General features: G+C 47.9%; 79 protein-coding genes, 7 tRNA genes and 1 rRNA gene. 38 read left to right on the top strand and 49 right to left on the bottom strand.

The genetic code is table 11. From position 1 onward, the window contains the following. Positions 1-5: 5 nt before the first annotated feature. Positions 6-128 (top strand): 5S ribosomal RNA (rrf, locus tag FTO70_RS12405). A 383-nt stretch (positions 129-511) separates the two neighbouring features. Here rrf and FTO70_RS12400 read toward each other — a convergent pair. After that, the gene (locus FTO70_RS12400) at positions 512-1,105 is read right to left on the bottom strand and encodes an adenosylcobinamide amidohydrolase (RefSeq protein WP_255336069.1); all 594 of its coding nucleotides are present in this window, start codon (positions 1,103-1,105) and stop codon (positions 512-514) included. A gap of 119 nt (positions 1,106-1,224) precedes the next feature. Beyond that, positions 1,225-1,671, bottom strand: a complete 447-nt coding sequence (locus FTO70_RS12395; RefSeq protein ID WP_255336068.1) for a universal stress protein — start codon at positions 1,669-1,671, stop codon at positions 1,225-1,227. A gap of 1,197 nt (positions 1,672-2,868) precedes the next feature. On the opposite strand from FTO70_RS12395, the gene FTO70_RS12390 reads away from it, so the two are divergent. Beyond that, positions 2,869-3,501, top strand: coding sequence for a class I SAM-dependent methyltransferase (locus tag FTO70_RS12390; protein WP_255336067.1), 633 nt, complete (start codon positions 2,869-2,871; stop codon positions 3,499-3,501). A gap of 347 nt (positions 3,502-3,848) precedes the next feature. Here the strand turns inward: FTO70_RS12390 and FTO70_RS12385 are convergent, their stop codons facing one another. The 4 genes from FTO70_RS12385 to purD form a co-directional block, all read right to left on the bottom strand. Beyond that, a complete protein-coding gene (locus FTO70_RS12385) occupies positions 3,849-5,297 on the bottom strand; it encodes a homospermidine synthase (protein WP_255336066.1) in 1,449 nt (482 codons plus the stop codon). A 398-nt stretch (positions 5,298-5,695) separates the two neighbouring features. Continuing rightward, positions 5,696-5,780, bottom strand: a tRNA-Leu gene (locus FTO70_RS12380). A 211-nt stretch (positions 5,781-5,991) separates the two neighbouring features. Next, complete coding sequence (argF, locus tag FTO70_RS12375; RefSeq protein ID WP_255336065.1) at positions 5,992-6,921, bottom strand: ornithine carbamoyltransferase; 930 nt, start codon at positions 6,919-6,921, stop codon at positions 5,992-5,994. A gap of 132 nt (positions 6,922-7,053) precedes the next feature. After that, positions 7,054-8,367, bottom strand: coding sequence for a phosphoribosylamine--glycine ligase (gene purD / locus FTO70_RS12370; protein WP_255336064.1), 1,314 nt, complete (start codon positions 8,365-8,367; stop codon positions 7,054-7,056). Between the two features lie 348 nt (positions 8,368-8,715). On the opposite strand from purD, the gene FTO70_RS12365 reads away from it, so the two are divergent. Beyond that, on the top strand, positions 8,716-8,859 hold the full coding sequence (locus FTO70_RS12365; RefSeq protein WP_255336063.1) for a hypothetical protein: 144 nt from the start codon (positions 8,716-8,718) through the stop codon (positions 8,857-8,859). A 465-nt stretch (positions 8,860-9,324) separates the two neighbouring features. Here FTO70_RS12365 and pyrE read toward each other — a convergent pair whose 3' ends face one another. From pyrE to FTO70_RS12350, 3 genes are all read right to left on the bottom strand, one after another. After that, on the bottom strand, positions 9,325-9,885 hold the full coding sequence (gene pyrE, locus FTO70_RS12360; protein ID WP_255336062.1) for an orotate phosphoribosyltransferase: 561 nt from the start codon (positions 9,883-9,885) through the stop codon (positions 9,325-9,327). Positions 9,886-9,954: 69 nt separating this feature from the next. Continuing rightward, positions 9,955-10,500: a CDP-2,3-bis-(O-geranylgeranyl)-sn-glycerol synthase gene (locus tag FTO70_RS12355; protein WP_255336071.1), complete on the bottom strand. Its 546-nt coding sequence runs from the start codon at positions 10,498-10,500 to the stop codon at positions 9,955-9,957. Between the two features lie 35 nt (positions 10,501-10,535). Next, entirely contained in the window at positions 10,536-10,775 is a 240-nt protein-coding gene (locus FTO70_RS12350; RefSeq protein ID WP_255336061.1) for a hypothetical protein, read from the bottom strand. Between FTO70_RS12350 and FTO70_RS12345 the strand changes: the two genes are divergently transcribed. The 3 genes from FTO70_RS12345 (at position 10,774) to FTO70_RS12335 (ending at position 14,173) form a co-directional block, all read left to right on the top strand. Further along, positions 10,774-11,739 carry a cytochrome c-type biogenesis CcmF C-terminal domain-containing protein gene (locus FTO70_RS12345; RefSeq protein ID WP_255336060.1) on the top strand — a complete coding sequence of 322 codons (966 nt, stop codon included), beginning with the start codon at positions 10,774-10,776 and terminating at the stop codon, positions 11,737-11,739. The genes FTO70_RS12350 and FTO70_RS12345 overlap by 2 nt on opposite strands. A 24-nt stretch (positions 11,740-11,763) precedes the next feature. Then, positions 11,764-12,825 (top strand): cytochrome c biogenesis protein CcsA, encoded by a 1,062-nt coding sequence (gene ccsA / locus FTO70_RS12340; RefSeq protein ID WP_255336059.1) that lies wholly within the window; start codon positions 11,764-11,766, stop codon positions 12,823-12,825. A gap of 949 nt (positions 12,826-13,774) precedes the next feature. Then, positions 13,775-14,173 (top strand): transcriptional regulator protein, encoded by a 399-nt coding sequence (locus FTO70_RS12335; protein WP_255336058.1) that lies wholly within the window; start codon positions 13,775-13,777, stop codon positions 14,171-14,173. Positions 14,174-14,809: 636 nt separating this feature from the next. Here FTO70_RS12335 and FTO70_RS12330 read toward each other — a convergent pair. Together FTO70_RS12330 and FTO70_RS12325 are read right to left on the bottom strand one after the other, a co-directional pair. Further along, on the bottom strand, positions 14,810-15,022 hold the full coding sequence (locus tag FTO70_RS12330) for a MoaD/ThiS family protein (RefSeq protein ID WP_255336057.1): 213 nt from the start codon (positions 15,020-15,022) through the stop codon (positions 14,810-14,812). After that, positions 15,019-15,147 carry a hypothetical protein gene (locus FTO70_RS12325; protein WP_255336056.1) on the bottom strand — a complete coding sequence of 43 codons (129 nt, stop codon included), beginning with the start codon at positions 15,145-15,147 and terminating at the stop codon, positions 15,019-15,021. Before FTO70_RS12325 ends, FTO70_RS12330 begins: the two co-directional genes overlap by 4 nt. 207 nt (positions 15,148-15,354) lie before the next feature. Here FTO70_RS12325 and FTO70_RS12320 point away from each other — a divergent pair, with 207 nt between their 5' ends. Beyond that, positions 15,355-15,525 carry a hypothetical protein gene (locus FTO70_RS12320; protein ID WP_255336055.1) on the top strand — a complete coding sequence of 57 codons (171 nt, stop codon included), beginning with the start codon at positions 15,355-15,357 and terminating at the stop codon, positions 15,523-15,525. A gap of 164 nt (positions 15,526-15,689) precedes the next feature. Here the strand turns inward: FTO70_RS12320 and FTO70_RS12315 are convergent. From FTO70_RS12315 to FTO70_RS12290, 6 genes are all read right to left on the bottom strand, one after another. Continuing rightward, a tRNA-Gly gene (locus FTO70_RS12315) sits at positions 15,690-15,761 on the bottom strand. A gap of 4 nt (positions 15,762-15,765) precedes the next feature. After that, positions 15,766-15,840, bottom strand: a tRNA-Phe gene (locus tag FTO70_RS12310). A 100-nt stretch (positions 15,841-15,940) separates the two neighbouring features. Further along, positions 15,941-16,014: transfer RNA gene (locus FTO70_RS12305), tRNA-Val, on the bottom strand. A gap of 89 nt (positions 16,015-16,103) precedes the next feature. Then, positions 16,104-16,175, bottom strand: a tRNA-Gly gene (locus FTO70_RS12300). Between the two features lie 4 nt (positions 16,176-16,179). Next, a tRNA-Phe gene (locus tag FTO70_RS12295) sits at positions 16,180-16,254 on the bottom strand. A gap of 107 nt (positions 16,255-16,361) precedes the next feature. Next, a tRNA-Val gene (locus FTO70_RS12290) sits at positions 16,362-16,435 on the bottom strand. 338 nt (positions 16,436-16,773) lie between these two features. Between FTO70_RS12290 and FTO70_RS12285 the strand changes: the two genes are divergently transcribed. Beyond that, a complete protein-coding gene (locus tag FTO70_RS12285; protein ID WP_255336054.1) occupies positions 16,774-18,096 on the top strand; it encodes a methanogenesis marker 16 metalloprotein in 1,323 nt (440 codons plus the stop codon). A 155-nt stretch (positions 18,097-18,251) separates the two neighbouring features. Here FTO70_RS12285 and comE read toward each other — a convergent pair whose 3' ends face one another. The 6 genes from comE to FTO70_RS12255 all read right to left on the bottom strand — a co-directional run bounded on the left by comE (position 18,252) and on the right by FTO70_RS12255 (position 22,820). Next, positions 18,252-19,424 (bottom strand): sulfopyruvate decarboxylase subunit beta, encoded by a 1,173-nt coding sequence (gene comE / locus FTO70_RS12280; RefSeq protein ID WP_255336053.1) that lies wholly within the window; start codon positions 19,422-19,424, stop codon positions 18,252-18,254. 171 nt (positions 19,425-19,595) lie between these two features. After that, positions 19,596-20,846 (bottom strand): cysteate synthase, encoded by a 1,251-nt coding sequence (locus tag FTO70_RS12275; RefSeq protein ID WP_255336052.1) that lies wholly within the window; start codon positions 20,844-20,846, stop codon positions 19,596-19,598. Between the two features lie 281 nt (positions 20,847-21,127). Then, positions 21,128-21,592, bottom strand: coding sequence for a hypothetical protein (locus FTO70_RS12270; RefSeq protein ID WP_255336051.1), 465 nt, complete (start codon positions 21,590-21,592; stop codon positions 21,128-21,130). A 65-nt stretch (positions 21,593-21,657) separates the two neighbouring features. Further along, a complete protein-coding gene (locus tag FTO70_RS12265) occupies positions 21,658-21,807 on the bottom strand; it encodes a hypothetical protein (RefSeq protein ID WP_255336050.1) in 150 nt (49 codons plus the stop codon). Positions 21,808-21,839: 32 nt separating this feature from the next. Next, positions 21,840-22,625 carry a tetratricopeptide repeat protein gene (locus FTO70_RS12260; protein ID WP_255336049.1) on the bottom strand — a complete coding sequence of 262 codons (786 nt, stop codon included), beginning with the start codon at positions 22,623-22,625 and terminating at the stop codon, positions 21,840-21,842. 24 nt (positions 22,626-22,649) lie between these two features. Further along, entirely contained in the window at positions 22,650-22,820 is a 171-nt protein-coding gene (locus tag FTO70_RS12255; RefSeq protein WP_255336048.1) for a hypothetical protein, read from the bottom strand. A gap of 41 nt (positions 22,821-22,861) precedes the next feature. On the opposite strand from FTO70_RS12255, the gene FTO70_RS12250 reads away from it, so the two are divergent. Together FTO70_RS12250 and FTO70_RS12245 are read left to right on the top strand one after the other, a co-directional pair. Beyond that, on the top strand, positions 22,862-23,071 hold the full coding sequence (locus FTO70_RS12250; protein ID WP_255336047.1) for a zinc ribbon domain-containing protein: 210 nt from the start codon (positions 22,862-22,864) through the stop codon (positions 23,069-23,071). 398 nt (positions 23,072-23,469) lie between these two features. Then, on the top strand, positions 23,470-23,895 hold the full coding sequence (locus FTO70_RS12245; protein WP_255336046.1) for a hypothetical protein: 426 nt from the start codon (positions 23,470-23,472) through the stop codon (positions 23,893-23,895). A 526-nt stretch (positions 23,896-24,421) separates the two neighbouring features. Here the strand turns inward: FTO70_RS12245 and FTO70_RS12240 are convergent. Further along, complete coding sequence (locus FTO70_RS12240) at positions 24,422-25,195, bottom strand: tetratricopeptide repeat protein (RefSeq protein ID WP_255336045.1); 774 nt, start codon at positions 25,193-25,195, stop codon at positions 24,422-24,424. Positions 25,196-25,679: 484 nt separating this feature from the next. Between FTO70_RS12240 and lonB the strand changes: the two genes are divergently transcribed. The 3 genes from lonB to FTO70_RS12225 are packed head-to-tail and all read left to right on the top strand — an operon-like array spanning position 25,680 to position 30,453. Then, positions 25,680-27,797, top strand: coding sequence for an ATP-dependent protease LonB (gene lonB / locus FTO70_RS12235; protein ID WP_255336044.1), 2,118 nt, complete (start codon positions 25,680-25,682; stop codon positions 27,795-27,797). Between the two features lie 2 nt (positions 27,798-27,799). Next, positions 27,800-29,140 carry a TldD/PmbA family protein gene (locus FTO70_RS12230; protein ID WP_255336043.1) on the top strand — a complete coding sequence of 447 codons (1,341 nt, stop codon included), beginning with the start codon at positions 27,800-27,802 and terminating at the stop codon, positions 29,138-29,140. Positions 29,141-29,142: 2 nt separating this feature from the next. After that, entirely contained in the window at positions 29,143-30,453 is a 1,311-nt protein-coding gene (locus FTO70_RS12225) for a TldD/PmbA family protein (RefSeq protein ID WP_255336042.1), read from the top strand. 1,042 nt (positions 30,454-31,495) lie between these two features. Here the strand turns inward: FTO70_RS12225 and FTO70_RS12220 are convergent. From FTO70_RS12220 to cooS, 8 genes are all read right to left on the bottom strand, one after another. Beyond that, positions 31,496-31,933 (bottom strand): universal stress protein, encoded by a 438-nt coding sequence (locus FTO70_RS12220; RefSeq protein WP_255336041.1) that lies wholly within the window; start codon positions 31,931-31,933, stop codon positions 31,496-31,498. A 764-nt stretch (positions 31,934-32,697) separates the two neighbouring features. Continuing rightward, the gene (locus FTO70_RS12215) at positions 32,698-33,636 is read right to left on the bottom strand and encodes a nucleoside recognition domain-containing protein (protein WP_255336040.1); all 939 of its coding nucleotides are present in this window, start codon (positions 33,634-33,636) and stop codon (positions 32,698-32,700) included. Between the two features lie 60 nt (positions 33,637-33,696). Continuing rightward, positions 33,697-34,155, bottom strand: coding sequence for a universal stress protein (locus FTO70_RS12210; RefSeq protein WP_255336039.1), 459 nt, complete (start codon positions 34,153-34,155; stop codon positions 33,697-33,699). 434 nt (positions 34,156-34,589) lie between these two features. After that, a complete protein-coding gene (locus FTO70_RS12205; RefSeq protein WP_255336038.1) occupies positions 34,590-35,249 on the bottom strand; it encodes a 4Fe-4S dicluster domain-containing protein in 660 nt (219 codons plus the stop codon). Continuing rightward, positions 35,249-35,722 (bottom strand): 4Fe-4S binding protein, encoded by a 474-nt coding sequence (locus tag FTO70_RS12200; RefSeq protein ID WP_255336037.1) that lies wholly within the window; start codon positions 35,720-35,722, stop codon positions 35,249-35,251. Before FTO70_RS12200 ends, FTO70_RS12205 begins: the two co-directional genes overlap by 1 nt. Before the next feature lie 3 nt (positions 35,723-35,725). Further along, positions 35,726-37,774 (bottom strand): formate dehydrogenase subunit alpha, encoded by a 2,049-nt coding sequence (gene fdhF, locus FTO70_RS12195; protein ID WP_255336036.1) that lies wholly within the window; start codon positions 37,772-37,774, stop codon positions 35,726-35,728. Positions 37,775-37,804: 30 nt separating this feature from the next. Beyond that, positions 37,805-38,320 (bottom strand): 4Fe-4S dicluster domain-containing protein, encoded by a 516-nt coding sequence (locus tag FTO70_RS12190; protein WP_255336035.1) that lies wholly within the window; start codon positions 38,318-38,320, stop codon positions 37,805-37,807. 15 nt (positions 38,321-38,335) lie between these two features. Then, on the bottom strand, positions 38,336-40,213 hold the full coding sequence (cooS, locus tag FTO70_RS12185; RefSeq protein WP_255336034.1) for an anaerobic carbon-monoxide dehydrogenase catalytic subunit: 1,878 nt from the start codon (positions 40,211-40,213) through the stop codon (positions 38,336-38,338). Between the two features lie 527 nt (positions 40,214-40,740). Here cooS and FTO70_RS12180 point away from each other — a divergent pair. Both FTO70_RS12180 and FTO70_RS12175 read left to right on the top strand, forming a co-directional pair. Next, positions 40,741-40,974, top strand: coding sequence for a methytransferase partner Trm112 (locus FTO70_RS12180; RefSeq protein ID WP_255336033.1), 234 nt, complete (start codon positions 40,741-40,743; stop codon positions 40,972-40,974). Positions 40,975-40,989: 15 nt separating this feature from the next. Further along, the gene (locus tag FTO70_RS12175) at positions 40,990-41,730 is read left to right on the top strand and encodes a hypothetical protein (RefSeq protein ID WP_255336032.1); all 741 of its coding nucleotides are present in this window, start codon (positions 40,990-40,992) and stop codon (positions 41,728-41,730) included. Here the strand turns inward: FTO70_RS12175 and FTO70_RS12170 are convergent. Then, positions 41,714-41,878 carry a hypothetical protein gene (locus FTO70_RS12170; RefSeq protein ID WP_255336031.1) on the bottom strand — a complete coding sequence of 55 codons (165 nt, stop codon included), beginning with the start codon at positions 41,876-41,878 and terminating at the stop codon, positions 41,714-41,716. The two genes, FTO70_RS12175 and FTO70_RS12170, sit on opposite strands and share 17 nt — an antisense overlap. Before the next feature lie 256 nt (positions 41,879-42,134). Here FTO70_RS12170 and pyrG point away from each other — a divergent pair, with 256 nt between their 5' ends. The 5 genes from pyrG to FTO70_RS12145 all read left to right on the top strand — a co-directional run bounded on the left by pyrG (position 42,135) and on the right by FTO70_RS12145 (position 47,398). Next, complete coding sequence (gene pyrG, locus FTO70_RS12165) at positions 42,135-43,742, top strand: glutamine hydrolyzing CTP synthase (RefSeq protein ID WP_255336030.1); 1,608 nt, start codon at positions 42,135-42,137, stop codon at positions 43,740-43,742. A gap of 1,362 nt (positions 43,743-45,104) precedes the next feature. Next, positions 45,105-45,239 carry a hypothetical protein gene (locus FTO70_RS12160; protein ID WP_255336029.1) on the top strand — a complete coding sequence of 45 codons (135 nt, stop codon included), beginning with the start codon at positions 45,105-45,107 and terminating at the stop codon, positions 45,237-45,239. 520 nt (positions 45,240-45,759) lie between these two features. Further along, entirely contained in the window at positions 45,760-45,894 is a 135-nt protein-coding gene (locus FTO70_RS12155; protein ID WP_255336028.1) for a hypothetical protein, read from the top strand. Between the two features lie 396 nt (positions 45,895-46,290). Continuing rightward, a complete protein-coding gene (locus tag FTO70_RS12150) occupies positions 46,291-46,434 on the top strand; it encodes a hypothetical protein (RefSeq protein ID WP_255336027.1) in 144 nt (47 codons plus the stop codon). 379 nt (positions 46,435-46,813) lie between these two features. Continuing rightward, complete coding sequence (locus tag FTO70_RS12145; protein ID WP_255336026.1) at positions 46,814-47,398, top strand: DUF4013 domain-containing protein; 585 nt, start codon at positions 46,814-46,816, stop codon at positions 47,396-47,398. Positions 47,399-47,953: 555 nt separating this feature from the next. On the opposite strand, the gene FTO70_RS12140 is transcribed toward FTO70_RS12145, so the two are convergent. Beyond that, complete coding sequence (locus FTO70_RS12140; protein ID WP_255336025.1) at positions 47,954-48,451, bottom strand: hypothetical protein; 498 nt, start codon at positions 48,449-48,451, stop codon at positions 47,954-47,956. A 286-nt stretch (positions 48,452-48,737) separates the two neighbouring features. Between FTO70_RS12140 and FTO70_RS12135 the strand changes: the two genes are divergently transcribed. Together FTO70_RS12135 and FTO70_RS12130 are read left to right on the top strand one after the other, a co-directional pair. Further along, positions 48,738-49,196, top strand: coding sequence for a hypothetical protein (locus FTO70_RS12135; RefSeq protein WP_255336024.1), 459 nt, complete (start codon positions 48,738-48,740; stop codon positions 49,194-49,196). 288 nt (positions 49,197-49,484) lie between these two features. Further along, complete coding sequence (locus tag FTO70_RS12130; RefSeq protein ID WP_255336023.1) at positions 49,485-51,374, top strand: PQQ-like beta-propeller repeat protein; 1,890 nt, start codon at positions 49,485-49,487, stop codon at positions 51,372-51,374. 170 nt (positions 51,375-51,544) lie between these two features. Here the strand turns inward: FTO70_RS12130 and truD are convergent, their stop codons facing one another. The 7 genes from truD to nifS all read right to left on the bottom strand — a co-directional run bounded on the left by truD (position 51,545) and on the right by nifS (position 58,234). Next, complete coding sequence (truD, locus tag FTO70_RS12125) at positions 51,545-52,861, bottom strand: tRNA pseudouridine(13) synthase TruD (protein WP_255336022.1); 1,317 nt, start codon at positions 52,859-52,861, stop codon at positions 51,545-51,547. A 102-nt stretch (positions 52,862-52,963) separates the two neighbouring features. Further along, the gene (locus FTO70_RS12120; protein WP_255336021.1) at positions 52,964-54,217 is read right to left on the bottom strand and encodes a transglutaminase family protein; all 1,254 of its coding nucleotides are present in this window, start codon (positions 54,215-54,217) and stop codon (positions 52,964-52,966) included. 327 nt (positions 54,218-54,544) lie between these two features. Then, complete coding sequence (pth2, locus tag FTO70_RS12115; RefSeq protein WP_255336020.1) at positions 54,545-54,892, bottom strand: peptidyl-tRNA hydrolase Pth2; 348 nt, start codon at positions 54,890-54,892, stop codon at positions 54,545-54,547. 114 nt (positions 54,893-55,006) lie between these two features. Beyond that, positions 55,007-56,023, bottom strand: a complete 1,017-nt coding sequence (mptN, locus tag FTO70_RS12110) for a tetrahydromethanopterin:alpha-L-glutamate ligase (RefSeq protein WP_255336019.1) — start codon at positions 56,021-56,023, stop codon at positions 55,007-55,009. A gap of 391 nt (positions 56,024-56,414) precedes the next feature. Then, positions 56,415-56,636, bottom strand: a complete 222-nt coding sequence (locus FTO70_RS12105) for a hypothetical protein (protein WP_255336018.1) — start codon at positions 56,634-56,636, stop codon at positions 56,415-56,417. After that, positions 56,602-57,000 (bottom strand): Fe-S cluster assembly scaffold protein NifU, encoded by a 399-nt coding sequence (nifU, locus tag FTO70_RS12100; RefSeq protein WP_255336017.1) that lies wholly within the window; start codon positions 56,998-57,000, stop codon positions 56,602-56,604. Before nifU ends, FTO70_RS12105 begins: the two co-directional genes overlap by 35 nt. Before the next feature lie 49 nt (positions 57,001-57,049). Beyond that, complete coding sequence (nifS, locus tag FTO70_RS12095) at positions 57,050-58,234, bottom strand: cysteine desulfurase NifS (protein ID WP_255336016.1); 1,185 nt, start codon at positions 58,232-58,234, stop codon at positions 57,050-57,052. A gap of 252 nt (positions 58,235-58,486) precedes the next feature. Here nifS and FTO70_RS12090 point away from each other — a divergent pair, with 252 nt between their 5' ends. Together FTO70_RS12090 and FTO70_RS12085 are read left to right on the top strand one after the other, a co-directional pair. After that, positions 58,487-58,939 (top strand): CidA/LrgA family protein, encoded by a 453-nt coding sequence (locus FTO70_RS12090; RefSeq protein WP_255336015.1) that lies wholly within the window; start codon positions 58,487-58,489, stop codon positions 58,937-58,939. Position 58,940: 1 nt separating this feature from the next. Further along, complete coding sequence (locus tag FTO70_RS12085; protein WP_255336014.1) at positions 58,941-59,717, top strand: LrgB family protein; 777 nt, start codon at positions 58,941-58,943, stop codon at positions 59,715-59,717. 873 nt (positions 59,718-60,590) lie between these two features. On the opposite strand, the gene FTO70_RS12080 is transcribed toward FTO70_RS12085, so the two are convergent. Both FTO70_RS12080 and FTO70_RS12075 read right to left on the bottom strand, forming a co-directional pair. Continuing rightward, positions 60,591-60,995, bottom strand: a complete 405-nt coding sequence (locus FTO70_RS12080) for an FxsA family protein (RefSeq protein WP_255336013.1) — start codon at positions 60,993-60,995, stop codon at positions 60,591-60,593. Positions 60,996-61,206: 211 nt separating this feature from the next. Then, the gene (locus tag FTO70_RS12075) at positions 61,207-62,010 is read right to left on the bottom strand and encodes a sulfite exporter TauE/SafE family protein (RefSeq protein WP_255336012.1); all 804 of its coding nucleotides are present in this window, start codon (positions 62,008-62,010) and stop codon (positions 61,207-61,209) included. Positions 62,011-62,213: 203 nt separating this feature from the next. Between FTO70_RS12075 and FTO70_RS12070 the strand changes: the two genes are divergently transcribed. From FTO70_RS12070 to FTO70_RS12050, 5 genes are all read left to right on the top strand, one after another. Then, complete coding sequence (locus tag FTO70_RS12070; protein WP_255336011.1) at positions 62,214-62,906, top strand: aspartate/glutamate racemase family protein; 693 nt, start codon at positions 62,214-62,216, stop codon at positions 62,904-62,906. A gap of 157 nt (positions 62,907-63,063) precedes the next feature. Then, positions 63,064-63,294, top strand: coding sequence for a hypothetical protein (locus FTO70_RS12065; RefSeq protein ID WP_255336010.1), 231 nt, complete (start codon positions 63,064-63,066; stop codon positions 63,292-63,294). 219 nt (positions 63,295-63,513) lie between these two features. After that, positions 63,514-64,692 (top strand): tetratricopeptide repeat protein, encoded by a 1,179-nt coding sequence (locus tag FTO70_RS12060; RefSeq protein WP_255336009.1) that lies wholly within the window; start codon positions 63,514-63,516, stop codon positions 64,690-64,692. A 528-nt stretch (positions 64,693-65,220) separates the two neighbouring features. Beyond that, positions 65,221-65,445 (top strand): hypothetical protein, encoded by a 225-nt coding sequence (locus tag FTO70_RS12055; RefSeq protein ID WP_255336008.1) that lies wholly within the window; start codon positions 65,221-65,223, stop codon positions 65,443-65,445. Between the two features lie 24 nt (positions 65,446-65,469). Beyond that, the gene (locus tag FTO70_RS12050) at positions 65,470-66,408 is read left to right on the top strand and encodes a tetratricopeptide repeat protein (RefSeq protein ID WP_255336007.1); all 939 of its coding nucleotides are present in this window, start codon (positions 65,470-65,472) and stop codon (positions 66,406-66,408) included. Positions 66,409-66,658: 250 nt separating this feature from the next. On the opposite strand, the gene FTO70_RS12045 is transcribed toward FTO70_RS12050, so the two are convergent. Beyond that, entirely contained in the window at positions 66,659-67,471 is an 813-nt protein-coding gene (locus FTO70_RS12045) for a metallophosphoesterase (protein ID WP_255336006.1), read from the bottom strand. 252 nt (positions 67,472-67,723) lie between these two features. On the opposite strand from FTO70_RS12045, the gene FTO70_RS12040 reads away from it, so the two are divergent. After that, positions 67,724-68,113: a hypothetical protein gene (locus FTO70_RS12040; RefSeq protein ID WP_255336005.1), complete on the top strand. Its 390-nt coding sequence runs from the start codon at positions 67,724-67,726 to the stop codon at positions 68,111-68,113. Between the two features lie 155 nt (positions 68,114-68,268). Next, positions 68,269-69,321, top strand: a complete 1,053-nt coding sequence (locus FTO70_RS12035) for a tetratricopeptide repeat protein (RefSeq protein WP_255336004.1) — start codon at positions 68,269-68,271, stop codon at positions 69,319-69,321. A gap of 109 nt (positions 69,322-69,430) precedes the next feature. On the opposite strand, the gene FTO70_RS12030 is transcribed toward FTO70_RS12035, so the two are convergent. Then, positions 69,431-70,168 (bottom strand): DUF434 domain-containing protein, encoded by a 738-nt coding sequence (locus tag FTO70_RS12030; protein ID WP_255336003.1) that lies wholly within the window; start codon positions 70,166-70,168, stop codon positions 69,431-69,433. 201 nt (positions 70,169-70,369) lie between these two features. Between FTO70_RS12030 and ala the strand changes: the two genes are divergently transcribed. The 3 genes from ala (at position 70,370) to FTO70_RS12015 (ending at position 72,501) form a co-directional block, all read left to right on the top strand. Continuing rightward, positions 70,370-71,350 (top strand): alanine dehydrogenase, encoded by a 981-nt coding sequence (ala, locus tag FTO70_RS12025; RefSeq protein ID WP_255336002.1) that lies wholly within the window; start codon positions 70,370-70,372, stop codon positions 71,348-71,350. Between the two features lie 531 nt (positions 71,351-71,881). Further along, positions 71,882-72,274, top strand: coding sequence for a hypothetical protein (locus FTO70_RS12020; RefSeq protein WP_255336001.1), 393 nt, complete (start codon positions 71,882-71,884; stop codon positions 72,272-72,274). Positions 72,275-72,294: 20 nt separating this feature from the next. After that, a complete protein-coding gene (locus FTO70_RS12015; protein WP_255336000.1) occupies positions 72,295-72,501 on the top strand; it encodes a helix-turn-helix transcriptional regulator in 207 nt (68 codons plus the stop codon). A gap of 760 nt (positions 72,502-73,261) precedes the next feature. Here FTO70_RS12015 and FTO70_RS12010 read toward each other — a convergent pair. From FTO70_RS12010 to FTO70_RS12000, 3 genes are all read right to left on the bottom strand, one after another. Further along, positions 73,262-74,719 (bottom strand): cobyric acid synthase, encoded by a 1,458-nt coding sequence (locus FTO70_RS12010; protein WP_255336070.1) that lies wholly within the window; start codon positions 74,717-74,719, stop codon positions 73,262-73,264. 131 nt (positions 74,720-74,850) lie between these two features. Continuing rightward, positions 74,851-75,042 (bottom strand): hypothetical protein, encoded by a 192-nt coding sequence (locus FTO70_RS12005; protein WP_255335999.1) that lies wholly within the window; start codon positions 75,040-75,042, stop codon positions 74,851-74,853. Then, the gene (locus tag FTO70_RS12000; RefSeq protein WP_255335998.1) at positions 75,008-75,136 is read right to left on the bottom strand and encodes a hypothetical protein; all 129 of its coding nucleotides are present in this window, start codon (positions 75,134-75,136) and stop codon (positions 75,008-75,010) included. Before FTO70_RS12000 ends, FTO70_RS12005 begins: the two co-directional genes overlap by 35 nt. Before the next feature lie 145 nt (positions 75,137-75,281). Here FTO70_RS12000 and FTO70_RS11995 point away from each other — a divergent pair, with 145 nt between their 5' ends. Both FTO70_RS11995 and FTO70_RS11990 read left to right on the top strand, forming a co-directional pair. Beyond that, positions 75,282-76,445 carry a hypothetical protein gene (locus tag FTO70_RS11995; protein ID WP_255335997.1) on the top strand — a complete coding sequence of 388 codons (1,164 nt, stop codon included), beginning with the start codon at positions 75,282-75,284 and terminating at the stop codon, positions 76,443-76,445. A gap of 74 nt (positions 76,446-76,519) precedes the next feature. Continuing rightward, entirely contained in the window at positions 76,520-77,695 is a 1,176-nt protein-coding gene (locus FTO70_RS11990) for an ABC transporter permease (RefSeq protein WP_255335996.1), read from the top strand. Between the two features lie 126 nt (positions 77,696-77,821). Here FTO70_RS11990 and FTO70_RS11985 read toward each other — a convergent pair whose 3' ends face one another. Continuing rightward, positions 77,822-80,077 (bottom strand): tetratricopeptide repeat protein, encoded by a 2,256-nt coding sequence (locus tag FTO70_RS11985; RefSeq protein ID WP_255335995.1) that lies wholly within the window; start codon positions 80,075-80,077, stop codon positions 77,822-77,824. A 1,067-nt stretch (positions 80,078-81,144) separates the two neighbouring features. Here FTO70_RS11985 and FTO70_RS11980 point away from each other — a divergent pair. Together FTO70_RS11980 and FTO70_RS11975 are read left to right on the top strand one after the other, a co-directional pair. Then, positions 81,145-81,366 (top strand): hypothetical protein, encoded by a 222-nt coding sequence (locus FTO70_RS11980; protein WP_255335994.1) that lies wholly within the window; start codon positions 81,145-81,147, stop codon positions 81,364-81,366. A gap of 306 nt (positions 81,367-81,672) precedes the next feature. Then, positions 81,673-82,548 (top strand): DMT family transporter, encoded by an 876-nt coding sequence (locus tag FTO70_RS11975; protein WP_255335993.1) that lies wholly within the window; start codon positions 81,673-81,675, stop codon positions 82,546-82,548. Positions 82,549-82,925: the final 377 nt, after the last annotated feature.

The raw sequence follows: 82,925 nt of genomic DNA, 5'->3' as shown, positions 1-82,925 counted from the left end.
TTGCTTATGGCGGCCATAGCGGCAGGGCAACTCCTGTTACCCATCCCGAACACAGCAGATAAGCCTGCCCGCGTTCCTTACTGTACTGAAGTGCGCGAGCCTTCGGGAACTCTGGATCGCTGCCATAATCCCTTTCATTTCTTTAATTCTGTTTGCTCTTTCCTCAATTCTGTTTTTCTTTTTCTGATCTTTTCGTTTTCTTTTTTCGTCCGGTTGGTTAAGCGAATCTTTCGAAAATACACAGGTTCCGGCTGTCTAACTGGAGTTTATCATTTCATCCCTGAGTTCGGTCCCTGCTCCGCAAAGGGCGCGCCAACCCGCCCGCTGCGGCGGGCGGCTTTACCCTAAGACAAAAAAAGAAATTTTAATTCAAACACCAACATGTCTTCAAACCTGAATAAAGTGGTAATAAATGGGCCCCTGGTTTGATAATGAAAGCGAATTGAGTACCAGTTAGGACCGGTTTATGCAGACGAGGTCTTTCTTTCGCAGTTTCGTTCTCTTTACAGTTTCATTCTCCCCTCAGCTCAAGCCCTGCCTTAACTCCTTTTATGACCGCCTTTGTGATCTTTTTCCCGAACTCTGTGCTGGAACCGGCGTAGGGGATTTCCGGCCGGTCTCTTTCTTCTGAATCATTCTCATAGGCAACAATTACTGCATCCGTATTCGTGCCCAGGAAATTGTAGCCTTTTTCCAGGAGTGCCAGGCCTTTTGCTTCCGTGGCCGTAATGATGGCTCCAAGGAGGGCGGTCTCGGAGAGCTTCTCCCTGGAAAAGAGAATTATGTTTATGGTCCCGACCTTTTCTACCCGGAATTCGGATGCGTTGCTTACGCCGGCGGTTACGAAGACTGTGAGGTAATCGTCCTCGATGACCTGGAGGTATTCCATGTTTACGGCTGTCAGGAGGCCGAAATTTGTTTCCTTTATGCCTAGTTCAAGGGCTGCATCCCGGACAAATTTCCGGGGGTCGGGGGGGTTGAAGGTCCTTGGGACCTGTTTGTTGAAGAGGTAGTTTACCCGGGAGCGTCCGCCGTTCAGGCCCGTGCTCACGGCTTCAAAATCGCCTTCAATGACAAGGGTGCTGTCTTTTATGTAATATTGCATGATGTGGACTCCGTTTTTTCAGAGAATGTATCTGCTATATTTTCAGAGAATGTACGATGCTGTGTTATTATTATTTTCTTCAAAATCAGGTGTTCTCCTTTTGATAGAAAGTTTTAGCTTTACCAATAAGCTCTGACAACCATTACCGGAACTTTTGATCCTCTTACCACTTTCTCTGCAACGCTTCCGATCAGAAATCTGTCGAGTCCGGTTTTTCCAAGGGTGCCCATTACTATCAGGTCAATATTGTTATTTTCCGCGAAATCGATAATTTCATTGCTCGGGTACCCATCCAAAACAACCTCTCTTACTTCTACCCCTGAAGCTTCTCCAAGCTTTTTTATTTTAGATACTGCTTTCTCTCCATCTTTTCTCATAACTTCGTAGATCATTTCTTTGCCAAGAGTCCATGTTTCGGAAATTGTAGATGGTGTATCTACTACGTAGAGGGCGTAGACAGTGGCTCCGCTGAGTTTTGCAAGTTCAATACCGCAAGAAATAGCTCTCAAGGTATTATCGGACCCGTCTGTTGCAATCAATATGTTTCGGTGTAGCTCACTTTTCATGTGAAGTTCTCCATTTGCTTACATATAATGTACCGGATGGCAGAAAAAATTAATTCAGTCATACTCGGGCAGATCCCTTCTTCTTTCCTCTGTCACTTTACCCCTTACTCTTTTTTCTTTACAGGAGGAAAAATGCTGCGAGGGCCATAAATGTAACACCTGTTCCTATAACAAGGCGCAAAAATCTTAGGCCGTGTCCGCGAGTCATTGATCTTGATTGAGAAAACAGACACATTCAGCTTGGTAATACATATTTAGAGAAGTTCTTCTACAACTGGTTTTCAATGACTGGTCCCCATGGCCAAAAAAATGAAAATTATTTTTAGTCAGTGAAACTTTAAAAAAACACTTTGCATTTTGGGCATCGCCTATACAAAAACGTGTAACTTTTTATTGATCTGACTTTATATAAAAGAACTAATTTTTGTTAGTGCATTTTTCTAGAAACAGTATTGTGGATATTTTTCAGTAACGTACACTTTTTTCGAGATACCTGTTACCCTGATAATATACTGCGTGGGAGCTGTTTTGCGATTTTTAACTAAAGAAAAGCCATTTAATTTCCATATATACGTTGACAAGTATAAGGGTGACCAGAACTATCAAATGCCAGCCTCGATAGTATTTCATGTCTGGCTTAAGTCCCTTATCCCAATCGTATTCATTTCGTTTTATATAATTTCCTCCTTCGTTTTTATTGTTTCAATCCTTGTTTTGCCGGGGGCTGTTTTGCAATAGGGTTTCAAAAAGTCCTATTTTGCTTTTGTTTTCAAAATAGAGCATTAATCGGGAGATGTTTTTTGACATTTTCCGCCGATCTAATTATTACAACAGTATATATAAATGTCGGCGGCATATAAATTTTTCGAAAATGAACTGATTGACGTTGATATTATATTTTTTTAATGTATGTGGTTGTACATTGAAGTTAATTTCTTTAAGGGTTTAGGGTAGATCAACAGAAAAAACTGATTGTTTTTATTGCGTTCAAGGCGAGTGATCAGGGGATTGGAGTCTTTTCAGAACTCCTGGATTCTTTTCATTCCTGATTAAAGAGTTAAGCTCATCAAGAGTTACCTTTTGATCAATAGTAATTTGTTCCTTCCCCACAATAAGGAAATGTAAGCATTGATGTATGTAACAGGCTGCGTCAGGAACTATAGATAAGAAATAAATCATTTTGCGGAAGTAGCACGTATGAAATATGCCGATGTCGACAAAATTTACCAGGATGTACCGCTTGATAAAATTCCTTGGAATAGCGAGACGCCCCCGGATGCGCTTGTTGAGCTTGTACAAAGCGGAAAAGTCCGGCCCTGCAAGGCCATTGATTTCGGTTGTGGTGCCGGCAACTATGCGATATACCTTGCAGGCCAGGGATTTGAGGTAAGTGGTGTCGATAGCTCCCCTGCCGCAATAAAGATCGCTGCTGAAACCTCAGAAAAAAAGGGAGTCAGGTGCAGGTTCATTGTCGCCGATCTCCTCGGGGACATGCATGGAGTAAAAGAGACTTTTGACTTTGGCTATGACTGGGAATTTTTGCACCATATCTTTCCGGAAGACCGGGAGAATTATATAAAAAATGTGTATAATGTTCTGAAACCGGGGGCACTATACTTTTCAGTTTGTTTTTCCGAGAAGGACCCGCAATTTGGCGGCGCAGGCAAATTCCGAAAAACGAAGCTTGGAACAACACTGTATTTCTCATCGGAATCCGAAATAAGGGATCTTCTCTCACCTTATTTTGTCATACAGGAACTAAAAACGATAGAAATTAACGCTATGGTCGGATCACATTATGCCGTTTCTGTGTTGTCTAAAAGGCGCTGATTTTGATTATGGTATTTTCGGCACATGAGGATAGTTTTTAAGAGGATCTCATAGAGGATATCATATACCTTACAACAGCAGCAGATAACTTCGTCTACAATGTACATAATTTAATTCGATAGCTTCCTGGTTTTTTCTCAAATCAACGCTTCTAAGCGTTGTCAATAAAAAACTAAGCCTCGAAAGCCGAATAACAAAAGAGGAAGCAAAGAAAAGATAAAGGGTACAAATTTCTATTGATTACTGGAAATAAGTCTGGATGCGAGGGTGCGATTTGAACGCACGAATTCCTGCGCAACCAGACGCTGAATCTCCTCATAGAGGCTTACAGGTATCCAGCAGTTTAATCAACCTACGAAAAGGAAATTTTCAAACTGCCACGGATCGGGATCGTGTTTCACGGCTGGATTCTCTTTGAAATGTATTTTGCGGTTTTTAAGCGGTGTCCAGTCCGACGGTGTGGAAATAAATTTTCCGAGGTACGGCCTGGCAATATCCAGGACAAAATCATGAGGCAGGTCCTCAGGCGTTTTAATGCCTTCCCGCGGATTTTCAAGCATCCAGAGTATAGCAGCAACAACACCTGCAGCCACCTGAAGAGTGGTGGCATTCTGGCCGGGTGCAAGGGGCCTGGTCTCTTCAATGCTCAGTGCGCTCCCGGTCCACCAGGAGTTATAAGAATGGCCCATCAGGAGAGCCCCAATTACATCCTCGCCGGAAACGATCTCATTTGTCATTATTCTGAGTCTGGGCTGAAGCTCATAGTTCCTGCCTCGCAATTCGCAAAGGGAGGAAAGGGTATCATGACAGGGCATATAAGCATAATGTACGGTGGGCCGATAGACAGCCTCGCCATCTTCCCGAACAGTTAACAGTTTTGAAAGGCCATATGATTCGCCGTGACGGATCGCCATACCTACAATTTCTTCATCCGGTATCCACGATCTGACCCATGTATTCATACCCATCTGGGGCAGGAAGATCACATTTTTCGGTCCGTACGGAGGCATATGTGCCAGGGGCGGCAGTTTGTTCTCATGCGTTCCCCACGCTATTTCGACAGGAGCCGTTCCTTCTTCCCTCAAGCCTTCAATGCTCCATGTCCCTACAAATTCATTGACCTCTTTTGCCCGGTTTGCGACCTGAGTATCCCGCTCGCTGCAATGGATCACTTTGACCCCCAGTTTCTGAGCCAGGCGGGCAAAATCCCTGTTTTTTGCAAGGAGGGCAATTTCCTGTTCATCCTCGGGAGAGACTTTCTTATCTGCACAGGTGCTGGCGGCAATATCCAGCAAGCCCTGCTTTACGAAGTGGGTTATCAGACCGGGATTTGCGCCATGGTCAACGACAGCAGTCGGTGCATCTTTCCAATCGTGGGAAAGTTCAAGCAATCTCATTTGCCGTAAATAAAGCGATTTTTCCAATAGACTTCTAGTTAAAAATCCCTCAGTAGGGTCCCATACTTCAACCGAAGTGTTAACGTACAAGACATTGTGTTCATGGCACCACTTAATGATGTCATTGGCATCGATATTCCATGAAAGATCAATAATCAGGCCTTCGTTTTCCATATATTGTGACAAAACCTGATCCAGATTTTCCGGGGTGATCTTTTCACAGACAAATGTTAATCCCTGATTAGTATATTTTTTCAGAGCTCTTGATTTATCTTCAAAATCAATTAAGGTAATGTTTTCTAGCGGAACATCGAGTTTGTCCAGTAAAATGGGTAGGGTGCATTGTGAAACTGAGCCATAACCTACAATGAGGATTTTATTGGAAAACTTTTTTTTCATGGTTTCGTAAACGCAAGACATTCATATAACTTTTTGCCCGAAAATGACCCTACTTATTTAAATATATGGGTGTGTCCATGACTGAAAAAGATAGTCATCCTGCATATTCTCAAAAAATCTGAACAACCTTCATCCCGGATCACAACACACCTCGTTAAAACTTATTGTTTTTATTCCAATTCAGACGGAGCTTTCACAGGCCGTTTGGGACTTCATCCCAAAATCTGGATCACTGGTTAAGAGAGATTCTTAACAAAACAGATCGGTGCAAATATGAAAAGTCAAGTTCCAAATTAAAAAAATATATAATATAAGTGATGGCAATGAATCCTCATGACAAGGAATAAATCATAAGCTAAAAAAAATCAGCTTTACTCGATATAATCAAAAAAGTTTGATGCGAGGGGTGGGATTCGAACCCACGAACTCCTACAAGACTAGGCCCTGAACCTAGCGCCTTTGACCTGGCTGGGCAACCCTCGCACAGTGATGCTTATGTTACAGCGAGCACATAGTAGCGTTCTTTGTTCTTATACTTTTTCCTTGAAAGCCCTTTCGGAGGGCGGAAAATCCCGGGCACTTGTCCGGAAATTTTATATTTAAGGGAAATTAAGTTCATATGTGGAGTGCGATCCCGGCAGTTTTCCGGAAATATCCGGTTTGAATTAAAAAATTGATGAAATTTTTCATTTCATCAACTTTTCGTTTCATCGGGTTTTGCCAGTAATTTTAATATGAGGGCTTTCTGGGCATGCAGGCGGTTTTCCGCTTCCTCGAAGACCACGGAGTGGGGGCCGTCCATGACTTCGTCGGTAATCTCCAGGCCTCTCCTGGCAGGCAGGCAGTGCATGACAATTACATCAGGCTTTGCAAGCTTGAGGAGTTCGGCATTGACCTGGAACCTGGTAAAGTCCCTCAGGCGCTTTTCCTGTTCGGCTTCGTCGCCCATGGAGACCCAGACGTCCGTGTAGATTACGTCGGCATCCTTTGCGGCCTCTCTGGGGTCGTCGGTGATGGTGAACTTGCCTCCCAGGGCTTTTGCCTGCTCAAGGAATTCGGCTTTGGGTTCATAGCCTTTCGGGCAGGCTATTACAAACTCCATTCCCACGATTGCAGAGCCAAGCAGGGCGGAGTTGCAGACGTTGTTCCCGTCTCCCACCCAGGCAAATTTCAGGCCTTCGAGCCTGTTCTTGAACTCCATGATTGTCATGAAGTCGCCCAGGATCTGGCAGGGGTGTTCCCGGTCCGAAAGGGCATTGATCACGGGAATGGTCGAGTATTCGGCAAGCTTCTTCACCGTTTCGTGGCTGATTACCCTGGCCATGATTCCGTGCAGGTAACCGGAAAGGGTCCTTGCGGTGTCCTCGATAGTCTCTCCTCTTCCCACCTGGATGTCCCTGGAGTTCAGGTAAAGGGAGTGCCCTCCGAAATCGCTCATTGCAACCTCGAAGGAAACCCTGGTCCTCGTGGAGGATTTCTCAAAAATCATCCCAAGGCTTTTGTTCTTCAGGAATTCCGTTGTCTTTCCGGCTTTCCGCTTTTCTTTCAGGTCCACGGCCGATTCAAGGAGTTGATAGATCTCCTCCCGGGACAGGTCAGTTATTGAAAGTACGTCCTTCTTCATCGTTTCAACCCCGAGTTCTTTCTGGCTGAATCTAAACTTAATACGACAACATAGTACTTATTTGCACGCAGTATTTTTCTGCAGGATATTCAATCTTTATCTCAAAGATTTCCTGCAGGGCCCTTTGGCCTATCAGCTCCTGAGCTCTTTCATGTGGTCTATTCTCTTCTGGATCAGGTCAGCGGTGCCGATGTCTTTCCGGAAGAATAGGTTACCTTTTATGTTTTCAAGAGCTCTCTGGGCGATTTCCTCGGCTGAGGCGATGGTGTCTGCGCTTCCAACGACCGCGATTGCGCGGGAGCCGGTGGTGTAAACTTTTCCTTCTTTTTCATAGACACTTGCGTAGTAAAGAGAAGCTTTTCCTATGTCCCCGACAACAACTTCACTGTCTTTCTCGGGGTTGTCCGGGTAACCGGCCGGGACCGCATACTTGCACACAGTGGCTTTCCTGCTGAAGCGCACAGGGAGTTTGTCAAGGGTTCCGTTTGCCACTGCGGCCATAACTTCCACGAAGTCCGTCTCGATCAGGGGGATCACGTTCATGGCTTCGGGGTCCCCGAACCTGGCATTGAATTCCACCACTTTGGGGCCGTTTGCCGTGAGGATAAACTGCCCGTAGAGGATGCCCTGGTATCCGCTGCCCGTCTCCTTGCCGGTTTCCTCGTAAAGCGCCCTGACCGTGTCCTGCATGATCTTTTTTGCCTTTTCAATATCTTCGGGGAGCATGAAAGGCAGGATTTCTCCCGCATCGGTGTACGAACCCATGCCGCCTGTGTTGGGCCCAAGGTCGCCTTCATAAGCCCTCTTGTGGTCCTGCACCGCAGGGAAATAGGCAAGGTTCTTCCCGTCCACAAAGGCCTGCAGGGTAAACTCTTCTCCTATGAAGCGCTCTTCGATAACCACCGGTCCTTTTTCAAGAAGTTCGCTTGTGTATGCCTTTGCAGCTTCCAGGTCCGGGAGCTGGTCTCCCATTACCTTGACCCCTTTCCCGCCGGTCAGGCCCGAAGGCTTGACAGCAACGTCTCCGAGCTTCTCGATGAAAGCATGGGCAGGGCCTTCTTCCGTGAAGACTTCATAGGCCGGGCAGCCTTCGATCCCGTATTTTTTCATGAAGTTCCGGGCCCAGGCCTTGTCAAACTCAATTACCGCACAGGCCTTTTTTGGCCCGACTACGAGGACCCCGGCTTCCCAGAGGGCATCAGCAGCCCCGGCTGCAAGGGGGGCTTCAGGACCGACAAAAGCCATCTCGACTTTTCTGGCCTTTGCGTACTCTACAATCTTTTCAACTTCTGTTTCCTTCTCTAAAAGGAAATCCTCACAGAGGGCGGCAATGCCGGGGTTTTTCTTTGCCATTACCGCATAAAGGGAGGGGTTGTGCTTGCTTTTCTTTATTCCTTCGGCAATTGCGTGTTCCCTTCCGCCGCCGCCGATAAGCAAAATATTCATTTTCATTCTCCTTGGTCTGGAAAAAATTTACTTTTTCTTTTAAAATTTGTTTCTGGTATGTCTGATGGGTGAATGCTATGGAGAAACGGTTTGTGGTTTTTAAGTCCTCAAAAGTTTCCGGTATGGTTATAATATAAACAGCAGTTTGGTTTATAGGAATATTTAGTTTATAGGGATAAAAGCTTTCAATCAGCGATACACTAAAGGAGTTCCTAGTTCTCTATTTCTTCTAATAAATATCTTCTCATTGTCGGGTCCTACATCTCATATAAAAATCCCGGATGTTTGAAAGGGTTTTTCGGAAGTCCTTCCTTTCACTCTTCCGCCGGGGAGTTACTGGAGTACTTAATGCAAAAAGGGGTAATAATGCAAAAAAGGGGTAAGGGCTTAAAGCTCTGTTTTTTCAGTTTTTCAGGTGGAATAAAGGGTGAAGCCCCAGCTTCCACAGGTAACCTAAAAACTCATGTGATAATCTCAAAATTCACAGGATAACCCCTAAACTACAGAATAAACTCAAAATTCATAGAATCTGCCTCAAAATAATGCTCCTGTTAAGATGGGAGCAATACGCCTGTTAAGATGGAAGTAAATAATTTGCAGGAAGATCTCAATTTGTTTTTTACTCCGTAATAACCCGGATTCGATTCAGGGATTGAAGGGGGTATAATGTCTTTCTCCAAGGTCAAAAAGAGATGAATAGAGGCTGCCTCCAGAATTAAAAAAGGTGTCCTCAAGTATGGAAAGTAATTTTCCCTTCAGTATGAAGTTTTCATTTCAGTATAAAACCTTCAGTATAAAGTTTACTTCTTCTTTCCTGCAGCATGAGCATTCGGAGTGAATACACTTAGGGCTCGTCACAATACATTTTGCTCAACAATATGCATTTTGCTCTGCAGGGGGGAAGCCCCTCCCTTACCGCCAGAGGCGTCAGGGTGGGTAGTTCAAAGCACATGTATTTTACAGCAGGTCGCTTGCGGTTACCAGGGGGATAAGTTCCGCGTCAACTGCCCTGAGGTTTTCTTTTGCGCTTTCTTCCCTGTCAACCACCGTTATCACGTATTTGACGTTCCCGCCTGCTTCCCGGACAACTTCGATTGCATCCTTTACCGAGCCCCCGCTGGTCGTCACGTCTTCGAGCAGCACCAGGGCATCTCCGGGCTGGAGTTCGCCCACGAACCTGCTTTTTGTGCCGTAGGCCTTCTCGGATTTCCGGACAAGGAGCAGGGGAAGTTCGGTTTCCAGGGAAACCGCGGTTGCCAGGGGTACGCCTCCCAGTTCAACTCCTGCAACTGTGCCCACGTCCATCTCCTTAATCCTGAGGGCTGCCTGCTTTGCAATAAGCTTCAGGGTTTTTGGGTCGGTGCTGGCCTTCTTGATGTCTATATAATACTTGCTTTTCTTTCCCGATGCAAGCGTAAAGTCTCCGTAGCGTACAGCTCCGCAGGCTTTGAGGGCTGCGATCAGTTCCTGTTTTTGTTTTTCAAATTCATTTCTTGTTTCTGGTTTTGATTCACTCATCGTCTCACCGGTGTTTTTATGGGCTTGTGCCCGTTTGTTCCTGATGGGTCGGCTGTTCCTGAAGGTATTTCACCAGGGTTCTTTCTTTACTCCGATCAGGTATCCGATTATGTTTGTCGTAAGGTGGAGCAGGGGAGTCATTACGAGGACGGTTACTATTATAGCCGGGGTAAAATTGCTTACGAACCATTCGGGATCTGTCAGGTATGTGAATACCCAGGCTCCGGCGACAAAATCCAGCTGGTCCACAAATGGCAGGGACGCGCCCCTTTTCAGGCCCATCCTGCGCTTGAAAAAGCTCTTGAACATGTCCCCGAAAAGGGCGCCGGAGGCAAGGGCAAGGACGACTTTGAGCGCGCTTGCGTAGTCCGGGCCGAAGGCAGGCACTTCAATTCCCATAATTTCAAAGCCCCTGAAACTCAGCCAGATCTCAATGCATCCTGCAAGAAACCCGCAAAATATGCCTGAAAAGAGCCCTCTCCAGGTCTTCCCGTCCCCTAAAATCCTTTTTCCGTCCTTATAAGTCCTGCCGCCGTCAATAGGTTTTCCGCCCCCAAAGACGGCTGCAAAGGGGTTGGGGAGGTAGGCGGGTATCATTAGCCAGAATGCCTTGATTATCAGCTCGATCGTAAGTATCAACTCGCTAGTTCCTATTTTATTTTCCTGGAGGGCAGGATTTTAACTTCCTTCCACACCCTTATCCTTTTTATTTTTTGTGTGATTGCTTGACGGAGCTTAAAATTCCCGGTTTTCCCGGGTCTCTTCCTGAAAATTCTTATATTTTTTTCAGGTATGTTTAAATAATTGGCTTGAGTTAGTATTAATTCCTGCCTGATGACATTTATTCTGTTAAACTGTAATTTAAAATCGCGTTTTTCAAGGTTTTCCATGAAAAAAATAGATGAAGTCCTCACAGTTCGCAACACCATGCTTGCGACCGTATCCGTTCTGGTACTGCTGGCAGCCCTGGTTGCTATGGGGCTTTTGACCCCTTTTCTCGTGAGGGTTGCAACAGGGGAAAAAATCCTGCTTGATGCTGCTTATTTTAATGGAAGGACGGCTCTTCCGGTCCTGGCCCTGGTCATGCTGCTGACCCTCTGCCTCCTGATGGGGGCAGCAGGAAAAAAAGAGAGCATTGCAGTCCTCGGGCTTGGCATTGCAGGTTCAGCGCTTTCGGCTCTTTTTTCCCCCTTTTCAAGCATGCCGATAAACATCGCCTTTCCCCTCCTTGCAGCAGCCCTTTTTGCGGTAGTATACAGGCTGCTTTCTTTCGGGGACCGGACCTTAAAGGGGAAACTGAAGAGGGCTGGCTCTCATATTATACACCTCGGGGTTATCCTGCTCCTGCTTGGGATCGTGTTCAGCACGAACCTGGATAGGGAGGACTCTGCTGTAATCCCTATGGGAGATGTGGGCACTTTTGAGTCTATGGGGTACAGCATTCATGTTACGGATATCTCTTCAGGGATAGAAGGGAAACCCTTTTCTGGATACCCGGGTTCGGCTTACGTGAGCACGGTTGATTTTGACGTGTACAGGTGGGGCCGTTTTTTTGAGCACGGCCAGGTCAAATATATAAGTGACTACAAATGGGGGCAGTCCTACACCGAGACTTACATCCACAGGGGGCTCTTGGAAGAACTCTTCATCGCCCCCAAATCGGTTGACACAAAAGCAGGGACTGTGGACCTCTATGTCCGGAAGGTGCCTTTCATGACCTCCCTCTGGGGCGGGTTTTATATCATGGTGCTCGGTATGGCGCTCATTTTCGTATCGGAATTACTTTCCTCAGAAAAAGGTTCTACGGGGAATGATGGCAAGAAGAAGCAGGTTGGGAAAAAGAAAAACGGATGATGCAGGTGTGAGGATGGTGATTGTATGAATACCGGGATGGTGCTTATCTGGGCGGCAGGTGCTGCCGGGCTGCTGGCGTTTTTAACGTCCCTGTTTTACTACTTCAGGGGGGATCGGAAATTAAAAGCCCTCTCCGAAAAGCTTGAGCTTGCGGCAGGGGTGGGAATTGTAGCTGCTACCCTGCTCCTTACCCACCACCTGCTCTCGGTGGATACGGAATATGCTTATGTCTTTCAGCACTCCAGCACCGATTTATCCTGGCACTACCAGCTCTCGGCCCTCTGGGCTGGCCAGGAAGGTTCATTTTTACTCTGGACTGCTTTCATTTTCATAATGCTTGCAGTGACACGTTTCACAGGCAACGGGAAAGCTCTGAGGGACACGAAGTTTTTTGACCTCATGAGGTCAGTCGTGCTCTTTGTCACCTCTGCCTTCCTGCTGCTCCTCGTGTTGAAGAACCCTTTTTCCATGTACTATTTTCCGGGTTCGGGGATACCTGAGGTCACGAACTGGAACCCATTTGTAGAGCCTTTTTACGTTCCCTACGGGCAGGGCATGAACCCCCTGCTTCGGAATCCCTGGATGGCAGTCCATCCTCCAGTCCTGTTCCTGGGCTATGCTGCTTTCACCCTGCCGTTTTCGGCTGCAATCGCGGGGCTTGTCCTGGATGATAAAAGGTGGGAAAGGGTCGCTTCCGGGTGGATGCGTTTTTCCTGGCTCTTCCTTACCCTGGGGATTGGTTTCGGAGGTTTCTGGGCGTACGAAGTACTGGGCTGGGGTGCCTGGTACTGGACCTGGGATCCCGTGGAGACCTCTTCCCTGATTCCCTGGATTGCCGCGACTGCCTATCTGCATGCAAAGCTCAGGTACCCTCAAGGGGAATACGGTTTCATGCTCCCCCTCCTCGCACTGGTATCTTTTGTCCTGGTCATCTTTTCGACCTTTGTCACAAGAAGCGGGCTATGGGCTTCGGTGCACTCTTGGCAGGACTTCACAACCGAAGGAATGGTCATTGCTTTCTTCCTCCTGGTGCTTACGGGTTCAAGTGCAGGTCTCCTGGCTAAAAAGTATTTCAGTGACGACTGAAGCTTTTTCGATGAAGACCTGAACTTTTCCAGTGATAACTGGAGCTTTTTCAGCGACGGCTTTACTATTCAAGCGGAACTGGTTGAGCTTCAGTAAACCTGAAGAGGCTATTACGGGAAACTCTATATTTTTGTTGAAAATACTGAGTTTTCTGTGAACAATAGGTGAACTTCTAGTGTTAACATATGAATTTTTACTGATTACATGTAAACTTTTAGTGGATAAAAGGTGAACTTTCAGTGGATAACAGGTGAATTTTTAATTGACAGCAGGTGAATTTTTGCCAATGTTAGGTGAATTTTCAGTGGACAACAGGAATATTGAATGGCAAGTGGATTTTTTGTGGGGCAGCCCGCTTGATATCATGTATTTTGGTAAATCATTTATAATATATTGACTGGCGTATTTTTTAATATTTTTTCAATGAATCGGGCAATTTTTATCTTCATATGGCCCTCATTATGCTGCGTAAATTTGTCATTTTTTTTCATATTTTTTCCTTATTGAGAGGGGCATATGGTTTTTAAATTCCTTGTTAATATATACAACTTTAAATAGTATGAGTACATTATTATTTGTTGGAGATGAATAACCTTCTAATTATATACGTATACAGGTTTTATTGTTAGGCCAATACGTTTCGTCCAATCTATCTATAAAAACGGGGATTTAGAAACCGGTTATAAAAATATAATATTTGTTTTGATAATCGGCTGTTGGACTCAGAAGGAAGGACAATCCGCGGGATTGTAAAAACGTTTTTTAATGTCTTAAATACGGCAAAACGGGGTTATTTACTGTATAAATATATCTAATTTAAAAATTAGATAACTTTTGTTAGCTCTAAAATGGTAGTTATATCTCTATATCTTAAAGGTCTAAATATAATTTCCATGATATTTTTAGCTAACATTAAAGGGTGTTTAAACAACAGTATGAAGGGGTTATCATGAAAGACTATGAAGTAAAAGTGCTGGACGAGAATGACCACATTTTTATTGAAACGTTAAGGAATCTTGGTATGTCAAGAAATGTCGCCACAACAATGGCATATCTTATGAATGTGGACGAAGCATCATCCCGTGAAATAGAAATCAGTACCGGACTCCGGCAGCCAGAAGTAAGCCTTGCAATGAGGCTGATGCGCAACCAGTCATGGGTCAATGTGCGCTCGGAAAAGAAGCCTGGCAAAGGGCGTCCGATAAAGATCTATTCCCTTGCGGCTCCGGTTGATGAGATAATCAGCTACTATGAAGACAAAATCTACAAGGAATCTCAGGCAACCATCTCTGCAATCAAGAAATTGAAGGTCATGAGCAAAAAAGTGCCTCTTGCTCCTTCAAAGTGAGGCATCTGCAATGGGTAAGGATTCGCTCTCATAATGGCAGGCAATTCCCCTGGGAATTCTTCCATTATGGAGTCAAATCCTCTCAAATCGTTCCAATCCTACAAGATTCTCCTCTTGCAGTCTTTTCTACAGGCCTGCATACGAATTTCTGTTCTGATCACTTTTTCTCAGTGTCTGCATACGGATTTTATTCGGATCACTTTTTCTCAGTGCCTGCATGCGGATTTTATTCTGGTTCTCTTTTCTAGATGTCTGCATAAATGACAACACAGGAAAAGTAAAAAACAACTCTTTTTTACAAAAAACGGCTCTTCGTCATTCTCCGTGGGTAAGATGATTTTCAATTCAAGACCATATTGGTTTTGTGATGGCTACACACACAAAACAACGAAGAGCCCAAAAAACTCTTAAATATGAGCTTTTAAGAATGAGCTTTTAAGAATGAGCTTTTAAGAATGAGCTTTTAAAAATGGCCTTCACATTCTTTTTCCGGATCTTCCTGAAAGTTATGCCCCTTGACTATTAATGGGATCCGGGAACTGGTGACGTTGCAGAAAAAGGATGCTGCTAGCTCACGGCTTTATAGTTCTGGTAAAAAGAAAATGTAGTAAAGAAGGGGGTTCTGCCTTGGGCAGGTCAGCCACCTGTAACAACTCTCAGGATCGTGAGTCTGTCGGAAGTTATTGCCCCGTCCAGGGGGACAGCATTCCCTTCATTTAATACAAGTACGGTTTCCTGATTAATTTTCAGTGCGTCAAGCAGGTCTTCGTAGGTAGAGTTATCTTCTACCTCTACGGTCTGCTCGGAAACATTTCCGGCTTGAATTGTTATGTGTACTTTTTTACTCACTTTGTAGATCCACCGCCGCTTACCTGAATTTCGTCCACGATTTCCTTTATTAACTTCTGCTCCAGTTCATATTCTTTTCTGATGCCTTTGCGCTCTGCATTTCTTTTCTGGAACTTTCCTGGCATTTTCAGATCTCCTTACGATTTTTCAGGTTTGCAACACAGGTGGGTATAGACCTCTCCAAGCAGACTCTTTTGTCTTTTCGAGATTTATATCCAATAATTATAATGATTTTTTGTTTTAATTAATGTTTTGGTTGACCATTCTTTGGTTGACATTTATGGTTTTCCTGTACAATGGGGTGCTCAATCCATATTTTTCCAGGGCAACGGATGTTAACATTGACCCTGATGTCGCTTGAGGCCGGATGCGAAAACCAATCAGAACATTCATTTTTGGAGGGTTGTGGGGGAAATTTTCCCAAAATAGTCAATATTAAGAGAAAAGTCTGTGAATTTTATAATATTTCAGGCGAAGAAGAATATCCCGGGGAAATGTTTTAATATATGATGTTTTTCGAGCTTAATGGATTTTGAAAATAAGCGTTTTGGAAATTGGTGTTTTGGATATAAGTGGTTCAAAAATAAGGGCTTAATACTAACGTTTTCAAAAGAAAAACTCATGTGAAATGCCATAAAAATATTCGGAAAACATTAGAGAAAAGTTATACACCAGCCGGGATTCGAACCCGGGTTCGAGCGTTGGCAACGCCCGGTGATGACCGCTACACTACTGATGTTCTCTGGTGCCCAGACCCGGATTCGAACCGGGGACAACTGCCTCTTCAGGGCAGCGCTCTCCCACTGAGCTACCTGGGCAAACGGATGTAAACCACTATCCTGGCAAAGTTTGTTAAAAAGGTCCGGTAGTGGATTTACTGTTTTTACTTCCCGGAAAAAACTCCGGGAAGTTTTGGAGTGGGCCCGCTGAGATTCGAACTCAGGACCTCCGCCATGTCAAGGCGACGTCATAACCGTCTAGACCACGAGCCCTCTATGCTTGTGTCCCCGTTACTCTTTTTAATGAATGTACATTTGTTTAATGCACATAAATTTGAATAACGGAAGTTGTAAAAAAGTTATACACCAGCCGGGATTCGAACCCGGGTTCGAGCGTTGGCAACGCCCGGTGATAACCGCTACACTACTGATGTTCTCTGGTGCCCAGACCCGGATTCGAACCGGGGACAACTGCCTCTTCAGGGCAGCGCTCTCCCACTGAGCTACCTGGGCAAACGGATGTAAACCACTATTCTGGAAATCCTTGTTAAAAATGGTCCAATAGTGGATTTACTTTTGCTGTTTTTACTTCCCGGAAACAGCTCCGGGAAGTTTTGGAGTGGGCCCGCTGAGATTCGAACTCAGGACCTCCGCCATGTCAAGGCGACGTCATAACCGTCTAGACCACGAGCCCTTGTTGCAGATGATATGTCTCTCGCACCGAAGTGCAACACCATAGTACGCATCATCATTTATATAAGTTTTGGGTGATCCGGGCTTTTTCTACTCGAATCTGGCCTTCCAAATGTAAAAAATTTTACACAAACTATAAAGTCTTTTTTTTCACGCTTTCTATCGAGATTTTCAGGCTCAGAATATTTGTCTCATCTATCAAAAAACTTCGACAGATTTCCCCCTATTTATACATCTTTTCTGAAACTTCTGTCTCTTAATCATTGTCTCTTAATATTTCTGGTGCTGTGACCCCGGCTCTAAAATAGGATGAAAACAATACTTTCGGCTTAGGGTAACATGAAAGGAACATCCGATAACTCAGGGAAAAGCCGGACTATTCCGGAAATCCAGGCGAAAATAGATTCAGGGGAAGCCGTAGTCCTTACGGCGGCGGAAATTTCCGAGAGGGTCCGGGCAGGGGAGGAGCTCGGGCTTGAAGATGTGGATGTGGTAACCACTGCCACCCGTGGGATCATGAGCGGGACTTACGCGGTCCTTTCTTTCAAAGTTTCGGAACCGGATTCTTTTGTCAGGGCTTCGGAAGTCCTGTTAAACGGGGTGCCGGCAGTTGTGGGCCCCTGCCCTAACGAAAGGCTCGGTGTCCTGGACCTTATCGTGCTCGGGACCGCTCACAGTGAGTCGGATCCCCGTTACGGAGGCGGGCACCTCTTACGGGAGCTTGTGGAAGGAAAGAACATAACCGTGGATGTCAGCACGAGCGGAGGCGACCGCTTTTCCGTCGAGACCGGGCTTTTTGAAATGCCCTTTGCGCGGCTCTATGCAACCAGGCATGCCTTCAAGAACTACCGGGCATTCGTAAATCCCGGAAAAGAGCCTCTAAATACTATTTTCCACGCCCTGCCTTTTGAAGGGGAATTCAGGGAGATGACCTTCTGCGGCTGCGGCGAGTTAAACCCCATCGAAAACGACCCCAAGCTCGAGACAATAGGCATAGGGACCAGGGTGCTCATCAACGGGGCCGAAGGATTCGTTACCGGCTCAGGCACCCGGAGCTCGCCGGATAACCCGAACCTTGCGGGGTTTGCGGACCTGCACGGCATGACCCCCGAGTACATGGGAGGCTTTGCAACTTCCGCAGGCCCGGAAATTATCAACACCTGGGCAGTCCCAATCCCTGTCCTCAACCAGGGTATGCTGGATAACATCCTGAAGCTTGACCGGGAAATCCCCCTCAAGCTGGTCGACGTCGCAGGCAGGCTGCCTCTTTGCGAGATCAGCTACGGGGACGTCTGGGACGGCGTTGACCTGACGGTCCGGTATGAACCGGAAAAGTGCCTGAAATGCAAGACCTGCCTGGTTGAAGAAGCCTGCCCCATGGGGGCTGTTTCCCGTGCAGAGGATAACCGGGCAGTCCATTCAAGCTCCCTCTGCTTTAACTGCGGGCTCTGCCTCTCAAGGTGCAGGGGAGAAACTTTCAGTGCAAACCTGGGTTCAGTCCGCTGCGCGACCGGCGGGTGCCTGAGGGACATCAAGGTCACCCTGCGACAGTCTGACCGCGCCAGGGCGGAAAAAGCTGCAGAGGAGCTCAAAGAACAAGTCCTTGCAGGGACTTTCAGGCTCAAAGAACCTGTGGAAAAAATAAGCTGGAGAGACAGCTGAAGAAGTTAATGTAAGAAGTTAATGTAAGAAGTTAATGTAAGAAGTTAATGTAAGAAGTTAATGTAAGAAGTTAATGTAAGAAATTAAGGTAAGAAGTTAATGTAAGAAGTTAATGTAAGGAAATAACTTAAGAATTCAGGTAAGGAAAATAAGGTTTAAACCTTATTTTCTGCTTTACCTGCATTTTCTTTTAACGCTTCAAGGAAGCGTTTTGTGACTTCTTCAGGGCTCATGGGGATATTTGGGGCATTTGTGTTTCCGGGCTTGAGGATTACGTGGATAAAGGAGGTCTGCCTGGCATTCAGGGAATCTTTGTACACGTATACGAGCTCCTCTTCCGTGTTTACCTTATGCGTGTTCTGGATCCCGCAGGCGTTTGCTAGGATTTCCAGGTCAATGTAGCGAAGCGCACAGGTTTCCTGGGAGCCTGTGGAGCCGTAGGCGCCGTTGTCCAGGGATACGATAACTAGGTTTTTCGGGGCTTCCTTCCCGACTTCCAGGAGGGCGTTCGGGTTCATAAGGAGGCTTCCGTCCCCGTCGAAAACAACTACCTTCCTGTCCGTGCGCAGGGCCAGGCCGAGGCCGATGGAGGAGGCGAGCCCCATGGAGCCGAACATGTAGAAGTTAAGGTCCCGGTCCCTTGCAGCGTAGAGTTCCTTGCAGGGGACTCCGAGGTTTGTTACGGTGATTTCCCCGTCCAGTTCGGCAGCAACTGCGGAGATTGCGTCGTTCCGGATCATCCGGGGTTCGAGGACTTTCTGGGTCAGGCGGAATTTGCAGATCCTTTCTTTCTTTGGCAGCTCCGGGGACTTCCGGGCTTCCCAGGCACAACAGGTCGACACTTCCCAGGCTTTCGGGGATACCAGGGCGATGTGAGGCCGCAGGTTTTCGTATGCATCCCGGATGACATTCTCAAGGAGCCCTATTTTTTCCGGACTGTCTATGATTGTATATGCTATTCCTGCCCCTTCCAGGATCCCGGGAAGGTGCGCCCCTAAGGGGACCTGGGCTTCGATGGCTTCTTTGTAGACCCCTCTCCAGCTTGTCAGGACAGGCAGGGGGATTTTGCAGATGACGTTCAGGGACTCAAGGGCATTGATCATGTTTCCGAGCCCCGTGCTCTGGATCAACATCATGGGTTTTGCCCCTGCCAGGTAGGCTCCGGCACAGATCCCTACCCCGTTTTCTTCCCTGGTCAGCTTTACCTCGGGGAAGTTTTCAGAAACCAGGGGGAGCAGGTTCTTAATGCGGTCGCAGGGTAGGGTTGCGGCAAGGTCTATTCCTGCTTTTCTCATGATTGATATTACTTCTTCTTCCGGGTTTGTCATGCACACACCTTTTCAGCTCGTTTCTTTTTCTTCGTTTTCAGCTTGCTTCTTCTTATCGGTCTTTTCAGCTTGCTTCTTTTTATCTGCCTTTTCCTTATTTCTTCTCAATCGTTTCCATAGCTATATGGCAGTTTCAGATGGCAATGGCAGTTTCAGATGGCAATGGCAGTTTCAGATGACAAGCTCCTCAAGGGGCACATCCGGGTTTTCGGCTGTGGCAACAGGCTTGATCGGGAAAGGTGTGAGGTCTTCTTTAAGCCGTTCAAATCCTCCTCCTGCGATATTCAGGAGGATGACATCATCTTTTCCGACATTTCCGGCTTCCACGGCTTTCAGGAGGGCGGCTGCCGCAACAGCTGAGGGGGGCAGGATATCGATTCCTTCCAGGGACTCGAAGAAGGCTTTTGCCTCAAGGGCTTCTTCTTTTGTTACCGCGTACATGGTCCCGTCGGTATCGACCAGGGCATCGTATAGCCCGCCTGTGACGGCGTAGGGTGGAGCCCTGTTGGTAAGGACGGAAGCGTAGGTCTCCTCGATCTGGCGCTTTGCATCTTTCATGTCAAGCTCGGGAATGATTTCCCTTCTCCCTGCCTGCCAGGCCCTGTACATGGGTACAAAAGGCAGGTTCTGGGTAAGCTGGAGTTTCGGCAGCCTGTCCCCGAAGCGCCCGTCAGCCCTGAGGCGGAGTGCAGCTTCCCAGGCTGCAATTCCCCCGGTGCCGCTCCCCACAGCCTGGAAGTAGTGTTCGGGCATCTTCCCTATGGTCACGGCTGCATCAAGCATCACAGTGCCCATTCCTTCCCTGCGGGCGACGTTTCTGGCTCCCCCCTCGGGGACCATGCCCGGGAGTTTTGCAAGCCTGCCTGCGAGGTTTATAGCGTCGGTATAGTCATTTCCCGGAGCCATCTTTATAAGGTGGATGGAGTCTGTCGGCTCTTCGGGGAGCCACAGCTTCCGGATCCCGGATTCAGGGACCACGATATAGGCATCTATCCCTGTCAGGGCTGAGACGTGGGCAAAAGCCCTCCCCGTGTTTCCGGCGGAGGCAAGTACAATGGCTTTTCCCCCTGTCTCTTTTAAGAGCTGCATGGTAGGGTGGGCTTCAAGTTCCTTAAAACTGCAGGTCTTTATAAAGGCGCCTTTTTCGGGCCAGTACCCGCTAAAGCCAATGTAGAGGTTCGCAAGCCCGAGTTCCCTGGCAAGGGCTTCACTTTTGTAGGTTATAGGCCCGGCTTCGGTGGTGAGCTCTTCCTGGATCGGGAGCCAGGAGTGGAACCTCCCTATGCCCGGCTGGGCTCTTAGCTCCAGTTTCTTTTCATGGTAGTCCGCCCGCAAAAGGGAGTCGTCATTGTCACAGGTGAGCCTGTACTGCTGTCCATATTCGCTTCCGCATTTCAGACATTTCAGCGTGAATCTTCCCATCGATATCAGGGAAAAATTGGGCTTTTCCTGTTAAATACGTTCCTGAAATGTCTCAAAAATATCCGTTTTGTGTCATATTCAGGGACCCATGGCAAATTAAGGAAACTGTCTGCCCCGAATGGGAAAACGGAACTCAAGAAGAAGGGAATTAAAAAATTGAGTTTTAAGCAAGGGATAAGGAAGGAAATTTTCTGGACGGAAGGTTGAAGGGAGCTTCCAGGCCGTACGAAAGGAAATATGAAAATGTGAAGGAGAGCTTCCGGGCTGCAGGCAGGGAAAGCTCACGTATATGCATAAAACGTGTCCGGGGTAGCTCTGGCTTTTTCTATGTTCCTTATGGTCCCGTCCGGGTACACAAGGGTAAGGGTGTCCGGCCGCATCCCGAATTCCCTTGAGTCGTGGAGGTAGTAATCATCGTTCTGTCTTGATACGCCTTTCACCTGGATCCTGGCATTGGTCCTTCCTATCTTCTGGATGTCGACTTCCTTGAAGTCAAAGAATATCTCCTCTATTTTAGGTTCCATGTGCCTGCTCCCGAACAGGAACATGTAGACCTGGGCAAAGGGGCTCAGGTGGTAATGTATGTTGATCTCGGCGTCGCTCCTGTCAAACTCTATCACCACCTGGTCAAGGTGGATGTATTTTCCCTCCCTGAACTGCTCCATGTCGATCCCCGGAGTGAACCTGGCCGCCATCAGGGACGCTGAGATGATAATTGCAATTGTAATTACAGCTTTTATTTTCATGGCTCTAGGCAGTAATTAACTTCTATTCTAATATTTCTTTCCTGCGAAGGAAACCCCCCACGGCTTTATATTTCTTTCTCCACTCCCGCCTGCTGCATCCTCTCTGACTTCGGGAGCTGCTTCTCCTGCTGGCTCCTGACCCAAAATTCCCTGCTCTCTCCCTCTTTCCCTCTACTCTCCCACTTATTACTTTTCCGTTTTTTATTTTTATTCATTTATTATTTATTTTTATTATTCGCTTCCCTTCTTATTCTTCCTGAACCCCTTTTTCTTTAAGTTTGTTCAGTTTCTCCCTGGTTACTTCGAGGTCTTTCGCATATTCGGGGTTTTCAGGTTCGATCTCGTGAAGCTTCTCCCGGATTTCCAGGGCTTTTTCCATGTTTACTCCGGCTTCCTCCCTTCTTCCGGTTTTTTCCAGCATGACGCCAAGGTTCATGTACGCGGTCCCTAAGTAATAGAGGTAGCTGCTGTTCTCCGGCTCTTTTATGAACAGTTTCCCGTAGGTTTCCAGGGCTCTTCCGAAACTCTCCTCGGCTTTTTCGTATTCCTCGAAACTCGTATACAGGTTCCCCAGGTTGTTCAGGATCATGCCGTACTGTTTCCGGTATCCGGGGTTTTCAGGCTCTTTTTCGAGGATATGTTGCATCAGCTCAAGAGCCCGCTCGAAAGGCTCCCTTGCCTTTTCCTGCTGCCCCATCTGCCTTTGCAGGGCTCCCAGGTTGGTGTTGACGGCTACGGCCCGGACCCAGGAATCGAGGTTTTCCGGGCTGTTCTTGAGCATCTCCTCACCCACTCCTGCCGCCTTCTCATAATAGGGAAGCGCCTCAGAATAAAACCTTAAAGCCTGCAGGAAACTCCCTTTCGTAAAAAAAGCATCGTACATAGAGCCCGGGTCCCCTGACTCTTCCGCAGCTTCCTCAGCTTCGGAGAGCAGTTTCAGCGCCTCGTTGTATTTCATATCTTTAATAAAAGCAAAAGCCCTGTCGATCTTCCGTGCGGTAAGGTCGACCTTCTGTCTGTTCGGTCTGGACATATATTAAATGTCCATTTTATTTTTTTATATATGTTTTGGTTTTTCCGGCACTGATTCCCACCTGACTCCCTTTTTCTCTCCTTCCCCTCCGCATCTCCTCCGCATCTCCTCCGCATCCCCTCTGTTTCCCTTTCCTTTCCCCAATTTTTGCAAAAATGTTAAATAGCGCCAGAGTGAAGCTATTTCATTCTTCATACCGTCTCAAAATTTCAAAAAACCCTTACAGAGGCCAAAAAATGAGCGCAAATATCAATTTCACCTGCCCCAAATGCGGAAACGCCACCTACGAAACCGGCCAGATCCAGGCCACAGGCGGCTTCATCAGCAAAGTCCTCGATGTCCAGAACAAGAAATTCGCCTATGTCACCTGCAAACGCTGCAAATACACCGAATTCTACAAAGGCGACACCAGCATGCTCGGCAACATCTTCGACCTCTTCACATAAGGCCGGAACAGCCGTGGCGTGAGTTTCAGCAAAACTTCCCGTATCTCTTTTTTTGAACCTGTCTGAAGGCGGTCAGCCGGGGCTGGGGAAATAGGTGTATCAGGCGGAGATTTTTCACGCTCGACGAAGGAGAGCGGCCTGAGCATGAAAATGGAATAAAAGAAGCAGCATTTCACTCTTTTTTGCTATAATGGATAAAGTACTTTCCTTAGTTATTCTCACATTTCCTTAGTTATTCTCACACCACATCCCTTCTTCCCCCTCATTCCATATTATTTGAGGGTTAATTATAGATTCTCAGAGTTCCATATCTTTCTTTAGTTCCAGTTTCTCGAATTTTCATCCATGTCAACAGTTATTCAAAGAGATGAATATTCAGCATGGGCAGGGGGGCAGAGATGGAAAGAGGCAGGGAAGAAATCCCGGCGAGGGGCAGAATCGTGCCTTCCGGGAAAAGCAGATACGAAAAAACCTACTGGATACTCGTGGCTATCTTCCTTGCAGCCGTCCTTCTCTACACTTTCTACATCGGACAGCTCCTCTGGGGCATTGTTATTGATATTCTTGTCCTGAGGCTGCTTTTCCTTATGAGGCAGGAACAGCGCTATTTCCTGGAGTGCGACCGGAACGAAGAGGACGCGGGGACCCCGCATGACCCCCGGATGAAGCGGAAGGTCAGGCTGGCAAATATCCTGGTCACTCTCTTCGTGCTCGGGCTGGTCATTTACTCTTACTTTACTTTGCAGTTCATATGGGGGATCGTGGCCGGGCTGATGATCCTGCTCTACATGCACATGTTGCTCTTTTCTGGAGATAACCTGTAATAGCACTGGTGGCGAGTTTGAGATGCCGACATTCCTTTCCGGAGGCCGGAAAGGAACAAAATCAGAAAAAGCGGTTTTGCCGGGCTCCGGATTCCGGGGGACGGTTTTTCAGTCGCTGGAAGCTGAATGACCCGGGGTGGTTGAACCTGTCAGATCTATTTTCACTTTTCGGGCCTTTTTGGGTTCGTTTTATATCTATTTCAGGTTTCATTTCTGGTTCTGCTTCTGGTCTTTGAGTCGCTGTTGAGTCGTTGTTGAGTTGCTGTTGAGTCGCTGCTGTCACTGGGTCGTTTGGTGTGTATTCTGTTCTTTTTTTAATTTTTGGGAAAACGCCGTTTGCTTCGCAAACGGTGAGTGCGTGGGGTCCAGTTTATGGGTAGATAACAGACAGGTTTCGGTCAGAGTAAACTCAATGAATTAAGGTTGCAGGGAATTGATTTTAAGCTCAAAAAGAGGGGGGTGAAAATGGAAAAGATTAATGGAAAAGATTGTACGAGATCAGAAAAAAGAGAGTCGAGCCCGGAAGTTAAAGGCCTTCCAGGCGTTCCCGGGTTAGATTGATGGCTTCTTTGATTTTTTCGTTTTCGGGCTGCTGGGTGAGCAGGGTTTCCTGCATTTCCAGGGCTTTTTCCAGGGCTTTTTTTGCTTCTTCGGTTTTGTCTCCGCCTATTTGCTTCATGCAGTGGCCGAGCTGGCTGAGGGCGACGGAAAGTTCGGCCTGGTAGCCGAGGTTGTCGGGTTTTTCGGAGAGGAGTTTTTCGTAGATTCCGGCGGCTTCGGAGAGGACTTCGCAGGCGGTGTTGAGGGTGTCGAGGGAGCCGGTCTCGGTGAGGAGGGCGCCGTAATTGTTAAGGTTTTCGCCGGCGTAGGAGTGGTAGACGGCGTTTTCGGGGTCCCGGGTAAGGAGGGCGGTGTAGATCTCCCGGGCGTGGGAATAGGACTCGGCGGCGGCCTGGGTTTCGCCTTTCTTTTTGAGGAGGTTTCCGATGTTGCTGAGGGTTGTGCCCATGTAGTGCTGGTAGTCGGCGTTTTCGGGGTCGGCTTTGAGGAGTTCGGAGCCCACTTCTAGAGCTTTTCCATAGGTTTCCAGGGCGCTGTCATACTCTTTTGCGGTGTAGAGGATGCCGCCCCGGGTGAAAAGAATGTAGTAGAGGGCATCAGTGGACTTTGCTGTCCTTGCGGACTTCTCGGCTTTGTCAAGGGTCTCAAGGGCTTTATCCAGTTTCCCTTTCTTGATCTGGGCCACAGCGTTATGGATCTGCTTGAGGAGAAGGAGATTTTTTACCTTGTTTCTGGACATAAGAGAAAAATCCCCTTTATTTTTTTAAATAGCTGTCGATCTCTATTTGTGGAGTAAGGTCAATTTTGTTGATTTGCAGAGTAGGGATGATTTGCAGAGTAGGGATGATTTGTGGAGTCGGGGATTTAAGTTGAGGATTCAGTTGACATTTTGGGTTGGATAACTTTTTACTATTTCATTTCAGGGTTTTATTTTTTTAGTGATTTTCCTTATAAAAAATACAACCAGTAAACCGTATATAACAAAAGAAACGTATATATTATAAATACGGAGGCAGGTTAATTATATATACTGCATGTTTATATAAGTAGCCGCAGATATAATTGAGGTTGCAGTAACATTTATGTGAGATTAAAGTGAGGTTACTGTAACATCCAGCCTTTTGCGATCATTTTCTCATTGAGTTCTTTATTTTTTAGAAAGCGTCAGGTATATATCAAACAGATAACGTCTATCCAATAACGTTAGAATATGTGAGCTAACCATGGAGTATAATACTAATCAGATCATAGACGAGTCTGCCGGAAAGATTGATGAGCCAGTCCATATTATCGACGGGGCCAATCAGAACACAGGCGAGTCTGCGGCCGACCAGGAGATGGATAAGTCCGGTCAGGAATCCGGCCAGGAGTCCAGCCCGGAGTCCCATGGGGTTACTGCCGGGTCTGAGCCTGATCAGAGTCTGGAAGAGTCTGAAATGGACGAAGAAATCAACCTCGAAAAGTTCGAGAATACCTCTAACATAGAGGTCCCGAAACTCCTGATCGACCAGGTGCTGGGGCAGGAGCATGCGGTTGAAGTCGTCAAGAAGGCGGCCAGCCAGCGGCGCCACATCATGATGATCGGGACCCCGGGTACGGGAAAGTCCCTGCTCGCAAAGGCTATGGCAGAACTTCTCCCCAAGGAAGAGCTCAAGGATATCCTTGTATATCCGAACATGGAGGACGCAAACAACCCCAAGATACGGGAAGTCCCGGCCGGGAAGGGCAGAGAAATCGTCATGGCTCACAAGATGGAAGCAAGAAAGAAAGCCCAGGCCCGGAACATGCTCATGATGCTCTTTGTTGTAGGCATCATCATTTATTCTTACTTTGTAGGCCAGCTCCTCTGGGGCATCATCGCAGGTATCATGATTCTCATGCTTACCCGCCAGTTCCTTCCGAAAGAGGAGATGATGATCCCGAAACTGGCTGTTTCTAATTTTGACAAGGAACACGCACCCTACATCGATGCAACCGGAGCCCACGCAGGAGCCCTGCTTGGAGACGTCAGGCACGACCCCTTCCAGTCCGGAGGGCTTGAGACCCCTGCCCACGACAGGGTGGAAGCCGGCGACATCCACAAGGCCCACAAGGGTGTGCTGTTCATCGACGAAATCAACACCCTCAGGCTTGAATCCCAGCAGAGCCTCCTGACTGCGCTCCAGGAAAAGGAGTACCCGATTACCGGGCAGTCCGAGAGGAGTTCCGGGGCTCTTGTGAAAACCGAGCCTGTCCCCTGTGACTTCATTATGGTTTCCGCAGGAAACCTGGATGCGGTGCAGAAGATGCACCCTGCCCTGAGGTCCAGGATCAAGGGTTACGGGTATGAGGTCTACATGAGGGATTCCATGGAAGACACCCCCGAAAACCGGAATAAACTGGTCCGTTTCGTGGCCCAGGAAGTCCTCCGGGACGGGCACATCCCTCACTTTGACGAAGGTGCGGTAGAAGAAGTCATCCGGGAAGCCAGAAGGCGTGCAGGCCGGAAAGGCCACCTTACCCTGAAACTCCGTGACCTGGGCGGGCTTGTCCGCGTGGCAGGAGACATTGCCCACTCCGAGGGCGCTCCCCTCACGAAAACCGAACACGTGCTTGCCGCAAAGCGGATAGCCAGGTCCATCGAACAGCAGCTTGCAGACCGCTACCTTGAACAGAAGCGGGACTACTCGTCTTTCCTGAGAAGCGGCGCAGCCGTTGGCAGGGTCAACGGGCTTGCTGTTATGGGTGGAGACTCCGGGATCGTACTTCCAATAGTATCCGAAGTAACCCCTGCAATGTCAGGGGGCGAAGGGCGCATAGTTGCCACGGGTAGGCTCAAGGCCATTGCAAAGGAAGCTGTCCAGAACGTGTCCGCCGTCATCAAGAACATGACAGGTGCCGACATTACAAACCATGACGTCCACATCCAGTTCGTGGGGACGTATGAAGGTGTTGAAGGGGACAGTGCCTCGGTTTCCATTGCCACGGCAGTCATCTCGGCATTCGAGAAGATTCCCGTGGACCAGACAGTTGCAATGACCGGATCTCTTTCGGTCAGGGGCGATGTCCTGCCTGTGGGCGGGGTCACCTACAAGATTGAGGCTGCAGCCCAGGCCGGCATGAAGAAAGTCATCATCCCCAAAGCCAATGAGGCGGATGTCCTGATTGAAAAGAGATACAGGGATAAAATCCAGATCATCCCCGTCTCCTCGATTGCGGAAGTCCTGGAACACAGCCTTATAGGCCCGAGGAAGAACACAATCATTGAAAAACTTAAGAACATTACAAAACTCAGTTTTGATATTCCGGAAGTAACGCCCGCTTCCGTACAGGCCATGAACCTTTTCGGGTGCAGGAACTGAACATGAAGGACATTATGCAGGACATTAAATTTTATGACTGCAGGGTGATTGAGGGCAGTTCCACCTCAATCGTCCTGGACAACGGAAAGATTGAAGAAATTTCCAGAAACTTCACAAGGGGGGCCGGCATAAGGGCCCTCTGCGGGGGTTCCTGGGGCTATACGGCTGTTGAGGGGGAAATTGACCTTAAGAAGGGGGTTTCAGCTGCCTCAAAACTTGCTTTTTCTATGAACTCGAACACCCCGAAAGAAGAGGTCGAACTTGCAGCCGTAAACTCTCCTGTGCTGGGCAAGCTCCCGGAGATCAAAATCGACCCGAGGGACGTTCCTATTGAGGACAAGGTCGAACTTTTGAAGAGCATTGAAGCCCATGCCCGGGTTGAGGGAGTCCACAGTACGAAAGTTATGTACATGGAGTCCGAATTCAAAATCGAGTACCGGAGTTCCGAAGGTGTGGAATCTGCCTATGAACTTCTAAATACCGGTTTTGCAGTCTCGGCTGTGGCCGCCGAAAACGGTGGGTACCAGGCGGGCCGGGAAAGTCGCTTTGGATACGGGTATGAGGTCTTTGAAAAGGAAAACGTCCTGGAACTTGCCAAAAAGGCAGGCAGTTCCGCAGTTGAACTCCTGAAGGCTAAAACTCCCAAGGGGGGGACAATGCCCGTGCTGCTTGACCAGGAACTTGCAGGGGTCTTTGCCCACGAAGCTGTGGGGCATGCCTCGGAGGCCGACCTGGTGCTTGAAGGCGATTCTATTCTTGCAAACAGGATAGGGGATCTTATCGCATCTCCCCTCGTTACGATCATTGACGACCCGACCCTGCACGAGTTCGGGTACTATCCTTTTGACGCCGAAGGGGTCCAGTCCAGCCGGACCGAGATCATCAAAGAAGGCGTCCTTAACTCCTTCCTCCATTCCAGGGAAACCGCAGGCAAACTCGGCGGCACCCCCGGAAACTGCAGGGCCCAGGGATATTCCATGCCCATAGTCCGGATGAGCAACACCTTCATTGATAACGGAGACGCAAAGTTTGAGGAAATGCTCGAAGAAGTCCGGGACGGGATGTACCTTATAGGCTCCCGGGGCGGCCAGGTGAATACCGGGGAAGGGATTTTCCAGTTCAATGCCGAAAAAGGCTACCTGATCAAGAACGGCGAACTTGCCGGGCTCGTAAGGGACGTCTCCCTCTCGGGCAAGACCCTTGAGATCCTGAACCACGTGGCCCTGGTGGGCAACGACCTGAAAATGACTGCAGGCAGGTGCGGGAAAGGAGGGCAGCTTGTGCCCGTGTCGGACGGCTCGCCCCATCTTGCCATTTCCAGTGCCCTTGTGGGAGGTGCCTGAGGATGTACGAGCTTGCAAAAAAGGCCCTGGACCTTGCTGAAAAAGCAGGGGCTGAAGAAGCCGAAGTCTATTATGTTTCAAATCATTCTACCGGGGTAAACTTCAAAAAAGATGCCCTGGAAAGTGCAAAGGACCGCTTATCCGAAGGGATAGGGGTCCGCGCCATCGTGAACGGAGCCGTTGGTTTTGCCAGCACGAATTCGGCAGAGGAAGTTGAAAACACTGTCAGGATTGCGGTTGCAGAAGCCCGGGTCCGGGAAAGCGACCCCGATTGGGTGGGCCTTCCCTCTAATGGGAAATACCCTGAGGTATCGGGCATCTTCGATAAAAGGATCGAAGCCATGGAACTCGAAGAGTGCATCGGCTATGCCCTGGAACTTGTTGAAGGCACAAAGGAAGTTCCCGGCACCCTCCCAACCTCCGGCGGCTTTACCCGCGCAAAGAGCAGGCAGCTGATCCTGAACACGAACGGGATCGAAATTGAAGAGGAATCCACGGGAATGTCCGGTTTCGTGGACGTTATCACCGTAAACGGGGAGACCTCCACAGCTTACGACTTTGCCGTTTCCCGTTCCCTTGACATTGACTTTTTAGCTCTCGGGAAAAGGGCTTCCGAACTTGCCCTCCGGTCCAGGGGCGGAATCAAAATCGAGCCCATGAGAACCGATGTTGTCTTCCACCCCTTCGCTTTCGCCGACCTTATCGAAGACGCTTTTGCCCCCTCCCTGGATGCTGACAATGTCCAGAAAGGGAGGTCAGGCCTTATAGGAAAACTCGGGGAAGAACTTACAGCCCCCGAACTTTCGATCTACGATGACGGTCTTATTGACGCAGGCATGGAAACCTCTGCTTCGGACGACGAAGGTATCCCCTCCCAGCGCACAACTGTGGTCGAGAAAGGTGTGCTGAAAACCTATCTCTACGACAGCTACACCGCAGGAAAAGAAGGGTTAAAGAGCACGGGCAACGGCTCAAGGGCATCTTACACGGCCCCGCCGGGTGTGGGGCTTCGGAATTTCATCCTCGATTACCCGCAAACTGACGTAATTGCAGGCACGGATTCCGGAGTTTTCGTAAACACGGTAATCGGCGCCCACACCGCAAACTCAATCTCAGGGGACTTCTCCGTGGAAGCCAGAAACGCCTTTACCATCAAGAACGGAGCCCTCGACAAGCCCATCAAGTCCCTCATGATCTCGGGCAATGCCTTCGATCTCCTCAAGAACATCACAGGCGCAGGCTTTGATGTCCGGAAAGTGGGAGGAATCATCACGCCTTCGATCCGGGTCTCGGACATGAGCGTTATAGGTTAATATTTTGGTCAATTAGAGTTTGATCGGTTAGAGTTTGATCGGTTAATAATCAATCTGCCAGGAGTGTGAGCTACTAAGGCTCCCTCCCCTTTTTTCCGGAAATCCGATCTAAATTTCCTGCGAGTATTTTTGTTTGTGGTCCTGATTAATTGGTTGTATTATTCCAGAATAATTATTCCGGAATATCCAAAGATGGTACCTTTCGTATTCTTTTACATGGAAAAACGCTCCACCTGGTCTGAGAAATACTTCTCTTGGTCTGAGAAATACTTCTCTTTATCATGGAAACCGTTTTTAATCCAATTTATGTCGGAAAACCCCGCCAGCTTGCCTGGCGGCGCCTCTCCAAAATAAATGAAAATAATAAAGATAAATATGTTTTTCAGGTTGTGACGGCTAGTTCACTATTTCAAATTGAATCCTTATTTTTTTCTAAACTCTTCATTCTGGTGATCTGACTTCTATTTTTTTGTCCTTATTAGTTATTAAGTCACTAAGTTTACCTTTTTAGTATTATAGTATAATTTTAAAGTTCTATAAATTAATTTTTAGTTATTTCACTACACTTTCAGTCACCTGGATGTACTTTTTAGTCACTGCATTGTACTTAGGAAAAGGCCGGATGCCTATGGCATCCAGTGAGAGTGCAGGTACCTGAAAAGCAAATAGAAAAAGCAGTGGACTACCTGATTTTTTCAAAATAAATATAAAAATAGAAAAATTATGGGAGCAAAATCCGGGACCCGGATGGAAAAGTGCTATCCAGGGTGCTCTGCCCGGATAATCATCTGGTAGGGCGGGTATCAATGCTGGAAAAGTCCTGGTACAGGGTCCTGAATTATCTTTTTTTGTTTTCAGGTTAAGTTGCCGGGGTTTTGTAGAAATCCTGTGTATTCGAACCTTATCCGGTCCGGATCTTATGATTGAATTCTGGTTTCCGGGTACCAATTCAATTTAGGGGTGCCATTTTTTGGAGGATTTCTACAGAACCGTTTACCGTATTCAACTTTTCTCTTGTTTTCAGCTTTAGTTTTAGGGGGTTTTAACCTCTCACCACAAGCACCGGCGTCTTTGCATGCCTTACCACGTTTTCGGCCACGCTTCCAAGCAGGAACCTGTCGAGTCCGGTTTTCCCGAGTGACCCCATAACGATCATTTCTATGTCGTTCTGTTCCGCAAATTCTACAATTTTTTCTGCAGGTTGTCCTTCAATGAGTACGGATTCCACCTCTACTCCGGCAGCTTTGGCAGCATCTTCCACGAAACCTGTGGCTTTTTCTCCTTCGTTCCTGAAGTGTTCCATGGCAGCCTTTTCCCAGCCGAAGTCCCTGGCGGAATGGGTCGTGGGTACAATTACATATACGGCGTAGAGTTTTGCTCCGCTCAGTCTGGATATTTCAACTCCAGCCTCAACCGCTTTTTTGCAGAGTTCCGAACCGTCAGTTGCAACCATTATTTTTTTATAAGTTCCCTCTCTCATATCAAATCCCTCAATTTAATTTTCTTACCGGCCCTGTGTTCTGTTTCAGCTTTCCGAAACATTCCCCGGCACAGGCCCGCCCTTTTTATCGGTGCATGCATGCAGGCAAATGCAGACTTGCTCTACATAGCACATACTTGCTCCAGATTATACTATATTAATTATTATATATATGGCTTTGTAGAATTCCTTCTAATATTTAGCTCGAATTCTAAAAATTCATTGATACTTATCCAGAGTCTTCCTAACCCTCTTTTTGGTTTACTTCTCTTTTTCCGGCAAAATATTTCTTGCAGGATTCCCGGGATTTTCCCTCTGGTGATAAGTAAAATTTCGATTAGTTTTCAGTGGAAAAAAAGTACTGAATATGTAGGAAAAATCTGTCCTTTTTGACACAAAAAGGATGTCAATTTTGTGCATACCAAAAAGATTATATATGGTTTTAATCGTCACTGTGAACTGGTGAACGGGTTCCGCTCAAAATCAAATTCATTTGATAAAAAACAAATCCAACATATTTTAACCTCCTTCAAAAAACCCCGTTCACTGATTTGTTTTTAATATTGTTTTTTAGTAGATACAAGTAATATTTAGTTTGGTCTTCTCTACTTTTCCTTTCTTTTGCTTCATTTTTTCTCTCGCCGGTTTCCTTTTTCCGGTCCTATTCCATGTTTTATTTTTGGTTTTATTTTTGGTTTTATTTTTGGTTTTATTTTCGGTTTTATTTTCGGTTTTATTTTTGGTTTTACTCCCGGTTTCTTTTCTCAGGAGGCAAGGCTAAGCAGTGCTATCAGGATGAGCAGCCTTACCAGCACGCTCATCCCTGTGGAGTACGCAACTATCTGGAAGCCCAGGCGCGGCCCGAATATAGCCACTTTTTTAGGGAGCTGGCTGCGCAGGGCAAAAATAGGAAGCATGAACATGCTGCCCAGCATGAGCACGATCATTGCCTGCAGGTAGGTTATCCCTCCTGAGTGGATCATGGGGCCGAGGAGGGAAATTCCCAGGATCGGGCTTGCTACATAGCTTGTCAGGGGGACGATGGACTCGGGAGGGATTTTGAAGAGTTCGGCAAGGGGGAGTACTGTGAAAACCTCAAAAGCCCCCCGGTCCCTGAGAAAGAACACTATGGTGGTGGCAATCAGGTAGACCGCAGCGATCTTCAGGAAGATCCTGAACTCTTTCTGAAAAGCCCTTTTGACTGCGGTTTTCAGGGGGACTTTCCCGTTTATCCGGGTTTCGGGCACCCTGCAGGAATTGCCCTTGAGAAACAGTTTGCTTGCAAGGACAACTGCCAGGATTTTTAAGATGGCAGTTGCTATGAAGACAAAGGCATAAAATCCACCCACGACAAGCCCGAGGGCCGGGAGCACGATCGGGATCTGGTAGGTGAAAAGTTCCCTGACGTAGGCAGGAGTGCTGTTCATGATGGCGCAGAGCAAAACTTCCCTGTCATCCAGGCAGCCCTCGTTTTTTTCCTGGAGGAGCATGCTGTTTGCGGCCACAGTAGACCCTATGGATACCAGAAAAGCCGAAGCGCAGCTCTCTGGCAGGTTCGTATGGGCAAAAATCGGGCTTGCAAGCCTGGAGAACTTCTGCATGAGGCCCAGTTCCACAAGCACGGAAGTCCCTACAAGCCCCAAAAAAATCATAAAAAGTATTGGGAGGGCAAAGTCCAGCACCTGGAAGAAAAGTCCTGTCATCGGAATTTATTAGTGCCTGACAGGTACATCAATCTATCCCGAAAAAGCCCCTACTTTATTTTATTCAGCTTTTTCGCCCCTTACTACCAGCACAGCTTTCTTTGAATGCCTTACCACGTTTTCGGCCACGCTGCCCAGGAGGAATCTCTGGACCCCTGTTTTCCCCTGTGTCCCGATAACGATCAGGTCGATGTCGTTCTTTCCTGCAAATTCGACGATCGCATCTCCGGGGTCCCCTTCAAGAATCACGGGTTCAACTTCTACCCCTTCCTTTTTCCCGGCTTCTGCCACAAAGGCCGTGGCATCCTTCCCTTCGGCCTGAAGGTGCTCCTTCATCGCTTTTTCCCAGCCTACGTCCTTTGGGTGCTTTCCGGAAAAACCTTTCGAGGCTACCACATACACAGCGTAGACCCTGGCCCCGCTAAGTTTTGCCATCACAATTCCGGTTTCAATCGCTTTTCTGCCAAGTGCAGAGTTGTCGGTTGCGATCATTATTTTTTTATAAGTTCCACTTTCCATACCAAACTCCCCGGTTTCCTATCCCTTATCGTTTCATTCCCTTACGTTCCCACCCCATGCTTTCTAACCAGAAATTCCATGGCCAGAAACGTCCGTTTTTGAAGAACGTCCGTTTTTGAAGATACATTCAGGCAGTGTATGCCAGTGTAAAAATAATCTCTATTAATTTAATATACATTACTCTATATTTATATGTATAACAATCCTTTATAGACCCTTCTCTTCTTAAATAGAAACAGTTAAACGCGGATCTACGAAGTCCCTGGAGGAGCCTGAAAGGGGATGGAAGGAGTCCGGAAAAAATAAAAAATTGGGGGAGATCGGTGGCAGGGGCCAAAGTTCCAGGTATCTTTTGCCTGCTAGGCTTCCTCAGGTTCCCTTCCGTTTCTTACGGCTGCCTTGCAATCTTCCTTACAGGCTGCTCATTATCTCCGTTACAGGTTGCCTTTTATTTTCCTTTCCCTTAGAATGGCCCCTGCTTCTTTTTCCCGGAAGGACTCTTGCCTGCACGCAGGACAGAGTTCCATCCAGAAATCCCCTCCGGGCCGGAGCGGGACCTTCAGGGAAACGGCCTGCCGGACTCTCTCAAGCTCCCTTTCGGTTGCAAAGGAGGCGCTGCATTTCCTGCAGGCCATGAGTCCGAGGGCAAGGGTCCTGCTTCCCGAAAAAGCCGGACTTCTGCCTTCTTCGGAGACGAAAGTTATTGCTTCTTCCGGACATGTAAGGGCACAGCGTTCACAGTCCAGGCTGCAGCTTTCAGGGAATTTAAGGTTTCGTCTACCGCCTTCTTCCGAAAGGCCTATCAGCCCTTCAGGACAGGCAGAACTGCAGGCCCTGCACCCAATGCATTTTTCTGCATCGATTGCAAGCACCTTTTTTTTATTGCAGTTCTCTCCGCTCGTATCCCCTTTCGTATCCCCTCTTATCATTTCCTCCTTCATTCCCTCCTGCATTTCCTCCTTCATTCCCTCCTGCATTTCCTCCTTCATTCCCTCCTGCATTTCCTCCTTCATTCCCTCCTGCATTTCCTTCTTCATTCCCTCCTGCATTTCCTCCTTCATTCCCTCCTGCATTTCCTCCTTCATTTCCTTCATCATTCTGCCCTCCTGCCTGCAGGCGCAGGGGGTTCAAGGGCCCTATTCATCCTTTTCGCCCTTCTTTGCCTGATGTTTTCTCCCAGGCTCCCGGGTTCTGTATAAATCAGGGCTCCTGCAGGGCAGGTTGCTACACAGGCCGGAGTTTCCATCCCGGGGCAGAGGTTGCAGCGCTCGATTATCCCTGCCCTCAGCACGGCAGTCCCGAAGGGGCAGGCAAGGGTGCAGAGCCCGCAGCCTGTGCAGTTCTCTGCCTCGTATTCGAGCTTTCCGTTTTCGCAGCTAAGGGCTCCTTTCGGGCAGGGGGCGGTGCAGAGGGGGATTTCGCACTGGCGGCAGGAAACAGGGGCAGCGGCAAGTCCGCTCAGTACTTTTACGGAAATTCTTGAACTTTTGTTTTCCCGCTCGCAGGCAAGTTCGCAGGCCCTGCATCCTATGCAGCGGGAAAGGTCAGCGTACACGGCTTCCGGCATTTTTCATTCCCTCCTGATCCGGCAGGCTGAGACTTTGAATTCCGGGATCTTCGCTTCCCTGTCCAGGGCGTCTCCGGTGAGCACGTTCGTCCCCGGAAAGTGGAATGGCATGAAAAGGACCCCGGGGCCTATCTTTCCGGTCAGCCTGGCCGTAGCTTCCGTTTTCCCTCTCCGGGTTTCAAGCACCAGCCTGTTCCCTTCACCGATTTCCATTGCCTTTGCATCCGAAGGGTGGATCTCAACAAAGAGTCCGGGTTCCTTTTCGAGCAGGGCTTTGCTCCGCCGGCTCATGGAACCTGCATTGTAGTGGAGCACCACCCTTCCTGTGGTAAGCAGGAAAGGATAATCCGGGTCCGGGATTTCGGCCGGGCTCTGGTATTCTACCGGAATTAGCCGTGCCTTCCCGTCAGGGGTTTTGAACCTTCCCACATGCAGGACCGGAGTCCCGGGGTGGGAGGAGTCCGGGCAGGGCCAGATAAGCCCGAAACCTTTTTTCAGCCTTTCTTTTGTCATTCCCCCGTAAGAGGGGACCGCACCCGAGATCTCGGCAAGCACATCTCCTGCAGTCCTGTATGGAAGGCCCAGCCCGAGCTTTTCGGCGAGCAGGAGCAGGATTTCAATGTCGGGTTTTGCCTCTCCCGGAGGGGAAAGGGCCCGGTCGGTCCACTGAACCCTTCTTTCCGTCGAGGTGAAACTCCCTTCCTTTTCCGCCCAGGCGGCTGCGGGGAGGACAAGGTCGGCGTATTCGGCCGTGTCGGTCATGAAGATGTCCTGCACCACAAGGAAGTCCAGGCTCTCCAGGGCTTCCCTGACCCTTGAGGAATCAGCGTGTGAATTTACCAGGTCTTCTCCCATCACGTACAGCGCTTTTAACTTTCCTTTCCCTGCAGCCTCAGCTATTTCCGTTGCCGTAAGGCCCGGTTTTTCTGGAAGTTTGTCCGTTTTCCACAGGGTTTTTAACCTGCCTGCTGCTTCTGCGTCTCCCACTTTCCCGTAACCCGGGAAAAACTCGGCAAGGGCTCCCATATCGCAGGCTCCCTGCACGTTGTTCTGCCCTCTTAAGGGAAGGACTCCGGCCCCTTTCCTTCCTACCTGGCCGCAGAGCAGGGCAAGGTCTGCACAGGCGGTTACGTTGTCCGTACCTGAAATGTGCTGGGTTATCCCCATGGAATAGACGATAGAAGCCGCCCCTGCTCTCGCATAAGCCCGGGCAGCTTTTATTATCTCCGAAGGGGGGATGCCGGTAATGCGGGAGGCGGTTTCAGGGCAGCAGCGCTGCAGGGCCTGCTCAAGTCCGGGAAAGCCTTCCGTCTTTTCCCTTACAAAGTTCCTGTCCAGGAGCCCCTCGTTTACGATCACATGCATCATCCCGTTCAGCAGGGCAACGTCCGTTCCCGGCTTCAGCCTGAGCGTCAAATCCGCAAGCCAGCTTGTCGGGGTCAGGCGGGGATCGGCGACGATTACGAAAGCCCCTTTATCTTTTGCCCTGAGGACCTGGCGGGCGACAGCCGGGTGGTTTTCTGCAAAGTTGGACCCGATAACGAAGACGCAGTCCGAATTGGAGAGGTCTGCCAGGGGGTTGGTCATAGCCCCGGCCCCCAGGGTCTTTCCAAGCCCTATAAGGGTCGAGGCGTGGCAGAGCCTTGCGCAGTTGTCCACGTTGCTTGTGCCCAGGAGGCGGGCAATTTTCTGGAATAGGTAATTTTCCTCGTTGCTGCACTTGGCCGAGCCCAGGAAGGCCAGGGAGTTTGGCCCGTTTTCTTTTCTTGCAGTCCCGAGCTTTTCTGCTGCCAGGGACAGGGCTTCCTCCCATTCAAGCTGTTTCCATCCGTTTTCTGTCTTCAGCAGGGGGTATTTCAGCCTGTCAGGGTGGTTCAGGATGTCCGGGGCAGCGTTCCCTTTCGGGCAGAGGCTTCCCTCGTTTACCGGATGTTCGGGCATATACCGGATACCGACAGCTTTTCCTTCTTCAAGCTCCAGGAAAAATCCGCAGCCTAGGCTGCAGTAAGGGCAGATTGTCGGGTGCAGGGTTCTTTTTTCCGTGGTTTTCACCTCAATTTCCCATATTTCGGAGGCGGCTCATCAGAGGGCGCTTCCGGGTTTCATTCCCCTGGCCAGCTTCAGGGCAGCTTCCGCGCGTTTGATCCCGGAAAAGTCTTTAACCTCCGCATAGACCAGGGCGTTTGTTGGGCAGGCTTCCACGCAGGCAGGGACTTCCCTTCCCGGGCAGAGGTCGCATTTTACTGCAACCCTGGCTTCCTTTTGCCTCCCGATTACCCCATAGTTGCAGACCATGGAACAGGTCCAGCAGCCGATGCAGAGTTCGGGGGAATGGACGACTTTCCTGCTGATCTCTTCCCTGGAAAGGGCACCTGTGGGGCAGACTGTTGTGCAGGGAGCGTCCTCGCAGTGCCGGCAGGTCACCGGGACGGAAGCGGCGTGTTCGGGGATGTACTCTATATAGATCCTTTTCCTCGGGCTGGGGCTTTCCCCTACGGCTGCAAAGAGGCTCTTGCTTTCGGAATGCTCAACGGCGCAGGCAATTTCACAGGACCTGCAGCCCATGCAGCGTTCCGGGCGGACCATAACTTCTTTCATCCGCTCACCTCCGGCTCAGGCCTTAAGCCCGAGGGCTTTTCGCTTTTCCTCGATCCTTGCAAGCATCAGGCTGGCGGCTTTGAAGGGGTCGGGCTCAACGGCAAAGCTGGCTCCTACAACCCCGTCCAGCCCCCTGGTCAGGAGATCGGCAACTGCTGCGCTTCCGAGGACAGGCGGGACTGTCCCGAGTACGGTGTAGACCCCGGAGGAGACCACGTACGCCCCTATGCTCACGGCTTTTTCACTCATCCATTCCGGGGCCGCACCTGCAGCCGGCAGGTCGCTTATGTCCACCCCGAGGGCTTTTGCAATGGCTGAGGCGAGCACCAGGATCCTGCTGATGTCCACACAGGAACCCATGTGCAGGACCGGGGGGATGCCCAGGGCTTCGCACACTCCTTTTAAGCCTTCTCCTGCCATGGAAGCGGCTTCGGGTACCAGGAGCCCGGCTTCGGCACAGGCTATTGCATTGCAGCCGGTGGTTACCACCAGGACATTGTTTTTGATCAGTTCCTTTACCAGGTTAACGTGCCCGTAGTTGTGCTGGACCTTGACATTGTTGCAGCCTACAACTGCCCCTATCCCCTTTACCGAACCGCCGGCGATTGCGTCTATGAGGGGGGTCGGGGTCCCTCCAAGGGCTTTAAGGATGGCTTCTGCACTGAAGCCGACCATGCATTCCTGTTTCTCGTCCGGGATGCTGACCTTTTCCGGGCTGCGGTTAGGGAAGTTTTCGACCGCCGTCCTTACGATCTCCTTTGCGGTTTCATAGGCCTTCTCCTCGTGGAACTCGATCCGGTTTGTCCCCGGGAAGTCGGCTTTCGGGGAGGTTGAAATGAACTTTGTGTGGTAGCAGCCCGTAAGGCTTCCCAGGGCAGGCATTACGCACTGCACGTCCACAACCATAGCTTCTACGGCTCCTGTAATCACTGCCAGCTCCTGCTGGAGAAATGTCCCGGCAATAGGAGTCCCGTGTCGCATCAGGGTTTCGTTTCCAGTGCAGCAGATCCCTGCAACGTTAATCCCCTTTGCTCCCTTCTCTTTTGCAAGTTTAAGGAGTGTGGGGTCTTCGGCAGCTTCCACAATCATTTCGGAGAGGATGGGTTCGTGCCCGTGTATGATCACGTTTACCTTATCTTCGGAAAGCACCCCGAGGTTTACGGTAGCTTTCCTGGGTTCGGGAGTCCCGAAAAGCACGTCCTGTACCTCCGTTGCGATCATGGAACCGCCCCAGCCGTCCGAGAGGCTGGTCCTGAGCCCGTGCAGGAGGATGTGGGTTGCATCGTTGTCCACTCCCATGTGGGTCCTGTGCATGCATTCCACGATTTCCCGGTCAATTCCCCTAGGTTCGATCCCGAGTTCTGCCCAGAGCCTGAGCCTTGTTTCGGGAGCCCGGCGGGTATACTGTATGGGCCCTTCCTGCTTTCCGAATTCAGCAAGCAGGGCGCTGGCAAGTTCGGCTGTGATTTCTTCTTTGCTCCTGTCTTCGGCAGAAATCCCATATTCGGCAGCCAGGGAAAAGAGTTTGGCTTCGTCTTTTATGCCGTAGCTTCCGGCTTCTCCTCCGCTCATCTTCTTGAAAGTCAGCACGGCGTCCCTGGCATGGTCGGAATGGGCAGCCGCGCCTGCGGCAATCATCCTGAGGAGGTTTCTTGCAACTATGATGTCTGCAGTGGCCCCGCAGACCCCTTTATCCGCCCCTTCCCCGAAGGGGTCTATCCTGCAGGGGCCCATGTTACAGTTCCGGCAGCAGACTCCCAGCTGCCCGAAGCTGCACTGGGGCAGCTGCTTCTCATAGCGGTCCCAGGCGGTCTCTATTCCTTCCTTTTCGGCTTTCAGGAGCATGGCCCGGGTGGCAGGGTCTATGCTTCTCTCGTATGCTTTCGGCTTCATTTTCACTCCACACTGTTCTAATTGTCTTTTTTAAAAGTTCGAGGTTTTTCTGTCCCGGTTTCCCAACCGTAGAGGGAAAATTATGTGAAACCAGGTTTCATCCAAAATTATTGACCAGCGCACATCCAAAATTAGATCTTGCAAAATATATTTACAGCTCCTCTTATTTTGGACTTGCTACATTATTTTTATTCCCTCTAATGAGGCAAAATACATATTTTATCAAATGTTACTGTCTTATAAACTTTGTGAAAATTGCCAATATGCTAATATATTTTTGAAGTTGTTACATTCAGTGAAATGCAAAAGAGCGAAGTTGTAACTAATTTTTAAGGAGAGAAAAACCCAAATCGTAAATAATTTGTAATTATACAGGTGACATTAAAATACAAAAGATGATTTACCTAAAGTAAAATACGGAAATTTACGTAAAGTAAATACGGAAGATAGTCCTACTACATAATTCAGCTACAAAGAATTTTTCAGCTATAGAGAATTAATTCAGTTACATTAAATAATCCCGCAAAATGGAATTCCCCTTCCCCTATCTTACAAGTGGCTTTGACGGTGACTACAGAGTGAAAAAGGATCTTATGGATATTCTGGCCTGCCCTATCTGCAAAGGCGATCTGGTTTTGAACGTTGTTGAAGAAAACGAAGAGGAGGTCATATCCGGGACCCTCTACTGCCCTGTCTGCAAAGAGCATTATCCGATAGATGAAGGGATCCCGAATTTGCTTCCTCCCGATATGAGGAACTGATGTGAGGGGTTAAGCTTGCAGCAGATATTCCAGAATGTTATAATCAACCGGCAGGAATTGAACTCAATAGAGTTTGAAAAAGAAGGCATCGAGATTCCTCTTTCCCCAGGGGAAGACCAGACCTTTGAAATCCTGATAAGCAACCACGGTTCTCCTACCCACATTCACCTTTCCGTGAGTGATGAGCTCAAAGGCCAGATTACGTTTTTGCGGGACAACCCGTATGTCCTCCAGAAGGAGTATGTTTCAGCCGTTGCAAGAATTCCGCATGACGGCCGGGTCCTTACGAAAGGGCAGATCTTCATTACTGCAGGTTACGGCTCGAAAAAGAAAGGGTTTCCCGTGCAACTGGGGAGAGTCGAAAAGCCTAAAGAGTCCCCTGATGACGAAATCCAGATATGGGAGGAAAACGATGAGATGCGACCCTACAGGCCCTCTGCGGAGAAACCTGCAAAGAAAGCTCCGCGTCAGCCGGGAGAAAACGGGCTTCTGGTCTCAATCCTGAAGAAACTGACAGGGAACCCTTCAACCTCACATGCCCATAAAAATCCCCGAAGAAACGTAGAAAAAGATGAAAAGTTTTCTCTGACCATGGCAATGGGAGGCTTTCTGGTTCTTGTTTTTCTTTTCTTCCTTTATCTCTTTATTCCGGGAAGTTCCGAATACAGCATCAGTTTTACCCAGGCTCTGTTATTTTCCATTCTGTTCATTACCTGCATTACCTATATTCTGCTGAGAATTATGGACGAAGGCTGAACTCTGCACGGTAAAACGCTGAGGCCCTTGTGGACTGAATTCCTCCATTGTTTGAATTTCTCCATGGTCTGAATTCCTTAATTGGTTGAATTCCTCTATGGATTGATCCTTCATGGACTGAATTTCTCAATGGGTTGAATTCCTCCATGGTTTGAATCCCTCTGTGGAAGGGAGGGCAAGATTCCCATATTTTCTTTTTGTCCCTGTTGCCCTGGTAGGGTGCTGTTTCTTTGGTTTTTTCCACAGGGGTGCAGCAGGTCCTGATACCATTCTTTTTATATCATGAAACTATTGGTATTGTGTTCGTAAGCAGGCATTTAATGGAATTTTTTGCAAATGTTTTGGGTGATTATCCCACTGAGCAATAAACCGCTACTGAATATAATTGTTGAGGAAGCTGACCCATGAAGTATATCGTAGTTACCGGTGGAGTGATGAGCGGGCTTGGAAAAGGCATCACCATCGCGTCCATCGGCAGGAACCTGAAAAATAAAGGATACAAAGTTACGTCTATCAAGATCGACCCTTACATCAACATTGACGCAGGCACCATGAGCCCCTACCAGCACGGGGAAGTTTTCGTGCTTAAAGACGGCGGCGAAGTTGACCTGGACCTCGGGAACTACGAGCGGTTCCTGGACACGGAACTTACCAGGGACCACAATCTCACCACTGGCAAGGTCTACCAGGAAGTGATCGCAAAGGAGAGGAGAGGCGATTACCTGGGAAAGACCGTCCAGATCATCCCCCACATCACAAACGAGATCAAGAACAAGATCAGGAAAGTTGCAGCCCGGAGCGGGGCTGACATCTGCCTGGTGGAAATCGGGGGAACTGTGGGAGACATCGAAAGTATGCCTTTCCTGGAAGCCGTCCGCCAGATGCATAGGGAAGAGCCTCCTGAAAATATCGTGTTTATCCACGTGACCCTGGTCATGGAAGACCTTCAGGGTGAGCAGAAGACCAAGCCCTCCCAGCACTCCGTAAAAGAGCTCAGGGCACTTGGCCTGAGCCCTGATGTAATCGTTACCCGGTCAAGGACCCCCCTGCAGGAGAGCGCAAAGGAAAAGATCGCCCTTTTCTGTGACGTTTCCCAGGAACTGGTCATAAGTGCCCACGATGCCGATGACATTTACGAGGTGCCCCTGGAAATTGAAAAGCAGGGCCTAACGACAAAACTAATGCAGAGGTTGCAGCTCAACTCCGAAGTAGAAGACGAGGGCTGGAAGAACATGGTTGTCAGGATGAAAGAAGTCAAGGAAGAAGTAGACCTTGCAATCGTCGGGAAATACACCAACCTTGAAGATTCCTACCTGAGCATCCTGGAAGCCGTAAAGCACGGCGGCATAGAAAACGCATGCAGGGTCAACATCAACATGATCGAAGCCGAAGTCCTGGAAAACGACCCGGCAGGTGTTGACAAACTCCTCCTCCAGTACGACGGTGTCCTGATCCCAGGCGGTTTCGGTGGCCGTGGGACCGAAGGCAAGATGCTCGCAATCAAATGCGCCCGGGAAAATAACCTCCCCTTCCTCGGGATCTGCCTGGGCATGCAGCTTGCAGTAATCGAGTTTGCCCGCGACGTGGTAAAACTGGACGGCGCAAACAGCACCGAATTTGACGAGGATACCCCCTACCCTGTCATTGACATCCTCCCCGAACAGAGCGGCGTTGCTGACATGGGCGGTACCATGCGTCTCGGTGACTACGAAGCCATCCTTAAAGAAGGCTCAATTGCCGCAGATATCTACGGCACCAGCTACATCGTCGAGCGCCACCGCCACAGGTACGAGGTAAACCCCGAATTCGTGGACAGGCTGGAATCCTTTGGCATGGTATTCTCCGGCAAAAACAAAAACAGAATGGAGATCGCCGAAATCCCTGATAAGCGCTTCTTCTTCGCTTCCCAGTTCCACCCCGAGTTCAGGTCAAGGCCTGGAAGGCCCTCCCCACCGTTTAAAGGTCTTGTCAAAGCCATGTGCAAGTACAGGAAGGAAAAGGAAAGACAGTAAAAAGGCCATTTGGCCTTATTTTTCTATTTTTTGTTTTTAGTTCGTTTTTGGTTTGTTTTAAATTTTTTTCGTCTTTTTTCGTCTTTTTTCGTCTTTCTTAGTTCCTTCTTAGTTCCTTCTCAGTTCCTTCTTAGTTCCTTCTCAGTTCCTTCTTAGTTCCTTCTCAGTTCCTTCTTAGTTCCTTCTCAGTTCCTTCTTAGTTCCTTCTCAGTTCCTTCTTAGTTCCTTCTCAGTTCCTTCTTAGTTCTCTCTTGATTTTTGTCAGTGTTCTTTCATATTTTTTTCGGGCGATTTCAATACACTTCTTTTTTGAACAGGGTCTATTTTTTGGATTTTTTTCTTGATGATTTTGAACCCCGGCTAACTTTCAAAGCCTGGATTTCCGGGTAGGGATAGGTTTCAGGCGGGCGGTTCTTACCCGGGGCAGAAGTCCCGTTCACGAAGTGAACGGCGTTTTCCCTTAAGTGAAAATGTAACCTGAATATTAAATCTAGGACTTACGCAGTTGAACTGAAAACCAGAAGCATGAAACATTTAACTGTAGATTTTCAATAATTTTGAAGAGGCTGCATGTTCTCGATTTTACTTCTCAAGTGCGTAAGTCCTAAAATCTTAAAAAGAATGTATCCTGAAACTTGAATTATAAAGGGAAAATCAGTGTTCGGCCTGAATTGTAAAAGATAAATCAGTGTTCGGCTGTGAATTATAATTGGAAAATCAGTTGTCGGCCTGAAGAGCAAGAGAACCGCTTACTCAGGGTATGTTGGACAATAAAAATTACACGACTTTATTTTCTTCTTTTTCTTTTTCTTCTTCTTCTTCTTTTTCTTCTTCTTCTTCTTCTTCTTTTTGTATTTTCTGGAAAAGCCGCTCGCAAGCGAGCGGAACAAAACACGTTTAATACATCTATTTTTCTTACTGCGGTTCTCGATTTCTTTATCTGCTTTTCCAGGCCCTTTTTATTGTTCTTTCCCGGTTGTTGAAATAGACGCTGCCCTGGATAGCGATTTTCTTTTTATCTAAGTAAAGGGTTTTTATAGTGTTATTGGCAGCAGGAGTTTTTGCACGGTTGTTAGTACGGGGCAGTATCAGGGGTTCGGGTCGGGGGAAACAATTGAAGCGAAAATAAGCCAAATTACGGTTCGGAAATGGCTTCCCAATTCCTTAGCTTGGAGTTTTTGAATATTTCTTGATCCTTTCTCGCTTTCCTTCTAACTTCTTACTGTTTTTCCCTTCGCCGGAAACTGATAAATACTCTTAAAACAAAAAAGGATTGATTTTCAGCAATATCTCTTTTGGACTGCTCTGCAGTAGCATCTCTGAGGGTATTGTACTACATTAATTTCTATGAAGGTATAAACTATGGCAATGTCTAAGAAAGATATGGATAAGAGGAAGGGCGCTAAGAAAGAAAAGATGGAACAGCTGGAAAAAATGGCTGCATCAGGAAGCAAGGATGCTAAGAAGAAACTGGCAAAGGAAAAGAAGAAGAAATAATCCTGATGAGTCGTTCCCTTACCATATACTATGAAAGGTTGGGGACTGGAAGGTAAATAATCCTGAGGGCTTTTTATTTAAAAACAGCATAACCTGCAGAGCTGTTTGAAAATCAGTTCCTTTGAGATTATTTCTCCTTTTTACACTACGTTTATTTTTCGGCCTTTCACTCTCGTCCCAATTTTTTATTTTTATCCTGGATCTTTCAGGGTTGCTTGTAATAGCTTTTCAGAATGGATTTCATGAGCTCTTTTTCAACAGTTGACGATTTTTTTAACATTTGACGATTGGTTTTTTTCACAAAAGCTTTCAGTCTGATTGAATTTTTCACAAAAACTTGAAGTCTGGATGAATTTTTTTTCTCTCAATGGAAACCGATAAATACTTTTAAGACTGAAGATCAAAGCTTGCAGTAATGCCAGGTAAAATCTGGCGTAACAGCAACATCTTAACAGCATCTAACAACATCGAAAATCTATACAGATACCCATCATGGCAATATTTACGAAGGTATTGTACTATGGCAATGTCTAAGAAAGATCTTGATAAGAAGAAGAGTGCACAGAAAGAAAAGGTCGAACAGCTGGAACAAAAAGCCGCAGCAGGCAGCAAGGACGCAAAGAAGAAGCTTACAAAGGAAAAGAAGAAAAAATAATCCGATACTTAGTTCATTTTCTATACAGTTCATGAGAGAGACCGGGGGTGTAATATACAGCCCCGGATATTTCTTTCTCAATTAATGTTCTATTGTTCTGATTTTCTTTCTCAATTAATGTTCTATTGTTCTGATTTTCTTTCTCAATTAATGTTCTATTGTTCTGATTCTTTTTGCCGGAAGTTTGTTTTCAAGGTTTATCTTCTCATCATTATCTTTTCATCAAATACTCTCCTTTTCCAGCCTTCTTTCCTCTCAAAAAGTTTTCCTCTCGACGGGAACTTATAAATACTTTTAAAACTGAAGATAGCAGCTCGCAGTAGCGCCTATAAAAAAATGCGCTGCGGCAGAACCATGAAGAGGTTGCATAAGCGATCTCGCTGAAGGTAAAATTGTATGGCAGCATCTAAGAAGGGTACTGAACAGAAAGAACAGAGCAGCTCTAAAGCTCGCAAAGACATGGAAAAACTGCAGAAAAAAGCTTCTTCCGGCGATAAGGAAGCAAAGAAGCAACTGGAAAAGGGAACAAAGAAAAAATAATCTGGATGATTTTTCCCATTCCATAAATTCATGAGAAGCTCGGAGGGGTTAGAAAAAAAACCCTGGTCTAAAACTTTTCATTTAAAAAGTATAAATTGCAAGGCTGTTCAAATACAGATTCTGTGAAGGGCATTCCTTCCATTACACATTACACTTACTCTTTAACCTTTTAATTTTTTAATTTTGTTTGAAGCTTTCGGGTGCTTTTCTTTCCGGTTGCCTTTTCCGGTTGCCTTTTCTGGTTTTTTCTTTCTGGTTTTTCTTTCTGCTTTCTGATTTTTTTTCCATGATTCACTGAACTGATTTTTTATATACTCTCTACGGATCTCTTTATTTATTTGTACTAAGTTTTATATGCCTCTAAAGAAGAGTATGTACGGTGGTTATTATAGAAAGTATAAGTTTTTCAGACGCTTTTAAGTATCCTTTTAAAACGCCAACGAGGCTCCTTTATATACTCTGGTTAATCATTCCTATCCTCGGCTGGTTTGCCCTTACCGGTTACATTGTCAGGTTAGTTAATGAGTTCATTGAGGGCAGGTACGAAGGGCTCCCCAAATTCCGTTTCATGGACGACCTGAAGCTGGGGTTCATTATTACCCTTAAGTCGCTCCCGTTCTACATAGCTTATTTCATTGTGTTGTTCGCCGCAATTTCCGTCAGCGAAACCGCAGGCAACCTCCTGAACCTGCTGCTCAGCTTTTTCGTGATCCCGATCCTTGCGGTCAACTTCTTCAGGAAACAGACCGTAGCTTCCTTCTTCGAGTTCGGGATCCTGAATGCTGTCAAGGACAACCTCGGCGACTACATTATTGCGATACTGAAGCAGTATGCCCTTGTCCTTGTATTTATAGTGCTTATCATCGTCCTTGTGGGCATACCCGCCATGTACTTCACAAGCTCCATCTTCCTTGCAAATTTCTACGGCAGGTTTGTGGAACGGAGGGCAGGTCCTTACCTGTAAAGCTCTTGAAAAGTTTGAATTCGATCCGGATCTTTGTTTCATGCTGGTTCAGGCCGGATTTTCTGGCTGAACCGGATTTTTTGCTTTTTGTTTACTTTACCGATTGCTATGATTTGTTTTGTAGTTTCCAGCCGGGCTTTATGTGTACCTATCCGAATCCTGTTCTTACATCACTGGTTTCCGTTTCTTCTTTATTTCTTTTTAATCTTTCCTGAAAACGAGTTTGAAGGCTGAAATGCTTAGAGCACCTGCAGCCACTATCATCAGTGCAAAAAACACTCCACCCACGAACTGGCTAAAGAGCATAAAAGAAGAACCATGCCCCGGAAAAAATGACTCTTCAATGTAATACAAAATTGTAACAAGTATTAAGGTTCCTAAAGAGATCGTTGCTAAAGACCGGATGGATATTTTTTGTAACATTTTCGCCTTTCTCCCTTTTGTAGAACCTTGATCAAGTTTGGTCGAACTTGTCTTCATCCCTTAAGGAAAGCTAAACTGTTCTCTTTGTTCCTAATCTGTAGCTGCTTGTATGCTATCTTAATTTATTGTTGATTAGTTCGCACAACTTGTTGTTGATTCGTTTACTTCGTCCATTGGTGGTTTGGGGCCATCTTCAGAATTGTTATTTTGCTGTTCCGAAAGATTTTGCCTTGCGAGATAATCTTCGATCATCAGTTTTTTTAATTCTTCAGGATAGTTTTCCGGAAGGTGTTCAATATCCTCAAGGCTTTCAATCTGAACAGGCTCAAGCTTTTGGTCTTCTTCGAGTAGTTTTCTTACCGTTTCGTTCTGTTCGGCAAGAGCTGTGAGTTCATCATGGCTGAGCCGGTTTAATTCATCACCCTCAACAAACCAGGGGTCGCCTTCATTAAACCAGGGTGCAGCTGCAGTTACTTCTTCCCCCTCTTTTTCCCCTTCCTTTTCTTGCTCTTCTTCCTCTTCTCCTTTATCTGCGGCTTTTTGTGTGTCCTCAGCCGGTGCAAAGAAGACGATCGCCAGCAGCACTGATATAAGCAGCGCAGCCATTCCAAATTTCATATTTATTTTCACCTCATCCCACCCGTAATTCATCTTCCGGCTTTCATTGTCTACTTTACAGGTTTTAGCCCAACTCCATTAATTTTTAAATATAGGATCTATTTGTCTTTTTCTGTCCAGATCCCCCTATTTAGAGGGGAACTTTGAGTTTTGTTCCTTAATTCTTTTCCTTAAAACTTAATGTTTGATTTTTCACAGAAGATTTATATGGTCTAAACTTTCTTTCTTACTTTGTAATGCAGCCGATTTCCTGCAACTGATTTCTTATATGCAATCTTGATACCTGTGGAGGCCTAACATGAATAAAATATGGGTAGCAGCAATCGCAGTTTTTGTGTGTATTATCGGAATTCTCGGATTAAATTACACAAGCCCGGAAGAAATGGCAGGCGACATTCCCCATAGTACGGATGTGAGTTATACGGATGCCGAACTGCAGGAGCTGTATGAAAAATACGATATTACGGAAAATGACCTCAAATTTGCCAGGGGTGAACTTCCTCATTATCTGGAAGGCACCGTTTTTCATGGTAACCTGAGCGTCCTGGTCACCGAGACAGGCGAGCCTCCGGAGGGTTCGAAAGAAGGCGTGGATTATGACGTTGTAATGAGCGAGCCGGAAATGTCCAGAATAATGGAGGAGGCAAGGGAAGCCTATATTGAAAAATACGGGGTGGACCCGGCAAACCCCAAACTTGACGAGGTCAACGGCTACCTTATCCCCACGCAGGAAGTAAGAAAACTCGTGTTCTTTTAAAGAGAGAGGAGAGAAGAGTAATACGGTCTTGTTTTTCCCTTTTCGGCGGAAGTTCAGGCTGGATTTTCTGTTTTACGTTTATCTGCTTTCGATATCTATATCTAACCTCTCTTTCTTACCGTTTGTGCCTGCACAACCGGCTTCTTCCTTAATAAAATTCTGAATTATGTGTAGAAGAATGGAATGTAAGATGCCTTCGTGACTATTCAAATCCTGGCTGATTTTACTCAAAACCTGTTGAGTTAAATTCCTAACATTTAAAAGTCTTGAAGTCTTTCGATGAATCATATGGTGAAAAATTTACTCTGTCCTGCGCTTCTCTTATTTGCTTTTTTATTTGCTTCCATTTCAGGAGTTTCAGCGTCTGAAATAGTTCTTGACGCTGAACACCACCATCCTGGGGATGATTTTAAAGAAGAATTGACCCCTCATGATCCGGAAGGTCTGGTTTATATGACAACTTTCAACCTGGACCCTCTGGCAGACATAAGATACGCTGAATTCACGGTGACAGTCAAAAGCGTTGTTCCGGAGCCGAGAGACGAATTTTTAGATAAAGTGTACCTCAACGAGATAAAAATCGGGAATCTTAATGCCTACATCCCTGAAAATACTTCTGATTCTGCTGCAGTGGACATTTTAATTCCGTTTCATCCTACTTTTTTCAATCCCGGGAACAACACCATAAAAATCATTGCCGGGAATGATTCGGACGGCAGCAATTACGACGACTTTGAGTTTTACAACCTCACGCTCCACCTGAGCGAAATCGAACCCGTAACCCTGGATCCACCTTTAAAAGTTGCCTGGACCTATGAATTGCCCTGGAAGCTTAGGTCCGGTATGCAGTCCTGGGTAAACCTTGTTGCGGACGGTGTCCTTTACCTTAGTGAAGGGGCCTTCGGAGAGAATGGGATTATAGCCATGGATGCGGAAACGGGTGAACCACTCTGGAGTAAGGAATGGAGCGCTGACCTCGGGTATAAGGATGGGGTTTTGTTTGCCGTGCACTATCCAAATATTGATGCACTGGATGCAAAAACCGGTGAATTGTTATGGAGTAAAAAATATCGGGATGTCGGGTGGAGTACTCCTATTATTTTTGGAAATACATTGTTTGTCAGCACGCCTTACGACAGGTATGTAGCTGCCATTGATACTGAAAACGGGGCTTTGAGATGGGACTATGAATTTAACAGAACAGACTTTGAAACTGAAGGAAGGAGCGATTATTATCTGGGAGATCCCGTTGTGAATGGAAACGTCGTGGTATTCGGATACCATGCTTTGCATACCATCTATACCGACCCCATCACGAGAGAATCCGGTGAGCCGGAGCCTGAACTGGAAGAGCCTGTAGTAATGAAGGGTTTAATTGCACTCGATACAAAAACAGGAAAAGAGGTATGGGAATACACGCAATCAGAAGAGTATTCCCCATTTTACCCTTTCCTTTGCAAAGACCTGGTCTGTATCTATGTAGGCGAGGGGGACATTATCGCATTGTCCCTTGAGTCGGGAGAGGAAGTCTGGAAAACAAATGTAGGTAGCTGGGCGAACATCGTCGAATTAAAACATGATAAAATATTTGTTAATTCCGATAGGCCTGTCATATTAGATGCTAAATCAGGAGAAATTTTAAAAGAGTATCCTGATTCCACTGTGAGTTTTTCCTCATCTATGATTACCGATAAATTCGTATATTCTACGGATCTGAACAAAATACAGGTTTTTGATTCCACTACAGGGGAAACTGTATGGAGCAGCAGCAGAATAAAAGGATACGAGGTATCGCATCCAGCACTTTACAAAGACAAATTGTATCTGATTTCAAGTGAGGGAACGCTGTATGCTTTTGAGCACGGGGAGGAAGGTATTTTCTTTACAAAGGGTCTCGAAAACTCTGCTACTTTTTATTTCCCTCCGATTGCCATCGCTGCAATGCTCATTCTGCTGGCAGTACTCCTGAGAAAAAGCAATAACAAAGCCCTTGTCTCTGGCTCCTGGCTGCTAGCTTTGGTGGGAGTTCTTTTGCTTTCTCTTAGAGCCGTTGACCCGTATTTTAGAGGGGGAGAAGTGTTTGGGATACCGGCTCATCTGGTATTCGGGTTCCTGCTTGTAATCTTTTTGTTTGGCATTGCATTTCTTGTTTCTGGGATCCGGAAGAGTGGGAAATGAAGGAGAAACGGAATAATATAGAGATATGAAAAAATAATTTTTCTGTGATGAAAAGCCGCTCACCTGCGTCGAGCGTTGGTGAGCCCGGGTCCGGGAAGTCGTCGGCTTCCCGGGGTAAAATTAAAAAAAGAGAACTCCGGGAAAGGAGTGCTTTGTAAATTCAGCTCATTTTAGCTCATCTGCAGCGGATCCACTTTCATGTATTCCCTAAGCACCGTTGTAGCATAACTCCCCTTGGGCAGCATGAACTCAAGCACAGCCTTTGATTTTCCGGGGTTCAGTTCATCTTCCGAGACCTCAAACTTCGGCTCCACCTGCAGGAGGATTTCCCTGCGGGTGCCTTTCGAGCTCATTTCCGGGATTTCTTCGATGTTGAAGCCTTCGAGGGGGACTTTGAATTCTTCGAGGACTTCCTGCTCGATTTCTCCGGGGATGCCGGATGCAAATTCGGTTTTGAAGCCCGGGAGGGGGGCGGTTATGAAGGCCCGTCCGCGCTTTATAAGGCGGTTCATGGCGCTTACGGTTTCGGAGGTAACCTTTTCGGTTTTTGAGGAATCCGGGAGGCCGGCTTCGTTCCTGAAACATACCACGTCTCCGTCCACTGCCTGGTTTAAGGGGAGGCCGCGTTCGATCCGGCGGCAGAGGATTATGTTATAGATGTAGGACTGGTAGGCGTGTACGAACATCCTGTAGAGGTTTTTCGGGAGGACCAGGAATGAGCCTGCAAAGTCATCCGGGTTTGCTATCAGGTGGTTCATCATTGCCCGTTCGTGGCCCAGGCGGAGGGGGTAGGTCTTGAGGCCTTCCTTGAAGTCGCGGGTCTCTTTTACGAACTGGCGGGCTTTCTTTGTTTCCTCGGGCTCTTCAGGGAATGGTTCGGCGATGTACATCATAGAAGCTTTTTCAAAGCTGCCTTCTACGATGGCTTTTCCTACAAGGTGGGTAACAGGCCTGACTGCTCCGAAGCGCTGGACCCCGAAGAAGTTGGGGACCCCGCCGGCTGTCAGGATCTCTTCCGTGGCTTTTGCGAGGAGGGCTTTTGTCTCGGGCACAGGGGTATCGATGTTTCGGATAGTGATTATGAATTCGTTTCCTGTAAGGTCTCCGAGTTCCACGGATTTTTTGGAGCGGCCCAGGACTTTCAGTTCGATGTCCTTTAAGCGGACCCTTTCGATTTCGGAGGCATCCAGGTCGAAGATGCTGATTTTCTGGGTGGTAAGGGCCCGCTTGTCCTTTGTGCCTGCAACTCCGATCCGCTTCTGGCTGATCTGCAGGATTTTGGCAAGGGAGCGGGTGAAATGGTGGGTGTCCCAGTCCCGCTTGGTGATTTCGAGGATAAGGTACTTTCCTTCCTTTCCTTCCTCTCTGTTCGTGATTTCTTTTACGATGAAATCCTCCACTTCCTGGCGGAGCTGCCCGCCAAGGCCTTCGGTATCCGTGGAGTAAAGGCTGATTCCTATCTGTTTTTCAATCTCAGGAACTTCCATTAGCTACAAGCACTCCTTTGTAAGGTTTTAATTTCCTTTTTTTTCAGGTTTTAATTTCCTTTTTTCTTTCAGGTTTTTTTCAGGGCTTTTTCTTTCGGGGATTTACAAAGCTGCCCCTGCGCTGATGTCAATTACTTTTACTTCGCTTGTATTCACGAAGGTCCAGCTCCTGTATGTTTCGCTGTTCCCTTCAGCCTGGACTTTCGTCGGGGCCGTTGTTCCGGGGAGACCTCCTGCATAGAAGCTGGAGGTCGGGTCGAGCATCAGCCAGGAACCGTATTCGTCAGTGAGGTAATACACGTCCACATTGCCGTAGTAGGCCCTGACTCCTTCTATTGCAGCTTCAGTTGCCGCGGTCCCGTTGCCTATATACACTGCGGCAAAGGCGTGGGTATCGGTAAGGTAGATCCGGGTCGTGCCCCCTACGGCTTCAAGCAGAGAGGAGAGCAGGATTGCCTGGTCTTCACAGTCTCCGGCTCCTATTTTCAGGGTGGCATTTGCAGGCTCCCAGACGTCACTGCCTCTGGGGTCGTTTATGTACTCGATTTCCTTGCTGACCTTATCAAAGAGAGCGCAGACCTGGTAGATGTTGTAGGCCCCGGGGTGGGTCCGGGCCACTTCGGCTGCCTTTTCCCTTACTGTGGGTTCGGAGGGTTCTACTAACCGGTTTAAGGTCTCAAAGAAATAAGAGGGATTGTACCTGTAGGGGGAAGATGTCTTTTCGGGCATGGGCTTGAGGTCCGCAGTGAATTCTTCCATGAACTGGGGCTCGTATTCATGCCATTTCCCTTCCGAAGTGCTGGCAAGCATCCAGAGTACAATGCTGAGCTTTGCGGTTTCTTCCCCTTCGGGCATCTGGGCTGTGACCACTCCAAGGCACTGTTCTTCTCCCGGGGCAAGCAGGGCTCCACAGTCTTCGGAATATATCAGGTTTTCCGAGGCGTTGACCGAAAGCCCGAACCTGTCAATGAATATGGGGTTATTGCCTTCGTTTTTTATGGTGACTTTCACGTAACTCACTCCTCCCTGGAAAAATTCCGCAGTCTGGTATTTGCTGCTCAGGGAAAAGCCGGGGTTGCGTGGGGTCCTCAGGACCGGGGTGTCCTCATTTTCCAGAGGGGAATATGCCGGGACAGCCGGGGCGGTAAAAGAAGCCGGGTCAGGAGTAAAAACCGGTTCGGGACTTTCGGCTTCCAGTTTTGAGCCGAGGAACCCCTTGATCCCACCTTTTATCCCGTCCCCAAACTCCGAGATCGAGTCCGAAAACAACACTCCTGCCGTAGCCAGCACGGCACATATACATAAAACAGCAACAATCGAGGCTGCGGTTTTGCCTGATATCCTGATGTCTTTCATGGGTGCCCTCCTGAAAATAGGATAATTCGGAACCTTTGCCATGCCGGCGAATAAGCCGGGACTGATAAGTGACTGATAAACCGGGACTGATAAGCTTGCCGGACAAGTTGAATCGCTAAGCTTGATTGCCAGGATAGATGGCTAAGCCGATAGGTAGCTAACCGATAGGAGTCGGAAAACCTGATTCTCTCCTCTTATCGGCTTTAGTCCAATTTCACTGGTCTGCTTCAGTCTGATTTTCACTGGTGCCGGTCCCTTCCGGTTCCGGCTTCTTCCGGCTTCTTCCGGCTCCGGCTCCTTTCAACCGGATTTCCAGCCTTCCGGCTCTTAAAGAAGTTTCAGGTCCCGCGTAATCTTATCAATAAGCTCTTCCTTTGCCGGCCCGATCCCAAGTACGGTAACGGTCCCGGGGGGGATTTCCGTAAGCCCCGCGTCCTGGATCAGGGCTGTAGGGAGCCCTTCCCGTCTTGCTTTTTCTTTAAGCGCGTAAAGGTCCTGCAGGGTGGGAACTTTAAGGACAACTTTTTTCTGCCCGCCTTCCTTCCACTTTTCAAGGTCGCTCTTGCTTGCCCACTCCGCCGCAGAAACCGCAGCATGGGCCACCTGTACCGCAAATTTGCCTTTTGAAAGTTTCAGGTCATCCCTGCTAACTATGCACTGTTTATATTCACTCATCCTTTGCCTCGGGCCTATTCAAGGTCAACCTATATCTTAAATGTTTTCTGTAATGTTTTTGAGGTTCTTATGACATATTTGTGATATGTATGTCCGGCATCCTTTATAGGCGTTTCATAAAATATTTTTTATGTAATCAATGATGTGTTCGGCCGGATTTATTCCCCATGCATCGAAAATCCCTTTTCCTGAGGGGGTCCCGTTGACCTCGAGGATTTTAGGGCCCGGGTTTATGCTGCTGGCTACCTTCTCGCTTTTTTCTCCTGAATTTCCGGCAGAACTTTCTATAATATCAACGCCTGCAAACACCGCTCCGATGGCCAGGGCCGCCTTTTCTGCAATGGCTTTCTGCTCTTCTGTCAGCACGCAGCGGTCTGCGCTTCCGCCCTGGCTCAGGTTGTTTACCCAGGAGCCCGGAGCAGCTTTCCTGTAAATGGCTCCTACGGCAGTCCCGCCCACGACAAAGGCCCTTATATCCCGGCCAGGGTTCTTGATAAACTCCTGGATGTAAAGCATCCCCCTTTCTTCGAGCAGCTTTTCCAGCGTCTCTTCAACGGATGCAGGTTCGCTTTTCCTATCCGAAAACAGGACTTCTCCGGCTTTTACCCTCACGATGTCTTTTCCCTTGTACCCGAAGACCGGTTTTATTACGGCGTCTCCGAACCGTGAAATTACCTTCATGGCCGCCTCTGCACTCTGCACGGCGATGGTTTCTGGCATGGGAAGCCCGGCTTTTGCCACAAGGTAGGAGGCGTGGTACTTGTTTGCAGCGCTCTGGATGGCTTCAGGGGAGTTGACGACGAGGACTCCTTCGGCTTCCAGCTCCCGCAGGATGTCGAACCTGAAAGAAACCCCTTCCAGGGTCCCGGCTCCCACGTCTCGCACGATCACGGCGTCAAGGTCGGAGAGACAGGTGTCCCCTGTTTTAAAAGCAATTTTTGAGCCGGCATTTATAGAGCCGGAAGATATTGAGCTAGCAACCACCGGGCCGGCAGTTTCCGTGTTTATGGTGACCTCTGCGGCCCTGAGGTCGAGAACAAGAGGGGAAAAGCCTTTTTCCTTCGCCGCAGCAATTAGTGCCCGGGCTGTCCAGTCTTCCGGGTCTGTAATTATGATCCCTATTTTTTTCATAGGGTATGATCTGGTATTTTCCTGATTAAGTTAACGATAAGCTTCTGCAGGTTTTTAGGTCTCAAGCGGGCTTTTTGAGTTCTTTTGGTCCCGTTCTATTGCCCTTCTCTTAGCTTTTAGAACAAAATTCGTTAGCCGAATAAAACCCTTTATGTTGCCTGATGATATTCTACCTGTGTGCATAGCCATGAGGAGCAGAAGTAAACCCACCGGATATGTGAGTTTGAACATTTTCCTCCAGAAAAGCAAGGGTTGACTTTGGTACCGTTCTTTCCAGATTTCCCAGTTTCATCAACCTTTGCTTAAAAACAGTTTTTGACAGCTCTTAACTTAATATTCCTTAAAAACTCTCTCTGTGCGGCTTTTCGGGTTTTTGGGCCGGACTCAGTTTTCAGGGTCTTCTCCTGCTCCTTTCTCTCTCTGTTTCTTTCTCTGTTTCTTTCTCTGTTTCTTTCTCTGTTTCTCTCTCTGTTTCTTTCTCTGTTTCTTTCTCTGTTTCTCTCTCTGTTTCTCTCTCTGTTTCTCTCTCTGTTTCTCTCTCTGTTTCTTTCTCTGTTTCTCTCTCCTTCCTTCTTTCTTTACGGATTGGGTAGTTTCTCCTCCAGCGGCTCAAGCCCCTGCTTTTTGCGGTATTCGTTGATTGCCATGTGGATTGCTTCCCTGGATACCACCGAACACTCCAGCTTTCCCGGTGGCAGGCCTCCCAGGGCTTCGCCCACAGCCTCATTCGTCAGGTCCCAGGCTTCCTCCAGGGTCATGCCTTTGATCAGTTCCGTTGCCATGCTGCTGGACGCGATTGCAGCTGCACAGCCGAAGGTCTTGAACCTTACGTCCTCGATCCTGTTGTCCTTTATTTTAAGGAAGATCTTCATGAAATCCCCGTGGGGGTTTCCGGCTTCTCCCACGCCGTCGGCGTCTTCTATCTCTCCCACGTTTCGCGGGTTCATGAAATGGTCCATCACTGTCTTGTTGTACACGAAATTTCCCCCTGTATCCCATTCAGGCCTGCATACATCAGGCCATGTATTACGTTCCGGCTGCCGGTTTGTAGAACGGGGACATTGCCCGCAGCTTTTCAACGATTCCCGGCAGCACCTCAAGCACATAATCGACATCCTCTTCGGAATCTGCGTCCCCCAGGGTCAGGCGGAGGGACCCCTGGGCGATTTTCGGGGGCAGCCCTATTGCCCGGAGGACGTGCGAGGGTTCGGAAGAGCCCGAAGAACAGGCACTGCCAGTGGAGCAGCAGACTCCCAGCTGGTCGAGCATGAGCAGCAAAGATTCCCCTTCGATGTACTCGAAGCTGAAGTTCAGGTTTCCGGGCAGGCGCTTTTCCGGGTGCCCGTTCAGCCTGCAGTGCGGGATTTCCAGGACCCCGTCCTTCAGGCGGTCCCGCATCTTCCTGATCTTTTCATTGTGTGCCTCGATATTTGCAGTTGCAAGCTCGATTGCCTTTCCCATCCCCACGATGCCTGCAACGTTTTCGGTCCCGGCGCGCCGTCCCCTCTCCTGCCCGCCCCCATGCATGTAATTGTCAATTTCCGTCCCTTCCCGGATGTAGAGGGCTCCCACCCCTTTTGGCCCGTAGAACTTGTGCGAGGATAAGGAGAGCATGTCAATGTCTTTGTGCTTTCCCTGCATGTCCAGGGGGATTTTCCCTATCACCTGCACGGCATCGGTGTGGAAGGGGACCCCGTGCTCCTTCGCAATTTTCCCTATCTCCGGGACAGGCTCAAGGGTCCCTATCTCGTTGTTGGCGTACATGACCGAGATCAGGGTGGTATCTTCCCTGATTGCGGCTTCCACGTCCGCAGGGTCAACAAGCCCGTACCTGTCCACCAGCAGGTAGGTCACCTCAAAGCCCTTCGTTTCCAGGTACTCACAGGGGTAGAGCACGGCGTGGTGCTCTATCGGCGTTGTGATAATATGATTTCCCCGCTCCTGCCTGGCAAGGGCTGTCCCTTTTACCGCCCAGTTGTCGGACTCCGTTCCCCCCGAGGTAAAGTAGACCTCCTCGGGTTTTGCACCCAGCGCCTTTGCAAGCTGTTCCCTTGCACTTTCCACGGCTTCCTTAGCTTCCCTTCCTATGGAGTACAGGGACGAAGGGTTCCCGAAATGTTCTTTCAAAAAAGGCATCATAGCTTCAGCCACTTCAGGTTTTGTGAAGGTGGTGGCTGCATGGTCCATGTAAACGAATCGCTTCTCTCCCATCAAAACCCCCATGAAAAATAGGAGTTTGCGCGATATGAATGTATTGTTTTATCCTGTATCGGTCAGCCTCCCGTATCGTCTCTCCAGCCTCTGTATCATCTCTAGCCCCCGTCTCTACCGTTATATCTAGCTTCTTCTCCAGCCTCTGTATCGGTTCTCGCTTACTTTATACTAAATTTTCAAACTTCCGGATAAGTATATATACCCCAATTCTGCTAGTCAACCTCCAGCCAAGCATAGGAAGAATAAGTTTTGCTAAAAGAATTTTCAATCATACTGAGTATATATTTCCTGGGTGAACTGTTACAGAAAACCTTCAGCCTGCCAGTCCCTGGCAACGTCATAGGGATGCTGCTTCTTTTCTTCGGCCTGTATGCAGGCATAATCAAACTCGAGATGATAGGGAAAGTCAGCGATTTTTTGCTTGATAACCTGGCTTTTTTCTTCCTTCCAGCGGGGGTCAGCCTGATTACCTGTTTTGCCCTGCTTGAAGGGAAGTGGACTGAAATTCTCGAAATTTCCGTGCTTTCAACAGTGATTATCCTGGCTGTAACCGGGCTCACCGTGCAGCTTGTAAAGAAGTTCCTCGGGAGGAAGACAGAGGGTGCTGAATCCCGCGAGGAAAGTGAAAGCAAGGTTGTCCCGGGCACTATCAGCTCGATAAAAACGCAGGCATCTGAGCTTAAGGTTGAGCAGGTGAACTGAGATGCAGGTAAATTTCCTTGATGTTTTCCTTGATGTTTTCCTTGATGGTTTTCTTAATAATTTCCTTAATAATTTCCTTAATGAATTCATTTCAACCCCCCTCTTCGGGATTCTGGTTTCCCTGATCGCGTTCCAGATAGGCACCATCCTGTACAGGAAGACCCGGGTCTCAGCCTTAAACCCCCTGCTTGTGGGTTGCGTGCTTGTAATTCTCTTCCTGCTGTACGTCGGGATCGATTTTGAGACCTACAACCGCGGCGGGGACTACATCTCCTTTTTCCTCGGGCCTGCAACCGTCGTCCTTGCCGTCCCCCTCTACAAGAAAATCCAGCTCCTGAAAAGCGACGCCCTCCCGATCCTTGCCGGCATAGTCGCAGGCAGCACCGCAGGCATGGCAAGCATCCTTGCCCTCTCAAGCCTCTTCGGGCTCGATGAAGCCCTGAGCATCTCCCTTGTCCCCAAGTCCGTCACAACCCCCATAGGCATGGAAATCTCAAGGCAGCTCGGCGGCATGCCCGCAGTAACCGTGGCAGCAATCGTGATCACGGGAATAATCGGAGCTGTCCTCGGCCCCTTCATCTGCCGCTGCTTCCATATAAAAGACAAAGTTGCAGTCGGCGTTGCCATCGGAACCGCTTCCCACGCCCTCGGGACCACCAAAGCCATAGAACTCGGGGAAACCGAAGGGGCAATGAGCGGCCTTGCAATCGGGATCGCAGGGCTTATTACGGTTTTCCTGGCACCGCTTCTGATTTACATATTCGGGCTTCTTTTCTGAAGCCCGAATTTCGCTTCGGGATCACAGAAAATTGGAGATTTTCTGGGAGTTGCGATGCAATCGCAACAGCACGGTGTCCGTTTCGCTCGCCCGAGTTCCGCTTCGGGAGCACGGGGTCCGTTTCGCTCGCCCGAGTTCCGCTTCGGGAGCACGGGGTCCGTTTCGCTCGCCCGAGTTCCGCTTCGGGAGCACGGGGTCCGTTTCGCTCGCGTTGCTCGCTCAAGCGGACTAAAACCACATTTCCAAGTCTTACTTTTTATAGAGTACCGGCGCTCTCACCGGCCGACGAAGGAGGCCGGCCTTTTCCAGAAAGTGTATTTGCAAACTAAAAAATATGTTCCAGGGACCTTTAATTTTAATTTGCGCAGTTTAAGGTGTCTCACAATGGCCTCTAAAGATCATTTGCATGATTATAATGTATATCCAAAAGACTGTATAAGGGCATCCTGATGACTTAAAAGTATACCCTAATAACTGTTTAATACTACTATTCATGGCAAAAAGAAAAGACGGCTGGCTGAACTGAAGTGTTCAGTAAAAAATATTTGGCTTTAATTTGGAATCCACGCACCAGAACACAAGCCAGACCGGTCTTATTTTAAGTCTTTACTTATATATTTTTATGAAAAAGCCGGCCGCTTCGCTGCGCTCGCGCCCGGTGAGAGTCCGGGGTTTTGCGAAGCGACAGTCCCCTCCTGTTAAAACCCTTTCTTTCCTGCAAACTTAAACGGTTTTGAGGTCGAACGCACTGACTACTTCCCATACGGCCAGGTCAGATCAGGCGGCCTGGAGAAATACGGGTTTACAGGGCAGGGAAAAAAGAAAAGTAAAATGTAAAAAGCAAAAAAGTAAAGGTGTCTCCCTTTACAGGCTTCACCTGAAATTCGTGTACATCCGCATCTGCATATCTCCCCTCTCAATCTTTTTCCGGAGCATTTCTTTTGCAAGGCCCACGTAGATTTCCCGGACCTGGGGGATGAGCATGGAAAGCCCGATGGCGTCGGTCAGGAAGCCGGGGGTAAGGAGGGCAAAGCCGCCGATCAGTACGAAGAGGCCGTGAAGGAGTTCGTTTCCGGGCATGTAGCCCTGGTTCGTTGCTTCCTGGATTTTGCGGAGTACGAGGAAGCCCTGGCTTTTTGCAAGGTAAGCGCCGAGGCTTGCGGTTATGAAGATTACAAGCACGGTATTGAAGGCACCGATTATGCCCCCGATCTTGATGAGGAGGTAGAGTTCCACAAGGGGGATAATCAGGAACAGAGAAAAGAGTTGAATAAACATGGGTGGTCAGTTTTTTGGGTTCTTTGTTTGTTTCAAGGGGTTTTTAAGCATTCTTAAGTGGTCTTAAGCAGTTTTAAACAGTTTTAAACAGTCATAATCAGTCTTAAGAGCATTATGAAGTTTCAAGTGGTTTCAAGCAGTCTCTTTAAAATTTTGACTGCTATTGAGTTATTGTCCTGTCCTTCTATATTGGCTTTTTGGAGTTTTTCCGTTAAAAAAGGGTAAAGGCCCTTATATATATCAACAGGCTGACACCTATAAGCAGGCTTCCAGTATACAGTTTCATGCCCTGTACCGACAGTTTTCTTGCAACCGCCGGCCCTATCTGCCCGCCCAGGATAACTCCGGGGGCAACCCAGAGCATTACGTCAAAGATCATTTCTTTTTGGTCGGCAAGGACTGAAATGAAGTCCGGGGTCAGGCGGAAGAGGAGGGCAATAAAGTTAACAATAAAGATTATGGGGACCGTGGAGCCCACGGCTTCCGCAGGAGACTTTATTTCTTTATGTTCCATGATGCAGGGCGTTATCAGTTTGCCCAGCCCGGTTGCGATGAGCCCTTTCAGGAAGCCGGCAACGGCAGCGCGTTTCCAGCAGATGTGGTCGCGGGTTGCGAGTTTTTCCTGGAATTTTCCCCTGCGGTAAAGCCAGTAACGGTATACGAGGTAGCTTCCGTATATGAGGATAAAACTTGCAAACAGGAGTAAAAGTATCCCTTCCGGGGCAAAGGGGACCAGCAGGGCCCCGAATACAGCTGCAGGAATTGTAATTTTCAGGTATTCTTTCACTATGGGCCAGTTGATGGTTTTCTGTTTCAGGTTCCTGAGCGTCCCAGAACCGAATCCGAAGATCATGGTTAAAAGCCCGAGCCAGAAAGCTGTTTTGGTATCAATGCCAAGCCATATAATATAGACCGGGATCCAGAAATTCGTGCCTGAGATGCCTGCGGACATCGCAAGGATGGCAATAATGACAGCTACGGGAAAGAGAAAGAAATAGGTCAGGCAGTCAGGCATGGGAATCTTCTTTTTCCTGCGCTGGAATCCTTTATATAATTTCCTTAAACAATTAGAAGTGTTTATCGTCAGGTATTCTCTGACTGCTGCCTAAGTACATTCCGATAACTTTCAGATATTCCCACATGTGACTGTTTCAGTCATTCCAATACCTTTTATGGTCATTCTGGTAACTATCCTTTAGCTATCAAGGAGTTCTCTAAATGAAAATGATAGGACTTATCGGCGGGATGAGCTGGGAATCTTCCCTCGAATATTACAGGCTCATCAATGAAGCGGTAAAAGAAAGGCTTGGCGGGCTGCACTCCGCAAAGTGCGTCCTCTATTCGGTCGATTTCGGGGATATCGAGAAAATGCTGGCCGGCGGGGACTGGGCAGGGCTGGAAGCCTGCCTGGGCGAGGCCGGGCTTTCCCTGAAGGGCTCGGGAGCGGATTTCCTGCTCATCTGCACGAACACCATGCATAAGCTTGCGGAAAAGGTGGAGGAAAGAGCCGGCATCCCGTTGCTGCACATTGCGGATGCGGCAGCGGCTGAAATTCGGGCAGCAGGGCTCAAAAAGGTCGGGCTGCTGGGGACGAAGTTCACAATGGAAGAAGCCTTTTACAGGAAGCGGCTTGAAGAAAGGTTCGGGATCGAGGTGCTCATCCCCGGGGCAGGAGACAGGGACTTCATAAACAGCGTGATTTTCAATGAGCTCTGCCTGGGCGTAAAAAACGAAGCTTCCAGGGCGAGGTTCAGGGAAATAATCGGAAATCTGGTTTCCGGGGGTGCCGAAGGCATCGTCCTGGGCTGCACCGAAATCCCGCTTCTGGTCGGGCAGGAAGATGCGAAAGTTCCTCTTTTTGATACGACAAAGCTTCATGCGCTTGCAGCTGTGGAATTCGCCCTTAAATGATCGCCTTTTTTCGGTTTTCCTCAGAAAACTAAAAACCGAAAATTAAACAAATAGAAGAAATTAACTTAAGGGAACTCAATGAAAACTCGATGAAAAATCAAAAGATGCAAAGAATACGCAAAAATCCACTAAATGAAAAACGAGTGGTGTAAATGTTATGAACACAGACAAAAAAGAACAGCAGTCCCCTGGAAGATGGATGGCTCCGGGAATCGGAATTGGAGCTACGCTGGGGATCCTTTTGGGAAGTTTCATTCTCGGCCCAGCTGCAGGCTCCCAGACAACCGGGGTGGTTCTCGGCATGTCAATGGGTGCAGGTGTAGGGCTGGTTATGGGATTGGCACTGGGCTCCAGGCAGAATCCGGGGCCTGAAGGTAAGCAGAAATGAACTCCTCCCGCTGTTCTGACTTTTCTGTTCTGACTTTTCTGTTCTGACTTTTCTGTTCTGACTTTTCTGTTCTTGAGGATATTTTCTGAATGAGCCGTTTTCAGGACAACTTTTTTGAAAACCCTTTCCCTGAATCCGAATTATATAATAAAGTATTTATTGGCTGAAAACAGTGAATAAATAAGGAGGAAGCTGAAGCTTTTTCCCAGGGAATTATTTTTGGGAGAATTGATTTTTATGGACCTGGACATGATCAATAAACTCGTTTTTGATGTTGTGGAATCGGTCAGGAAAAATGAGGAAGAACCCGGTGCCGGGCTTGAGTTTGCAGTCCAGTTTTCAAGGAAAAACGGGATTTCTCCCGATTATCTCCTGAACATCGCAAAGATATGCGACTCAAAGGGGATGTTCAGGGAAGAGTACGTGTTCATTAAGGCCTGCGCCCTCATGGGCGAAGGGGAGCAGCAGGTTGAAGCTTATTTCCTTTCTGGAGTGATTGCTTATTTCATGGGGATGAAGGAAACAGCTCTTCAGGAATTTGATGAAGCCCTGAACCTTGACCCCGGGCACGTCAATTCCCTCTGCAACCAGGGGATAGTCCTTGCAGAGCTGGGGCGGAAACTTGAAGCCGAGGAGCAGTACAGGCGGGCACTTGAACTTGAGCCGGAGAATGTCAGTACCCACTGCAACTACGGCAACCTCTTTTTCGAGCTAGGGAAACTGCAGGACGCGGAACGTGAGTTTGAGACCGTGCTCGAGCTGGACCCCGGGAACGCAAACACCCGCTGCAACTATGCAAACCTCCTGGTGGAACTTGACAGGAGAGAGGAGGCTGAAGAGCAGTTCGGAAAGGCACTAGAACAGGTTCCGGAGCATGTGGCAGCCAACTATAATTATGCCAATTTCCTCAAGCAGGAAGGAAGGTTTGAGGAAGCCGAAATGCATTATAAAGAGGTTCTGGAGGTAAGCCCGGGCCATATAAGTGCCCTCTGCAACTATGGCAACCTGCTCTCGGAATCCGGCCGGACCGAAGAGGCGGAAATGCAGTACAGGCTTATTCTAAGGCTGAAACCCGATGATGCGGATGCCAGGGCCAACTACGGGCAGCTCCTTTTTGATGTCGGGCGTTATCACGAAGCAGAAATTCAGTACAAAGAGAACCTGGAAATGGACCCCTGCCATGTCCCTACGCTCTGCAACTACGGCAACCTGTTGAAACGGCTCGGGATGTTCCGGCAGGCCGAAGCCATGTACCGGGAAGCCCTTGAACAGGACCCCGAAGACGTTAATACCCGCTACAACTACAGCCTGCTCCTTTTCAAGCTCGAGCGCTTTGATGAGGCAAAGAAGCACTATATTAAGGCCATATCCTCGGATTCTTCGCCTGTTCTCTTTTAACCCCCAACTTCCAACTCCCAAACTTCTTTCAACTTTTCTTTTTTGTTCGATTTCGTTTTGCATGGTGTCCTTTTTTTAATTCCCTTTTTGCCGGGTATTTTTTCCATATTATCCCTTGATTTTTTTTTCCTTATTATCCTTTGATTTTTCCTGTATTATCCCTTGATTTTCATGTAGCCTGCTTTCCCGGTTAATTCCCCGGACACTGGCTTTATTCCTCATGCCAGGTTGTCCCGGCGGTAAACAAGATTCGATTCTCAGTCAGGAACTTCAAAATGTGGGGGTCACTGCTCTCAAATTCAGCCAACTGTTTCACTTTGGGGTGCAAAGGGAAAGGATGTTATACGATGATTCTAATCTTATATCGACTACTGTGCAAACTATTCCAGCACTAATATATTTAGGGCAGGCTCAAATATATTTTGATAATACCTAAGCATATTTAGAGCTCAATTAAACATTTTGCAAGTGTTGTACTGACACCTTAAACCTCTACCCCCCCAAAACCCTTGATGAGGTGCCGGATACATGGATTTCGACATGATTGATGAATTTGTATCTACCGTTATTGAAAAAATCGACCCCGACCAGAGAAACCTTTGTTTTGCAGTTAATTTTACTCTTGAACTGTCAGAAGAACGATCTATCCCCCCCAAACTTTTGCTTGACCTTGCAGATGCCTGTAGAAAACAGAAAATGCCCCTGGAAGAGTACGTGTTTGCAAAAGCCTGCACCCGGCTTGCTTCAGGCTAGCTCAGGGAAAGTGCCCAGTTTGCAGTGGGCACCGCTGCTCACATAATGGGTTTTCCCCTTGAAGCCGAGGCAAGCTACACGGAGGTTCTAACCAAAAACCCGAAAAATGCAGATGCCCGCTGCTCCTATGCCGATCTCCTTATGGAACTTGGAAAAATCCATGAAGCTGAAAGGGAGTATCAGGCGGTGCTTGATTCCGAATCCGGGCATTTAAGGGCGAATTCCGGGTATGCATGCCTTTTAGTCGAGTTCGGGCGCATAAGGGAAGCCGAAGAGCTTTATTCCAGGGTCCTTGCCGCCAATCCCGAGTATGTCCCTGCCAGAGGCGGGTATGCAAACCTGCTCTTTGAGCTCGGAAGGCTTCGGGATGCAGAGAAAGAATACAGCCTTGCACTTGAGCTGGACCCCGAGGACCCCGTCCTTCACCACAACTATGGCGTCTTGCTTTCTTTCCTGGGGCGCGCTTCAGCAGCGGAGGGCGAATATAGAAAAGCTCTTTCCCTGAACCCGAAACACAGGCGGACCCGGTTCAACTACGGGAATCTCCTTGCCAGGGAAGGCAGGGCCTCGGAAGCCGAAGAGCAGTATATGGAAGCCCTTGCCCTGGACGAAAACGATGCAAAGACCCATTGCAACTACGCAAACCTCCTTGCCCGTTTCGGACGGAGGCATGAAGCTGAACTTGAATACAAAAAGGCCCTCAGCCTGGACCCGGAAAGTCCCGAGGGGCATTACAGCTACGGCAACCTTCTTGTGGAAATCGGGCGCTTTTTAGAAGCCGAAGACGAATACCGGAAGGCCCTGGAACTTAACCCTTATTATCCCCCTCTCCATTACAGCTACGGCCTACTTCTCAGGAAAATGAGGCGGTTTGAGGAGTCCAAGAAGCAGTACATGAAGGCTATGAAGCTGGACCCTGATATAAAGAACAAAATGACTGAAACCTGGATTATCCTTGACTGAGGAAGCTAAGGTAAACATTTTGGCATTATCCGGCAAAACAGGTTCTATCAGGGAAAACCGGGGCTTTCCAGTTTTTCCCGGGGAAAAGTAGTGTTCAATCCCGTTAGTGCACAATCCCGTTATATCAGGGGAAACCGGGACTTTTCAGGTTTTCCCGGGGAGAAGTAGTGTACAATCCCTTTAGTGTACAATCCCTTTAGTGTACAATCCCGTTACTGTACAACCTTAGTGCGCAATCTAGTTAATTCCTTTAATCCTGCTGGCTCCCGAAGAAAAAGAGCTTAAGTTCCTCTTTCTCGAAGAGGGCAAATGCCCCTGCATTTCCTAGCCCAACGTAGTCAGGGCAGGAGAAGAGGGAGAGCAGTTTTCCTTCGAACCACCACCTGTACCCGTTCCCGAGCGCGGTGTGGGCTCTTACGATTCTTTTAAGGCCGTTTGCCTCTAAAAAGCCGTCCACAACGTCGGGCCCGAATTCTTTTACCGTGTCGCCTCTTGTCGAAGTGCTCATCCCGGGTTTTTCCGAGGGGTCGTTCCAGAGGTAGGGAAAGGCTCCTTCTTTTGTGATATTTTCAATACTTTCAACACCGTTTACCCCCCCATGCACGCAGAAAGTGTGGCCGGAAAGGACGGCTGCAACAGGCATTTTTTCGTACGTGCGGCTGACCCTCAGCAGAAAACCGGGGTTGGAGCCTATTTCCTCAAAAAAACCGTAGTAGAGGTTCATCTCAATTGTTTCGTGGTTGCCCCGCAGCAGGAATATATTCCCCGGGTCTTTGAGTTTCAACTGAAAAAGTCTTACCAGGACTTCGGTGCCCTTGGGTCCCCGGTCCACATAGTCTCCTAAAAATAGCAGGGTTTTACAGCCCGTTTCGTCTCTCATTTTAAGTATGAATTCAAGGGCTTCCAGGTTGCCGTGGATGTCTCCTACAAGCATGACAGGTTCCTTATCGATGCGGAGCACGGCAGGCTCGGAGTCAAAGACGGAGTCAATTTCCGGCAGGAGGGAGCTAAGCGCCTCTTTTGCTGCGGTTTTGTCTGGAAATTCTTCTGAGATCTGGACCACCTCGGGGAAAACCTGTTTTTAAACAGTAATTTGAGCTTTAAATCGATAAACGTTTCTGATTTCCGGGCATAAGGAGAAGTTTAAACCGGATTCCCGCATATATGCTTGCAGAAAAAAAGGCGTTGATGGTATTTTTTATAAGGGCATGAATGGCATTTTTCATGGGGTTGAAAGGTGTTTTGCATAGGGATAAATGCTACTTTTAACTCTAATTTATAAAGTAAATTCCAAAATTTTCAGGAGGGTGGGTGAATGGAAATTGAAATCAATGAGAAGAACCCGGAAGAAATGGACCTTGCCGATGTGGTGCTTGAGTATGAGGAGCTGGTCTCTGCGATAACTCTGATGGAGAAGCGGAGGGAGGAACTCAGGAAGCATATCCTGGATATCTGCAGGGAAAAAGACATCGACGTGCTGAGGATAGGGAACGTTGAGCTCAGGAGGCAGAAGGCGGAATGGAAACTCTGGCACCTTAACAGGTTGAAACCCTATCTTATGGAACGGGAACTCTGGGACATGGTGGAATCGGTTGACAGGAAAGCGCTTAGCGACCTGCTTGAGAGGGGGATCCTGGCCGAGGAAGAGCTTGAAGGCATGTACGACGTCGAGACTAGGTACAGTTTGCGTGTAAAGAAGGATTGAAATTACCCAAAGGATTGATATTGCCCCTGGCATGTGAAATTTCATTTTAATCTTTTGTGTTTCTTCGTTTCGTCCCGTAAAAATAAAAATAGCTAATTATTTATATCGAGCCGGATACATTTACTTTAGAGGGAAATTTTCGGAGGTTTTTCGGCATGGAGATAGATGCTGTCGATGAGCTTGTGTTTCACATAATCGAACAGGTTGAATCGGATGAAGATGACCTCGATGACGCAGTGGAGTTTGTTATTGCTTTTTCCGGAGATAATTCGGTTTACCCGGGGACCCTGCTGAAACTTGCCTCAATCTTTGACACTAAAAAAATGTATAAGGAAAAATATGTGTTTTCCAGGGCCTGTGCCCTGCTGGCTTTTGGGAATCTGCGGGAAGATGCTTTTCTCCTGGCAGGGAAAACCGCCTCTGACCTGAGGCTTGGAGAACTTGCAGCCAGGGAATTCGAAGAGGTGCTTGAGGCAAACCCGGAACATATTGAGGCGCTCTGCGGCTACGGGGCTGTCCTTTCCGAATTCGGGAAACTGGAGGCTGCAAGGATACAGTATGAAAGGGCCCTTGAGCTTAACCCCTTCCATCCGGACACGCTTTGCAATTACGGCTGCCTGCTTCAACGGCTCAAAAAAACGGACGAGTCCGAAGAAGCGTACAGGAAAGCCCTGGTCCTTGACTCACGGCACGTGAATGCCCACTGCAGGTACGGGATCCTGCTTTTCAAACGCGGGCAAAAAGTCGAGGCGAATTACCATTTCATAAGGGCCCTCGAACTGGACCCGAAGCATGTGGAATCTAATTTCCACTACGCCCGGCTCCTGGAAGCAAACGGGGAACCCCTGGAAGCTGAGACCTATTATATAGAAGCCCTCAAGGCTGACCCTGAAAATCCGAAGCTTCACCTCTACTACGCCCGCCTCCTTGCCGAAAACGGGATCGTCCACGGGGCTCAGGCACACTTCCGCTATAATTTTAAATTAAATCCGAGGGATGTTGAGGCCCGCTGTGAGTATGCCCGGCTGCTTGCTAGGTTCGGGCACAGGCACGAAGCCGAAGTCCAGTACAAAAGAGCCCTTAAACTGGACCCCCGACACCTGGGGACCCTCTGCGGGTACGGTGACCTGTTAAAAGAGAAAGGCCAGTACGCGGAAGCCGAAGAAATGTACCGGCAGGCCCACGTTTTTCAGAGGAATTACAGGTAATTCCATTTCAGGACAGATAATTCCCTTCCAGGACAGATAATTCTTCATCTGGATACCAATTTCTCTCCGGACAGGCAATTCCACTTTCAGGCTCTGCAAATCCAGGGGGTCAATAAAGCCTTACCGGTTCAATCCCTCTTTTTTCCATGAGGCAGGCCGGGAGATCGAGCACCTGCCGGACTGCATCGATCACGATCCCGTCGGATGTTGCCACAACCACACTGCTTTCCGGGTTTCCCCCCTCTTTTTTCAGTTCGAAGTCCACGGTTTTTGAGGTCCTGGCATCGCCCTGAATCCCGTTTTCTTCCAGTTTGCGTCGGATGAAACCTGCAAGTTCCCCGCTCCGGCTGATCTGGGCGTCCAGAAGGAAGGTTGCGGACTTTGGGGCGTTTTCGGAGAGGAAGGCGAGGACAGCGTCCAGGGCCTCCTCTATGTTTTCAACCTGGGTCGACTTGCTGAAGTAGAAACGGGTGTCCCGGATGAAGCTGTCGTCACAGAACCACATGGTTTCTTTTTTAAGGAGGCTGTCTGCGGTCAGGAGGACGTTGTACCCGTCGAGGAGGAGGTCCCGGCCCTTTACGTCGCTGCAGTTAACCTTTTTGTTGACCCTGGAAACGATCCTGTCCGGGGGCAGGATGACCCTTGTAAGGATATACCGCTCTTCGGCGTTCAGCCGGGAATGGTCGGCCACGAAGCGGATGGTTGCAAATTTAGGGTAGCCCCAGCGGAGGATGCTCCGGATGTCCCTGGCAGGTTTCAGCAATTTATCCAGGAGAGCATCCGGAGGGGAAATTGGAGGGAAAGTCGAAAGAGGAATCGGAGGGGAACTGTCAGATTTTTTATCCATGTTTATCCCTGTCCTTAAGGAAGTTCTTTAAATGAGTTGAGATATATTTTATATAGATATTTACACCATTAACTATGATAATTTATGCTGCTTAATTGGTCTATACGCATGTATGCCTGCCGATTTATCCCCCGTTTCATTTGAATCTGGCCTGGTTTTGCGGGGTAGGCCGTTCAGGACTCAGGCTGGAGGGGTTGTGCTATGGAAGTGTTGTGGCTGGATCAGGAAGAAGTAAAAAGTGTCGTGGATATGCATTCTGATATGGTAGTGGTGGAAAGCGCTTTTCGGCAGCACGGACTGGGCAAGGTCCAGATGCCGCCCAAGTCCTATCTCTACTATACCGCTTATAACGGGGACCTGCGGACCATGCCTGCCTACCTCGAGGAGGAGGACATCACAGGCGTAAAGATAGTAAACGTCCATCCGGGAAATCCCATGCGTGGGCTTCCTACGGTGATGGCACTCATTATCCTTATCTCCCCGGAAACCGGGGCTCCAGTTGCGATCATGGACGGGACCTACCTGACCGACATCCGGACCGGGGCAGCAGGCGGGACTGCCGCAAAGTACCTTGCCCGGAAAGACTCAAAGGTCATCGGCCTGGTTGGGGCAGGGAACCAGGCAAGGACCCAGCTTGAAGCCCTCCTCGAAGTGTTTGAGCCCGAGCTTGTCAGAATCACCTCCAGGACCAGGGAAAGCTGTGAGAAGTTTATTGAAGAAATGAAAGACCTGTCTCCCTGTGAGATCCGCTACGAAGATAGTGTCCAGAAGGTATGTGACTGCGATATCCTGGTCACCACCACCCCCACCAGAAAACCAATTGTAAAAGCCGACTGGATCAAAGCGGGCACTCACATAAATGCGATAGGGGCAGACGCCGTCGGAAAAGAGGAGCTGGACCCCGAACTCCTGATCCGCTCCAAGATAATCGTGGACGATATGGTGCAAGCGCTTCATTCGGGGGAGGTGAACGTCCCGCTTTCCAAGCACTACATCTCGGAAAACGACATCCATGCCCAGCTCGGAGAAGTGATCGCAGGCAAGAAGCCAGGGCGGACCTCGGAAGATGAGATCACGATTTTCGACTCCACGGGTCTGGCCATCCAGGACGTCGCAACTGCGCACATGGTGTATGAAAGGGCTGTCAAGGAAGGGCTTGGCAGGGAAGTCAGGATGTTCTGAAAACTTTTTCGGGTACTTTTTTTCCTTACTGATATTTTACTGCCGGATCTGTTTTCACATTCGGCATTTCCATCTATTTTCAGGTTATAGCTCATCCGGGAAGGTACTTTTGAGCGAGAGATCACTGCAAGTTTATTTGAGGTAGCTGCATGCCCGGAAATCCGTATCAACTTCTTTATCCTGGCCTTAATGTCTCCAGCCCGTCAACGCCGCTTGCTCCGGCTGAAAAGCGGTTTCCGGGGTAAAGGGAAGTACTTCTCGGGCCAATCGGAAATTTTGAATTGTACATTCCAAAGGGCCATTCCTGTAAATCTGTTATCTATATCCTACTTTTTGTTTGATATTGCTCACAATATGTTATGTATTTTTAACTGGAATCCTTCTATTGTGCAATACTTTTAAATATTATTGTTTGTTATCTATATCTAACTCAAAGTTATTATTATCACACAAAATGTTGCAAATAATGAACAAATACTTCGTAATATTCAACAAACTTCCAAATTAATGAATTCTTACTGGTGGGCGAAAATGAAAAATATGGGACGAAAGTACAGGTACACATTGTTTCTCGGAATAGCCCTGATGGTTGCCGGGATGCTTTCGGCAGCTTTTCTTGAAGTCGATACTCTGGCTATTGGTCTGATCAATGCGGGTCTGATAATCTTTCTTGTTACGGCCTTCAGACTTTTCAGGCAGGGTGAGCTTCCCGACAGGGACGAGAGGACAAAAAAACTTGCAGCTTACGGGATTACCTACTCCTGGCTCCTGACGCTTGTGCTGATTACGATCCTTTACTGGGTGGAGTACTTCGACCTTGCCCGGCTTACGGCGGAGGCGGTGCTTGGTATCCTGCTTTTCTTTATGATCATTTCAGCAAACGTATTCAGGTGGTATTTCATGCAAAAAGGTGATGTAGAGTAAGGACTTTCGGAGGGCGCACTGTGAAAACAAGGATCAAGGAGTTCCGAGCCCGGCATGACCTTACCCAGGAAGCCCTCGCAAAGCAGGTGGGGGTTAGGAGGGAAACCATAGTTTTTCTTGAAAAGGGTAAATATAACCCCTCTCTTAAACTTGCTTACCGGATATCCAGATGTCTGGACACGACAATCGATGAGTTATTCCTTTTTGAGGATTCGGATTTTGATTGACCCGCAACTTTCCTCTATTTAATCTTTTTTAAATATTTCTTCATTTTTTATTTTGTTTTATATTCATCTCGATGATTTGATTTTTTTTGGTAGAGTATTCAGAGTCTTTTTTCCGAACGTTAGTTACTGATCTAAGTTAAGTAGAAAAAATTCATAATGCATATATACCTTGAAACAAAACTGTTAAATGTTGAGCGGTAAACTCTTTTGGAGACTTACTATACCCCCCAAAAAGTGTACCTAGCCCCAATGGTACAGAAAATTGTTCATTCCAAAATACTCCCCATATTCTCCCCCCAAAACCGCTCAATACCCTCTTTTTTAAAAAAACAAGTTTAGGATTTTGAGAAATTTGTACTCTTCTAACTAAACTTTATTTTTTTGGTGGGGCATTCAGAGCTTTTTTGAACCTTTGTCACTGAACTAAATTCAGTAGAATAAATTCATAATGAATATATACTTTGACACAAAACTGTTAAATGTTGAGCGGCAAACTCTTTTGGAGATTTACAATACCCCCCAAAAAGTGTACCTGGCCCCAATGGTACTGAAAATTGTTCATTCCAAAATACTCCCCATATTCTCCCCAAAAACCGCTCAATACCCTCTTTTTTAAAAAACAAGTTTAGATTTTGAGGATATTTCAGTTTTAAGGAGTTTTTGGGTACTGTGGAGTACAGTACCTTTCCTCATTGTCTGGGTTAATTATTTGCTTTCTGTTTCTTTTTTCCTGGCATTGCGGGCTATTTAAGCCAACCGTTTAAGCCCCTACGATTTCGTAGAGTTTTTCCATGTCGAGGTTCCTTTCCACAACTCTGGCAAGCTCTTCGTAGGCTTCGTCTTCGGTCATTGCCTCTTCAGGCCTGTATTCGAGCCCTTTTTTCTCGGAGAGGTACTTTATCAGGGCGTTGCGGATATTCCTGTTATCGAAAAGCCCGTGCAGGTACGTGCCGATTACAAGGCCGGCTTCGTCAATGGCTCCGTCGTCCCCGAAAACCGGGCGGCCGGAGTCGGTTATGCCCATGTGGATTTCGTATCCCTTTATCTCTTCCCCGTCGAGGGGGGCCAGGATCGGGCCGTAGGCGTTGACCTTTTTCGTGACCTGGATCGTTTTCTTCTTGTAGGCGCCAAACTTCGTCCCGATGTCCAGGAGCCCGAGGCCTTCGAATTCCGCTTCGACCCCGTTTTCCACGCCCGAGTCAAAGATTGTTTTGCCCAGCATCTGGTAACCGCCGCAGATGCCGAAGATCGGGATTTTTCCCTTAAATGCCCGGATCTTTTTGTCCATGCCGCTTGCCCTCAGGTCGAGCAGGTCGTTGACCGTATTCTTTGTTCCGGGGATCATGATCGCGTCCGGGTTTCCGAGGTCTTCGTCAAGGTCCACGTAGCGGATTTTCGCAAACCCTTCCAGGGGCTCGAAGTCCGTGAAGTTAGAGATCCTGGGCAGGCGGATGACCGCAATTTCGATTTCTTTCCCCGTCTCTTTTCCTTCCTTGTCCCCAAGGGAGACCGAGTCTTCGGAGGGGATATGGAGCTTGAAATAGGGGAGGACACCAAGTACCGGGATTCCGGTCTTTTCCTCAAGCTGTTTTAAGCCTGGCTTCAGGATTTCCAGGTCGCCCCTGAACTTGTTGATGATAAACCCTTTAACGTTTTTCCGCACATCATCGGGCAGAAGGGCAATGGTGCCATAGAGGCTTGCAAAGACCCCTCCCCTTTCGATGTCCCCGACAAGGATGATCGGAGCCTGCGTGAGCCTGGCTGTCCCGACGTTTACGATGTCCCTTTCGTAGAGATTGATTTCGGCAGCCCCGCCTGCACCTTCCATGACGATAAAGTCATGCTCGTTCCAGAGCCTTTCCAGGGCTCCTTCCAGGACAGCGTTCATCTCATCTATGGAGTCGTAGTACTGCCCTGCGCTCTTATCCGCATAAGGCTCCCCGAGCAGGATTACCTGGGAGACGCAGTCTCCTTTGGGTTTCAGGAGGACCGGGTTCATATCGGCTGTGGGTTCGGTTCCGGCAGCCTTTGCCTGGATAGCCTGGGCAATCCCGATTTCCTTCCCGTCCTTTGTGATCCAGGAGTTCAGGCTCATGTTCTGAGCCTTGAAGGGGGCAACCCTGTAGTTTCTGGACAGGATCCTGCATATGGCAGTCACGACTGAACTTTTTCCAACGTGGGAGGCGGTTCCCAGGACCAAGACGCTTTTCTTCTCCATTTTTACCATATCCTTCTGCTCGAACAGTTTGTGAATTAAATTTGTGAATTCATTATGAATATAATAATTGCCATATTTTATTCACGTGGAAATAACTCAAGTAAACTTGTTTAATTTTAATAATTACCTTCTTATACTTCGGCTAAAGAATAAATACTTTCGGATTCCCTGCAGGTTTTGTTTACTTGCCCCAAAAAAACCGGGGTTTTTCTGGCTTTTTTCTTTCTCAACCTTTGTTTTCTTGTTCCCTTCTTTGCTCTTTCTTTCTCCTGTTTTTTCCTGTCTTTGTTACTGTTTTTTGTTTTCTTTTCCCTTTTTTCCAATCTTTGTTCCTATTTTTTTTGTTGTTTTCGTTTCCTTTTTCTTTTCCGATCTTTGCTCTTTTTTTGTTTTTGTTTCCTTCTCCTTTTTTTCCAATCTTTGCTCTTTTTTGTTTTCCTGACTTCTTTCCTGTTTTTGTTTTCCCGTATTCCCTTTAAGAGAATCGTGCTTCTATCCGGCTACATTTCTTTTAAATAAGATCAAGGCAATCTTTTTCATATCGAATCTGGGAAAAAAGACCATGAAATCCGCGCTTTTCTTAATTATCCTGATGATTCTTATCCCGGCTCTCCCGGCTTTTGCAGCTGAAAACCCGCCGGCAGGGGAAGCGGGCAAAGCCCGCATAGCCGAACTTTACAGTGACATCGAGTCATTTGACGTGACTCTCTACTCCGAAGAGCCGGAGGAAGCCCTGACCCTTGAGGTAGTTCTGGTCAGGCCCGAAGGAAAGGGTGAGGAAGTCCTTGACAGGCAGGTATTTTCCGTTGACAGCCTTCCTGCAAATACCAGGGTCATCAAGGTCGGGTTCTGGGACATCGGAAATGCAGAACGCGGGTCTTACTACCTCAGGGCCAGCCTGTCCGGGGAAGGGAAACTGCTTTCCGAATCCGAATACGGGTTTGCCTACGGGACCCGTTCCGTTTCCAGGCTTCGGGTCAATGACCTTATCCCCAACTCCGAAGGGATAAGTGTCGCACTCTCCCCTGTCGAAGCCGTGCTTTTCGATATCGAGTACATGCTTGTGGACGGCTCTGATGTGGTGTACACGGCAAAAACCGAAAAAGTGAGCCTCACAAGCACCCCCGAAACCTTTTCCGCAGCCTGGGGAACCCTGCTTGAGAACAACAGGGAGTACCTGGGGAGGGTGAAGATCCAGGTATATTCCCCGAAGAGGGAGTTTATCGCTTCCACCGAGCCCTTCACTGCCAGGGATGATGCGGAGATTACGGACATCTTCGAAGACGAGACCGGAGCAAGTGCGACCGTGTTTGGTAGGTCCCAGGTGCCTTTCGAAGGGAGCCTGGTTTTTACGGTCTACGAACTGAAGAACGGCGGCGGGGAGGAAACCTCCGGACCCGTGGAGTCTATCCGGGAAAGAGTCCCCGTGCTGCTGAACGATGACGACGAAACCGTGGAAGTTGCCTGGAACCAGAGGCTCCCCAAAGGAGTCTACAGGCTTGAAATCGAGCTCTTCGGCAACGACGGGGACGTTATCGAACGCCGTGAGACGATCATCGAGTCCGACCTTTCTTCAGATTCCTATGTAAACGGGGAAGCCCAGGGTGCAGCAAACGAGTCCCAATCCCCTGGAGGGGAAAACGGAGGAGGAATCCCGGGCTTTTCCATTGGTGCGGGGCTGGCAGGGCTTGCTGCAGTTTCTGTTTTTTTAGGGAAACGAAGTTGATTGGGAAACGAAGTTTATTGGGAAGCGAAGTTGAGATCGATTTCAAAGAATCAAAGAAAATACCGTGAATTCCCATGCGCTATGAACTCTATATTGCCCTGCGGCAGATAAGGGCCCGAAAGTTTCAGACGCTGCTTTCCGTGGGAGCCATCGCTCTCGCCGTAATGGTGCTTACGGTTTCCCAGGCTCTGATGGTCGGTTTTACCGGGGAGCTTTACGATACAACTGTAAACAAACTCCCCCATGTCTCGGTGTCCCCGCAAGAAGACGAGGACTACATTTACCTCTACAGGACCCTGATTGAGGATATCAATTCAATAGAAGGTGTTGATTCAGCCTCTCCCTACCTGACCGGGAAGGCTTCTTTTAAGTTCAAGGCCAATTCCAGAAATGCCGAGTTGAAAGGCGTTATTCCTTCCAGGGAAAATGAGATTAGCGGGATTGAAGCTGACATGGTGGAGGGCAGCTTCCGGGAGCTTGAGTATTCGCGGAATACCGTGGTACTCGGCTCGAAACTGGCCGAAAAACTCGAGGTCAAACAGGGCGATTTTGTGGATGTTTCCTTCCCGAACGCCAACCCCCTACCCCTGAGGGTGGTAGGGATCTTCCACACAGGCTCTCCCCTTGACGAGTCCCTGACTTACACTTCTCTTGACACTGCCCAGAACTTCTATGACGTCTCTGACGTCATAAACGGAATTTCCGTAAGGCTCGATGACTTTAACAGGGACAGGGAGGTCGCAGCCGAAATCGAAAAGACCGGATACAAAGCAAAAGGCTGGACCGAGTCCAACCCTGAAATCCTGCGCACCATAGCCATAGAAACCACCTCGAACAACATCACCCTGGGCCTGATCGTCGTAATTGCTTCCTTTGGCGTGGTTAGCACCCTGAACCTCTCGGTAATCGGGGCAACCCGCCAGATCGGCATGCTCCGGGCAATGGGGGCTTCAGTCTCAAGCATCCGCACGATCTTTCTCCTTCAGAGCGGAATCCTCGGCCTCCTGGGCGCCCTTGCCGGCACTCTCACAGGCGTTATCATCGCCCTATGGATAGGGGAATACGAATATCCCGAAGGCGTGGAGTTTGCCGAGCAGTTCGGCGGGATCTCTTCCATCCCCGTAGTTGTCAGGCCCCAGGACATAATCATCATAATTGCTGCAGTCTTCCTGCTGAACCTTATTGCTGGTATCTATCCGGCGCAGCAGGCAGCGAAACTTGACCCTGTGAAGGCGATCAGTTCCAGGTGAATACTTCCTGATTCTGCATGGGTATTTCCGAGTTCGGTATGGATTTTTCTGATTTGGGATTGCTTTTTTCCGGATTTAGTATGGTATTTTTCCGAATCCCGTATGGATAGTTCCGAATTCGGTTGTTCAACTCCCTGCCTCAAGCCATTTCAGTTCCTGTTCGCAGAACCGGATTATCCCGGGATCGTTAAGCTCTTTTCCTATAGTAAGGGATTTTTTGAAAAAATCGATTGCTTTTCCGGGGTCTTCCAGCTGGATGTAAGCCTTGCCCAGGTTTCCGAGGCGTTTTCCTTCCCCGCGCCGGTCTCCGGTTTCTCTGGCAATGTTGAGCGCCTGTTCAAAATATTTAATTGCTTTTTCCGGCTCTTTGAGCCGGGAGTATGCAAGCCCCAGGTTTCCAAGGTCCGCACTTTCTCTGTTCCGGTCATCAATTTTTCTGTGAATTTCGAGTATCTGTTCATAGTACTGGATTGCTTTTTCGGGATCTCCAAGCTGGAGGTATGCGTTTCCTAAATTCCCAAGGCGGTTTCCTTCTCCTCGCCAATCCTCCGTTTCTCTTGCAATTTTTAGTGCCTGCTCATAATACTCGACTGCCTTTTTCAGGTATCCCAGACGGCTGCAGGTCAGTCCTGAGTTCCCGAAAACAAAACCCTTGATTTCTTTTCTCAGTAAAACCTCACCCTTAAACGGGTCTTCCGGGAGTAAACGCCCGTATAGTTCTGCAAGGGTCCCGGAGTCCCCCCAGAGGTCCAGGAGCAAATAGAGGTTTGAACGGTAGATGACCCAGGCTCCAAGGTCGTATGCCCCGGCTTCGCAGGCATGGTGGTGGGCTTCGATTGCCAAACTCAGCTCTTCTTTTTTCCCGGGGTTTTCGGGGAGGTCTGTGGAGAGGTAATACTTGCAGGCAAGCATATGCGCTTCTTCTTTATTTTCCAGGCCCCGGGATGCAAATTCCATGATCAGAGGCTGAATCCAGTAGTTTCCGCAGCTGTCGGTTTCAAGCAGGGACCTCTCAAGCAGTCTCGTTACGGCATTTGCAGGGGTCTTTTCGGTAAACATCATCTTGAGGGCCTTTATGTCCGCAGGCTTGCGATATACCGAGATTCGCCCAAGGAGTTCTTTTTCATCCCCTGCCAGCCCGTCGAACAGTTTTTTTGCCTTTTTGGCAGCATCTTCCTCGCGTTCCCTGCATATGCTCAGGGCTTCACGCGCCTCTATGTCCCCGGATTTCTTCACAAATTCTGCGAGAAGCTTAAGGGCCAGGGGGTGTCCGTCCACACCTGCCGCCAGTTCTTCAAGTATGTCGGGTTCCGTGCAGGAAAGCCCTTTTCCGGTGAGGTACTTAACCGCAAACCCGGTCCTCAGGCCGAAAAGGCGCAGGTTTTCTCCGGCTTCCCCGGCTTCATCCAGGCTTTCTCCGTTTTTGAGGACAGGCCGGACCCGGCTTGTTATGAGGATCTTTGCGTTGTGGGTGCTGCAACTGAGGGCAGAGAAAAACATTTCCATCCCCTCTTCCAGAAAGCGCCTGTCCTCAAGCATGAATTCAAGCCCATCGAAGAGGAGCCAGGACTGGCTTCTTTTTTTCAGTTCGGCAATTAGTTTGCCAACATCAACTTCTCCGGCGGCTCTCCTTTCTTTTCGAAAATCCGCAATTTCCGGGGCACCCAGGCAGGAGGCAAGTTTTTCCAGGACATCCCCCAGTTTTGCGTCCCGGTTCCGGCTGAAGTCAAAGTAGAAAGGTTCGGGGACGCCAACAGGCCTGAAGTCTGTAAGGGCTCTTGCAAGGGTGGACTTCCCCATACCGCCGATGCCGGTAATCAGTAAGACTTTGCGGTACTCGATGTATTCCAGGGCTTTTCTCAGCTCATAGGCCCGGTTTTCGGTAACGATTTTTTTCAGCTCGGCCTGGTAGCTGGGAAGGGTTGAAAGGTTACGGATGTCCGTGACATCGCTGGCTCCCTTTTCTTCCCTTTTTCGGTCCAGCCAATCGATTAACCTGATAAATTCATCGCCTGACGGGGTTTCCATGTTGAAAAAAGAGGTGTAGCTTCCCGCGGCAAGCTTGTTCAGTTTTCCTGTTTTGAAGTCTGTTTCCGGTCCTATTTTACTTCCAGGTTTTGAGTTTTCTTCCGTTTTTTCTTTCTTATTTTCTTCCGTTCTATCTTCCGTATTTCCTTCAGGTTTTTCTTTTTTATTTTCTTCCCGGAATTCCTCTATTTCCGGCAGCTCCTCTTTTATTTTGAAGTTTTCGGAGTTTCCTGATACTTTTTTGAGTGCTTTTACAAGGGAAGAGTTTGTCCCGGGACTTATCCTGTCCACAAGAGCCCTGGCTTTTTCAGAGGTCCCGGCCCCCAGTATCCCTAAATTTTTTCTATGGAACATATCTCTATATTCGCTTTAGGATAAAATAAATGTTATTATTTTTGGGAAGTATTCGGAAAAATACCTGCTTGCAGATTTTTTTCTTCTCTTACAAAATATTGGCGCTCTTCATTATCTAAAAAGATTCATTTATTTTTAAATTCGCCGATGCAAAAATATTTTTTAGTTATGCTCAATATCTCTATTTTATGTTAAATTTTCAAATCTTTTTCTTTTTTTGTTTTAATTTTTTAATATTTGGTGAATTTCTGTTGGGTGACGATAAAAATTAAAAACTCCTTAAAATTATTGGTTGCATCAAAATGTTCAAAAGGGGCAAATATGATTTTACGGTTAAAATTTCAATCCCGGTAGTTATATATTGTTTTCTGATGAATGTTTACATACTTCCTATAGCATAGCGAACAAAAAAGACCTTGTGCAGGAATTCTCATCAATTGGCCGTTGAATGAGAATTCAATTTTATATTTTTTTTCGTTAACAATCAGATACTTTTTTATTTTCATTTCTTTTATTGCTTTCTTTTATTGCTTTCTTTTATTGCTTTCTTTTGCTGTTTCCATCTTCTCTTTCTTAAGTATTTTAAGGCCATTTTCTTCCGTTTTTGATCTTTTCATCCCTGAAGCTTTTCCTGTGTTATTCTGTTTCTTCCCGTTTAGCTGTGGAATTCGAAAGGTTTAGAGCGTCATTAACAAATTTTTATACTTTTTTAAAAGAATTTCGGAAAATATAAATATCACTCGTGTTATTTGTTAACATGCTTCTTTGTCGCATAGCAAAGAAGGCACAGACCATTTGAGTGGGGGATTCCCAGCAGCTGATCTCTGTATGGGAATTCTCTTTTAATTTCTATCTTCTGTTTTTTCTCCTCTTGTTTTTCTTGTTTTCGAGTCCTTTCCCGATTTTTCTCATTTAGACCGGCGCTTTTTAATCCAGGTCATTTTTTCAGTTTTTTCCGGGTTTCGGAAAACTTCCGGAGGCCGGGTTGGGCATAAAGGGGCCGAAAATATTTTCATTCCTGCATCCGATCCAAATATTTATATTCCTTCGTAGATATTTTTAATGTAATGGACAACAACAGGGAATACGAACTCTATCTTGAAGCCCTTGATAATGAGAGTCCTGCCTGGGGCAGGAGGACTGCAATAAAGCGGCTTTGCGACTGCAGGACCGAGGAAGCCCTTTACTATCTGAATGAAATTGTTGTAGACAGGTATTGTCTGGTGCCTGAGTGGCTCAAGCGAATTGCAAGAGAGTATTACGTATCTTTATGCCTTGAGTTCCTCTGAGCAGGACACTCAGGCCAAATCCTAATAAAAACACTATTCACCCCGTCCTTCTGAAAATCCTGCCGACTCTTCTTACAGTTTTTATTCCTTTTTCCCGGTGTTTTCGGATGTACTTCTTCGGCAGGCTCAGGCTTATTTCCGGGAAACCCTTATGTACCTTGTTTGCGTGCAGTAGCAGAGTTGTTCAGTGCACGTATCAGCAGAAAATTTTTCCGGTTTTATCGGATATTTTTTCAGGTTTTTTCTGGGCGACTGCTTTTTCCTTTATCTTCAACCTTTTCAATCTCCTGACAGGCGGATCAAGCGATGCAAAAACAGGCTTATTTTCTAATTACGGCAGGTGCGATTCTCTGGGGGACCATAGGGGTCTTTGTCCGGGGGCTCTACGGTTTCGGCTTCGGGCCCCTGCAGGTGGTGTCCCTCCGGGTCTTTGCCGCTGCCGTGATTATGCTCTTATATCTTTTTTTCACCAGGCGGGAACTACTGAAAATCAGGCTCCGGGATTCCTTCTACTTTGTGGGAACCGGCATCTTCAGCCTTGCTTTTTTTAACCTGTGCTATTTCACGACCATGAAGGAGACTTCGATTGCTGTTGCCGTTATTCTCCTCTATACCTCCCCGGCTTTCGTTGCGGTCCTCTCAAGAGTTTTTTTCAAAGAGCACCTGGGGACAAAAAAGCTCCTTTCCCTGGGGCTGACCTTTGCAGGCTGCGCCTTCGTTACCGGGTATCTCCCTTTTTTCGGAGGCTCTCTTTCCATTTCAAGATTAGGGCTCCTTGCCGGGATCGGGTCGGGTTTCGGGTATGCACTCTACAGTATCTTCGGGAAAGCTGCCCTTGAAAAGTACCATAGCATGACGATTGCAACCTACACCTTTGTCTTTGCAAGCCTCGCCCTCCTTCCTGTGAGCGGCTTTGGAAATATGACAGCTGCCTTTTCCACAGGGAGTTTCTGGCTCTACCTTGCAGGGCTCGGGCTTTTCCCCACGGTGCTTGCCTATCTTTTCTATACCAGAGGGCTGGAGGAAGTCGAGTCCAGCCGTGCTTCCATAGTGGCCACCGTTGAACCTGTTGTCGGGACTCTTGTGGGTTTTTTCCTTTTTGGGGAGGTGCTTTCCGGCTGGCAGTTCGCAGGGATTTTACTCGTCCTCCTGGCTGTCCTGATGATTCAGGAAAAGCAGTAAAGGGCTCAGGGAAACATTGGGATTTTAAGGAATTTTCCCTGTTTTTTCCCTGTTTTTCCGGCTAATCAAAAACATGTTCTCCAAAAAATAAATTTTTTCTGTCTTTTTTCCCCGACTTTGAAATTATTAAATAATATAAAGGTTTATAAGAATTTAGGAGCATTAAGGGCTAATCCCCGCTTTTTCAAAGGCGGGATACAGCCCGTCAACTCCAACAACGCAACTTTATTAACATATGTATAGTAACTAACTACATAAAATAATATGCCAGAGAAAGATTATTGGATAGTATATTGATACCTAAAAGGTTGATACCTAAAAGGTGAACTGATTGTTGAAAGTGCTTCGGTATAGAATCTATCCTGCAAAGGCTCAAA

This window comes from Methanosarcina sp. KYL-1, assembly GCF_024372725.1.
In the GTDB taxonomy this organism is placed as follows: domain Archaea; phylum Halobacteriota; class Methanosarcinia; order Methanosarcinales; family Methanosarcinaceae; genus Methanosarcina.
This window is presented reverse-complemented; position numbering and strand designations above follow the sequence as displayed.

Bases quoted from the DNA above. Each gene is read 5' to 3' on its own strand.
- FTO70_RS12205 (WP_255336038.1), bottom strand. From the start codon at position 35,249: ATGAAGGAAATGAAGGAGGAAATGCAGGAGGGAATGAAGGAGGAAATG.
- FTO70_RS12325 (WP_255336056.1), bottom strand. From the start codon at position 15,147: ATGCCAGGAAAGTTCCAGAAAAGAAATGCAGAGCGCAAAGGCATCAGA.
- FTO70_RS12385 (WP_255336066.1), bottom strand. From the start codon at position 5,297: ATGAAAAAAAAGTTTTCCAATAAAATCCTCATTGTAGGTTATGGCTCA.
- purD (WP_255336064.1), bottom strand. From the start codon at position 8,367: ATGAATATTTTGCTTATCGGCGGCGGCGGAAGGGAACACGCAATTGCC.
- FTO70_RS12345 (WP_255336060.1), top strand. From the start codon at position 10,774: ATGAAAAAAATAGATGAAGTCCTCACAGTTCGCAACACCATGCTTGCG.
- FTO70_RS12335 (WP_255336058.1), top strand. From the start codon at position 13,775: ATGAAAGACTATGAAGTAAAAGTGCTGGACGAGAATGACCACATTTTT.
- FTO70_RS12120 (WP_255336021.1), bottom strand. From the start codon at position 54,217: ATGAAAGACATCAGGATATCAGGCAAAACCGCAGCCTCGATTGTTGCT.
- argF (WP_255336065.1), bottom strand. From the start codon at position 6,921: ATGAAGAAGGACGTACTTTCAATAACTGACCTGTCCCGGGAGGAGATC.
- FTO70_RS12245 (WP_255336046.1), top strand. From the start codon at position 23,470: ATGGAAAGAGGCAGGGAAGAAATCCCGGCGAGGGGCAGAATCGTGCCT.
- FTO70_RS12250 (WP_255336047.1), top strand. From the start codon at position 22,862: ATGAGCGCAAATATCAATTTCACCTGCCCCAAATGCGGAAACGCCACC.
- FTO70_RS12010 (WP_255336070.1), bottom strand. From the start codon at position 74,719: ATGGAGAAGAAAAGCGTCTTGGTCCTGGGAACCGCCTCCCACGTTGGA.
- FTO70_RS12055 (WP_255336008.1), top strand. From the start codon at position 65,221: ATGGATTTCGACATGATTGATGAATTTGTATCTACCGTTATTGAAAAA.
- FTO70_RS12075 (WP_255336012.1), bottom strand. From the start codon at position 62,010: ATGCCTGACTGCCTGACCTATTTCTTTCTCTTTCCCGTAGCTGTCATT.
- FTO70_RS12350 (WP_255336061.1), bottom strand. From the start codon at position 10,775: ATGGAAAACCTTGAAAAACGCGATTTTAAATTACAGTTTAACAGAATA.
- FTO70_RS12170 (WP_255336031.1), bottom strand. From the start codon at position 41,878: ATGGAGGAATTCAACCCATTGAGAAATTCAGTCCATGAAGGATCAATC.
- FTO70_RS12215 (WP_255336040.1), bottom strand. From the start codon at position 33,636: ATGACAGGACTTTTCTTCCAGGTGCTGGACTTTGCCCTCCCAATACTT.
- FTO70_RS12065 (WP_255336010.1), top strand. From the start codon at position 63,064: ATGAACACAGACAAAAAAGAACAGCAGTCCCCTGGAAGATGGATGGCT.
- FTO70_RS12200 (WP_255336037.1), bottom strand. From the start codon at position 35,722: ATGCCGGAAGCCGTGTACGCTGACCTTTCCCGCTGCATAGGATGCAGG.
- FTO70_RS11990 (WP_255335996.1), top strand. From the start codon at position 76,520: ATGCGCTATGAACTCTATATTGCCCTGCGGCAGATAAGGGCCCGAAAG.
- FTO70_RS12390 (WP_255336067.1), top strand. From the start codon at position 2,869: ATGAAATATGCCGATGTCGACAAAATTTACCAGGATGTACCGCTTGAT.
- FTO70_RS12085 (WP_255336014.1), top strand. From the start codon at position 58,941: ATGCAGGTAAATTTCCTTGATGTTTTCCTTGATGTTTTCCTTGATGGT.
- FTO70_RS12210 (WP_255336039.1), bottom strand. From the start codon at position 34,155: ATGGAAAGTGGAACTTATAAAAAAATAATGATCGCAACCGACAACTCT.
- FTO70_RS12030 (WP_255336003.1), bottom strand. From the start codon at position 70,168: ATGGATAAAAAATCTGACAGTTCCCCTCCGATTCCTCTTTCGACTTTC.
- FTO70_RS12395 (WP_255336068.1), bottom strand. From the start codon at position 1,671: ATGAAAAGTGAGCTACACCGAAACATATTGATTGCAACAGACGGGTCC.
- FTO70_RS12365 (WP_255336063.1), top strand. From the start codon at position 8,716: ATGCAAAAAGGGGTAATAATGCAAAAAAGGGGTAAGGGCTTAAAGCTC.
- FTO70_RS12265 (WP_255336050.1), bottom strand. From the start codon at position 21,807: ATGAATAAAAATAAAAAACGGAAAAGTAATAAGTGGGAGAGTAGAGGG.
- FTO70_RS12275 (WP_255336052.1), bottom strand. From the start codon at position 20,846: ATGGGAAGATTCACGCTGAAATGTCTGAAATGCGGAAGCGAATATGGA.
- FTO70_RS12320 (WP_255336055.1), top strand. From the start codon at position 15,355: ATGTTAACATTGACCCTGATGTCGCTTGAGGCCGGATGCGAAAACCAA.
- FTO70_RS12260 (WP_255336049.1), bottom strand. From the start codon at position 22,625: ATGTCCAGACCGAACAGACAGAAGGTCGACCTTACCGCACGGAAGATC.
- FTO70_RS12020 (WP_255336001.1), top strand. From the start codon at position 71,882: ATGAAAAATATGGGACGAAAGTACAGGTACACATTGTTTCTCGGAATA.
- FTO70_RS12270 (WP_255336051.1), bottom strand. From the start codon at position 21,592: ATGAAAATAAAAGCTGTAATTACAATTGCAATTATCATCTCAGCGTCC.
- pyrE (WP_255336062.1), bottom strand. From the start codon at position 9,885: ATGAGTGAATCAAAACCAGAAACAAGAAATGAATTTGAAAAACAAAAA.
- FTO70_RS11975 (WP_255335993.1), top strand. From the start codon at position 81,673: ATGCAAAAACAGGCTTATTTTCTAATTACGGCAGGTGCGATTCTCTGG.
- FTO70_RS11980 (WP_255335994.1), top strand. From the start codon at position 81,145: ATGGACAACAACAGGGAATACGAACTCTATCTTGAAGCCCTTGATAAT.
- pyrG (WP_255336030.1), top strand. From the start codon at position 42,135: ATGAAGTATATCGTAGTTACCGGTGGAGTGATGAGCGGGCTTGGAAAA.
- FTO70_RS12160 (WP_255336029.1), top strand. From the start codon at position 45,105: ATGGCAATGTCTAAGAAAGATATGGATAAGAGGAAGGGCGCTAAGAAA.
- FTO70_RS12190 (WP_255336035.1), bottom strand. From the start codon at position 38,320: ATGAAAGAAGTTATGGTCCGCCCGGAACGCTGCATGGGCTGCAGGTCC.
- cooS (WP_255336034.1), bottom strand. From the start codon at position 40,213: ATGAAGCCGAAAGCATACGAGAGAAGCATAGACCCTGCCACCCGGGCC.
- FTO70_RS12180 (WP_255336033.1), top strand. From the start codon at position 40,741: ATGGAATTCCCCTTCCCCTATCTTACAAGTGGCTTTGACGGTGACTAC.
- FTO70_RS12240 (WP_255336045.1), bottom strand. From the start codon at position 25,195: ATGTCCAGAAACAAGGTAAAAAATCTCCTTCTCCTCAAGCAGATCCAT.
- FTO70_RS12135 (WP_255336024.1), top strand. From the start codon at position 48,738: ATGAATAAAATATGGGTAGCAGCAATCGCAGTTTTTGTGTGTATTATC.
- FTO70_RS12285 (WP_255336054.1), top strand. From the start codon at position 16,774: ATGAAAGGAACATCCGATAACTCAGGGAAAAGCCGGACTATTCCGGAA.
- pth2 (WP_255336020.1), bottom strand. From the start codon at position 54,892: ATGAGTGAATATAAACAGTGCATAGTTAGCAGGGATGACCTGAAACTT.
- truD (WP_255336022.1), bottom strand. From the start codon at position 52,861: ATGGAAGTTCCTGAGATTGAAAAACAGATAGGAATCAGCCTTTACTCC.
- FTO70_RS12155 (WP_255336028.1), top strand. From the start codon at position 45,760: ATGGCAATGTCTAAGAAAGATCTTGATAAGAAGAAGAGTGCACAGAAA.
- lonB (WP_255336044.1), top strand. From the start codon at position 25,680: ATGGAGTATAATACTAATCAGATCATAGACGAGTCTGCCGGAAAGATT.
- FTO70_RS12040 (WP_255336005.1), top strand. From the start codon at position 67,724: ATGGAAATTGAAATCAATGAGAAGAACCCGGAAGAAATGGACCTTGCC.
- FTO70_RS11995 (WP_255335997.1), top strand. From the start codon at position 75,282: ATGAAATCCGCGCTTTTCTTAATTATCCTGATGATTCTTATCCCGGCT.
- FTO70_RS11985 (WP_255335995.1), bottom strand. From the start codon at position 80,077: ATGTTCCATAGAAAAAATTTAGGGATACTGGGGGCCGGGACCTCTGAA.
- comE (WP_255336053.1), bottom strand. From the start codon at position 19,424: ATGACAAACCCGGAAGAAGAAGTAATATCAATCATGAGAAAAGCAGGA.
- FTO70_RS12080 (WP_255336013.1), bottom strand. From the start codon at position 60,995: ATGTTTATTCAACTCTTTTCTCTGTTCCTGATTATCCCCCTTGTGGAA.
- FTO70_RS12070 (WP_255336011.1), top strand. From the start codon at position 62,214: ATGAAAATGATAGGACTTATCGGCGGGATGAGCTGGGAATCTTCCCTC.
- FTO70_RS12225 (WP_255336042.1), top strand. From the start codon at position 29,143: ATGTACGAGCTTGCAAAAAAGGCCCTGGACCTTGCTGAAAAAGCAGGG.
- FTO70_RS12400 (WP_255336069.1), bottom strand. From the start codon at position 1,105: ATGCAATATTACATAAAAGACAGCACCCTTGTCATTGAAGGCGATTTT.
- FTO70_RS12150 (WP_255336027.1), top strand. From the start codon at position 46,291: ATGGCAGCATCTAAGAAGGGTACTGAACAGAAAGAACAGAGCAGCTCT.
- FTO70_RS12255 (WP_255336048.1), bottom strand. From the start codon at position 22,820: ATGAAGAATGAAATAGCTTCACTCTGGCGCTATTTAACATTTTTGCAA.
- FTO70_RS12220 (WP_255336041.1), bottom strand. From the start codon at position 31,933: ATGAGAGAGGGAACTTATAAAAAAATAATGGTTGCAACTGACGGTTCG.
- FTO70_RS12035 (WP_255336004.1), top strand. From the start codon at position 68,269: ATGGAGATAGATGCTGTCGATGAGCTTGTGTTTCACATAATCGAACAG.
- nifS (WP_255336016.1), bottom strand. From the start codon at position 58,234: ATGGGAGAGAAGCGATTCGTTTACATGGACCATGCAGCCACCACCTTC.
- ala (WP_255336002.1), top strand. From the start codon at position 70,370: ATGGAAGTGTTGTGGCTGGATCAGGAAGAAGTAAAAAGTGTCGTGGAT.
- FTO70_RS12130 (WP_255336023.1), top strand. From the start codon at position 49,485: ATGGTGAAAAATTTACTCTGTCCTGCGCTTCTCTTATTTGCTTTTTTA.
- FTO70_RS12230 (WP_255336043.1), top strand. From the start codon at position 27,800: ATGAAGGACATTATGCAGGACATTAAATTTTATGACTGCAGGGTGATT.
- mptN (WP_255336019.1), bottom strand. From the start codon at position 56,023: ATGAAAAAAATAGGGATCATAATTACAGACCCGGAAGACTGGACAGCC.
- ccsA (WP_255336059.1), top strand. From the start codon at position 11,764: ATGAATACCGGGATGGTGCTTATCTGGGCGGCAGGTGCTGCCGGGCTG.